Origin of the sequence: Spirosoma montaniterrae, from assembly GCF_001988955.1 — a bacterium.
In the GTDB taxonomy this organism is placed as follows: domain Bacteria; phylum Bacteroidota; class Bacteroidia; order Cytophagales; family Spirosomataceae; genus Spirosoma; species Spirosoma montaniterrae.
Window position 1 is genome coordinate 4,830,172 of the sequence record NZ_CP014263.1, and the last position, 115,343, is coordinate 4,945,514.

A 115,343-nucleotide genomic window follows, 5' to 3' on the forward strand; every position below is an offset into this window, starting at 1 on the left:
AACGTGTGTAACTCTTTGATGCGTACCTTTTTAACCGACCCGTCCGCTTTCACCAGGGCCATAAACGCGCCTTCTTTTAACGCGCCACGATGTACGCGGCCAATGGCAATCCGGCCCACAAAGGCCGAATAATCGAGCGAGGTAATCTGCATCTGCGGGGTGCCTTCGTTGCGAGGGGCTTCCGGAATGCTTTCTACAACGGTATCGAGCAAATAGGTAATATCAGCGGTTGGCGTTTTCCAATCCGGCCCCATCCAGCCCTGTTTCGAGGAACCGTAAACGGTTGGGAAGTCGAGTTGGTCTTCGGTAGCACCGAGGTTAAACATCAGGTCGAACACCTGCTCATGTACTTCGTCGGGGCGGCAATTTTCCTTATCGACCTTATTAACAATTACAATCGGCTTGAGGCCCAGCGCGAGGGCTTTCCCGAGTACGAACCGCGTTTGGGGCATCGGCCCTTCAAAAGCATCGACCAGCAGGCAAACGCCGTCGGCCATTTTCAGTACGCGCTCTACTTCTCCACCAAAGTCGCTGTGGCCCGGTGTGTCGATGATATTGATTTTAACGTCTTTGTAACGAACCGATACGTTTTTGGAAACGATGGTGATACCGCGTTCGCGTTCGAGGTCGTTGTTATCGAGAATCAGGTCGCCAAATTCCTGATTGTCCCGAAAGAGCTTCGACGCGTGAATAATTTTGTCAACCAGCGTCGTTTTTCCGTGGTCGACGTGGGCGATAATGGCTATATTGCGGATTGATTGCATATATTCTGAACCATGATTTTACAAGATTTGCAGGATTAAACTGGATTATTTCTGCGTAGCTTTTAAATCTTGTCCAATCCAGCTAATCATGATTAATTTTGGTTCGCACAAAGATACAAAATTTTACGCTGAAACACAGAATTTTACAAATTGTAGAATTGAAAAAAGCCTAAAATGCGGCTTTCCCTGTTTTTAGTACAATTTATTAATATTCAGTTAAAGAAGCCCGCATAGGTACTACGCTAATCAGCCTGACAGGTTTATGGCTTCGTTTTTCCCGCTTCTTCTGACTTTAACACGCCCTGAGCAATAGGTTCGGGTTTGGATTGGGGCGTTGTGTACCGCAACAGTGTCGCGGTCGGATAATCAGATTTTGGCAATCGCTTCACAACTAACTGGTAAGACCGGGTGCCAACAACCAAATTATAATACGTCATGTTATCGCCCGACGTTTGAGGTAATCCCCAGTTGGCTACGGGTTCTTTGGCGAGCAGTGTTTCGTCTTCCTTGCTGAGCGCGGCAAAGGCTGTGTCGGGCTGAAACTGCTTCGTAGTAATGCCGCTGATTAGCGAAACGACAGAGGGGGGCGTGGTCAGACCAGGCTTGGTTTGAGCGGTTGCCGAACCTGCCAGCAGCAGGAGCAACAAATGAGCAAATCGATTCATGGCGTTGAGTACCTACCGTGTGATAGCTACTCTAACAAGCCGATTGAATTTACTTTTGTTTTATAGCGGCCCAACTTTTGGGCTGGATGCTAATGCTTTGGACAACCGCACGGATTTTTTTTGCGGAACAAACCGGTGTTGAACAAACCGCCCCGCTTCGGTTTATAACCTTTTCGTTTGCGTTTGAAAATAGATGTCTCGGTAGCAGCCTTGCCCGCTGATGCCTGGGTTTCGAGCGGTACCTCGACCAGCACGAGCGTGGCAGCAACCATCAAAAATAACGTTGTCTTTTTCATCGTATCAACCCGTTTTGTGTGTAACGAAATTTGCAGGGTATTCGTCACGCTGTTTACTTGTAATTTTTTGATCGTCAATGGAGAAGCCCCCGATTTATCTATTCGTTTATGGCACGTTGCGTCCCGGCTTCACCAATGCATACGCCCGGCTGTTGCACCAACACGGTCGATACATCGGCGACGGGATAATGCCCGGTCGGCTGTTCAATCTCGGCAGCTATCCGGGTGCCACCTACGAACCCGATTGCCCGACGTTTGTACACGGAGCCGTGTATGACATAAGCAATAATCCGACCATTTTAACACGTCTTGACCGCTACGAGGGAGTCAGCCAACCACCCCGCCCCGCCGACGAGTATATACGGGTCGCGGTGTCTGTGGAAGTTGCCGGGAAGCCGCTTACATGCTGGACGTATGTATACAACTGGCCGCTCGCTGAAAAGCAAGTAATTGAGTCGGGCAGGTATGGTTGACTATTGGAAAAGAACAGTAGAAACCTCAGTGTATCTCTGTGTATTTTTTGTGCCTCTCTGTGTCACAAAAAGTTTCACAACATAAACGAATAAAATAAACAGTGCGCAATTTGCCGCAATACGGGTGCGGTTTTGGCCTGTTCTACTTTGTGTTTCTGGCTCAGTTGATACCAGAACGGCGGTAAACATTGAGCGCGGGCGTTCATGCCATCGTCGGGGCCGGTGGTAACGTAACGGGTTTCGACGCCGGCAATCGAGACGCGGACAAAGCACATGGGGCAAGGTTCGGCTGAGGTGTAGAGCAAAAGCTGTTCGGTGTAGATGGTGTTGCCGCCCCCGGTAAAATTGCCTCTCGACTGGTATTTTTTGAATTGGGGCAACGTCTCAAATTCGGTGAGCAGGGCCATTTCACCATGTAGGTCAGAGCGATTGGTTTGTAATTGCTGATTATACGCTCCGTGCAGGATGTTCCCGCTTTTATCGACCAGTACGGCACCGATACCGTAGCCGCCCGCCAGTACGCCCTTCAACGCCCAGTCGACGGCAGCTTTAGCATAACGATCTTCAGGATAGTCAGAATTCGCTACATATCGGTCGAGGTAGCCTTTTACTTTACGCAACACATCGACTTTTGTATCGGCGGCCACAATACCACACGGCAGGGCAATTAACTCCTCCATCAATGCCAATCGGTTGGCTGGGGTGGCGTTTTCGATACGGGCAGAATCGACGGAGGACTGGCCGAACGCCGACCCCGACAGTGTAAGCCATAAGGCGAGTATCAGGTACTTGTGTTTCATAGGTAGCGTAGTTTCTGGTTCAACGCCACAATCAACAAAAAAACCGACTCTTTTGAGCCGGTTTTGGTATGAATTTATCAGTTTATCGTGGTCCGCGTGCACCGCTGTTACCATTGTAGCGAGGCCCATAGCTGCGGGGGGCACCATTATAACTGCGGGCATTTGGCGAATTGTAGAACCTGTTGCGTGGCACTACATACGTTCGGCGTTGAACAATTACGGGCGGACGTCGGTAAAAGCCATAAGGCGCGTGTCGATAGCCGTAGTAAGGACGAGGGCCATAGAAACCAGGACCGTAATACGGGCCGGGAGCCGTGCCAACGCCAACATATGATCGTCCACAACTGCTAAGAAGAATTATCAGCACAACCGCCGAAAGCAGCGGTATCCATCGCATCGTTTTCATAGTCGAGTTCGTTTAGTCGTCACCCTTTGCTGCTTAGACTTGGCTGAGTAGCAAAGGTTTAAGCGTTTCTATGAAAACAAAGTAGAGGCTATTTTAGTGCAGTTGGCTGCCCGGTTACGCTTTCAGCCGGTTTTTCAGGTATGCCAATGAGCGTTTGTAGGCGTCTTCGGCAGCTACTTTATCGAAGCCCGGATTGCTCGGATTGGCGAACGCATGATCGGCATCGTATAGCTTGATTTCGACTTTTTCGCCTGCTTTCGCCATGTTCTCTTCAAACTGCTTCACCGACTCAACCGTGATACCTTTGTCTTTGCTGCCGAAAATACCCAGCACGTCGGTTTCAAGCGTTTTCAACTTCTCTACATCCTGCTCGGGCCGACCGTAGTACATCACGCAACCTTTGGCCTGCTTGCCCGCCAGCATCGCCGATTGCAGCGACAACATGCCGCCAAAACACCAGCCTACCGATGCAAACTGAGCTTTCGGACCGGCGTAGGCAATGGCTCCTTTCATAATGCTCTGCAACCGGTTGCGGTCGGCAGCCTGCATGTATTTCATAGCATCTTCGCGCTGCGTGGCTACTTTGCCGTCGTACATATCTACGGCCAGCACGTTCACATTGTCGAGGTCGTTGTAATACTTTTCGGCCTCCTGTTTAATGTTGTCGTTCAGCCCCCACCACTCCTGATAGACAAGCAGCCACTTATCCGATGGTTTTTTAGCTTTCAATAGAAATCCGTTGGCCGATTGGCCGTCGGGCGTCGAGAATTTGACCATGTCGCCTGCGCCCCGGTACGTAAACGAGCGCGGATTAGCGTGCAGCATCGCAAAATTCGGGTCAGCCGCCAGTGCCGACATGTCGTTGCCGTGACAGACCGGAATGGTTTTTGTTTCGGGTTCGGCAGGTTTCAGCCAGGTCAGAAACGAAGTCAGCAGCGTAAGGCCGGTAATAAAAATGGTTTTCATCGGGTTTGTGAGTTTATGTGTGTTAAACGCAGAGGTGCAGAGACTTATGCAGAGACCGCTGAGTACTCCGTGAACGCTGCATCAATCTCTGGCACCTCTGCGTTTGACTAACTTTTTACTAATTCAAAAACCGTAATCTCCGGTAAAATACCCACGCGGCCCGGATAACCGATGTAGCCGAAGCCCCGGTTTACATACAGCCGCTGATCGCCTTCCTGATACAATCCCGCCCACTGCTTGTAAAAATATTGCGCCGGACTCCATCGCACCCCCGGAATTTCAACGCCGAACTGTGCACCATGCGTGTGTCCGCTGAACGTAACGTCGATGTCAGAGTAATCGGGCCGTACCTGCGCGTCCCAGTGTGTGGGGTCGTGGGAGAGGAGCAGCTTAACAGGAGCTTCCTGCGTACCCTGATACGCTTTCGCGAGGTTACCCGCCCGCAAAGCCGCCGGGCCGAAGCCGAGGTTCTGCACGCCAATCAGGGCCAGTTTATCCCCGTTTTGGTCGAGAATCCGGTTTTCATCCAGCAGAATGTTCCAGCCCATTTGCTTGTGTGCCGCAATCACATTCAGCACATTTTGCCGTTCGGCCTGTTGGCTTTCCCACCGCACGTATTTGCCGTAGTCGTGGTTGCCGAGCGTGGAGAACACGCCAAGCGGTGACTTGACCTTGTCGAAGATAGTAATAAACTCGTTTACCTCTTCGGCGTGGCTGTTCACTAAGTCGCCGGTAAAGAAAACGAGGTCGGGCTTTTCGCGCAGTAGCATCTCGACGCCCCCTTTTACGGCGGTGCGATTGAAAAAACTACCCGAATGAATATCAGACAGTTGAGCGATTTTTATTCCGTTGAAGCCTGATGGCAAATTTTTGAGCGGCAGTTTGATTCGCCGAATCCGGTAGTCGTGCGCCCCCGACAAAATGCCGAATGTAAAACCTACAAGCGGCACGGAACCCACTACAAGTGCGGTTTTCATCAGAAAATCGGAGCGCGAAATGGCATCCTGCGGCACCATTTCACCTGATGGAATGGTTTTCTGCGTTGAATCGACAACGGCCTCGCGAACTTCGGGTTTGTAAAACAACGACACTACCCAGCGAAACAACCGCCCTATGTCGTCGACCAGAATGATAAGAATGGCGAAAACTTTTGAGAAGTACGGAATCACGATACTTGCCCATAGAAACGTGCGCGTGTTTTTACCGAAGGTGTCGGGCGGTAGAAACTGCATAGCCAGATAAACCAAGAGAGCCAGCCCCGTAAATCCCCAGTAAATAATCGCGATGGTTCGTTGGGTGCTGTCGGTGGCCGAGCGGCTGAGGGTTTTAACGGCCTGCCAAACGTACCAGTCGATCAGCAGCATCAGGGCGGGCAGAATAAAAAAGAAAGCGGTACGATTCATGTGTTCGCCGAACAGTTAGCAGCCAGCAGTTGTCAGGTTTCAACCCATGATTCCAATCGTGGGCGGGCTGCGTGTTGCTAACGGAAACGGGAGACGTAAAGTTTTGTATTGGTTTGCCAGCGGCTGTTCCAAACAAAAGCCGCTACGTTCGCCCGGAATGGCGGAACGCAGCGGCTGATATGTGATACACGCCGTGCTTATGCGTTTGCTTGCCTCCCGCGCTTCTCCAGCGTATAGATTGTAAATAACACGATTAGCATCACGACGGGCGGTACCAACGTCCCCAGACTTGGTTCAACGGCTAACCACGACGCGAAAGCACCGACAAAGTTGATGGTGAAGCCAGCATAGGCCCACTCGCGAAGCAGGCGGTAACGGGTTTGCCAGAGTGTGATGACGCCCAGCAGTTTAGCCGTACCAACAATAACCAAAACGTAGATTGGATAACCCAAAAGGCGCATGGCTTCCTGCCCATTTTGCTCACGCAGCACACCTGCGACGCCATCCATGACCATCGACAGCGAAAACAGGATAAATACCGTCCGGTATGTAACGTGTAGAGCGCGACCGGGGCGCGTTTGGTTTAAACCGTGGTTTGCAAGAGCTTCCATGACTTGTCGTTTTTTAGCGTTTGAACAGGATAAAATTACTACCCAAAAAGCCTGTGCCAGGGGTAGAAATCCGCCAGAAAACGGGTTGATTGCGACGGGTCTTTTACGTACATTTAAAGTATGAAACGCGTTTCAATCCTAATCCCGCAGGGTGCCATTCTGGGTAGTGTCGAAGGGCCGCGCCAGGTGCTTACCGAAGTGAATAAACTCTTGCAAAGCCAGGGAAAACCGGCCCTGTTCGACGTAAAGCTGGTGGGGCTAAACCGTGAGGTGGCCGTGGCCGGTGGCAAATACACTGTCTTTACCGACGCGCTTATCGGCGATGTTCAGCGCACCGATCTGATTATTATTCCGGCTGTGGATGGAAACCTACCGCAGGCCATCGAAAGCAACCGAGCCTTTCTGCCCTGGATTAGCGAACACTATGAGCGCGGGGCCGAGGTGGGCAGTTTGTGCGTGGGAGCCTTCCTGCTGGCGTCAACGGGTTTGCTTAATGGACGGCAGTGCGCTACGCACTGGATGGCCGCCCGCGAGTTCCGACAGCTTTTTCCCGCCGTCGAGCTGGTCGAAGACCGCATCATCACCGACGAGCAGGGCCTTTACTCCAGTGGTGGAGCTTTTTCGTACCTGAACCTGATTTTGTACCTGATCGAAAAATACGCCGGTCGGCAGGTGGCGATCTTCATGTCGAAGGCGTTTCAGATCGAGATCGAACGGAAGAGTCAGTCGCCGTTTATTATCTTTCATGGGCAGAAAGACCACGGCGATGAGGTGATTATCCGGGCGCAGGAGTACATCGAACAGAACGTAGCAGAGCGTATCACGGTCGACGAACTGGCCGATCAACTGGCGTTGAGCCGCCGGAATCTGGAGCGACGGTTCAGGAAAGCTACGGCTAACTCGGTGGTTGAATACGTACAGCGCGTGAAAATTGAAGCAGCCAAGATGAGTCTGGAATCGTCGCGCGAGAACGTCAACGAGGTAATGTACAGCGTGGGCTACTCCGACCCCAAAGCGTTCCGGCTGACGTTTCGCAAAATTACCGGCCTGTCGCCCCTCGAATATCGCCAAAAATACAACCGGGACGTAATGGCCGAGGCTTAACCCCACCATCACGCCCCGGCGACTTCGGGTTCGGGTACGTATCCTTACGCCTGTGCTACTTCTGCGGGTTTTTCCTGCCCGGCAACGGCGTATGGCTCCATGTACATCACCTCCCAGTGGTGGCCGTCGGGGTCGTAGAAACTGCCGCCGTACATGCCGGGCATCTCCATCATCTCTTTGGGTTTGGTGGCACCGGCAGAAAACGCATTGTTCAGCAGTTCATCGACATGGTCGCGGCTGTTGGCCGAAAGGCAGTTGATAACTGCGCTGGTTTGGGACGTATTGGCAATAGGTTTGTTCGTAAACGTCTGATAGAAATCCTCCGTCAGCAGCATAACGAATATCGTCTCGCTGATGACAATGCAGGCTCCCTGTTCGTTCGAGAAGTCGAGGTTCTGGCTGTAGCCCAGTTTGGTGTAAAACTCGATGGAGCGGTTGAGGTCTTTAACGGGCAGGTTCACAAAAATCATCGTTGCCATTTTCGTATTTGTCTTTGGTTTACATCACAAAGATAACGGCGGCACCCAGCTACAATGGGGGCTAAATGCGGCAAGAAACGGGGTGTTTGCGGCATGTACCGATCACCGCGCCGTGGTTTGGCTACGACAACGCCACCGTAAACATGGATGGGCTGATGATGCTATGCATTCAGTCTTCCTGAGTAGCTCTCACATTCGTAGGAACGCCAACAGCGTTGTCGCGGGTGTTTTTCTGAACGGCGATAGCACCAAAGAGGGCCAGCAAAAACGAGAAAGCATACACGCCTTTTTCGCTCAGCAGCAACGTAGCGTTCCAAAGACCGACAATTAGCAATAGAATGGCAGCAAGAGTTGAAATCCACGCGATTGCATAATATAAATCGGTAACGGGAATGCCTTCGAGCCGGTCGCGGACACACTTCTGCACCGACACTGCCGAAAACAGGCCGTAGAGCAGAATGGTGAAGTAGTACCCTTTTTCGTTCAACAGCATCTCTGCATTGTAGAGGCTGACAAGGTAGCCGACGAAGCCAATGAGCAAAGCAGCCCACGACGCAAAAATGAATGCCGCCGACGGTTTCTGGTTCATAGTAGTACGAGTTTAGTGAAGAATAGGAGGGAGTTTGCCGGGCTAAGTTATTCGTTTTCAATCCTCCGGCAAAAAGTTTTGTCTGAACGGCTTTTGCGTCCCTATCTTGTCGAATCGTTCGCCGAAAACTATATGCCCCACTACATCGCTCACCACGTCGCCGAAACCCTGACTATCAACGGCGACCTCAGCAAGCCCGTCTGGCAAAATGCCAACTGGAGCCACCGCTTCGTTGATATGGTCACGGGTGCGCCGGGCCTGTACGATACCCGCGCGGCCATTGTCTGGAGCGATACACACCTCTATGTAGCGTTCAGAGCCGAAGAGCCGTTTCTGGAAGCGCACCAAACGGAACGCGATTCGATAATTTTTCTCGAAAATGACCTCGAACTGTTCATCGACGGGGGAGACTGCTACTACGAACTGGAAGTAAACGCCCGCAACACGATTTATGAAGTCTTTTTCATCTGGCGCGACGCCTACCAGCGCGGTAGCCGCTTCGACGTGCCGATGTTCGACGTGCATCAGCCGGAGGCCGTTACGTTCGGGGGCGATTATGACCGCAGCGGGGCATCGTTCTGGCGTGGTACGCACCCGCGTGGCCTGCGCTGGGCCTTCCTGAATTACGATCTGCCAGGGCTTCAAACCGCTGTTCAGATCGATGGGACGCTGAACGACCATAGCGACATTGACCGGGGCTGGTCGCTCGAAATCGGCATTCCGTGGGTCAGTCTGACGTGGTTAGTTAATGGCCGCAGTCTGCCACCCCAGCCCGGCGACGTATGGCGGATGTTTCTGGGCCGATTTCAGAAGTTGGTGGTTTCGGGCGTTGCGATTCAGCCGCACCCGGCAATGGTAATGACCCCGCACGGTATCTACGACACGCATCTGCCGGAGAAATGGAGCGAAGTGGCGTTTATATAAAAAATCCACAGAAAACCCGGAAGTTTCCCTCCGCGTCCTCTGTGGATTTCTCCGTAACGCTGCGTTTAAACCGCTACACTAATTCCGGCTCTTCTTCGCGCTTCATTTCTAAAGCCGGGTCTTTCTTGCCAAACCATTTCATCCGAATCCGCTCATTGACCCAGTACATGCAGGGTACAATTACCAGCGTCAGGATGGTGCTGAACGTCAGGCCGTAGATGATGGTCCAGGCCAGAATATTCCAGAATACAGCACTGTCGCCACCTACGATAACGTTTGGAGCCAGATCGCGGAACAGGCCCACAAAGTCGATGGTGAGGCCGGTTGCCAGCGGTACCAGACCGAGTACTGCCGCCGACGCCGTGAGCAATACGGGCGTCAGACGGGTAGCACCGCCTTCAATAATCGCTTCGCGGAGCGGTACACCCCGCCCACGCAACTCGTCGATGAATTCGATGAGCAGAATACCGTTTTTCACCACGATACCTGCCAGCGCGATAATCCCCACGCCCGACATAATCACCGAGAATGTCTTGCCCGTGATCATGAAGCCAAGCAATACGCCAATCAGCGACAGCAGAATGGTGAAGAAGATAATCAGCGGTTTCACGACCGAGTTAAACTGCGTCGACAGAATGAGGTAGATCAACAACATGGCCGCGCCAAATGCTCCGAAAAGGAACGTAGCTGATTCCTGCTGATCTTCCTGCTCACCGCCAAGTTTTACGGTATAGCCATTCGGAATCTCCATCTGATCGATAACCTGCTGAATCTGCTGGTTAATGATGTTGGCGTTGGCACCCGGCACCACGTCGGAACTGAGCGTTACGAGCCGCTCCTGATTCTTGCGGTTAATCTGGCTAAACGTGGTCGAATAGTTGATGTCGGCCACCGCCGAGATGGGCACCTGCCGCAACTGACCCCCCGAATTCATGTCGCGATACACGATGTTCATGCTCAGGAGCTGCTCAATCTGGCTACGGTCGGTTTGCTTGAGCCGCACCATAATTGGGTACTCATCTTTTGCATCGCGGAATTTCGAGATTTCGGTGCCAAACAGAGCCGTCCGAATCGCGAACGCCACCTGCTGCGCTGAGATGCCTTCGCGTTGCGCTTTCTCTTTGTTGATATTAACCGTGATTTCGGGCTTGTTGGTAATCAGGTCCGATTTCAACTGGTCGATGCCTTCGATGCCTGCCTGCTGAATTTGGCGACGAAGGTTTTTTTCGAGTTTCGTTAACTCTGAAAACTCTTCGCCCGCAATTTCGATGGCAATCGGTTTACCCGTTGGTGGGCCGTTTGCTTCGCGTTCTACTGAAATCTCGGTTCCGGGAATGCCCTGTACGGATGCTCTGATTTTCTCCAGCACCTCCGCCGACGAACGCCCGCCCCGGTCCTGACCTTTCACAAAGGCCACCGTTACTTTCGATTTCTGCGGTGTTGCGTTGCGGTCGGGGTTGAAGGGGTCTCCGGCGTTTTTACCGACGTTGGCAATCACCGAGTTTACCATGTCTTCGGCTTTCTCATCTTTCAGCACCTTGAACACGCGCTGCTCAATGACCTTCGTAACAGAGTCGGTTATGCGGGCGTCGGTGCCAACGGGCATTACATTGTAGACGTATACGTAGTCGGGATCACCGCTCGGAAAGAAAATCACTTTCGGCTGAACGATGCCCATCATCACAAACGTCAGAACAAGCAGGACAAACATACTGGCAATAGCCCCCACCGGACGCCAGCCCGTGAGTATCCACGAAATCAGGCTACGGTAGCCGCGCATCAGTTTGGGCAACCATTTATTCTGGAACGGCACAATGATGCGGGGCGTCAGAATGTAATGGTTGAAAACATACAGTGCGATGAAGAACACGAACAGGTTGCCAATGCCTCGGTCAATCACATAGCCCACGCCCGCCAGCGCGGTCATAATGATGAGTGGCCGTTTAATGGTGTTGAAGCTTGTATCGGCTGCATCGCCATGCTCTTCGTCGTGTCGCTTCATGAACGTTACGGCAAAGACAGGGTTCATAACATAGGCCACAAACAGCGATGCAAACAGCGTTAAAATCAGCGTGAGCGGCAGAAACTTCATAAACTCGCCCACAATGCCCGGCCAGAACAACAGCGGGAAGAACGGCGCAATGGTCGTGAGCGTACCCGACAGTACCGGCACGAATACCTCGCCGGCAGCCGCTTTTACGGCCTGCTTGATGTCCCAGTCCTTATGCTGATTAAACAGCCGGTGCGTATTCTCGATCACCACAATGGCGTCGTCGACCACCAGCCCCAGCCCGAGCAGGAACGCAAACAGCACGATGGTATTCAGCGTGAAAGCCGCACCCACTACCGGCCCAATGATGGGCATCATCACGAATGCGACCAACGCTGACAGCGGCACCGATAACCCCACGAAAATGGCGTCGCGTATGCCCATGAAGAACATCAGTACCAGCACTACGAAGATAAAGCCCAGCACAACGGTGTTCACCAGGTCGTGTAGTTCGGCCCGCGTCCGCTCCGATTGGTCGGCGGTTACGGTTACGTCTAAGCCCTGCGGAAAGCGTTCAGCTTTGTATTCTTCGATGGTTTTTTCGATGCGGTCCGACGCGGCAATCAGGTTGGCACCAGCGCGTTTGATTACGTTCAGCGTAACAACGGTTTTGCCACTGAGCCGCGCAAAATCCTGCTGTTCTTCAAACGAGTCGCGCACGTCGGCAATGTCTCCTAAGCGAACCGTTGCGCCCGTAGCCGTGCGGATTTGCAGATTCTGGAGTGCCTGCACGTCCGAAAATTCGCCTTTTACCCGCAGCGTCCGCCGAACACCATCGACGTTCAAATCGCCACCCGACACGTTCACGTTTTCGCCCTGAACGGCCTGCTGAATATCGAAGAAAGCCAGACCCGCCGACTGCATCCGGGGCAGGTCGACGTTGATCTGAATCTCGCGCTTCAACGCCCCTACGATGTCTACCCGGCTAATTTCGGGCATGGCCTCGATGGCGTCCTGCATGTCTTCGGCGTAGGTTTTCAACTGGTTGAGCGAGAAATTGCCCGCCAGGTTGATGTTCATGATCGGGAACTCCGAGAAGTTAACGTCCTGCGCCGTGGGGCCATCGTCAAGCTTTTGGGGCAAATCGCGTTTGGCTTTATCGATAGCATCACGCACGCGCTGCAAGGCTTCGCCAGTCTGCACGTCAGGGTTGAACTCGACCGTAATGAGCGAGAAATCCTGCAATGCGTTGGATTTCACCCGCTTCACGCCCGAAATCGACTTGATCTGCTTCTCAATCGGCTTATTGATCGTGTTCTCGATATCGGCGGGTGCCGTTCCAAAATACACCGTCTGCACGATGATGGTTGGCACCTTGATGTCGGGAAACTGCTCTTTCGGGAGGTTATTATACACCAGCAAACCGCCCAGCGTAATGATGAACGTGAAGATGTAAATCGCCGTCCGGTTCTCTACGCACCAGTTGGTAAAGCCGAGGGTTTTAATGTGTTCTGCTTTCATAATACTGGAAGGATGGAACGCGGATTTAACGGATGTTACGGATTAACACGGATAGTTTTAAAATCAGTGTAAATCTGTATAATCCGTTGAATCTGTGTTCCATCATTAAAAATTGATAGGTGTTCCGTCGGTTAACTCCTGATAACCCTGCGTCACTAACTGATCGCCAGCCTGTAGGCCCGTCGTAATCTCAATCTGTCCGCCGTAGCTTTGGCCGGTTGCTACCTTCCGGGCCTTCGCTACCTTCTTCCCGCCTTCTGTTACGGCCACATACACCAACTGCCCATTTTCTGTGTTCTGAATCAGGTTTTCGTTGATAACGATGGCATTCGATTTGTTCACGTCGTTGATCTTAACCTGCGCCAGCATATTCGGTTTCAGCGAATTATCGGCGGGTAGGGGAGCCTCGATGGTAAAGGTTCGGCTCATTGGATCGACCGTCGTTGAAACGAACGAAATCTTGGAGTTCAGTTTCTTCTTTACGTCAGGAAACTCGATCATCACCGGGTCGCCTTTGCGAACGCTACCCGCATACGTATCGGCTACTTTGGCAACCGCCTTCAACTGCGACAGGTTCACCACCTGAAACATGGGCATACCCGGAGCCGCCGACGACCCTACTTTGGCAAATACTTTATCGACCACGCCAGAAATGGGAGCCGTTACGCTCGACTGACTCAGTTGCGAGTTCAGTGTTGCCAATCGGCGTTCCAGCGACTCTTTGTTGTTTTTGGCCTGTAAGTACTGAATCTCCGTACCAATCTGCTGTTTCCAGAGCGACGCCTGTTTTTCGTAAACCGTATTGGCCAGCGATAACTGCGTTTTAATCTCTTCCAGCGAGGTGCGCAGAATCTGATCGTCAATCCGGGCCATCACCTGTCCGGCCCGAACCGATGAGCCTTCGACCACATACACCGCCGTTACGGCCCCGCCCGACTTAGGCGACACCTGTACGTTGTTTTTGGCGTCGATAGTGCCTTGTAATTCTACAAAGTGCCGGAACGTAGTTGAAGCCACCGGGGCAACAACCACATCTTTCACCCGAACGGCCTCAGCCTTCTTCGGATCGAGTTTTGTTACCTCAGCTTCTAAGCCTTTGATTTTAGTCGTTAACTCGGCCTGCTGCGATTTCAGTTCGGCCAGTTCGTCTTTCTTACTTTGTAAATCGTTTTTCTTTTCTGCCGAGCAAGCCGTCAACAGGCTCGCGATCAGGGCAATAGCGTAATATGCTTTCATTTCAGGTGGTTGAATCAATTAGGTTGTCATTATGTCTACTGGCGCAAAATCCATCAATTGCCAGCATACAATTTTCCGTTTGCTTTGTCGAGATCGACTTTGGCGAGCATAAAGTCGAGCAGCGATGCGAAATAGTTGGTCTGCGCTTCACGCGATGACGTTTCGGCATTCAGCACTTCGATGTTCGACCCAACGCCTTCTTTGTACTTGATGCGCGTTACCCGCAGAATTTCCTGCGCCAGATCAAGGTTCCGTTTCTGAGTTCGCAACGTTTGCAGATTATTCTGAATCGCAACCTGCGCCTGCTTCACCTGCAAGTCGATGGACTTTTTCAGCAAATCGCCCCCAAGCTGGGCTTTCTGAAGGGCTATCTTTTTCTGCTGAGCAGCGTATCGTTTCTGAAAACCGTCGAAGACCGGAACCTGAAACTGTAAATTGAATGCTGCCGAGTTGAACCACTTAGTCGTGAAAAAATCACCCACATTGTTACGACCGTTGTTGTGCCCATACGTTGCCGACAACAAAGCTTTCGGAAAATACTGCTTGCCAATATTCTGGTAATCCAGATCAGCCAGTTCGATCTGACTTTGCAAGGCCGAGAACTCTATTCGCTGGGCATAATCGGCGATGGGCGTGAAGGCCACCGACCGTTCCAGTTCATCCAGGTCTGCTTCCTTGATTTTGTCGGTCAGTACAATCTCGTCAGACTGGTTCAGGCCCATTTGAAATTTAAGCAGGCCATAGCTCAGCCCCACTAAATTCTGTACATTCTGCCGTTCGGCTTTCAGGTTATTCGATTGAACCTCCAGCCGGTCAACGTCTATTTTCTCGACAAATCCCTGCCTGTTCATGGCCTGCGTTTCTTTCAGCAGCGTATCGAGCCGACCGATGTTATAATCGAGCAGCTTGATGCGTTCTTCGCTGACCAACACGTTGTAATAGGCTTTCGTTACCTGCTCGGCCACGTTGATTTTAGACGCCGTAATGTTTTTCTGGCTCAGTTCGCGCAGGGTAGAAGCGGCTTTCAAACCCACTTTATACGAAGCGTCGTAGAGAAGCTGGTTCACGGTGGCCTGAACGTTGCCCTGGAAATTCACGCCAAACGGAATCGCCTGCACGGCTCCGCTTTCGGGCTGTGTGCCGCTCGCTGCCGTACCCGACCCTGGACCGCCAAGGCCACCGGCAGGTAAAATAAACCGCTGGATGATGGCATTGTAGGTAAGCTGGCTTCCAATGTTCACCTGTGGCAATGCAACCGATTTTACTTCCTTAATACGGGCATCGGCACTCACCGCATCTAAGCGGGACGACTGCACGTTTATGTTTTCGCGGGTGGCAAACTGCACAGCCTCTTCAAGGCTGAAGCTTTGTCGGTTGGATGTTTGAGCCAGTAGCGGCTCCAGACTACTCAGTAGCGTGAGTAGGCAGACCAACACTATCTGGCTGGTATTCTTTACTCTCATGATTACGTGTATTAACAAGTTGATTGTAGAATCGAAAACCTTCTTCCGTGAGCATACCCCGCACAAAATGATGGATCAGTTCGTGCTGAATATCGAACATGGTATACTGGGTCGCTGGGAAGAAATCGTTGTTAAACGCCAGTTCAATCTGCTCGACCCGCATTCGGGCCAATATGGTGGCGTTAATGTCTTTTCGGTACCAGCCCTGCGAAATGCCTCTTTGTATATTTTCAAGAATGGATTTCATTATATGCTGGTCCATATGCTGCCTGAATAAGGCAAACGCCTGCGGATAATGCCGCTTGATGTCGATCAACAAATTAGGGCTAACCTGTTGCTGTTTCTTACGCATCATATCCAGAACCAGCAGTAGTTCTTCGATTGGATTATGCGCTTCGTTAGCCATACAGTCCATTTCCAGGTGATCCTCGTTGATTCGCTCCTGGAGCACCTGGTATAAAATGTCTTCTTTATCAGTGAAATGCTGATAGATGGTTTTCTTGGAAATGCCGAGTTGACGGGCAATGTCTTCCATTGTTACCGACCGTACACCGTACTTCCAGAATTGCCGTTCAGCCTCCGATAAAATTCGTTCCTTCATTCCTAAGGTTTGTACTTTTATAAGTTAAACTCAGGAAACTTCGCAAAGGTTCGCAGTTTCCTTAAGTATTTTCTAATATTTATGATGAACGGTTGAGATATTGGTGCGAACCCGCCAAAACGCCCGACGAAACGGTTTTCATCGGGCGTTTTGGCTTACTTTATGTACTCAGCGTTCACTGTTTTCTATACGCCATCCAGCACCAGCACCCAATCCTGACCGTAGCCGCTGCTGGGGGGCGTAAATTTCTGCTGCCCCTGATTCGGCACGGTGCCATTATCTTTCATTTCCCCAGTGCGTGGGTTCATCCAGGTTGTCTTGACCGACTTACCCGTAATATTACCCATGTTCACTGTGAAGGGCTTACCCGTAGCAGCATAGATAAATGCATAATTTTTGCCCCGTGTAGCCTGAATGCGTTCTGCCGGGCCGAGGTTATTTTCTACAATGAGCGACTGGTCGGGAACGCGTTCCAGCATCGGGCGCGACTCCATCAACTGCCGAACGTATTTCATCTGATTGGCGGCTGGCAATTCCATCGCTTCGGGCCAGTATACGTGCGGACCGTTGACTGCCGGGCGGCTGGCACTGTACATCTGCCAGATGTCGTGACAACCATAGGTATGACCAAACGCGCCAGCAAACAGGTTTAAATAAGCTGCCTTACGGACATCGAGTGTATTGGAGGTGCCAAGCTCTTTGGCATTGAAACAAACCGGGTGATCTTCGTAGATCGGTTCGGCGTCCATTGTTGGTTTGGTAGGTGTACGGTTGTAGCTCGTGGTGATGTGGTCATACACGGGCGTATCGCGACAGTGGCCGTTCTGGTGCATGTTGAAATCGAACCAGCTATCGGCCTGAAACCACTTCGATGCGCCCCCATCCTGAACAGAATTTGGTTGTGGGTGAAAAGTCATCAGTGCTTTGTCGGCCCCGCCAACGCCTTCCTGAATGCCCTCGGCCATTGCCCGCCAAGTGGCTGCATCCAGCGAACCATCGCGGGGGTTGCGGTCGCCCCCCAGAATCCAGATAATATTTTTGCGCGATTTGTAGCGGTCGCCCAGCCAGCGGCCATAGGTGCGGGCATTTTGCGGATTGAAGATTTCCGGCCCTTTTCCCCACCGGTCTTTAAAAACCTTATCGGCCCAGGTTGGTAAAAATCCAATGACCAAGCCTACTTCAGCCGCTTTGTCAACAATGTAATCGACGTGTTTAAAATAGGCTTCGTTCGGCTTTGTTGGGTCGTCGTTTTGCAGAGGCACGTCGCCGTAAGGGTTTGGTTCTTTCAGCCCATCGAATTCGGCCAGTGCAACGGCCTGAATTACTGAGAAACCCTGTTCGGCCCGGCGTTTTAAGAATCGGTCGGCTTCTTCGCGATTCAGGCGATGAAACAATTCCCAGGCCGTATCGCCCATATAGAAAAACGGCGTTCCGTCGGCCTGAATAATATACCGCCTGTTTTCTGAAACGTTTAGCGGGCCGTTCGCGAATGGTTTTTGCGCTATTGCCAATGCCGAAACGGCCAGCAACGCACTGAGGAAGAGTGCTTTTTTCATACCGTGAAGAAGCACGGTTGACGCGAATTCTAATTAGCAAAGACAATATGGTCAATGTGTTGTGACACAGAGACTCACTGAGAAGAATGAGATTCACTTAGGTTCTGTTTAACGCTGCCTTTGCTCTGTGAATCTCATTTTCCCTCCGCGAATCTCTGTGTAATAACTCCAACTCAACTGCCAATCTCAAAAAAACGTACCTCGGCCCGCACCTGACGTAGCAGTTCGCGGGTGCGTTCGGGACGGGCATCAGTAACGAAAATCTGGCCGAATGCGCCCGCATCCATGCGCTGAATCAGCTTGCCAATCCGATGGTCGTCTAACTTGTCGAAGATGTCGTCTAAAAGTAAAATAGGCTTAACGGTTTTAGTTGCTTCGAGTTGGTCGAATTGGGCGAGTTTCAGGGCAATTACAAACGTTTTCTGCTGTCCCTGCGACCCGAATTTTTTAAGCGGCACCGGGTCGTTTCTGCCAATCAAAAAACTATAGTCGTCTTTGTGTACGCCCATTGTGGTGCGTTGCAGCACCGTATCCCGCCGACGAAAGTGCCGAAACTCGGCGGCAAAATCGGGGTTGCTCACCTCCGATTCGTAAACAATGTTCACGGCTTCGCGCTCGTCGCTCAGGTAGGCGTAATGTGACTGAAAATCAGGCAAAAACTCGATTATGAATTGCTGTCTCCGGTCGTGAATCCGCTGTCCGATTTCCAGTAGCGGCTCGTCGTAGGTATCTAATAAATCGTTATCGACCTGATTTCGCTCGGCAAATAGTTTCAGCAGACTGTTACGCTGTTTCAGCACCTGCTGATACGCTAAATAATCGCGCAGATAAGCACTGTCGAGTTGGGAGAGAACACCATCGAAAAAGTGACGCCGGTCTTCCGAATGATCGCGCACGAGGTCGGTATCATTGGGTGCCATCAACACTACCGGAAATCGTCCAATGTGTTCACTGACGCGTTCATAAGGTTTTTTATCGGCCATAAGTACCTTACGCTGACCGCGTTGCAGGCTAATCGTAATCTGCGTATGATGGTGTTCCGACTCCTCGAAGATACCGTCAATAATAAAATAATCGGCTTCATGCTGAATAGTAAGAGCGTCCTGATTCTGAAAGGCACTTTTGCTGAGCGATAGAAAATAAACGGCGTCTAAGAGGTTGGTTTTGCCGCTGCCGTTTGGGCCAACAATTACGTTCACCTGCCTCCCGAACGCATAGCGTGCGTCTTCGTAGTTTTTAAAATTAGTCAGGCTCAGCTTTTCGAGATGCATAGCTATTGAATACCGGCAGAATGCGTAATTTCGCAGCAGCTTTGGTTTATGACAGGGTATAAGCCAGTCATTCCGCAACAAAGATATAGCCGGTTTGTTAGGTTAACGGTAATGCGGTAGCCCGACCGAAGTACGGACTCAATAGAATACATCCTCATGGCAAGCGTCAAAGAGAAAAGCCCGGCCTCTGCGCCGGTAAAACAAAACGGCAAAGCTCCGGCTCCGGCTCAAACCCAGCACCCTAAAGAGCGGTACATGTATTGGTACGAGTCGATGCAGTTGCAACGCAAGTTTGAAGAAAAAGCGGGGCAGCTCTACGGTCAACAAAAAATCCGGGGCTTCTGCCACCTTTATATCGGGCAGGAAGCCGGTTCGTCGGGTTCTTACTCGGCCCTGACCAAAGACGACAAGTGGATTACGGCCTACCGCGATCACGGCATTCCGCTTGCCCTCGGTTCTGACCCGAAAGCGGTAATGGCCGAATTATTCGCCAAGCAAACCGGCTCGTCGAAAGGCAAAGGCGGGTCGATGCACATTTTCGACAAGTCAGTCAATTTTGTGGGTGGGCATGGTATTGTGGGTGCGCAGATTCCGATGGGGGCAGGCATTGCCTTCGCCGAAAAATACAACAAGACCCAGAATCTCTGCATCTGTTTCTTTGGCGATGGAGCCGTTCGGCAGGGTGCGCTGCACGAAGCCTTCAACATGGCGATGCTCTGGAAACTGCCCGTCATCTTCGTGGTTGAGAACAATGGCTACGCCATGGGAACATCAGTAGCCCGCACCTCCAACGTAACCGAATTGTACACCATCGGCGAAGCCTACGACATGCCTTCGGAGCCGGTCGATGCCATGGATGTAGAAGCCGTTCACGAAGCCGTTAGCCGCGCTGCCGAACGCGCCCGCGCTGGCGAAGGCCCAACATACCTTGAGTTTCGCACCTACCGCTACCGGGGCCACTCGATGTCGGACCCGCAGAAGTATCGTTCCAAAGAAGAAGTGGAGCAATACAAACAACGCGACCCTATCGAGATGGTTAAGTCCCGGATTCTGGAGCGCGGTATTGCCACCGAAGAAGAGCTAACAGCCATCGATCAGAAAATTAAAGGCATCGTTGATGAGTCGGTGAAATTCGCCGAAGAATCGCCGTACCCACCTGCCGAAGAAGCGTACAAAGATGTGTATGTACAGCAGGATTATCCGTTTCTGAAAGAATAGTGGTGGTGTGTGAGAGGTAATACCCTCCAAAATATCGGTAAGTCGCACAGTATAAAGCCTGGCCCAATGGTCAGGCTTTATACATTTTACGTGCTTTTCCAACCTTTTGCCTGTTTGTTTACCCTTTAGCACGAAGCAACTGAAAACTGCATGTTTCGCTTGGCAAACACGCCCGACATACCCGAATCGGAACGCCGGACCGCCGAACTGGTCGAACGCTGTCGTCAGCACGACCGCACGGCGCAGCGGCTGTTGTTCGAGCAGTATAAGCGGGCCATGTTTTCGACCGCGTATCGCATCACCAATAATTACGACGATGCCAATGATGCTTTGCAGGACGCATTTGTAGACGTATTCCGAAACCTCGATCAGTTCGCGTTTCGGTCAACGCTGGGAGCCTGGATTAAAACGATTGTGGTGCGGCAGGCTATTCGGAAGCATCGGCTGGAAAGTCGCTTCGAAACCATCGATGAAGCAATACATGATCAGCCCGCGCCCCTGCCCGATACAGTAACCGGAGCCGAGTTAGACGCTGTTATCCGAACCCTGCCCGATGGTGCGCGAACGGCGTTTCTGCTGGCCGAAGTAGAGGGCTACAGCCACAAAGAGATTGCTGAGATGCTCGGTATCGCGGAAGGTACGTCGAAGTCGCAGGTGAGTTATGCGAAGAAATTAATCAGAACCAGGATTGGTGGGGATTTACGGGATTAAACAGAATTTTTGAGATGAGCTACCCTCAACTGCCTGAATATGAACCACACCCGGACCTCTGGCACCGGATCGAAGCCGACCTCGACACCGACGAACGGCTGGCGCGTGCGGTGGGCGATTTGCCCCTGTTTGCGCCACAAGCCGATTTGTGGGAACGTATTGACGCCGAACTGAACAATGAAGCCGGGCGGGTGGTGGTGCATCCGGCCACGGAGGCCAAACGATGGCCGTTGTTTAGGAACGTGCAGCCTCTTTGGGCAGGAATGGCGGCAGCGGCCTGCGTGGTGCTGGTGGGTATCTGGCTGTTCTGGCGACCCACAAATTCGGCCAATGAGCGCATCGAATACGCCGTTGAAACCAGCACCAACTGGTCGGGTGCGTCGGCAGAGACCGCCACCGATGCCGACCGCCGGGCCGAAGAATTCATCACGCAGCAGTGCGCCGAACAGGCGTTGGTCTGCAATCGGCCCGAAGTGCATGAATTGCGGGTGCAATTAGATGAACTGAAAACAGAAGCGCAGCGACTCGACAACGAACGGCAAATTTTTGGTGACGACCCCGCGTTGGTGCGGGCGCAGGTGAAACTCGAAAACCAACGCGCCGAAGTGACCAAAGAACTCATAACACGCCTACGCTCATGAAAATAGTTCGTTTAAACGCAGGGAAGCAGAGGATTACGCAGAGACCGCAAAGAAGAACTCAGCGTTCTCTGCGGATATCTCTGTTGGCTCTGCGTTTGTTCTTTTTTGCTGCACTCTCTTCTGCCCAGACGCCCGTGCAGGTAGTAACGAAGGTAGTGGAGAAGGAAATTCCGTATACCGACGGGCAGCGCATCCGGCTGGCAGCTCAGAAGGCCGACATAATTCTGAAAGGATGGAACCGCCCAGCCGTTTCGGTAAAACTCCGGCTCGTTGCCAAACACCCCGACCGTGCCGTGGCTGAGCGAGAGGTGGCGTATCATCAATACACGCTGCAAGCCAATCAGAACGAAATCGAACTGGCGAACCGCTTTGTGATTCCGCAGCGGGCGGGCCGATTGCAGGGGCAGTTAAAGGCCATTTACGAGGTCAGTGTGCCCGCCAGAGCGTTGCTGACCATTACCAACAGCTTCGGTGATTTGCGACTGACCGATCTGCTGGGTGATACCAACCTGAAATTTGAGTTTGGCAAGCTGATACTTGAAGACATCGGCGGTAAGCTGACAGTTGTTTCGGACTACGGCGACATCGACGGGCGCAACCTCGATGCCCAACTGACCCTCCGGGCCGAAAAAGCCGACGTAACCCTGCGCGACCTCGCCGGGCGAGTCAACATCAAAAGCCGATACGGCAAACTCACCCTGTTGCCCATTCCTTCGCTCGGTAGCCTGACGGTCGAAGCGGCCCGAACCGACGTGTTGGTAGCCACCCGGCGCGTGTCAGACTTCCGGTACGACGTCATTACAACCTTTGCCGACATCCGCGTACCCGAATCCGTTGCAGGCGAGGTAAGCAAATTAGGCAGCAAACAGACCTTCACCTACCAGCCACCGGGGACACGCAAACCGGAAATTCAAATTCAAAATAGTTATGGTAACGTGGTCATTCAGGGCGAAAAACCGCTCGTTGACCGATAAACACTCCTATAAATTCATCACTATGAAACCGACTCTATTGTTTTTCCTGCTCTGTTCCTGTGCCGTGAATGCCCAAACCACCGACAGCACCCGCATTGAACACACAACCGAAGACCCGGCAGTTTCGGCTTCGGAGTTCAAACGGCTCGTTCGCTACATCACCCGCGCCGACGTGGAGGAAAAGACGTTGATCAAGCTGGGGTTTTGGCCTTCAACAGACCGCCGTCCAACGTATGAGAATCGGACATTCGGCATTGGTCTCAACCTTGACGTTTCAATAGAGCAAAAAATAACTCCGGCACTTTCATTCGTGGCTGGCGTAACTGGATTAGCTCGGTATGAAACATATAGAATAACAAAACTCATAAACCCAGTTCCCGGAATACCACCCACCTCGACCTATTACGACCGTCTTGAATGGGGACGAGATATAGAACTGAGTGCCAGACTCGGATTTCGTTACTATTACAACCTCCTTGCACGAATGAGAAAAGGGCTTTCAGCGAATAATTTTTCTGCAAACTATATCGCAGCGCAGGTCTCTGAACCGTTCCTGCAATTTGGCGATGGTGAGGTATACAACCGATTAACTGAAGATAGACGGAGATATTCATTTCGCGATAATTTGCTGGGTGATCCTCAGCCGCGCATACTGGTAGGTTACGGCATACAACGGCGGCTTGGCAGATCAGGGTTTTTCGATATCAATGCTGGGCCTGAAATCATTTTCACGGGTGGATCTGGCACCCGAACTTCCCTCCAAATCAACGCGCTCATCGGCTTAGGCTGGTGATTTTTTAGGTTCCGAACGCGGGATGCTGTGTCGTTTCAAGATTCGTTTTGCTTCGGTTTGGCCGGTTTCGGTTTTGCGGGGCTGATGCAACTTCACGCGGGCTGCGCGGGCGGTTTCAGCAATGTTAATGATGGGAGCGGGGTAATCGATGCCGACGTGAAAATTGTACATATCCTGTTCGAGCAGAGGCATTGTCCAGGGTTCGTGGATGTAGGCAACGGGGCAGTTGGCTAATTCGGGCACCCACTGTCGAATGAAAACACCCTGCGGGTCGTGGTCCTGCGACTGTTTTACGGGGTTGTAAATACGCACGGTGTTGGTGCCGGTCATGCCTGCCTGCATCTGAATCTGGGCATAGTGAATACCCGGCTCGAAGTCGGTATAGAGCCGGGCGAGGTGCCAGCCACCTTCCTGCCAGTGTTGCAACAAATGGTGCGTCAGAAACGAGGTCAGCATGGCACGCATTCGGAAGTTGATATAGCCCGTTGCGGTCAGACAACGCATACAGGCGTCTACGAGCGGGTAGCCCGTTTGTCCATCGCGCCAGGCCGCGTACAGGTCGGGGTTGTGGTTTTTCGCGATGGCGTCGAAGGCGCGATTTACGTTCTCGAACTCGATGCGGTCTTCGCTCTCGAATTTCTGAATAAAATGACAGTGCCAGCGTAACCGCGATGCAAACGCGCCGAACTGCCGCCCCAGTCCCGGCAGGGCCGGATTCTTTGCCGCCAGCAATTGCGCCTGAAACACCTGCCGAATACTTAGACACCCCCACGCAATATAGGGCGACAACCGGCTGCACCCCCGCCGACTTTCGAGTGGTTTCGAGATGGAGCGGGCGTAGAGCGTAATGCGTTCATGCAGAAAACTATCCATGTACCGGTGCGCGTTGTACTCGCCACCGGGCTGAAACAGCGGGTTAGGCTGCTGCCAGTCGGCGGGCAGGTCGGGGCCTCGGTGGTTGTTATACCAATCGTCGGGCAGGTGGGCCGGTTGCCAATGGCTGAAGTTAGGGTGTTGTTGGGGCGCACGCATGGTTTTCTGCCAGTCGGTTGCCCACGATTCCCGGTCGCGCAGGGGCCGAATAACACCGTTGCTTTGCCATTCGCGCCAGTCGATGCCCTGTTGGCGGCAAAACGCGGCTACGGCTTTGTCGCGGTGGTAGGTCACGCGCAGGCCGGTTTCTTCGTATGAAAAGATTGTGTCGATAGTGAAGCGTTCGTGTAATGCCCGCAGCACATCGGGCACCTCGCCCCGAAATACCCAAACGTGGGCTTGCCCAGCCATGCCGGGTTCAATAGCCGGTTCGTCGTCAAAAACAAAAGGAAGCCATTCGTGGGTAGATGTCTGTTCGCTTTTGGGCGACACTACATGGCCTGATAACTGCCGGTTTAAATCCTGCAAACATTCGTACACAAATCGCCAGTGCCGCAAATCATAGTTTGGGTCGGCCATAACCGACGGTTCAAAACAATACAGTAGCAGGAGCGGCTTCCCGGCTTCGATAGCGGCCTGTAGGGGCGCGTGATCGCGCAGACGCAAATCGCGTTTAAACCAGAGAATGTTGATGGAAGAAATTATCACGTTTCGTAAGCGGACGAATTAATTCCGGGACGCGTAGTCCGGGACGCGTAGTCCGGGACGCGTAGTTGCCCATTTACGAAAGGCACCATTCTCTGAAATTGTTTCAGACGTCAATGTTATCCACAATTAATTGTGGATAACATTGGTGAAATTGAGCAAAATGTGGATAAAAAGACTACTTTATTCAACAACTACCCATTTAGTGTCAGATTGCCGGTTTTAGTGTACCGGATTTCTTCTTCTGCCAGCATCTGCTGAACCGTCTGCGCCAGCGTGTCGGCGTCGGTCTGAGCGAAATAATGCGATAGCTGTTTTGGCGAAACGCCCGGCCCGTTGGCGAGCGCAACATAATCGCGCACCTGTTCGCGCACAACCGACGTAGCTCGGTCAGCACTCTTTTTCTTTTTGATGCAGTTGTCGCAGATACCGCAGGCGTCGCCGGGTTTTTCGCCGAAGTAAGCTTGCAGCAGGCGTGTGCGGCACTGCGTTGGGTGTTCGGTGTAGAGTATGGCGGCCTGCACTTTGCGCTGTGCCAGTTCTTTACGCCGGTTCAGCTCGGCTATGTCGATGGGTAGGGTAGGGGCATCGAGCCGGGGTGTCAGATACGTTAGCTGCGGTTTGTCTTTCTGCTTTTCATAAATCACTACGTTGCGCTGGTGCAACTGCGTCAGCATGGCTTCTATTTCGCTTTGGTTCAGCATATACGCCCGCGCCAGTGCCGATTCCTGAATGGTCACAAAATCGGTAAACAACTCACCTCCATACATTCGCAACAGCAGTTTCAGAAACGGGTCGAGCTTGGGGTTCATGACCTGAAACTCGTACAACTGCCGGTTATCGAGCAGAATCGTTAGCCGCGACGGGTGGAAATATTGTTCATTTAACTGGATAAGCCCTTCCAACTGAAGCTGTTGCAGGGCGTAGTGCGTTTCCTGAGCAGGCAGACTGAAAGTAGCCGTAAACGCGCCCATGTCGAAATCATAACTGGCAAACTCGCCCCCGCCCAGCGGCACGGCGGTATAATTTGCCAACGCCTGATATACCCGGCGCAACATCGCCACCGGCTGATGCATCTGCTCGGTACGGAACCGCAGACTGTCGAGATCGGCAGGCGTGTAGAGCATAACGGCGTATGCTTTTTGCCCGTCGCGCCCGGCCCGACCCGCTTCCTGGTAGTAGGCTTCGAGCGAGTCGGGCACGTTGAGATGCACCACCACGCGCACGTCGGGTTTGTCGATTCCCATACCGAACGCGTTGGTTGCTACCATCACCCGAATTTGATCCTGAATCCAGGCATCCTGCTTATCGGCACGTTGCTGAGTGGTCAGACCCGCGTGGTAAAAATCGGCGGCCACGCCCGCCCCTTGCAGTAGCTGCGCCACCTGCTGTGTTTGTCGGCGGCTGCGCACGTACACAATGCCGCTGCCCGGCACGTTGTTCAGGATTTTTAGTAGTCGTTCCTCTTTATTTTCTTCCAGAACGGCTGAATAGGAGAGATTAGGCCGGGCAAACGTCTGCCGGAAAATACGCACCTGCCCGTCGTTGGCGGGGCGCATCGCCAGCTTATCGACAATGTCGGTCTGCACGTCGGGCGTAGCCGAGGCCGTGAGGGCAATTACGGGCGTATCGGGAATGAGTTCGCGGAACTCGGCAATTTTCAGGTACGGCGGGCGGAAATCGTAGCCCCACTGCGAAATACAGTGCGCTTCGTCGACAGCCAGCAGGCAAACCGGCATCAGCTTCACGCGTTCGATCACGATTTCAGTGCGTAACCGTTCGGGCGAGAGATACAGAAATTTGGTGTTCCCGTAGATACAGTTGTCTAATATCGTATCGATTTCGCGGTAGTGCATCCCGGAATAGATGGCCGCTGCCGGAATACCGCGCCGACGCAATTGTTCGACCTGATCTTTCATGAGCGCGATCAGGGGCGTTACCACAATACATACGCCCCGCAGGGCCAGCGCGGGCACCTGAAAGCAAAGCGATTTGCCCCCGCCCGTGGGCATCAATACCAGCGCATCGTGCCGTTCGAGTACGGTGTTGATTATGTCTTCCTGCATGGGCCGGAAGGCGGTATAACCCCAAAATTGCTGAAGTATCTGGCGAATTGTCATGAGTAATAAAGTACTGCAAATTTACAGCCTCGAAAGACAAATCGGGCGAAGGCTCGTTTACGTTTATAATCTATCACCCAACCAGTATAACCATGCTCCAGAAGATAAACAAAACCGACGAGGAGTGGCGGCAGCAGCTCACCCCGGAGCAATACCGCGTAACGCGTACCAAAGGCACCGAACGGCCTTATTCGGGCGAGTATTGCGAAGCGCACGACCCCGGTTTATACGGATGCGTATGCTGCGGTACGGAATTATTCGAGTCAACTACTAAATTTGAGTCGGGAACAGGCTGGCCCAGCTTTACGGCACCTATCGACGACGAACGTACTCGGTTGGAAAAAGATTACAGCCACGGCATGTTTCGGATCGAGGTGCTGTGTAATGTGTGCGATGCGCATCTGGGGCACGTTTTCAACGATGGCCCACCGCCAACCGGTATGCGCTACTGTCTGAATTCGGTAGCGTTGGTATTGAAACGCACCGCTGATCCGGCCTGACCAGGTATTATTCAACTATTACTCTCAACGACGAGCACATGCGTTCTTGGAAGCCATTGGCAAGATTACTGGTCCTTATCTTGCTGATTGACGGGGGAAGCGGGAGACTTCTACGGGCGCAATCGGCTCAACATCAGGCAACGGTTTCACCACCGGGAGGCTACCGGCAGTTTGTTCGGCAGATGCGTACCGAGCGGCCCGGCAATCAGATCACCTGTTTCCGAACCGACCAAAGCGAACTGGCGCGGGTATTGCCACCCGACGCTTTTCGGCAGGGTCGGCGCGATGGCAGCGGGCGGTTGGCGGCTCCTACGGCACAGATAAGCGTCAACTACACGAACTTTCCTGCCGAAGCCCGCCGGGCGTTTCAGTACGCCGTCGATATATGGGCCACGCTGATTTCGTCGCCCGTACCGATTCGGATTCAAGCCAACTGGGCGTTGCAGGAACCCGGCGAATTGGGTTCTGCCGGACCAACCTCTTACATCATCGGCCCCGACGGAGCGCAGAAAGCGTATGGCTACTATGCCATTGCGCTGGCCGAGAAAATTGCCCGCCGGCAACTCAACGACCCCAACGCGCCCGACATTATTGCCAACATTAACCGGAACGTGACCTGGTACTATGGTATCGATGGCAAAACCCCCGCCGACCGAACAGACTTAGTGACCGCTGTTTTGCACGAACTTACCCACGGTTTCGGCTTTATCGGTTTCTTCGACGTGCGGAATGGGCTGGGTACGTATTCGGCAAGTTTCCCGTCGGTGTACGATCATTTTATCGAGAACGGTGGCCCCAACGGTTCGCCAGCCGTGCGGGCGGTATCGTCGCCAAACACGCTGCCAGATGGTTCACTGGCATTGGGCAATTACCTGACCAGCGACAATTTGTATTTGAATGGCACGTTGCTGCGCCGGAAGTACGACATTCAGCGACCCCGTATATCGGCCCTGCGCCCGTTCAACCGGGCTGTTAGTTTGTATCACCTCGACACCGATTTCTACGAATTTACGCAAACCGATGCCCTCCTGAAGCCTTATCTAAAGCAAGGATCAGCCATTCATACGCCAGGGCCGATTGTGCTGACGTTCTTCAACGACATGGAGTGGAAAACAACCTCGGTTTTGCACGAGCCACTGGTGAGCAATGAAGAAACCCGCGATCTGGTATTCAGTGCCCGCGTCATCAGCGACACAACCTTCAATCCGGCTACGGTGCGGCTGTTTTATCGGAAAGGTGCGCCAACAGCCCGCGATACGGCCATGACCGCCGTGCCGATGACCCGCGTGGGCAGTACCGATGAGTATCAGTTTACTATACCTGCCGCGCAGGCACAGGGGGAGTTCTGGTATTACATTGCTGCTCAGGACGCCACCAACCGCACCTTCACCAATCCGGGTAAGTTGCCCGCCGGGGCGCAGGCACTGTATCGGGTGTTGACGGGGGCTGATAATATTCCGCCGGTGGTACGGTTTAGCCCACCTAAAAACTTTATTCTCAACACTACCGTTGCCGACAGCCTGCCCATCTATGCCGTTATTTCCGACGAACGCGCCACGGGTATCGGTGAAGCGTATCTGGAATATCAGGTAAACGGCACTGCTCAGCCCAACCTGCCGCTTCGGCTCAACACGGGGCCGATTGGCGGACTTCGCTACGATAGCTTATACGTAAATCGGCTAACGTTTCCGGCCAATTCATTACGGGCGGGCGACCGCATTCGCTACCGAATTGTGGCACGCGACGGCTCGAAAAATCGCAATCAGGCAACTAATCCGGCAACGGGTTTTCACGAATTGCGGGTAGTGGCTCCGCAGGCCGTGCGCGACCGCTACGTCAATACGTTTCAGGACGCCGGGGCGTCGGCGGCTGATTTTGTGACCTACGCCATGAGCGTGACGCAGCCCACGGGTTTCAGCGACCCGGCATTGCACTCCGAACACCCCTACCGCAACGGCAACGATTACCGCTACCAGAGTAATTATGAAAGCGTGTTGCTGTCTCCCGTTCGCGTGGCATCTAACCCCGACAGTGCCGTGATGCGGTTCGATGAGGTGGTGCTGATTGAACCCGGCGAATTTGGTAGCCGGTTTGGGATGGAGGGTTTTCACGATTACCTCATCGTAGAAGGCTCGACGGATAACGGCCAAACCTGGCGACCGCTGCTGGATGGCTACAATGCTCTCGATCAAACCGACTGGCTGGCGGCATACAACCGGAATCTGCTGCAAACCAGCCCATTGGGTAGCCGAACATCGGGTACGGCGGGCGTTCCGGCACTCTACAAACGCCGGACTATTCCGCTGCTAACGACCTTTCGGGCGGGCGATCAGGTGTTGTTTCGGTTCCGGCTTTATGCTGACCGGTATTCTGTAGGCTGGGGCTGGGCGATGGATAATCTGCGTATTCAGGTGCCGCCACCGCCCCCCGTACTGGCAAACGAACCGGCCACCATCGGGCGACTTTCTGTTTATCCGAATCCAGTCAGCGCGAATGTAGTGCGGCTCGATGTTGATTTCGTTCGGCCCACTGCCGAGGTGAATCTGTCGATTGTCGGGCCAACGGGACAGGTCTATCAAAACAAAACGTTGACGGCCATCGGTACGCGACTGCGCGAAGAAATCGACGTGCGGCAACTGCCGACGGGGCTTTATTTCCTGAAGGTTCAGACAGAAGATGGTGCGCTGACGGAGAAGGTTTTAATCTTCTGAATTTTAGACAGCCTCCTACCCTTCGAAAACTTCGCTTAACTCAAGTTCTATACCCGTAACAGGATCTAAGACAGTACCTGCTGAAAAGTTAAGCTGCTGCTGGTCAGGCAATAAAACGGAAATGGTTTGTACGGTCGGGACAACCAGCCACACCGACTTAACGCCTGCCGGGAAGTGTTTTTTGTATATACGGTCGGTCAGGCTATTCAGGCTTTGCTCAGGCGAAAGAATTTCGATTGTTGTGATTGGCACCTCCTCAACGATAATTTCATCGGTGAGCCAGTTTGCCTTACGCTTGGGTATGATGCAAAGATCAGGTCGTGTTTTGCCCGATGCAAAGCTGAAGTCAAGCTCTGTAAGAATGCTGTATTGGTGGCGGTATGATAGGCGCAGCAAAAAAGCCAGATGGCTTTGTAGTTCGGCGTGATTATAACTCGACATTTTTTCGTCTTGAACTTCGTCGGGCACCGGATAATCTAACGTTGTCTCCATATCGCTGTGCTTTTTTCCAAAGATAACGATTTCCGACTCTAATCGTTACCCCTCTTCCTGACCAGTTTTAACGAATCAGCCTGAACACTGGGTAGCTGACAGCGATGAATACAACGGCATAAACACTACTCGAAAAATCGCCGATGACCACGCCCGCCAGAAACGCCAGCGACACAATCAGTAGTGTCCAGGTCGAGAACGGATAACCCCACGCCCGCACAGGCCGGGGCAGATCGGGTTCGGTCTGGCGTAACCGGATTAGGGCCGCAAACGCCGACGCATAGCCCAGCACAAAAAAGAACGTGGCAATGTCCGACAATTTGCTGTAGGTATTACTGGCAATCATAGCGATAGACGTCAGTGCCGTGATCAGTACGGCGTAGATGGGCGTTCCGCCATTATTCACGAATCCGGCAAAGCGGAAAAACAGGCCGTCGCGGCTCATGGCGAAAATCACGCGTGGGTTGAACATCAACTGCGCGTTGATGATGCCCAGAATAGAAATCATCAACAGAAACGTGACCACCTGCGCACTGCCCGGCCCGAACAGCAGTTGTACGGCATCGGCAGCGGGCAGCTTCGAGTTCGCCAGTACGTCCATCGGCAGTACGTAGAGCAGAGCCAGATTCACCAGAATATAAATGGCGATAATCAGCAGCACCCCGCTCATCATCGACCGGGGCAGGTTGCGGCTGGGGTTGGTATCTTCTTCGGTAAAATAGGCCGCTGTGTGCCAGCCGTCGTAGGTGTAGAACACGGATTGCAGGGCGGCCAGCACACCAAGCCAAACGCCACCCTCGGCCAGCGGTCGCACCGATTCGGTTGTAATGGCTGCGGGTTGTTCGGGCGTGATCACGAAGCAGACAACCACAAAAATTAACAGGCCAACGGCTTTCAGCACACTCATCGCTTCCTGCGCTTTGCTGATAACTTCCACGCCGATGGCATGAAATGCCACAAACGCCAGCAGCACGCCAATGGCGATTAGCTTCTGATAGGGCAGCGTGGCAGGCAGCAGCAATCCCACGTACTCGCTCATGACAGCCGCGCCGAACGCCATGGCCGACACACTGCCAAGCCACATGCTGATGCCGATAACAAAGCCGACGTATGGCCCAAACGCCCGGCGAGCATACACGTACCACGCTCCGGCCTTGGGCAGCATGGTGCCAAGCTCCATAACCGATAAAGCCCCGACAAGCGCGTACAGCCCTACAATGAGCCAGACCGCAATGATAATGGTTGGATTGCCAATGTCCTGAGCAATGGGGCCGGGTTTTCGCAGAATGCCTGTACCGATGGTGCCGCCGATGGTCACGGCCACGCCAAAGCCGACGCCCAATAGTTGTTTGAGTTGATTTTTCGCCATGTTAAGCAATGATAGTGAAAACTCTCCTCATTCTCAGAAAATCGCCGTTCTGCGTATCTTGCCAGCTAAAAAACAGCGATTATGACTACTCCCGACGAACGTTTTGCCGCGCTGAACCTCCAGTTGCCACCCGCACCCGCGCCCAAAGGCGTTTACAAACCCAGTCTGATTGTGGGCAACTTTATTTATGTATCAGGCCACGGCCCCTATCTGCCCGACAATAGCCTGATGACAGGCCGGGTGGGTTCGGAAGTCGATATGGAGTTTGGCATACAGGCCGCTCAGCAGACCGGATTAGCCATTCTGTCGACATTGACAGCCGCGCTTGGTAGCCTGAACCGCGTAAAGCGCGTCGTAAAAGTGCTTGGCATGGTTAATTGCGTGGCCGATTTCGAGGAGCACCCCAAAATTATCAACGGATGCAGCGAATTGTTTGCCCGGATTTGGGGCGAAGAAAACGGTGTTGGCGTTCGTAGTGCCGTTGGCATGGGATCGTTGCCGAGCAATATCTCCGTCGAGATTGAAGCGATGTTTGAACTGGCATAACGGCTTCTGCTTTTATACCTATTTTTGCGCCACTGCCGAACGCCGTGCCTACGGTGCTGGTCGGTACCTAAATAAGCAGATAAAATCGTAAGCGACTAATCGGAACGCCAATGCACATCAACACAAAAAATCCGTGTAAATCGGTGCTATCCGTTTTATCTGTGTTCCTATTCTTTACTATGACGCAGGCTCAGGACATGGCTCGTCGGCTGCACGACGCGCACGATACGTTTAAAGAAAAAACGTTTACGCACCGACGTTTCAAACACCGCGACATTGTGCCACTGCTGAATGCCTTGAACGGGCAAGGGCCGCTAACCGTAGCACAGGCGGGCGAGTCGCTCGAAAAGCGGGCGATTTATAAGGTACAGGCCGGAACAGGGTCAACGCCGATACTGCTCTGGAGTCAGATGCACGGCGACGAAGCTACGGCAACGATGGCCCTGTTCGACCTGTTTAACTTCCTGAAAGCGTCTGGCGATGAGTTCGATGCGTTACGACAGCGGATTCTGACCACAACCACACTGCACGTTGTGCCGATGCTCAACCCCGACGGGGCCGAACGGTTTCAGCGACGCACCGCCACCGACATCGATATGAACCGCGATGCCCTGCGGCTGCAAACGCCCGAAGGAAATCTGCTTAAGACGCTGCAACAGACGCTGAAACCGCTGGTTGGTTTTAACCTGCACGACCAAAACCCACGATACAGTGTCGGCAAAACGGGCAAACAGGCCGTACTGTCGTTTCTGGCAACGGCCTACGACGAAGACCGCAACGTGAACGACGTTCGGCAACGGTCGATGCAACTCATTGTGGGCATGAACCGCGTGTTGCAGCAGTTTGTGCCGGGGCAAGTTGCCCGCTACGACGACGAATTTGAGCCGCGTGCCTTTGGCGACAACATTCAGAAGTGGGGTACTACGTTGATTTTGATTGAGTCGGGCGGCTATAAATATGACACGGAGAAGATGACCATCCGTCGGCTCAACTTTGTGGCGATCCTGACCGCGCTGGCGTCTATTGCTGAAGAAACGTATAAGCAGGAGCGCGTAGAAGACTATGCCGCTATTCCCGAAAATGGTCGGGCGTTGTTCGATTTGCTCATCCGCAACGCAACTATTGTGCGCGAGGGGCGCAATATTACGGTCGATATTGGCATTAACCGCTATGAAGAAAAGGCTGACTCGGTGGCGCAGAAAAAAGGGCGAATGTTTTGGTACAGGAGCAAAATCGAAGACATTGGCGACCTCTCGACCTTTGGCGGTCTTGACGAAATTGACGCTACTGGCCTGACTCTGACGTCCGCCCGCGTTTATGCCGATACACTCGATAGTGTGAACGACCTCCGTGGGCTTGTTCCGAGCAAACTGGCTGAGCAAGGTATCACGGCCTTTAAAGTTCGCCAACTTAAAAAAGATTACTTTTCCGAAGCACCTGTACATGTGCTTTATGAAGGCAAATTACCCGCCCGCCCGCTCGAGATTGGGCAAATTCCGACGTTTCTGCTTAAGCGAGGAAATCGAATTCAGTACAATTTTGTCAATGGGTTCCCCGTTGGCGGTCAAATAAATCCAACGATGACTGTTAACGGCGTTTCCGAATAAATAGTAGCTTTTTAGCGTAGGCGGCGAAGAAATCATAGGTATGAAAGACTTGCAGCCAATGACTATTTGGCTAAACGTTAATATTGTAAATTGCTGAAATACAGAAAGTTAGGACTGTATCTAAATATAATTCAAGGGTAATATTGGCGTAACGTTGGCGTAACATTGGTCAGGTAGCTTTGCGACGCAATTGCGACACTACGATACCATAAACAGACCAACATGAAGTCAACTATATTCTCTCTTCTATTCACGCTGCTTTCTACTGCCTTGCTGGCTCAAACCGGCACTGTTAGTGGGCTGGTAAAAGACGGTAAAACAAAAGAAGCACTCATCGGCTGTACTGTCCGTATCGACGGTACGCAATTGGGTACAACCACCGACATCGAGGGCAAATTCACGCTGGCGAACGTACCGGCTGGCGTTCAGAAAATAGTTATCTCCTACGTTTCATACAAGGCCAAAGAGATTCCGAACGTTCGGGTCGAATCGGGCAATACAACGGCTATTGACACCGAATTAGACGAAGAAGGCAAGTCGCTTCAGGAAGTAGTAGTTCGGGCCAACCGTGCCACAAATACCGAAATCGCTGTTATCACCGAAGTGAAGCAGATGAAGCCTATCGCGGTAGGTATCTCGGCCATGCAGATTCAGAAATCGCAGGACCGGGATGCCGCAGCCGCTATTCGGCGCGTGCCCGGTGTCAGTATTATCGATAACCGGTTTGTACTGATTCGGGGGTTGGCGGCCCGCTACAATTCGGTACTTATCAACGATGTGATTACGCCCTCGACCGAAGTGGACACACGTTCTTTTTCATTCGATCTGGTTCCGAGCAATATCATCGACCGAATGATTGTGTTCAAGTCAGGTTCGGCGGATCTGCCTGGTGATTTTGCGGGTGGTATCGTTAAAATATATACGAAACGCCGTCCCGACCAGAATTTCATCGACGCTGGTTTCACACTTGGCTATCGCTCTAACACAACGTTTAGAAATGTTCAAACGCACAGCAGAGGTGGCTTGAATGCGTTGGGCCTTTGGAGTGCTGACCAGCAACTTCCGAGCAGTTTCCCTAATCGGGCAGGTGATTTCAATACGCTGAATTCTGCACAACGGGCCGCTTATGCTCAATTATTACCCAACACATGGGCATTAAGCCCAACCTCCGTTGCGCCTGACGTTCGATTCGCGCTAAATACGGGTCGGCGATTCAATGTCGGAGATGTGCGAATTAGTAATCTGACCAGTATAAATTACTCGCTAACCAATCAATATGCTGACATTGATTTTCGGGTTTATGATCCGGGAGCCGTTGCAAATACGGTAACTCAGCAATACAAAGATCAGAACTTTGCCCGTAGCACCCGACTTGGTGTACTTCATAACTGGTCGGCTCGGTTTTCGCCTGCATTCAACCTTGAATGGAAAACGCTGTTCAATCAACTCAGCACAACAGAGACCGTTATCCGTGAAGGCCAGAACATCGATAACGCAAATGATGTACGCAGCTTCTCGCAACGGTTCGAAAATCGAAGTATTTTAACTACTCAACTGGCTGGGGAGCACGTTGTCAGTGAGCTTACCCGTATCAACTGGGTTGGAAGTTTTGGTTATACGGGTCGATGGGAGCCTGACTGGAAGCGGGCGCGATACATCCGGTCCATTGGTACAAATGATCCTTACACAGTAGTAACGCCTAATGACCCTACGCCTACCGAAACGGGCCGTTTCTACTCTAAATTAGGGGAATACACGTATTCTGCCATTGCGAACGCTGAACACACGTTTGGTAATCCTACTGACCGGGAGCCAAATAAGATTCGATTTGGCGTGTATGGCGAACGTAAAAACCGGGATTTTGCCGCCCGCTTTTACGGATACCAAACGGTGGGGAATGCTTCTGAATCACTTAGACAACGTGATATCAGCACGGTTTTCGCCCGTGAGAACGTAACCGGCCAGAATGGCACCTTCTCGCTGCTTGATGGTACGCGTGACCTCGATTCGTATCAAGGTATCAACTCGTACATTGCAGGATATGTAAGTGGTGACGTAAACTTCGGACCGAAAGCGAATTTGACGGTGGGCTTCCGGGGCGAATACAACGACCAAGAAGTGCGGGCTATCGTCCGTAACGTTGACACGCGGCTGGTATCCAACAAAATATTTAGCCCCTTACCTTCCATAAACTTTACGTATAAGTTGAGTGAGCGAACAAATCTGCGGTTTGCCTACTCATCATCAGTCAACCGGCCTGAGTTTCGTGAATTAGCCCCTTTTCGTTATTATGATTTCAACTTGCTGGCTGATATCCAAGGAAATACGACACTTACAACGGCAACCGTTCAAAACGCAGATGCGAAATGGGAATTCTATCCAACGCCAAATGAGTTGATTTCGGTGACGGGTTTCTATAAGTATTTTAACCGTCCTATTGAATCGTTGCTGTTGCTACAGGCTAACGGATTTGCCTACACGTTTTTCAACAGCCAATCGGCACAGAATTACGGCGTAGAAATAGAAGCACGTAAAAGCTTCGAAAATTCTTCAAGTGCTTTCCTTAAGAACCTGACATTAGTTGGTAACGTGTCGCTCATCAAGAGCCGGGTTGTGGTAGGTGATGTTGTTACAGCTCCTGACCTGAGTGGGCAAATCAACGAGTATCAAGGTGTAACAGACACCGAGCGGCCACTCAGCGGGCAGTCGCCATACCTGATTAATTTGGGCCTATACTACGCGGCTCCTAAGTCGGGCTGGCAGGGGAATATTTTGTACAACGTTTTCGGGCAGCGGATTTTTACGGTTGGGAATATCCAAAACCCGACTGTTTATGAGATGCCGCGTCATGTAGTCGATATAAACGTAACGAAGCAGGTTGGCAAATCGCTTGAGTTGCGCTTAGGTATTCAGGATATTCTCAATCAGCCGGTTCGTTTCTCACAGGATTTTAACCGGGATGGGAAAATAGGTAAAGATGTTACATCGCGTACTGCCGATGCAGACCAGGACATCCGGAATTTTCGGCGGGGTAGCTACTACACAATTAGTGCCGTGTACACATTTGGTCGACGAATCATTGTACCATAGACACCAACAAACGAACAAATAAACAAACCCAATCTCTTATGCAACGTTTCAAACAGTGGCAGTACGCGCTGCTTCTCTTACTTGGCTTGACGGTCGTTTTCGCAGCCTGTAATAATGATGACCAGCCAGCACCGGTACTGAGTATCACAGGAATCAATCCAACTTCAGCACCCATTAACAGTACTGTCACAATCACCGGTACTGAGTTCAATGCAACGCCAGCCAGCAACACGGTAACATTTGGTGGCAATGCGATAGCTACGGTTGTTAGTGCGTCGCCGACTCAACTCGTTGTAGTTGTGCCAGCCAATGCGCAAAACGGAACCATCTCAGTAACGACAGGCGGGCAAACCGCAACCAGCACTCAACAGTTTCAACTAAGTGCTCGTCCTACTGTAACCGTGGCAGGAAACATAACTGCAAACACGACCTGGACGGCAGGAAACATTTATGTGCTTCAGGGCTTTGTTAATGTTGATAACGGCGCGACGCTGACTATTGAGCCGGGTACAATTGTTAAAGGTGGAGGTAGAGAGACAGACCCATCTGGTAACCAGCGTGGGGCAACCTTGTTGATTCGTCCAGGTGCCAAGATTAACGCTGCCGGCACTGCTACTAATCCGATCATTTTTACGTCGGGTAGACCGGCTGGGCAACGTGCACGGGGTGATTGGGGTGGTATCTTCCTGATTGGTAAGGCACCAATCAATCAGCCCGGCGGTACACTTCTTGAAGGCGGTGTTGGCGGAACAACGGGTACATTCAATGAACCTGCCGATAATTCAGGTGTTTTACAGTACGTTCGGATCGAATTTAGCGGAATTGCCCTCCTTGCTAACAGCGAAAGTAATGGTCTGACTATGTATGGTGTTGGTTCGGGTACAACCATTGATCACGTGCAGGTTTCTTACGGTGGCGACGATGCATTTGAGTGGTTCGGTGGTACTGTAAACATGAAATACCTGATTGCTTTCCGGGGCTTTGATGATGATTGGGATGTTGATTTTGGCTATACTGGCAAAGTACAGTATGGCGTTGCCCTTCGTGATCCGAATGTTGCAGACGTATCGGGTTCTAACGGGTTTGAATCTGATAATTTTAACCCTGGAGCACCAGCAACAGGGCCGAACGCTGGTCTGCCTTTAACCTCGGCTGTATTTGCGAACATGAGTAATTTCGCATTTAGTGGTGCGCCTTCAAGTGCGCCAACACCGGGCGGTAGCGGTCCATATCAGTCTGGTATGCACCTGCGTCGGAACACAGCTATTAGCATTTTTAACTCGGTGCTATGTGGATATCCTGAAGGGCTACGTTTAGATGCTCAGCCAAACACGACCAACACACTGGAAAACGCAACAAGCGGAGCATTGCAGTTGCGAGGTATTGTCGTGGCCAACACAAATACGCCTGTACGTGGTGCACAGTCAATCACTAATGATCAGGCAACCGGCTTCTTCAATACGGCAGCGTTCAGCAATCGTATCATTGCTACAGCCGATATTGCTACCCTGTTGCTCAATCCTCAGAATTTCAACTTGGCTGCTCCGAATTTCCTACCTCAAGCTGGCTCACCACTGTTGACTGGTGCCATTTGGGATGGCAAAGGTACCGACGCATTTTTCACAAAAGAACCGTTCCGGGGTGCATTCGGTACTACAGACTGGACCCGTGGTTGGGCTAACTGGGACCCACAGAACGCTCCTTACAACTAATTCAAGACAGTACAATTCAATTTCATATTGGTGTCGCACGAAAGGGCCGGAGCTTTGCTCCGGCTTTTTTCTTGTCTCAAACTGTGATTTATGGGATTACGCTGAATGGCTATGATTTTTACGCTCCTGCTAATGATAATCATAGTCGGTCAGTATAATCCCATAAATCACAGTTCAGACATTCTCTTCAATCCTTTCTTCCTGAGCCTCTCCGTCAGCCGGAAGCCGATCTCCGGGAACAGGTTGCCGAACTTTCCTAACCAGCCCCGGCTGTTGGGGATCAGGATTTCGACGCGCTTCCGGTCGAGTGCCTCGCGCAGTATGGTTCGCGAAACGTCGTCGACCGTCAGCGTCCGGTTGCCGGAGAACGTAAGGGCGGCTTCGGGATAATCGAGCTGAAGCGTGAGCATGTTGGTGTCGACCAGATCGGGGCACACCACCGACACGGCCACGCTTTGCGCACGAAGTTCGCCCGCTGCCGCCAGTGAGAACGCCCGCACGGCAAACTTCGTGGCCGAGTAAATACCCAGCCCCTGAATAGGCGCAATGCCCGCTAATGAGGCTATGTTGATGATGTGCCCCGCTCCCTGCTTCTTCATAACTTCGGCCAGATAACGTGTGCCCAGCATCACACCTTTGAGGTTTATGTCGACCATAAAATCAATGTCTTCGGGTCTAATGTCAGCCGCGTAGCCGGGACGAATTACGCCCGCTATGTTCATACCCACGTCGATACGGCCCCAGCGGGCAAGTGTGTCGCTGATTGCCCGCTGCCAGTCGGCTGGGGAGCGAACATCCAAGGGCAATAACAGCAAACGGTCGGTGGGCCACTTGTGGCTGATGGCTACCTGATGGAGTTGGCTAACAGCAACATCGGTAGCCGTAACGGCGTATCCCTGCTGTAGTAAGACACCTGTGATGTGGCGGCCAATGCCATTAGCGCAGCCGGTCAGTATGGCAATTTTCATGGAATCGACGTACATTCGTGGCTGAAAATAACCTAACTTTTTAACAAGATTGTGCAAGCATGTGGATTTGTGCGCTGATTTTCTCGGTTGGTAGTTTAGCAACATACATTTATAGCCTGAATCGAAAAATCAGAAACCATATACCTGCCAATTATCCTGACGCAGCCAACTGCCAGCAAAACAAACGAATTGTTGTGTGTGCGGGCGACAGCATCACGCATGGCATTGTCAGCTACAACTACGTCGACTGGCTGATGCAACAGCCGTCATTAGCTGGTTTTCAGTTCTTTAACGCAGGTATTAATTCTGACCTGACCTATACGTTGCTGAAACGGCTGGATGACATCATTGCCATGCAGCCCGATCATGTCACGGTGCTGATTGGCACCAATGACGTAAACGCGGTTGCATCGCCATCGGCACTGAAGCGGTACTACGCGAGCGGTAAAATCGATCCGGATGTGAAACCCGATCTGGCAGGTTTTCAGGATGCGTACCGGCAGATTGTTCAGCGGTTAAAAACAGAGACAATCGCTGAAATTGCCGTTGCCTCGGTGCCAATTTTAGGTGAGGATTTAACAAACAAACCGAATCAGTTGGCCGATAAATACAGCGAATTCGTGAAGCAACTGGCTGATGAAGAAGAAATTGAGTATTTGCCCATTCGTGAGCGGATGAAAGCCTGCTTAAGTGAGTCAAACGTGAGGCCCCGGCACCGGTACGAGCAAACTCCGCAGTTGATGATTAGCGGTATTATTCAGCACAATTTACTCAAAAAATCATGGGACTCTATTAGCCGGGCCAATGGCATGGCAATTAGCTACGATAACATTCATTTTAATTCAGTAGGGGCGAAACTAATCGGACAAACTGTTCAGGAGTTTCTGACCAGAAGCGCGATCATAAAATGAAAGACGTTTGTATCATTGGGGCCGGGTCGTCGGGAATTGCCGCTGCGAAAACGTTTCATCAGCAGGGAATAGCATTCGACTGTTTCGAGAAAGGCTCCGGCGTTGGCGGCAACTGGCGGTACAATAACGACAACGGCATGTCGTCGGCCTATCGGTCATTGCACATCAATACCAACCGGAACGTAATGGCGTATTCCGATTTCCCAATGCCGACGGAGTATCCCATGTTTCCGCATCATAGTCAGATTATTCAGTATTTCGATAGCTATGTCGATCACTTCGGCTTTCGGGATAAAATCACGTTCAACACTGCCGTAACGAACGTAAGCCGTAATGCAGATAGCAACGGCGGACCGGGAACGTATCATATCACAACCGACACCGGCCTCGAACGCGACTACAAGCACGTGGTTGTTGCCAACGGCCACCACTGGAACCCGCGTTACCCCGATCCGCCATTTCCGGGCACGTTTGCGGGCGAAACGCTCCACTCGCATTATTATAAAACGCCCGATCAGATTCAGGGTCGCAAGCTCCTTATCGTGGGCATTGGCAACTCGGCAGTCGACATTGCCTGCGAAGCGGCCCGGCAATACGGTGGTCATCCGGTTACGATTTCGACTCGGAGCGGGGCCTACATTGTGCCGAACTGGTTGATGAGCCTGCCGTTCGATTCGCTGGCGAACCCGTTTACGAGCCGGTTGCCACTGAGTGTGCAGCGGGCGTTGCTGGGTTTTTCGCTGTGGCTGGCACGCGGTCGGCAGGAAGATTACGGCGTACCCACTCCCAAACGCCCGATGCTGAGCGAACACCCGACCATTTCGCAGGATTTGCTGAATCTGGCGGGTCGGGGACTCGTTCGATTCAAACCAAACATCCGGGCGTTTGATGGGCATACCGTTGTGTTTGACGATGATAGTCGCGACGACTTCGATATGGTGATATACGCTACGGGCTATCGGGTCACGTTCCCGTTTTTCAAACAGGGCTTTTTCAACGTCGAACAGAGTAACGACCTCCAACTGTACCGGCGCGTAGTACATCCTGACTTTCCGGGATTATATTTTCTGGGCTTGGTGCAGCCGCTCGGAGCCATTATGCCATTGGCCGAAACGCAGTCGGTCTGGCTCGCGAAACTGATAAAGGGCGAGTGCCGTTTGCCCGACCGGGCCACGATGCAACAAGCAATCGGCGAAGAAGCCGGGCGCAACAAACGTCGGTATAAACAGTCGGCCCGGCACACGTTACAGGTCGATTTTCATCCCTACAAACAAAGTATCGAGCGCGAAATGCGAGCGATGAAAATATGACCTGTTGGTAAGTTGACAGAGTATTCGTTACTTTGACCATTAATGCCAGTCTAATAGCCAACTAAGTCCATGAACTTTAGCTTGTGCGCTTATGTTTGGCTGTAAATCAAGCGGGTAGTAGAGCTGTGATGAAGAGAAAATAACAACCGCTCAGTCTATTTTTTGGCGAAGATCAACGTCTGTTAGCATATTCACTACATGTACCACCCGTCTTAGACCGTAACAAATGATCTCTAAGAAAGCGAAGTATGCCATCAAAGCCCTGAAGGTTTTGACTGAAGAGTATGGGAAAGGTCCTATACTGATTTCTTACATTTCGGCGAAAGAAAATATCCCGAAGAAATTCCTGGAGGCTATTTTGCTGGAGCTTCGCAATCACGGTATTTTGCAAAGTCAGAAAGGAAAAGGGGGCGGCTACCTGTTGCGCGTCGATCCGGGGCGGGTCAATCTGGCGCAGGTATTGCGTGTTATCGACGGCCCTATTGCGCCTACACCCTGCGTATCATTCAATTTCTACGTCAAATGCGACGACTGCAATGATGAAGTGACCTGCGCGCTCAAGCCCATTATGGAACGCGTTCGCGATGCCAACCTCGGCGTCTATGAAAATACCACGCTGTTGGCCTTCCAGAATCCAGAATCTATTGTCACCAAAGAAATTCCCATTGGCCTCAAAGCCGAACTGAACGACGATTCGGTTCGGATGAGTGCTTAAGTTTGAGTTATAACGTTATACGGTTGTAGTGTTGTAAAGTTGGCTAACGCGTTCTTTTGGGCGAAGCTAACTTTACAACACTACAACCGTATAACGTTATAACAATTCTTCTGGTTGGTGCTCTTTTCGCAGCAGGTCGTTCACGGTTTTGACCGGGTTGAACGTAATCAGCGGCACCTCCACAAAAATAGTGTTCCAATCGGCCATAGCACCGTTCCAGAGGCCGGGCAACTCCTGTGCCTTGAGGTCTTTGCCATCTTTCGACTTGGCCGTGATAAACCCGGTTTGCATGTCGCGGAAGTCGGGCAGGTTGTATTTGCGGCCATGCTTGTCTCTCAGACTACACACCAGATCGACGGGGTTGAAGTGCGTGGCCGTATCGAAAATTTCTTTCTGTTGGGCATTGTTAAGGTCAATCTGTGCCGACTCAACCACCTGCAACGACACCGATCCGTCGGCGTTGCGTGCCCAGAACGGACCGCCACCCGGCTCGCCAACATTTTTCACCATACCGCATACCCGCACGGGCCGGTTCAGTTTTTTGCGGAAGTAGGCAAGCTTTTCAGCTTTCGACCATGTAGCAAATTCTTCGGGGGGCAACGTAAACAGCGTTCGTCGGAACAGTTCGTCGGCTTCGGCCAGATAGCCGTCGCTCACGTCGTCGGCATCAAGCAGGCTTTGAATGCGGGCTATCTGCTGTTGCGCGTCGAGCAGTACGGCGGCTATTACTTTTTTGTAGGTAATCGTAGTTTCTTTGATGGCATCGGGCACTACGTTATCGATATTCTTGATAAACACAATGTCGGCGTCGATATCATTAAGATTTTCGATAAGCGCACCGTGTCCTGCCGGGCGAAACAGCAACGACCCGTCGTGATTACGGAACGGATGATTGCTCATATCGACCGAAATCGTGTCGGTCGATTTCTTCTGTTCAGAAAAGCTGATGTCGAACATAACGCCGAGCCAGGCTTCATAATCGACTTTCTCCTGGGCAATGAGTTGCTCGAACCGTTCGCGGTGTTCGGGCGAAACGGTGAAGTGAATGCGCACCATACCGTTTGAGTTGGCATAAGCAGCCCCTTCTATTAGGTGTTCTTCGACGGGTGTGCGGGCACCGTCGTCGTAGCTATGAAATTTCAGCAGCCCTTTCGGCAGGCTACCATAATCCAGGCCATCGGCCATGAGCAGAAAATGCAGTACGGTTTGTCGTTCGGCGGTAGTCCAGTTGCCTTCGGCTACGGTTTCGTCCAGGTTGACGCCCTTTTTTACCAGCACTGCCTTCAGATCGTCATAAAAGGCAAAGTCTTTCAGCCGGGCAAAAAATTCATCTGTCGACTTATCCGACTTGCCATCAAGTGCCGAAAACAGCGACTTGAACATCCGTGTGGCGGCTCCCGATGCCGGTACAAACTTGACCAAATCGCGTTCTTGTGCGGCCTCATCGAAGCGGTGCAGATAGGCCGTTAGCTGCTCGTCGGGTACGCGAACGATGCCATCGCCCACGGTAGCGGCTTTGATGACATTCAGAAACGGAAAGCCGTTTACGAAATGCTGTATCTGTTCGTCGATTTGCGCCAGCGAAATCCCCTGCGCCTGAATCTGTTGTTGGTCTTTATCCGAAAAATGTGTCATATGGGCAACGAAATAAGTCAGTAGAAAACGGCAGGCAAATTGGCGGTTTCGACGATGTTACGCAAATGAAATTTATTCATGTGGTACACATCGTAATACATTTATGTTAGTAGCCGAATAATTAATTTAATAAAAAAATAAATACGCTAATTCAAACGAATGACAGATTTTGAGCATCCTTGCTTCTGTAAACCAGCAAACTATTTATGCAAATGAAACATCTGCTTAACATTCTTCTGGTTATCATGGCTTTAGCGAGTCTAACCGCCTGTGAGGACCACCGTGTGCCGCAATCACCACAAACGCCACAGGGCGTTCGTTACCGGATGGTAAAAAGTGAAATTTTTAACTTCCGGAGCCGCCACGTTAGAACGTTTAGTTACCGGCCCGATGGTAAGTTAGCAAGCTATACCATTGACCGGAACCAGACGAGTGGGCTGCCTGTGCAAACTGTAAATCTTAATTACAACGACGATGGACGCTTAATCAGCCTGCAATCTACCGGCCCAGCTACGTTTCCCTACGTTAAGTTTCGTCAGGAATATGGCTACGACGATAAAGGGATGGTTACAATTGTTAACATTCTTACTGACAGCGATGATTCAGGCAATTTCAAACCTGTTCAATCTTATCGATTCAGCTACGATGGGACAAATAAATTTCCGGTCAGCGTTTCCGTCTTTAACATCAACGATAATACGCTGACAAAAGACAGGGATATTTTTTATACCTATCAGAATGGGAACATAATTGAGCAAAAAAGCGGTAGTGATACTCCACAACAGTATTCCTACGACGATAAACCCAACCCATACAATCAATTAAGCATGATTGAGATTGGGCCGGAAGTTTTCAGCAAAAACAACGTTCAGATTTCTTTCCGCCCGGCAACGTACAACAGCGACGGGCTATTAATTGAGCGGAATAACAGTAGCGGGGCGACCTTCTATCAGGAGCGGATTGCCTACGAAACGTGGTGACACAAACGCTTACAATCAGCAAAGCCCGCCGAAACTACTCTTGGCGGGCTTTGTTGTGGTTAGAGACGTATACGTTTCAATCGTAAGCTGTTGGTCACTACCGATACCGAACTTAAGGCCATTGCGGCTCCGGCCAGCATGGGGTTGAGCAAAAAGCCGTTGATGGGATACAGCAGCCCCGCAGCAATCGGAATGCCGATAATGTTGTAGATAAATGCCCAGAACAGGTTCTGCCGAATAGCCTGTACTGTTTTCTTTGAGAGTTGCAGTGCTTTGGGTACGCTGTTGAGGTCGGAAGTAATGAGCGTCATCTTGGCTACGTCCATCGCAATGTCCGAACCTCGGCCCATAGCAATACTCACGTCGGCCAGAGCCAGTGCCTGCGAATCGTTGATGCCGTCGCCAATCATGGCGACTACCTTGCCGTTTGCCTGTAATTCCTGCACAAACGCGGCTTTATCGGCGGGGAGGGTCTCGGCCCGGAAGTCGCTTACGCCAACAGCTTTGGCAACGGCTTCGGCAGTTTGGCGGTTATCTCCCGTCAGCATGTACACGGCGATACCGCGTTTTTTGAGCGACAGAATAGCCTCGCGTGATGTTGGCTTCACCGGGTCGGCAATGGCGATTACGGCCAGAATCTGCTGCTCATCGGCAAAATATACCACTGTTTTAGCTTCATCCTGCCAGGTTTTCACCAGCCCGTTTACCTTAGTTAATTGGTCGGTCAGGCCCCACTCGGCCATCAGTCGGCGATTGCCTATCCCATATGTTTTTCCGTTGAAGCGACCAGACACGCCCCGCCCCGTCAGGCTCTCAAACTGGTCGAGCGTTGTGCCTGTTATGCCTTCCGTTTTCAACTGCGCTACCACCGCGCCAGCCAGCGGGTGTTCCGACTGACTCTCCAGCGTGTATAGCACCTGCCTCGCTTCTGTCGGGTTAGCCGATTCTGCTACCCAGTTCATGTCGGTCACGGTCGGTTTGCCCTCGGTAATGGTGCCGGTTTTATCCAGAATCACAGCATTGACCTTGTAGCCCAGTTCAAGGCTCTCGGCATCTTTAATGAGAATGTTATTGTCGGCCCCTTTGCCAATACCGACCATAATTGCCGTTGGCGTTGCCAGGCCCAGCGCACAGGGGCAGGCAATTACCAGCACCGTTACCGAAGTGAGCAGGGCGTGCGTAAACGCATTCTCTCCGCCGAAGATCATCCAGGCCGCAAACGTTAACAGGGCAATTCCGATGACGACCGGCACAAAGATGCCTGCAATCGTATCGACTAATTTCTGGACGGGAGCCTTGCTGCCCTGCGCTTCCTGCACCATGCGGATGATCTGGGCCAGGAGAGTATCGCCCCCAACCTTCCGGGCTGTGAAGCGGAAAGAACCGGTCTGATTAATCGTTCCGGCAAAAACCGATTCGCCAGCCCGTTTTTCAACCGGTATCGGTTCGCCCGAAATCATACTTTCGTCAACAAACGACGTCCCGGATTCCACAACGCCATCGACCGGAATTTTTTCGCCCGGACGAACCACGATCACCTGCCCAACCCGTACCTGTGCAATAGCGATTTCCTGTTCACCAGTGCCGTCGAACACCCGGACCGTTTTGGGTTGCAGGCCCATCAGTTTCTTCAGGGCCGACGACGTGTTCGATTTTGCCCGTTCTTCGAGTAACTTACCCAGCGAAATAAAAGCAATAACCACGGTTGCGGCCTCAAAATAGACGTGCGGGTGCAGCCCCCGGCTATGCCAGAAAGCGGGGTTCAGCGTGTTGAACGTACTGAACAGAAAGGCAATACCCGTGCTGAGAGCTACCAGCGTGTCCATGTTGGCTTTGCCATGCCGGGCCTGCTTCCAGGCGTTTACAAAATAGGAGCGGCCCAGCCAAAACACCACCGGGGCCGACAGCGTCATCATGATGTAGTTGACGTAAGGCACCGAGTTGTCGGAGCCATCCATGAAAAACATGCCTAAAATGACGACGGGTATCGACAGGATGCCCGCCCAAAGCGTGCGTTTCCTAAGCGACTGGTAGTATTGCTGCTGTGCTTCGGCCTGTACGGCCAGCGGGTCTTCTGCGTCGATTACCAAATCATACCCGATAGACCGAATAACGCCTTGCAGTCCTTCCTGATCGATGACCTTCGGGTCATACTGAACCGTGGCCGACTGATTGGCATAATTGACTGCTGCGTCGGCCACGCCGGGTGTATTTTTTAACATCGACTCGACGCTCACGGCGCAGGCTGCACAGGACATTTCCAGCACGGGAAACGACTGGCGGGTTAACCTGGAGTCAGAAGCCCGGCGGGGCTGCGTGGCTATGTTGGGCGAAGGTGTCGGTTGCATAACAGAATAGGCTATTTGATACTATAACACAAAGTTCGGTATGCTGCTGCCCATTCTCTTACAGAATCATTGTCTGGTTTTGCGGGATTTCAGGATGTCTTCGCGCAACGCTGCTATTGCCACTTCTTTTCAATGTCTTCGAGTGTTAACCCTTTCGTTTCAAACACGATAAACCGGGCGAAGAGCAAACCGAACAGCACAACGGCGGTGTAGATCATGAAAATACCGCCGTTGCTGCCGAGCGACGTAGCGGCCATAATCGGGAAAGAAAAGCTGACCCAGAAATCGAAAAACCAGTGGTACGAACTGCCCATACTGGTCGCAAATCCGCGAATGCGAAGCGGATACACCTCCGAAATGAGCAGCCAGCCCAGCGGCCCCAGACTGATGGCAAAGAAGAAAATATAGACGTACACCCCGCCAATTGCCAGTATCCGAAGCAAATCCGGGCTGATAGACTCGCGGAAGAAAAACGCAGCCGCAATGGTTGAGAGCGACAGAGCCGTGCCAATCAGGCCGGTATACAGAATGGGTTTGCGGCCCCACTGATCTAAAAATCGAACGGCCACCAGCGTACTGAGCGTATTGACGACACCAACCCCAACCGTAGCCATAATAGACGTAGTGCTGGAGCCAAAACCCGCCATCTCGAAAATACGTGTCGAATAATAAATAACGGCATTAATGCCCGAAAACTGCTGGATAAAGAAAATGCCGATGCCAATCAACAGCGGTATGCGCAGCTTGGCCGAAAACAGTTCGCGCCAGTCGCCCTGCCGGTTTCTCTCGTCCCGAACGGCAGCCTGAATCTGCGTCATTTCCCGGTCAACGGCATCGGCTTCGTGAATGCGGGCCAGCACCTGCCGGGCCTGCTCATCGCGGCCTTTGCTCAGGAGCCATCGCGGGCTTTCGGGTACGAAAAACATACCGCCCAGCAACACAGCCGCCGGAATGAAGCCAGCCCAGAACATCAGCCGCCAGCCCTCGATCTGCTCAGCAAAGGCGAAGCCAACCAGATAAGATGCTAAAATACCGATGGTGATAGCCAACTGGAAAAACGTAACTAACCGCCCCCGAATGTGGCTGGGTGCGATTTCGGCCAGGTAAAGTGGAACAGAAAACGACACGATACCAATTGCCAGCCCCAGTAGCAATCGCCCGGCAATGAGCACATTAGCCGAAGGAGCCACAGCCGCCACAATCGATCCCAGCACAAATATCAGGGCGGCCAGAATGTTGATGCGTTTGCGGCCCAGCGTATCGGCCAGCCGCCCGCTCAGCAGCGATCCGGCCATGCCACCAGCCAGCACAGCACTAACGATCCAGCCTTCGGCGGTGGCACTCAGTTGAAATTCCTGACGGAGCGAAGGCAACGCAACGTTGATAACGCCCGTGTCGAAGCCAAAGAGTAGCCCGCCCGTTGCTGCAATAGCGGCAATGGTGTAGATCAATAATACCTTGTTGTTCATAGATTAGGTTCAGGAAACGGATGAGCAACAAATATAAGAGTTGAATGATAGAATGATTGGATGATTGAATGAGTTGGGTGCATCCATTCAATCATCCAATCATTCTATCATTCAATTGTAAAACTGTCGGCGTCTAAATGGGCGGGAAATCGGTCGCGGAAGGCGCGGAGGGCATCGAGCGAGAGCGTTTGCTGATGCGTTAGTTCGGTGTCGCTATGCTGGAATAGCACGTCGCCCTTAAAATCAATGATAGAAGAATCGCCAGCGTAGAGGTGTCCGTTGCCGTCGGTGCCAACGCGGTTTACGCCAGCTACGTAGCTCAGATTTTCAATGGCCCTCGCCTGCAACAGCGTGTTCCAGGCATTTCGGCGTGGCGCGGGCCAGTTGGCAACGTACAGCAGCAGGTCGTATTCTACCGGGTTGTTGCGGCTCCAGACCGGAAAGCGGAGGTCGTAGCAGATGAGTGGACAGATGCGCCACCCTTTCCATTCCTTTACGAGTCGGCGCGTTCCGGCGGTGTATATCCTGTCTTCGCCCGCCATGCGAAACAGGTGCCGTTTGTCGTAGGTGTCGAACTGACCATCGGGCTGCATCCACACGAGCCGATTATAAAATGCACTGCCTTCGCGCACTACATAACTCCCTGTTATGACGGCTCCTGTTTGTGCAGCCATTTGCTTCAACCACCGAAACGTAGTCAGATTCATTGGCTCGGCCACGGCGCGGGCGTCCATGGTGAAGCCCGTTGTAAACATTTCGGGCAGCACAATCAGGTCCGTGGATTCGGGCAGGCTAAAAACGCGCTCCTCCAGCATGGCCCGATTTGCTACAGGGTCGTGCCAATACAGGTCGGTTTGGAGGAGGGAAACGTTCATTTCGGAAACTTCATCTTATACTCAGCGTCGGTTTTACCTTTGGTGATATCGGTAAGTTTGCGCTTGATAAGTTGTCGTTTCAGCGGGGTCAGATAATCGGTAAAAAGTTTGCCTTCGAGGTGGTCGTACTCGTGCTGAATAATGCGGGCGGCCATGCCGTCATATTCTTCTTCGTGTTCGTTCCAGTCAATATCGAAATACCGAATCACCACGATTTCGGGCCGCACCACTTCACCCCGAATGCCAGGAATGCTTAGGCAACCTTCTTCAAAGCCCCAGTCGTCGCCCGCTTCTTCAACGATTTCGGGATTAATAAACACTTTCTTAAACCCGACTACGCTGGTGTCGATGTCTTCTTCTTTCTCGTCGTCGTTGAGCGACTGTCCGTCAACCACAAAGATGCGCAGGCTCTGCCCAATTTGCGGAGCCGCCAATCCTACGCCCGAAGCCGCATACATGGTTTCGAACATATTCTCACTCAACGTTTTTACGTCGACGCTGCCGGGTTCAATGTCTTTAGCTCGCTTCCGCAAAAGCGGATCACCATAAGCTGTAATAGGGAGGATCATTTTCTGCTTTCCATATACGACTGCAAGATGATGGCGGCACTGACTTTGTCGATGTTGCCTTTCTCACGTCGGTCTTTTTTACTGCTTCCGCCCGCAATCATAGCTTGCAAAGCCATGCTCGATGTAAAGCGTTCGTCATGCCAATAAACCGGAATATCGGGCAAAGCGTTCTGCAAATGCATTACAAACGTGCGAACGCGGGCCGCATTCTCACTGTCGGTGCCATCTAATCGTTTTGGTAAACCAACGATAAAGGCTTCGACCGGCTCCTGAACTACATAGTTTTTCAGGTACTTGAGCAATTCATGTGAAGCTACCGTTTCCAATGCCGTTGCAATCAATTGTAGCGGATCGGTCACGGCAATACCAGTCCGTTTTTGCCCATAATCGATTGCCAATAGTCGCGCCATGCGGCAAAGATACGAATTGTAGAGACGCAAGATTTTGCGTCTCCTTCCCGCCCCGCGTCTCCTTCCCGCCCCGCGTCTCCTTCCCGCCCCGCGTCTCCTTCCCGCCCCGCGTCTCCTTCCCGCCCCGCGCGTTCGTCAATAAAACCATCCGGTGCCTGAGACGCAAAATCTTGCGTCTCTACATGGATTGCCAACGAATTACCTGTTCGGGGGTATCTAAATCGATGTTGCCCTGTGGAAACAGGACATCGGCGCAGTCGGGCAGGTGTTGCTGAATGAGTTTACGCGCGCCTACATCGCCGTTTAACTGCATGAACTCGGCTTTGTAACGAATATTGAACAGAGCCGGAACGCCGAGATGAGCTGATTCACCATAGCGGCTTGCTACAATGCCACGCCCGGTTTTTAGCTGTGTGTCAATTAGTTGTCGCAGCAATTCGGGCGATACAAACGGCTGATCGGTAAGCAACACCAGAAAAGCATCGGTAGTTGGCGGAAGCGCATGCAGACCCGCCCGCAACGACGACGCCAACCCATCGGCCCAGGCATCGTTCTGCACAAACTGTATCGGCAGACTGTCAAGTTCAGCCCGGATTCGGTCGGCATTGGCTCCCAACACGACTAATACCGGCCCGGTCTGTAGCCCCAACGCCACATCGGCCATGCGCCGAACCAGCGTTTGCCCATCCTGAACCAATAGTTGTTTCGGCTGACCGAGACGAGTAGAACCGCCAGCGGCTAATAGTATCGTAGCGATTACCATATTTTTTCTAAACGCAGCGATGCCGAGGACAGGCAGAGACAGCCTCTAACTCTTTGCCTGTCCTCGGCATCGCTGCGTTTAAGTAAGTTTTTCCAGATCGAACGGCAGTCGTCGGATGCGCTTACCTGTGGCGGCAAACACGGCATTGGCGAGGGCAGGGGCGAGGGGCGGCAAACCCGGTTCGCCCGCACCTTTGATAGTGGGTCCACCTTCGGCCAGAATATGCACCTCTATCGTCGGCATCTCATCGATTCGCAACATCCGGTTCGTATCGAAATTGCCCTGTACGGCTTTGCCATTCTCAAACGTGATACCATCTTTAAGGGCCGCCGTCAGAGCCATCGCAATTGCGCCTTCCATCTGCGTCCGCACATTGTCGGGGTTTACGACCGTGCCCATGTCGGCCACGCAGTAAACCTTCTCAATCTTCACCGACCCGTTGGCCCGTTTCGATACCTCGACTACCTGCCCGGCCAGCCCGGCGAAAAATTCATATTGCGCTACACCCCGGCCCCAGCCCTGTGGCAGCGGCTTGTCCCAGTTTGACACCTCGCGGAGTTTGGTCAGCACGCGTTTCGTGTCCGACTCTTTGGTGAGCATTGCCAGCCGGAATGTCATTGGGTCCTGCCCGGCTTTGTGGGCCATTTCATCGAGAAAACATTCGTGCGAAAACGCCAGCGTCGTACTTGTTACGGCCCGCCAGTAGGTGAGCGGGAACGGAAAGTCGGCGAAAACGTAGCGCGTATTCAGGTTCGGAATTTCGTACTTCTGCTCACCCGTGCCTTCCAGCATAGTACCGTCGGGCTTGGTTCGGTCATACTTTTCCTCCATCGTTGCATCGATAGAGGGCGAAATGACTTTGTGTTGAAACGCAACGACTTTACCATCAGTCGATAACGCCCCGCGCATGGCCGAGAAGGTCATTGGTCGGAATGGCCCCAGCCGGGTATCATCTTCACGCGTCCAGATTACTTTTACGGGTTTTCCTACGGCTTTGGCAATAAGCGCAGCCTCGGTCGCGAAATCCTGCGTGAGCCGCCGACCAAAGCCGCCCCCGCTAAACAGAATATTGGCCGTAACATTGTCTTCAGGAATGCCCAGCACTTTTGCCAGTTCGTCTTTTACCAAATCCGGCCCCTGCGACGATACCCAGACTTCAACCTTGTCGGGTGCATTCCAGCGGGCAGTAGCGTTCATCGGCTCCATTGGCGAGTGGCTCACGATGGGCGTTTCGTAGAGCGCTTCGAGTTTTGTGGGCGAATCGGCAAAGGTTTTATCGAAGTCGCCTGCGTTATGACCCACCACGCCGTCGGTAGCGGCCAGTACGCGCAGGCTGTTTTCGTAATCCGTCGAATTGAACGTGTCGATGCCCAGCGTGTTCCATTCGATTTGCAATGCTTTGCGCCCCTGCAAGGCGGCCCAATATGAATCGGCCACGACGGCTACGCCGTCGTATCGGTTTTTGCCCATCACGCGTTCCACCTTCACCACGTCGCGAACGCCTTTTATAGCCTTCGCTTTGCTGGCGTCGAATTTCACCAAACCGCCACCCAGCGCGGGGCATCGCTCAACCGACGCGTAGAGCATACCCGGAACCTTTGCGTCGATACCGAACTGCGCCCGGCCCGAAACTTTCAGCGGCACGTCGGGGCGGGGCATCGACTTATTCAGGATGCGGAAGTTGGCCGGGTTAGTAAGGGGCGGGTCTTTCGGAACCGGTAATTTGGCGGCTGGCTCGGCCAGTTCGCCGTAGGTCATTTTGCGGCCCGTGGGTTTATGCACGATGGTCGCATTTTCGGCGATGCACTCGGTTAGCGGCACACGCCACTGCTGGCTTGCAGCCTGCCGAAGCATCTCCCGCGCCGACGCGCCTACTTTCCGTAATTCCTGGTATTTGCCCCGAACCGAGTAGCTGCCGCCCGCTGTTTGGTTCCCGAAGGCTTTTTCGCCCCCCGTTTGCCGAATCGTCACCTGATCGAGCGTCACGCCCAGTTCTTCGGCCACCAGCGCGGGCAATGACTGATACGACCCCTGCCCAATTTCAGGGATTGGGTTCAGAATCGTGATTTTACCCGACTTTTCGATCACCACATAGGGCGTCACGTCAAACGTAACTGGCCCGGTGGCCAGGTTATGTACTATACCGGCGTTGGCTTTTGAAAAGCCCAGCATAAAAGCGGCACCAGTTAGCCCGGCGGCTTTCAGGAAATCTCGTCGGGCCAACGGCTGGCGACTGTTGGACGGTGTTGGTTTCGCGCTCATCGTTTGCCAAGTTTAGGGTTCGATTTTGGCATTTTGGGTGTCGTGGCGGTCATCTCGGCTGATGCCGTATGAATAGCGGCCCGAATGCGCTGGTAGGTACCACACCGGCAAATGTTGCCCTGCATAGCCGTATCGATGTCGGCATCGGTTGGTTTCGGATTTTGCTTCAGCAACGCCACCGCGCTCATAATCTGCCCCGACTGGCAGTAGCCGCATTGCGGCACCTGATGCTGTATCCAGGCTTTTTGAACCGGGTGGTCGGCGTTTTTAGCGATGCCTTCGATGGTCGTGATCTTCTGCCCGGCTACCGCCGATACAGGAATGCTGCACGAACGCGTTGGCTGGCCGTCGAGGTGAACCGTACAGGCTCCGCATTGGGCGATGCCGCAGCCAAACTTGGTGCCGGTCAGCCCTACCACGTCACGGATGGCCCAGAGCAACGGCATATCAGGGTCAATGTCGAGGGTACGTGGCTGGTTGTTGATGGTTAGTTTTATGGTTGCCATGCTGGTAGCGTGCTATTACTCCGAAAGTTACGTTATTTGTCCGGCCCAAACTTCAGTCAGGCCGAGAAACTTGTTTCTCTGTCAGCTACCACGTTCAGGCATCGGGCGAGATTAAAATGGGCGCAACTTGCAGGCTGTCAAAATAGTGGACATCGAAAGGCTCCGTCCGTGCCCCTTCAGCACTGGCCCGGTGGTGAAATCGTGGCTGGAAGAGTGCGGGTATTGATGAATTTGCTGTTATGAACACCGACCAGATTCCTTATTTCGCAACAATCAACCACTTTCTGACGGCTATCCAGGCCAGTCATCGGACAGCCAACGACGCGCTGTTTTGCCTGCGTGTAGAAGATACGTTTCCGCATACGGTCGATGTAATGCCGCCGTTTAGAAAAGGATTTTATTTTATTTCATTCATTACCGACACCGGCGATACACAGATTGGCTACGACGATAGGCAGGTTAGCAACCTGCAAACGTATCTGGTTTTTCAATCGCCGGGGCATTTGTTTAGCTGGCACCGCGACCGCACTGTTCGGGGCTATCTGATTTACTTTACCAAAGAAGCGTTCCAGTTTTTCCGGCCTGACTTTGACGACGAGTTCCCGTTTTTCAACGTTCTGCACACAAATTTCTTTAATCTCCAGCAAGACCATTTCGCCCGTTTCGCCCCTCTGCTCGATGAGGTGTTTGCGGCTTATCGGCGTTGGCCCTTGCCTACCGATCCGCCTATCGCGGCTTTAAAACTGCTGGCCGTTTTGTATGAGTGTCGGGCATTTGTGGCCGACCTGAACCGCTACGAACAGCGGTTTAGCACACCCGAACAACGAACGCTGAAACGCTTTCGCGAACTGGTCGGCAATTTTTACCTTGACAAACGGACGGTTGAAGACTACGCCGATTTGCTCAATATAACGCCACAGTACTTATCAGGATTGGTTAAAACGGCGACTGGTCAACGTCCGTTGCATATTATTAGCCAGAAATTGGTCGATGAGGCCAAAATCCTTCTTCGGTACACCGCAAACGATATATCGGAAGTGGCCTACCAGCTAAACTTCAGTGACCCGGCCAACTTCGGGCGTTTTTTCAAAAAACATACGCAGAAAACTCCTCTCGAATACCGCCGGGAAACCGCACTGCAAAATTGACCAGCACCTTCCCACTTTTGACCACAGCCGCCCCGCTCGCCACCGCTATGTTTGTTGTGTCGTTTCAAACACATAAATACAGCTATGACAATCGCTATTTTATGTACGGGCATGGTCGGACAAACGTTCGCCAACACACTGGTTGCCAAAGGGCATACCATTTTTATGGGCACCCGCCACGTGGCCGACACGCTCAAAAAGCCGGGCAATCCGGCTATGAACCTGCCACCCTTCGCCGATTGGGTGGCCGCCCATCCAACTGTACAACTCACGTCTTTTGCCGAAGCTGCCGCAGCCGCCGACCTGCTCATTAACGTAACTGCCGGAACCGCGTCGGTTGCTGCGCTGGAGACGATCAGCGAACAGAATCTGGCCGGGAAAATACTTATCGACGTTGCCAACCCGCTCGATTTCTCGAAAGGAATGCCGCCAACCCTCAGTATCGTAAACAACGATTCGCTGGGCGAAACCATCCAACGCCAGTTTCCTGATCTGAAAGTGGTGAAAACGCTGAACACCATGAACTGTTTTGTGATGGTGAACCCGGCGTTGATTTCGGGGCCTCATAACGTGTTCGTAAGCGGCAACGACGCAGCCGCCAAACAAATGGTGAGCATGTTTCTGACCGAACAGTTTGGCTGGACACCCGCCAGTATCATCGACCTTGGCGACATCACAACGGCCCGTGGCACCGAACAACTGCTGCCTATCTGGATTCGGCTGTGGGGCGCGCTGCAAACGCCCATGTTCAATTTTGCCATCACGCGGGCATGAAAACGATACTAATTACGGGCGCAACGGAGGGTGTGGGCAAGGCAACGGCCCACGCTCTGGCCGGGCAGGGACACCGGCTGATTCTGCACGGGCGCAATGCTGGTAAACTGAAGGCTACGCTGGCCGAACTTAAAGCCGCTACCGGCAACCCCAACCTGACGACCCTCGTTGCCGATTTGTCGTCGTTGAATGCCGTGCGACAACTGGCCGACACGATTCGGCGCGACTACAACCAGATAGATGTGCTTATCAACAACGCCGGGGCCATGTTCAGCCAGCGGACTGTTAGTTCCGACGGATTCGAGATGATGATTGCCGTGAACTATTTCGCGACGGTTGTGCTGACGGAGAACCTGCTGCCGTTGTTGAAAGCCACGCCTGGCAGTCGGATTGTCATACTGTCGTCGGTAGGCTATAAACAGGCAAAGCCCAACTTCGACGATTTTTTTGCCGAGCGTAATTACGCCATGCAGCGCGATTATTTCAACAGTAAACTTTACTGCCTGTATTACGCACTTGATTTGGCCGAACGATTGCGAAACAGTGGGGTTACGGTCAATGCTGTGCATCCAGGCGGGGTTAGAACGCAATTAGCCCGCGATTTCAAAGGGCCAATGAAATGGTTGTTTTCGGCGATGATGCCCCTATTTTTCGTCAGCCCTGAACAAGGTGCCGAGACTTCGGTATACGTGGCTACGGCTCCAGAGTTAAACACAGTAACGGGCCGCTATTTCACCAAACGAAGCGAAGAAACGCTGAAACCAATAGGTACGAACGCGGCTTATCGCCAGAAGCTTTGGGCCTTAACAGAGCAATACATCGGCCAGTTTCTGGTCGGAGCGCAGGAGATATAGCATGTGTGCCCTAACACAAAGCCCCGCCTGACTGTTGTTCCTGTACGTATTACACGCAACGTTTATGGAAACACAGCGAGAGCTTGGATTAGGAGTTATTGGTATGGGCGGCTTTGGGCTGTTTGCCGTGCAGCAGTTTTTGCAACATCCACATACAAAATTGGTCGCCATTGCTGGTTCGAGCCGCGAGGAAGCTCACCGCACCGCCCGCCGGTTTGGGGCCGAGATGCTGGGCAGCCTTGACGAATTGGTGAACCACTCCGATGTCGATCTGGTGTACATTGCCACACCCCCATTTATGCATTACGAGCAGGCTATGCTGGCACTCAACGCCGGGAAGCATGTCATCTGCGAAAAGCCGCTGGCAATGAACCCCGAACAGGGTCGCGAGATGGTTGAAACGGCCCGACAGAAGGGACTGCTGATGGTTACGAACCTCATGCAGCGATACAACCCGATGGTTGCCCGTATCAAACACCTCATCGACAAAAACCTGCTCGGCGAGTTTCTACACGGTTATTTTGAAAATTATGCGGGCGATGAAGGTCTTAGTCCGGAGCATTGGTTCTGGGACCGTAGCAAATCGGGTGGCATTTTTATTGAACACGGCGTTCACTTTTTTGATCTCTTCGCGGGTTGGCTGGGCAATGGCCGCGTGGTAGCCGCGCAGGTTATCAAACGTCCTGACACCAACGACATCGAAGATCAGGTACAGGCTACGGTTGAGTACGGCGACGACGAAACCGGTAGAAAACTCGTTAATTTCTACCACGGTTTTACCCAAACCGGGCGTATGGACCGGCAGGAAATGCGGCTCGTGTTTGAGCGGGGCGATGTAACGCTCTACGAATGGGTACCCACACGGATGGTGCTGCGCTGCGTGGCCGACGAAGAAACTACCCGCGCTCTGACAACGCTATTTCCCGGTGTTCAACTGAACGTTACGGCCAATATTCCCGGCAAAGACAATCCGTTGCGGGGGCGGCATAAGGCATTCAACGCCTATCAGCAGATCGAACTGCGGTTTGGTTTCGAGCAGGAGAAACAGCATTTGTATAGCGAACTGCTCCGGCTTATGTTCCGCGATCAGGTCAGCAGCATCGGTTATCCTGATACGCACCGGATTATCACTGAAGAAAACGGCTTATCTTCGCTCGAAACAGCCGCCGACGCCGACCGGCTGGCGCGTTTACGCTGATTATGACTACTGCGCTGCTCATTATTGATACACAATTTGACTTTTGCCATCCCGACGGTGCGCTGTTTGTGCCCGGCGCCGACCACGACGTAGCGCGTATGGCCGCGCTGATTCGGCAGAATACAGCGCGTATCGATCATATTGTTGTTACGCTCGATACGCACCACCTCATCGACATTGCCCATCCACTATTCTGGCACGACGCAGCGGGGCAGCATCCTGCCCCGTTTACGCGCATTTCAGCCGCCGACGTAGATGCCGGGCAGTGGGTGCCGCTGTTTGCAGCCGACCGCGCCCGGCAGTATGTCCGTGAATTGGAAGCCGACGGGCAGTTCGACCATTTTATATGGCCCGAACACTGCCTTGTTGGGTCGCGTGGGGCGGCTTTGCACGACACCCTGCTCAATGCGCTCAACGACTGGACTCGCCAGCGCAGCCGCGATTACGTGGCCGTCCAGAAAGGCTTGCATCCGTTGTCTGAACATTTCGGCATTTTCCGGGCGCAGGTGCCAGACCCAACCATTCCTGAAACACATCTGAACACCGCCCTGATTGCCGATTTGGAACGATTCGACCGGGTATTGCTGATGGGCGAAGCCAAATCGCACTGCGTTGCCAACAGTCTGAAACAAATACTCGATTTCGCACCGGGTTTAGTGTCGAAAGTGATTGCCATTACCGATTGTATGTCCGACGTGGCGGGGCTGGGCCACCTCGCCGATTCTATTTATGCCGAAGCCCGCGAACGGGGCGTTCGATTCATGATGTCGGCAGAGGTGTAACCACAGAATGGGTTAGTGGATTGGGTCTCGCTACCTGTTTGCAAAAAACCGTACCTTTCCGGCGTTATGGAGAAAACCCTGCCGCTTTTCCCGCTCAACCTGATTGTGTATCCGGGCGAAGACCTGAATCTGCACATCTTTGAGCCGCGTTATCGTCAGCTTGTCAACGAATGTCTGGAAGATGAGAAGACGTTCGGTATTCCGGCGTTTATTAACAATAAGTTGCCCGGCTACGGTACTGAAATGCACGTAGTAGCCCTTCACAAACGCTACGACGATGGGCGCATGGACATCAAGACCAAAGGGTTAACCGTATTTCGGCTCATTAATTTTGAAAACCCGGTGTCGGGCAAACTCTATGCGGGTGGCGAAGTAGAACTGGTTGAGCCGGGCGATAGCTTCAGTGCCCACGTATCGGCATTGGTTGAGCGCGTAGAGCGGCTTTACGATCTGCTACAGATAGAAACGGATTACGATCCGAAACTTGAAAATTTCTCGTACCGAATTGCCCACAAAGTTGGGTTGTCGGTCGAGCAGGAGTACGAACTGCTTACGCTTGAAACCGAAGCCGAACGGCAGCTTTTTCTGATTCAGCACCTCAACAATGTGTTGCCCGTTGTGGCCGATATGGAACGTACCAAGCAGCGCATCCGAATGAACGGACACTTTAAAAATCTTGATCCGCTCAACTTTTAGTTTGCATTGGCGTGTGGCTGGCTGGCGCGGGAGGAGACGCAAGGGGGCTGACGCGAAAGGAGACGCAAAGGGGCTAACGCGAAAGGAGACGCAAAGGGTTGCGTCTCTACAATTGACCATCCGACGTAGAGACGCAACCCTTTGCGTCTCCTTTCGCGCCAGCCCCCTCGCGTCAGCCAGCCACATGCGTCAGCCTCCTTAACGTCTCCTTTCGCGCCAGCCATACGCCAGAATATTATTTCTTCACTTCTGTTGTTCCAATTCGTCGGGTACGTTTTGGGAGCTGGTCGGCCAATTCCTGCAGATTTTTGATGGGCGGACGTGGTTTTTCGGCCTCGCCAAGCAGAAAACCATACGGTCTAAGGTCTTCTACGGCGTCGAAGATGACTTTAAGAATGGCTGTCATAGGCAGAGCCAGAATAAGCCCCGGTAGTCCCCAAAGCTGTCCCCACAGTAATAAAACGATAATAGACGCCAACGGATTGATGCTCACTTTTGACCCGACGATGTAGGGCGTAATAAAGTTGCCTTCCAGCAATTGTACAAACAGAAAAACGCCGACAACCCCACCGGCTACCAACGGATTGTCGTGCGTAACGAGCGTATACAGAGCAGGTAAAATGGAGCCGATAGCAATGCCAATGTAGGGAATCAGAATCAGAATAGCTCCCAGAAATCCGAAAAACACGGCAAACTCAACACCCAGAATCAACAGACCAACCGTATTCAGTACACCTACTATGCCAATCACCAGCACCAGCCCAACGATGTAATCTTTGATTACGGCATATATCCGGCTAAAAACCGCGTCGATGCTCGACCGGCGGGTGTTGCGGAAAACCTTGTAGATGAACGACCGAAAAAAATCGCGGTAGAGGAGGAAGAAAAAAATGTATAATGGCAACAGCGCAATAGTCGACAATGTGTTGGTAGTTGCCAGTAAAGTTGACGTCAGAATCGTGCCACTATCCTGCAACAGCCGGTTGAGGTAGCTACGAGCTTCTGAAACAAGCCGTTGTCGGCTGATATTCAGGTTCTCATCGGCGAGTTTCTGAATTTTATCGAAAATCTCATTGCTTCGCTGAATCAGCTTGGGAGCCTCGCTGGTGAAGTTGCCAATTTGCAGGGAGATCAGGTAGAAGAACCCGACCAGAAAGCCAACGGCAACAAGAATGCAGATTAGAATGGCAACTATGCGCGGAAATCCCCAACGTTCCAGCCGGTGATCGAGCGGATATAAAATTACCGACAGCAGGATAGCAAACACCAACGACACGATGGTGTCCTGTAGGGTAAAAAGAATATAAACGGTTATTACCAGCGCAATCAGTACGCAGGCAAATTTGACGTAAGCGGGTAACTCTATTTCGCGAGAAGTTCTGTTCATCCTGGTGCGTAAACGGCAAATGAGTGTATTTCGTTACAAATATGCTTGATTCCCTTTCGTAGCGGCAAGCACATGGCACAGTTGGCCCAATTATACGCAAGCCTGTTAAATTTTTGTTAAGGTTGCCTTTCATTCGCGTAACGTTGTGGATAAGCCACGTAACTTTCGGCGGTCTCTTACTGAAAACAGGCCATACTCACCAACCTCACCAATTATGAGTGCTGCTAAAGCTGCTCAGCCCCTGCATCGCATTTTGGTCGTTGACGACGACGCTGACATCGTTGAAATGCTCGAGTACAACCTGACGAAAGAAGGGTATGACGTGCGCACCGCTACCGATGGCCGTAAAGCAGTCGACGTGGCCCGAACGTATTTGCCCGAACTGGTTGTACTCGACATTATGATGCCGCACCTGGATGGTATCGAAGCCGGTCGGCAACTGCGCGAGATTCCTGAACTGCGCCAGACCTATATTCTCTACCTCACAGCCCGCTCCGAAGAATATTCGGAAGTGGCAGCGTTCGACGTTGGGGCCGACGACTATATCACCAAGCCCATAAAGCCCCGTGCGCTCATGAGTCGCATTAACGCGCTGTTCAGGCGCGAAGCCCAGAAAGCAGACCCCGGCGAGCAAATAACCATTGCCGATCTGAGCATTAACCGCAAAAATTATTCGGTTAGCCAGGGCGATAAATCGGTGATTCTGCCGAAGAAAGAGTTTGAACTGCTGTTTTTTCTGGCCCAGCATCCCAACAAAGTATTCAGCCGTGAAGAACTGCTCCAGAAAATATGGGGGGCCGACATCTACGTACTCGAACGCACGGTTGACGTTCACATCCGCAAACTCCGCGAAAAAATTGGCGATACCCACATCCGTACCCTAAAAGGCGTTGGGTATATGTTCACCGACCAGTCAGAGTAAAAGTTATAAGGTTGCAAAGTTATATAGTTGTAGAGTTGGCTGCCGTGCCTTGATTTAGCGAAGCAACTTTACAACCATGTAACTTTACGACCTTACAACTATAAAACTAATGTCTCTAAGTCCACGCTTCATTGCCCTGCTGCTGGCTTGCCTGATTTCGGCGTTGACGCTGGCGTTTCTGACGTTTGTGGAGGGTGTTACAAACAATATGCTGTTTGTGGTGGGCGTGTCGTCGTTTGTTATTTCGTTTTTTCTGGTTCTGTACGCTATTGAATTGCTGGTATTCCGGGAAGTCAACAAAATGTATAAAACCATCCGGCAGTTAAAAATCCGCGACTTTACCATCTCCCGCAAATCGGTTATCAAAAACAATAATCCGTTTAAGAAACTGAACGACGAAATTTTCGTGTATGTCGCTAAAAAACAGAAGGAAATCGACGAACTGAAACGACTGGAGCAGTTCCGGCGCGAGTTTCTGGCCGACGTATCGCACGAATTGAAGACACCCATTTTTGCCGCTCAGGGATTTATTCACACGCTTATCGACGGAGCTATTGACGACGAACAGGTGCGCGATAAATTTCTGTCGAAAGCCGCCAAAAGTCTCGATGGGTTAGACGCGCTCGTGAAAGACCTGGTGGCCCTGTCGCAGTTGGAAACCGGCGAAGTAAAGATGAACTTCGAGCGGGTCGATCTGGCACACATAACGCGGGAAATTTTTGAGCAATTAGAGAAGATAGCGCACGCCAAACGCACCTCGCTGCGGCTTAAAACCACATATCCTGGTCCGGTGTGGGTGAAAGCCGATCCGCAGCGCATTATGCAGGTGATGACCAACCTGATCGAAAACGCCCTGAAATACGGTAATGAGAATGGCCGGGTGGTGGTTAGTCTGGAAGAAGACAAAAAACACATTCTCGTATCGGTGCGCGACGATGGCCCCGGTATTCCGCCTGAACACCTGAGCCGTATTTTTGAACGCTTCTACCGGGTCGAGAAAAGTCGGTCAAAAGATCGGGGCGGCACGGGGCTGGGCCTTGCCATTGTGAAGCACATTCTCAACGCCCACAAAGCCAAAGTTACGGTCATGAGCAAAATCGACAAAGGCACTACCTTCCGGTTTAAACTGGAACGCATGGAATAAGCCCAGAACGGTAGGCGTACTGCATCAGATGATTCGCCGGAGAGCAAAATTGGCAACAACGAGCTGCCCGTTGCGCCGAACCAGCATCGTAACAACTTTGCCTTCACCTTTTTGCAACATCTTGTAAATGTCGCTGATGGTCATGTCGCCGGTGGAAGTATTGTTTACAAACAACAACTCATCACCTTCGCGCAGACCGGCCAAGGCAGCGGGCGAACCGTCAATGACCTTATCGACATAAAAATTCTTGTAGCGGTCGCCTTTGGCACGGAGTTCCATACCGCTCATGTCGTGCTCAAAGCCCTCGCGCATAAGTCGCTTGATTGGCTTCAGCACCACGTATTTTTCGGGATAATTGAACGTCACGTAAAACCGGCGCAACAGTTCGCAGCCGACGTTGCCGTGGCGTTCGGGCATATCAACTAATTTCATACCAAACGACGTACTATCGGGGAACGAAGCCAGAATGTTATCTAACTCGTAGCGGCCAAAGCGAATTTTCTGGATGCGGCCCATACTGCCGTTGATGATGCCATTGAGGCCCCTGCCCAACTGCGCCCGAATCACCTTGTCGGGCAGCGGCATACTGGCCGAACTCCGCGACCGGTCGAGCAGCAGGGCGTGGCCTGCACCCGTGTCGAGTACGACCCGCAGCGGCATCTCTTTGTTGCCACTTACCACCGACAGGGCGTCGGTGTAGACTTTTGTGTCCTGAATTGTGATAGGATACTGATCGCCGTGCCGTTTGCGGTATTTATAGTTTTTGGGCTGCGTGAGCATAATCTCGCGCCGTTGAAAATCGATGCTTACCACGAAATTGGCAAAAATCTCGTAACCGAAAATGCCATGTACGGGCGTACCAACATATTCCGACAGCTTCAGAATATCTTCGTCCAGAATAACGATGTTGTGGTGCATAGCCCGCAAGCCCCCCGTACTGAGCCGGTTATCGATAGCCACCGAGGCCGTCAGATTGCCGCCTTCGCCTGCGCCCGTGAGTTTAATTTTACGGGTCAGCTTAAGCGGTTGTTTCTTGAACGCGTTCGGATCGGTGATAATCGTATGACTAACGCCCGTATCCAGAATGAAGTACAGTGTGTCGGAATCGTTTACCCGGACGGGCAGAATAATCAGGTTTGAATGGAGTTGAAACGGAATGCGCGTCCAGTTTCGATTGCCGGCAATGTAGAAGCCGTAGCGGTCCCGGTCGGGTGTGTTGTCGGGGGCGTCACTCCCCCAGGCAACCACACAACCTCCCAGCAGTCCGATCAGCAAAGCCAGCGTTTTCATGTAGTTATTTTTACGACATTGAAACTACGTATTTTTTATCAGAATAACACAAAAACTAAGCTATCGGTTTACAGAATGTATAGACGGTTAATTTGTTGACACACAGCGACTACAAAATTCCTGACCTACTTAGCAAGTGCGTTCAGCCGAAAAGCTCTAATTTCGCCGTATAAAAATAATGAAAAGTGAAAAATGAGGAGTATTAAGTTGCGGTAATGCGCTCATTACCGGCGCGTTGTCCCGACTTTATCCTCATTTTCCACTTTTCATTTTTCACTTTTCATTATCAAAAAGTATGCGTAAAAAAATTGTTGCCGGCAACTGGAAAATGAATAAGACCGCCGAAGAGGCAAAAGCTCTTCTGTCGGAGGTCGTGAATATGGTGAAAGACGAAGTAACCAGCGATGTTACCGTTGTACTTTGCCCACCGGCTTTATACCTGACAACATTCCGGCAATATGTGCCTGCGGGCGGTCGTATTTCGCTGGGTGCTCAGAATTGCCACGAAAAAGCGTCGGGAGCTTATACAGGCGAAATTTCGGCCCCTATGCTGCAATCCATTGGCGTCGAGTACGTGATTCTGGGCCATAGCGAACGGCGGCAATATTTTGGCGAAACCAACACGCAATTAGCCGAGAAGGTAAACATCGCCCTCGAAAACAACCTGACACCTATTTTCTGCTGTGGCGAATCGCGCGACCTGCGCGAAAACGGCGATTATATTGGCTTCGTGAAAGGCCAACTGACCGAAAGCGTGTTTCATCTCTCTGCGGAGCAGTTTGCCAACGTCGTGATTGCCTACGAACCCATTTGGGCTATCGGTACGGGGCTGACGGCCTCATCGGCACAAGCACAGGATATGCACGCTGAACTTCGGCAACACATCGCCAGCCAATATGGCGACGACGTGGCCCAAAATACAAGCATCCTGTATGGTGGCAGTGCCAACGAAAAAAACGCAGCCGAATTATTCGCCCAACCCGACGTCGACGGTGGGCTGATTGGTGGCGCGTCGCTAAAATCACGCGAGTTCACGACCGTGGTGAAAGCTATAAGTTGAATGGTTGAATGAATGGTTGAATGATTGAATGGAATAATCAGGTGAATGCTCCATTCAACCATTCAACCATTCATTCACTCAACCACTCATAACTACCAATGATGACTGCTCAGGAATATATTCAATTGCTCAGGCTACAGCCGCATCCGGAAGGGGGGTATTTTGCCGAAACGTACCGCTCGGCGGAGGTTATTCCGCATGCGGCCCTGCCTGAGCGGTTTAGCGGAGAGCGGGTGTTTGGCACGGCCATTTATTTCCTGCTGGAAAGCAAAGACGTATCGGCTCTGCACCGGATTCAGGCCGATGAAATCTGGCATTTTTATGCCGGTGGCCCGCTCAATGTGTTCGTCATAAACCCTGACGCTTCGCTTAGAACCATTCGGTTAGGTAATAATCTGGAAAAGGGCGAAGTATTTCAGGCCGTTGTGCCAGCGGGTTGCTGGTTTGGGTCAAAGCCCGCCGATGGCACCGAATTTTCGCTGGTTGGCTGTACCGTTGCTCCCGGCTTCGATTTTGCCGACCTTGAGATGGCCGACCGGGAAACACTGTTAGCCGAGTTTCCGCAGCATCGGGCGGTGATTGACATTTTAACTACCTGAAACTCACGTTTCCAAACTTCGATACCACTTTTACTTTGGTGCCTGTACCACGGCCAACTTTGCCGATATATTGTTTTGTCAGGCGTGGGCCGCGCTGTCCGTCGTTATCGTTTGGCTGACTTGTGAAGTGCATGGTGGAACCCTGGCTGTAGTTGAAATTGCCGTAGCTGACCGTTACGTCGAAGTCGCAGTCATTATTATCGACGGGTAGTGCAACCGACGAATAACTGGCCTGAATGGCTACGTTTTCGGCAGTTTTCGAGAGTTGCTCGATGCGAAAGCCGCCCGAAAAACTCAGCTTTATATTACCCGACTCGCGCAACGTGCCAATCTCGGCACCTGAATAGTCAATGTCGGCATTGAGTTTACCTACTTCGCCAATCCGCATTTTGCCAAACTTATTAACGAGTGTTAACACGTTGACCCGATTCAGGTCCAGATTGCCGTAGGATACGTCTACTTTAGCGGCTTCACAAGCGCGGATAACGGCTTTACCGTAGGCGACATCGATGTCGGTTTGCCGGTTGGTCAGTTCAGTGGCGTTAAAGTTGCCGTAGCGATTATAAACGGATAAAGGGGCGTGGAAAGCTGGAATTTCGGTGTTCCCAAACTTATTCCGAACGGTTAGTGCATTTTGCCGGGGCATCATCACATCGTAGTTAATTTTAACGAAGTTGCGTTCGCCCCCGTTGCTCCAGCGGCCAAAACTCCAGTTTGAGACACTACCTTGATTGAAGTTTGTGCGCACCACAATCTGATTACCAGCGCGTTTCTCGTCGATACTAATCGCATCTAAAAACCGTTGCACACGCTCATCAGAATCGGAGTTTGCCAGAACCGTAATCTGAATCCGGATTTCACTTTTGTCCCAAAGACCAATCGACACCTGACCAAACTGATTATCAATCGTTAACGCGTCGTTTGGATTCACGTCGAACACTTTAACAATTGTCTTCTTCTTCTCAATCGCACCGGTCTCACACGGTTCTTCGGCCCACGCGAAGGCGGGCAAAAGACACAGCAACAGGCTAAACAGGATTTTCATGTGTTTGTTGTTTAATGCGCTCAATTACGCGCAACTGTTCATTAAGCAGGTCAATCTGTAATTGAAGGTTCTGAATCATGGCCTCAATCAGCGTTTCCTGATTCGGGTTTTGCGGCAACGCAGCCCGGAGCAATTGGTACGAACGTTCGAGCCGGTCTAAATCAGTCGCAAATTCCTGATACAAAACCGGGTTATCCTCGGTCATTTGTTTCAGCTCAGCCCGTTTATTATCAATCAGCCGGGTATACTGCACCACCTCACGGGCATACATGGGGCTGGCGGCTACCACGTCGGGTTGCTGCGTTACGCCGTATTGGTGGTTCATGTACCAGAAGCCACCCGCCAGTAGTAACAACGCTACCGAAGCCGCTACGCGCCAGTCCATATTCGGCCAGCCAATTTGCAGACCGCCGAACCGCGAGTTATTTATTTGCTCTGCATTGCTATGCACCTGCCGAAATGGCGACTGCCCATTCAGCCGGGTTGTACCCGGTGGCGTATCTAACCCGCGTTCTATCTTTTGCCACAGGTCGTTGGGCGGCTCATGGTCGTCAAAAGCTTCGCGATTGTCTCGGACGAAGCGTTCCAGATTATCTTTTTTCATCATCATTGATTGAGTTGTTGAGTGACTGACTAATTGAATGGAACACAACTACCTCCTTTAATCAGTCGATCACTCAATCATTCAACAATTCTATTAGTCGCTTCTTCCCGCGCAGATACTGCGTTCGGGAGGTTGTTTCACTGATTTTCAATACGTTGCCAATCTCTTCGTGGTCATATCCTTCAAACAGATACAGCGACAGCACTACGCGGTAGCCTTCGGGCAGTTGGCACATGGCCCGTCGAACCCGCTCTACTTCCAACTGAACGCCCTCTTCGTCATACGGCTCGGTATCGGCATAATCGGGGCCGTCGTCTTCGCCGATGCCGTTGGTCTCGAGATCAACGAATTCGAGCCGTCGGCTACGCAGGTGGTTGATAGCCCGGTTTACCACAATCTGTTTCAGCCATGCGCCAAACGTACTTTGGCCGCGAAACGAGCCGATGTGCGTGAAGGCATCAATAAACGCTTCCTGCAACACATCTTCGGCCTCGGCCTCGTGGTTTACAATCCGCAGACAGACGTTGTACATGGCTTTCACGTACTGTTGGTAGAGGTCATACTGCGCCCGTCGCTCACCCTGTTGGCAGCGTTTGACCAGTTCAGCATGACGGTCCGGGTACGGTTTAGAATCGAGCCGGTTCAGCACAAAAGGGGTTCAGGTAGTAATCAACAGAAAGACAAAGCCCGGCGGCTAACGTTGCATGGGCAGGCAACTATTTTTTGACCTGAGGCTAATAGAGTGTGGCGTTTAGAATAAGTCGGAGCGGGGTGATCAATCTACTTTCAAATAATCGCGAATACATCTTATAAACGCGCCTGAATTAACAATTGCCTCGGCAGACTCTGATTCTGACAATTCATAACTTACTTCATAGTCACTCAATTGCCGTTGTTGATAGATATTCGCCAGCATACGTCCATATTGAGGTTCGATAAAGCCCGTTTTGACAAAATGTTTGCCAAATTGAGCAATTAATCCTTTATGGCTACTAACAGTTTGATCAGTTGATAGTAGACAGGCTTCTGTTGCATAATACATGGCGTAATAAGCTCGTGATACTGCCGATTCATAACTTTTACGCTCGAAGTGTAAATAATGGGCATCTTCTAACGTTTTGTCAGCACGCTCGAGCAAAGTTGTTATCAACGTGCTATTCATAATCGTCTGCCTTCACGCTTTACCTGTTTATATAAAGGGCTTGCTAATTGCTCAAAACGTTGTTGAGTCGTAGGAACGACGGATACAAGGGTATCGTAGCGAAGGTCTAACCTGTAGGCAATATCACCCATCAAATTTATTTCACTAAAAGGTGAAATGGTTTCGTCATTCAATATGACTAACAAATCAATATCAGAGTCTTGCGTGGCCTCATTACGTGCGAATGAGCCAAATAAATAAATATCGGACAGGCGATCCTGATATAACTCTTGAACCGCATGTTTAAACTCACTTAGTAAAGGCTGTATGGCTGTATAATTCATAGTGCGTTAAATATACGACTCGATACGTCAATTAACCTTGACGCAGATGCAAAAGACATCTTTTTTCATCCCGCCCCGACCAAATTTTTCCGTAGTTTTGGTTGTTATAGATGGATAGAAGCAACACGAATGGTTGATTATATTTCTGGATTGAATGACCCACAGCGGGAGGCCGTTATGCACGGCGACGGGCCGCTGATGATTATAGCCGGTGCAGGTTCGGGCAAAACCCGCGTACTGACGTATCGCATTGCCTACCTCATCGAAAACGGTGTCGACCCGTTCCGAATTCTGTCTCTGACGTTTACCAACAAAGCCGCTGGTGAGATGCGACACCGCATCGAAAAGGTTGTTGGTACAGAAGCCCGCAATATCTGGATGGGTACGTTTCACTCCGTATTCGCCAAAATTCTGCGTATCGAAGCGCGGGCGTTGGGCTACACCTCGAATTTCTCGATTTATGATACCGACGACTCGAAATCGCTGTTGCGGAGTATCATTAAAGAAATGGGCCTGGATGATAAGGTTTACCGCGTGAACAACGTGTTCGGGCGGATTTCGGGCGCGAAAAACCGGCTCATTGGCCCCGACGATTATCTGAACAACAGTGTAATTCAGGCCGACGACGAATCGGCCCGGATGCCGCGCATCGGTCAGATTTACAAACAGTATGCGTTGCGATGCTTTGCAGCCAATGCAATGGATTTCGATGATTTGCTGTTCAATACGAACGTGCTGTTTCGCGACCATCTTGATATTCTGCACAAGTACCAGCACAAGTTTCAGCACGTGATGGTCGATGAGTTTCAGGATACCAACGTATCGCAGTACCTCATCACGCGCAAACTGGCGGCTGTGCATCAGAATATCTGTGTTGTGGGCGACGATGCTCAGAGCATTTACGCCTTTCGGGGGGCCAACATCGAAAACATCCTCAACTTCCAGCGCGACTACGGCAAAGACGCCGTGAAAATCGTTAAGCTCGAACAAAACTACCGCTCGACCAAAACCATTGTCAACGCAGCCAACTCGATTATTGCCCGTAATAAAAATCAGTTGGAGAAGCACGTTTTCACCGACAATGAAGACGGTCCGCTGATCGACGTTATCAAAGCCTCATCAGACAACGAAGAAGGGCGTTTGGTGGCTTCGGCCATTTTCGAGACAAAGATGAACGAAGGGCTGACCAACAACGATTTCGCCATTCTGTACCGTACCAATGCGCAGTCGCGGGCATTTGAAGAAGCCTTGCGAAAGATGAGCATCAAGTACCGTATTATTGGCGGCCTGTCGTTCTATCAGCGCAAGGAAATCAAAGACCTGATTGCCTACCTGCGCTTCACCGTTAACCAGCAGGACGAAGAAGCGTTCAAGCGCATTATCAACCTGCCCAAGCGCGGTATTGGCGATACTACCGTGGCTAAAATCAGTGTCATCGCGGCTGAGAAAGAAGATTCGGTTTGGGAAATCGTTGCCGAAATAAACAAGCACGTAGCGGGCCGGTCAGCCATTGCCATCGAAGGCTTTGCCGACCTGATCAAGAGCTTCAAACTGCTGCTTGACCAGAAAGATGCTTTTGAGGTAGCCTCACACATTGCCAAAGCATCGGGGCTGCTGAAAGAACTTTACGACGATAAGACCGTAGAAGGGCTGGCCCGGTACGAAAACGTACAGGAATTGCTGAACGCCATTAAAGAGTTTGTCGATAACCCCGACAACGACGACAAGAGTTTGGGCGCATTTCTGCAATCTGTATCGCTGCTGACTACCGCCGACGAAAAAGAAGATGATGGCGACAACGACAAAGTGACGCTAATGACCATTCACGCAGCTAAGGGGCTGGAATTCAAAAACGTACATATTGTTGGGTTGGAAGAAGACCTGTTTCCAAGCCAGATGATGCTCGAAAGTCGCAATGATCTGGAAGAGGAACGGCGGCTGTTTTACGTGGCTATCACCCGCGCCGAACGCCGACTCAGTATGTCGTATGCCGAAACGCGCTATCACTACGGTCGGCTTAAAATGTGCGAACCAAGCCGGTTTCTGATGGAAATGGACCAGCGTTTTCTGAAGATGTCGAAATTGCGGTCGGCACCGGGCCGAATGGATTTTGACCGACCCGAGCGCGACCGGAGCGAGACCACTTCGACCGGCTCAATGGCTTTTGTGCGGAGTTTGGCCCAGCGTACAGCCGCCCGGCAGGCCCCACAACCCACTACGTCGCACACGCCCTCACCCGATTTCACCCCCACCAGCACGGCAGAGCTTACCGCCGGGCAACGCGTAGAACACGCCAAGTTCGGCTTCGGCACGGTTAAGAGCGTAGACGTGAATGGCACCGAGCGCAAGGCCACGATTCAGTTCGAGAAAGCGGGCGAGAAAGTGCTCTTGCTGAGTTTCGCCAAACTGCGCGTGGTCTGAATTGGGGCTTAGGCAGCATTTATGAGGTTTTCACCGTACCGGATTTTCGTCAATACCTAATCGGGGTAGGGCGGGGTTGAGGATGCGCGACACAACTTTGACCCGAAAAACGCGGGTTCCGGCTACGTCGAAATCGCAGCTATAAAACTCCCGTTGTTTTATACCCCGATACACCGCCGTATAATTCACCCTGGGCGGCCAGTTATTGAAGGCCAGTTCGGCAGTGATAGCATCTACCGCTTTCCGTAAATTAGAAAAATAAATAGTTGTCGGCTCGCGTTGGCGCAGCGCGTTCAGCGAGCCGACATGTTGTAGGCTTACTTCATAAATGACGCGTCCCGTGGGGCGTAGTACAGCTTTTTCGGCCATCGTGCTATGCGTTTTTTGCATAAATCCTGCATAATCATATTTTTTTGAAAAATAATTTTACTATTTTTCATATGCAAAACAAATCGGCAGGCTTGCCCGTTTTACAATTAACTATCGCACAAAGAAAAAACCAGTCGCAACACGACTGGTTTTTTTGTGCCTGTAGGGATACTTATTTTTTATACATCACCGTGTCAACGGCCTGCAAGGTACGCTTCACATTTGGTAAAATAGCTTCGATGAGCGTGGGGGCATAAGGCAGCGGCAAATCCATGCTATTGACCCGCACTACCGGCGCGTCTAAATAATCGAAGGCGTTGCGCTGAATGTTGTAGGTCAACTCCGACGAGATAGCCGCCAGCGGCCAGGCTTCTTCTACGATAACGCAGCGGTTGGTTTTTTTCACCGAGCTAAGAATAGTAGCATAGTCGATGGGGCGCACCGTACGCAGATCGATTACTTCGGCGTGAACACCATTTTTCGCCAGTTCGTCGGCAGCAGCGAGGGCCACTTTCATGATTTTGCCGAATGACACAATCGTAACGTCGTTGCCTTCGCGCACAATATTGGCCTGACCAATCGGTATCAGGTACTCTTCTTCCGGCACCTGCCCTTTGTCGCCGTACATCAACTCCGATTCCATAAAAATAACCGGGTCGTTATCGCGGATGCTACTTTTCAGCAACCCTTTGGCGTCGTAAGGATTCGACGGCACTACCACTTTCAGGCCGGGCGTGTTGGCAAACCAGTTTTCAAAATTCTGCGAGTGCTGACTCGATAGCATACCCGCGTTGCCGGTTGGGCCGCGAAACACGATAGGGCACGAATACTGCCCGCCCGACATGCTCATGATTTTGGCTGCCGAGTTGATAATCTGGTCTATAGCTACAAGCGAGAAGTTAAACGTCATAAACTCGATAATAGGCCGCAGACCGTTTATTGCCGAGCCGACGCCGATCCCTGCAAAGCCAAGCTCGGCAATGGGCGTATCGACCACGCGTTCCGGCCCGAATTCATCGAGCATACCCTGACTCACTTTATAGGCACCATTGTATTCGGCAACTTCTTCGCCCATCAGGTAAACGAGCGGGTCACGGCGCATTTCTTCTGACATGGCCTCGCGCAGGGCTTCGCGGAACTGTATTTCTCTCATGCTGAGTGCGTTAGTTTCGGTTGACAGCACCTGTTTGTCCACATCGGGGCCGAAACAGGCGGGTGGTATAAAAACCAGCCAAAATTAGGCAAAACACCCTGATTCATCAAATGTGGGTGTAGGGAGAAATTAGTTTGGCTTTGCCTGTTTGAACCGTTTATAGGCGTTGATAATCGTTCTGCGCTTAAACGTAATAAATAGATACGTTTGCCGGTTTTTATCTATGATTAATACCCTGTTTGGAACCAAGAAAAGATAACTTCTACGTCTGACTGCCACTACGTCCTCAAAACTTAGGGTTAACGTTTTGACTAAGTGGTTGTTACAGGGAAAAATAGTACTGAATTTCCTCTCCAATTTTCTATCCTTAATAAAGCAAGGTTGCGGAGAATACGTTATCCCGGCTTCTGTAACTTGAAGACTTCCGTTAATTAACGTTTCAGCTAAAAGCGGCAAAGGGGTTGTTTTAAGTACAAGACCAACCCGTATCGAATCGCCAATAGTTACACACTCTTTGGCCGAAGATTTTTTTGCCTGAATAGATAGTATTACGATTAGTGGCAAATACAAGAACTTGTTCATACTACTTTAGATGAGAGATAATCTCGCCAATCGGCATAACTTACAAGTATGTAATGAATAATAATGGCTTTTATTGTAGAAATAAATACTAATTTTAGAGAAATAAACATATAATAAATCTACATATGAATACTTATTGTATTTGTATGTGAATCGCTCTGTTGTATAATCTGGCGTAGTAACAGACTATGTTCAATAACCGTTAAGTTAGACAGTTTCTTGATGTAGGATTATGTACTAAAATTTCGTACCTTTGCGGGCCAAAACAAAAAGCCCGACCGGAGTAAATGGTTCTTTCGGCAGGGCTTAATCACCAAACGAACCACAATCGAATGAGCCAGAAAATTCGCATTAAGCTGAAATCCTTCGACCATATGCTGGTCGATAAGTCGGCGGAGAAAATCGTAAAAGCAGTTAAATCAACGGGTGCTGTCGTAAGCGGCCCCATCCCCCTGCCAACCGATAAAGAAATTTACACCGTGCTGCGGTCGCCCCACGTTAACAAAAAAGCGCGGGAGCAATTCCAGCTTTGTACCTACAAGCGGCTGGTTGACATCTATAGCAGCAGCGCGAAAACCGTTGATGCCCTGATGAAGCTTGAACTGCCCAGCGGTGTTGACGTAGAAATCAAGGTATAATTACTTTCCTGTTTAGATTTTGGAAACGCCCGGATGAGCTATCATTCGGGCGTTTTGCTTTTATCCTACATACTGGTTAACTATATTTGCCTTTTAAAAGAAACAGTGATAGCGTATTTTTGTACTTTTGAAAAAACAGATTTGGAAACGCTGCTCGCAAAATCAGCAATTAAGCTACAACGGGTGTCGACGCAATTTATGCGGGATGCTCTTGTGAAAGTCACATGGGCTGACAATCGGCTTATTGGTATAAAAGGTGCGCGGGGCGTTGGCAAAACCACCCTTGTTCTGCAATATCTTAAGCTTAGTGGCTTTGCGTTGGAGCAAGCACTGTATGTAAGCTTGGATGACTTATATTTCAGCATGAACCGATTGTATGACCTGGGAGCCAGCTTCACACGGCAGGGTGGGTTGGTTCTGGTGCTGGATGAAGTACATCGTTACGCCAACTGGTCGCAGGAGATAAAAAACTTATACGATGACTTTCCTGACCTACGCATCATCTTCACAGGTTCATCGATCATACACCTCGAACGTGGCAAGGGCGACCTGAGTCGGCGGGCCGTCATGTATCAACTACCGGGGTTATCGTTTAGAGAGTTTTTGCGGATTCAACAACTGGTTGCGTGGTCCCCAGTCAGCCTGACAGACCTGCTGGAGCGGCATACACAAATAGCCGCCGACCTGACAGCTTCGTTTAAGCCACTGGCTCATTGGGCTGATTATCTAAAGCACGGCTACTACCCTTATTTTCTCGAAAACAAGGAAGTTTACAGTCAGAAACTGACCGAGACTATCGCGCTTAGTCTCGAAATCGATTTACCGTCGGTTTATGGCATTAGCTATGCCACGGTCGACAAACTTAAGCAGCTATTGGTCGTATTGGCTGAGAGCGTACCACTTAAACCCAATATCAGCAAGCTCAGTGAGCAACTGCATACCACGCGAGGGCTGGTGGTTGAGTATATGCATTACCTCGAAGAACTGGGTATATTGCTGTTGTTACACCGAGACAGTTTTGGCGTTACCCGTTTGCAGAAACCAGAAAAAGTGTATTTGAGCCATCCAAACGTACACTATGCATTGCATCAAAGCCAACCCAATAAAGGAACCATCCGGGAAAGCTTTTTATTAAGTCAAATCCACCTTGGTCATCAGGTCGAATACACAGAAGACGGCGATTTTAAGATTGACCGGCAGATAACCATTGAGGTAGGTGGAGCCAGTAAAAACCGACGTCAGCTTACGAACATTGAACAGGCTTATGTTGCCGCCAATGACATAGAGGTGGGCTACGGACGCAAAATTCCGCTGTGGTTGTTTGGGCTGCTTTACTAATTCAAATAATAGGCTATCAGCCCGTTGGCTACTACGCTATTTTATCTCTTTTCATCTGAATCATACGCCCAATTTCCCTGTTTTCTTCGTATATTGATAACCCGGCACATAAGTCGGCGACGAAGAAAAAATAGCCATGTTAAATGTTATTCAGCTACTCCCCGATTCTATTGCCAACCAGATCGCAGCCGGCGAGGTAGTGCAGCGGCCCGCGTCGGTGGTAAAGGAGTTGCTCGAAAACTCGGTCGACGCGAAGGCTAAATCGATACAGGTAATTATTCGGGAAGCGGGGCGCAATCTAATCCAGATTGTAGACGACGGCGTAGGTATGACCGAAACCGACGCCCGCATGAGTTTTGAACGACACGCCACCTCGAAAATTCGTACTTCAGACGATCTGTTCCGAATCCGCACAATGGGCTTTCGGGGCGAAGCTCTGGCGTCGATTGCTGCCGTGTCGCAGGTAGAAATGCGCACGCGCCGGGCCGAAGATGAGCTCGGTACGTTGATTCGGATCGAAGGCTCCGACATTAAAGCGCAGGAATCTATATCGTGTTTACCCGGCACGAATCTGCTCATTAAAAACCTGTTTTTCAATGTACCAGCCCGGCGTAACTTCCTGAAATCGAACTCGGTCGAAATGCGGCACGTGCTCGATGAGTTTCAGCGCGTGGCTCTGGCAAATCCCGAAGTGGCCTTTTCACTGTTTCATAACGACCAGGAAATTTATAACCTGCCTGCCGGGAAACTCAGCCGCCGAATTATCGACATGTTTGGCAAGAGTTACCGCGAGCAGTTGAATCAGTGCGAAGAAACGACACCCTACGTAACCGTGCGCGGTTATATTGGCAAGCCCGAATCGGCCAGGAAAACGCGTAACGAACAGTATTTCTTCGTTAACAACCGCTACGTCAAGCATAATTACCTGCACCATGCCGTAATTGGAGCCTACGAAGGCACGTTGCCCGAAGGGAGCCATCCGTTCTATGTGCTGTTTATTGACATTGACCCGTCGCACATCGACATCAACATTCACCCGACCAAGACAGAAATCAAGTTCGACGACGAGCGATCCGTATATGCCATTATGATGGCCGCCGTTCGGAAAGCAGTAGGCGTGTATAACCTCTCCCCGTCGCTCGATTTCGAGTCTGACGTAAACTTTCTGGCGGGCGGTCGGTCGGCGGCACTTCAGCCTACGCCTATTACGCCGTCATGGGCATCGGGCGGGGCTTCGTCGGCTACTCCCGTTAGCGAACGCAGCTCAGGCCGTACCGACTCGCTCGACCGGGCAGCGGGCCGCAGTTTCGATCTACCCCGGCGCGACGCTCCGCCAAAGCCGAGCGTGAATAACTGGCAGGCGTTGTATGAGGGCGTGGCAACCCCCAAGACGGCAGACACCCCCGAAACGTCGCACGAAGGAGATTGGTTAGGGCCGGGCAGGTCTAACGTGCCAATGGCAGAGACAGCCGCCAACGGGGGCGAGGCCATCACACTCGGCAGTCGGGCCAATCAGTTACAGCTTATGGTGGAGCCAACGGATGCTGGTGGTGTCGAAGGCGAAGCTATTTTGCAGATACAGAATCGCTATTTACTGGCACCGGTGCGGGCAGGTATGGCTGTGATAGACCAACGCCGGGCCTACGAACGGGTTTTGTACGATCAGTTTCAGGCAGCTTTGACGAAAGGCAGCGGAGCCTCGCAGCAACTCTTATTTCCGAAAACCGTGACGCTGTCGGCAGTTGATTTTCAGTTAGCTCTCGACCTGCGCCAGGACCTGACGAAACTGGGGTTTGAGTTCGATGAGTTGGGCCAGAACACCTTTATTATTCGGGGAGTGCCAACGCTGATGACGGGCGAGAGTGAGGAAGAGCTGTTTGCCAACCTCCTGGCACAACTCCGGGTCGACACTGGGCGACTAAAATTAGACCGGGCCGAATCGCTGGCACGGTCGCTGGGGAAGCGGGCATCAGCGCGGCACACAACGCGGCTCAGTGCCATAGAGCGAAAAGCATTGGTCGATCAGTTGTTTGCCTCGACCAACCCAAGCTATACGCCAACGGGCGAACCAGTGATAGTAATTTTATCGTTGGATAAAATTGCGGGACTTTTTCGCTGACAAATCGGTTAATATCGTAAATTAACGAATAAACAATGTTTGCACTCACGCCGGTCGTTCGCGCTTTATTGCTACTCAACGTTGTCGCTTTTATTTTCACGAATGATCAGGTTATCGAACAGTTTGGCTTGCATTCGTTTCTGTCGGATTTGTTTAATCCGATTCAGTTGCTAACGCATATGTTTTTGCATGGCGGTTTCGGGCATATTTTCAGCAACATGCTGGGGCTGATTGTGTTCGGGCCAATGCTGGAGCAATTCTGGGGGGCGCAGCGGTTCACGTTCTTTTACTTTTTCACGGGTATTGGCGCAGCCCTGCTGTTTTCGGGAATCAATTATTATGAGATGCGCGACGTATATGAAGCCGTTCAGGCTTATCGGGCTAATCCAACACCCGATGCGTTTATCGGGTTCTTTACGCAACACGCCAATTCGCTCTACGACCGGGTAACCGATTTCATTAACCAATATGAAGCGCAACCCAATAGTCAGCGATTAGTCGACGGAAGCGTACAGATTATTAATCGGTACTATCTAAATCAGGTAGACCAACCAATGGTTGGGGCTTCTGGTGCGATTTTTGGGGTGATTATGGGGTTTGGCCTGCTGTTTCCAAACACTGAGTTATTTTTATTGTTTCCTCCTATACCGATTAAGGCGAAATACCTCGTTATCTTTTACGGGGCCTACGAGTTGTATTCGGGCGTATATAGAGCGCAATCAGATAACGTAGCCCATTTTGCCCACATTGGGGGCATGTTATTTGCATTCATATTGGTAAAATACTGGGGTTCACAACGGAAAACGTTTTATTAGTGATGAGCGGGTTGTTTGATGACTTTCGAAGCGAATTCAGCAAGCCCAACAACACGTTGGTGCAGTTGATATTAGTGAACCTGGTGGTGTTTCTGGTGCTGTTGCTCACCAAAGTGGGTCTGACAATCGCCAACGAATCGCCCATGTATTATCTGGTTCGGGAACAATTGATGATTCCGGGCGGTATTGGTGCGTTCATCCAAAAACCCTGGACGCTGTTTACTTATTTTTTCGCGCACGACGAAATTTTTCACATCCTCTACAATATGCTGTTTCTGTACTGGTTTGGTCGGCTGATCGACGAGTACTTAGGCAGTCGCCGACTGGTTGGGCTGTATTTTATGGGCGGCATTGCCGGTGGATTGCTTTACCTGATTATGTACAATACCGTGCCTTACTTTCAGGGGCAGGCCGAAGTAGCCCGAATGCTCGGCGCATCGGGAGCGGCTTTTTCGGTAGCGGTTGGAGCGGCTACACTCTTGCCTAATTATACCTTTCATCTGCTGTTTTTTGGCCCGGTTCGTATTAAATACATCGTTTTCTTCTTCATCATTTTATCGGTAGCGCAGTCGGCAGGCACCAACGCGGGTGGTAATCTCGCTCATTTAGGCGGAGCATTAATGGGCTTTTGCTATGTGAAACTACTGCAAAACGGCACCGACCTGGGTCGCCCCATTTACTGGCTGGCCGATGGCTGGTCGAACCTGCTTCGACCCAAGCCACCTGTTAAGGTTTCGTATCGGCAACGGAGCAATGCCAGTGCGCAAACTGCAAGCCCGTTTGTGTCGTCTGGAAGCTCGTCTACAGCCGCGTCTGCACCTGATCAGGATGAGGTGGATATGATTTTGGATAAAATTTCCCGGTCGGGCTATGAGAGCCTCACACGTGAAGAAAAACAAAAACTTTTCCGCGCCAGTCAGCGGAACTGAAGTGATTTTCTACAATCTGAAGCCTCGCTGCGCTCGTATATCATAGAGCGGGCGGGGCTTGGTTTTTTTCAATTCGACCAAAACGGCTTACCTTCGTCCTTTCAAACACACAGCCCAAAACGACCGGCGAAACATTGTACTTTGTGTGTTTGTTGTTGTGACACAGACGCTTCTCAGCTACTGATATGCTAATCACCCCCGGCAACCTGCTGGCTACCGTTACTACGCCCGCCGATCTCCGTAAACTTGATAAAGTACAACTACCCCAATTAGCCGACGAACTTCGTCAGTTTATTATTGACGATGTGTCGGTATACGGCGGTCATTTTGGGGCAAGTCTCGGCGTTGTTGAGCTTACAGTCGCGCTTCACTACGTATTCAATACCCCTGACGATCAATTAGTTTGGGACGTGGGCCATCAGGCATACGGCCACAAAATACTGACCGGTCGGCGCGATAAATTTCACACACAACGCTTTTACAAAGGCTTGTCGGGTTTTCCGAAGCGTAAAGAGAGTGAATATGATGCGTTTGGCGTAGGCCATTCGTCAACGTCGATTTCAGCCGCTTTGGGTATGGCAATTGCGTCGCAGTTGCAGGGAAATACGCAGCGCAACCATATTGCTGTTATTGGCGATGGTGCCATGACGGCGGGGGAAGCGTTCGAGGGGATGAACCACGCCGGGGCCACCGATAGCAATCTGCTGATCGTACTTAACGACAACTGCATGAGCATTGACCCCAATGTGGGTGCTTTGCGCGAATACCTGACGGATATTACGACCTCGCAGACCTACAATCGGGTTAAAGACGAAATCTGGAACCTGCTGGGTAAAATGGATAAATTGGGCAAAACTGCCCAGGAATTAGTATCGCAGGTGCAGTCGGGAATTAAAAGTTCGCTGCTGGAACAGAGCAACCTGTTCGAGTCGCTGAACCTCCGCTATTTCGGCCCCATCGACGGACACGACATCGATCATTTGGTGAGCGTACTCGAAGATTTGAAGCATATTCCCGGCCCGAAATTACTGCACGTGCTGACGGTGAAAGGCAAGGGATATGCACCTGCCGAAAAAGATCAGACCAAATGGCACGCGCCCGGCTTGTTCGATAAGGTGACGGGGGTTATCCAGAAGAAAGTTCATGATATGCCCCAGCCGCCCAAATACCAGGATGTTTTTGGGCATACGCTGGTTGAACTGGCTGAGCAGAATCCGCGCATTGTGGGTGTTACACCTGCTATGCCGTCAGGATCGTCCATGAATATCATGATGAAGGCCATGCCGAAGCGGGCGTTCGATGTGGGCATTGCCGAACAGCACGCGGTAACGTTCTCGGCGGGCATGGCAACGCAGGGCGAAGTGGTATTCTGTAATATTTATTCAACCTTTATGCAACGGGCTTATGATCAGGTCATTCACGACGTTTGCATTCAGGAACTGCCCGTTATTTTCTGCCTCGACCGGGCCGGTTTCGCCGGAGCCGATGGGCCAACCCACCACGGAGCCTATGATCTGGCCTACATGCGTTGCGTACCGAATATGATTGTGGCCGCGCCAATGAATGAGCAGGAACTCAGAAATATGATGTTTACGGCTCAGTCGGATGAGATACAACAGGGCAAGCGGGCGTTTACCATTCGTTACCCGCGTGGCGAAGGGGTGATGCCCAACTGGCGCACTCCGCTCGAAAAGCAGGAAATTGGTAAAGGCCGCATGATTCAGGACGGCGAAGACGTAGCTATTCTGACCATCGGGCATATTGGAAACTATGTCACAAAGGCATCAGACATGCTGGCGAAAGAAGGTATCCGACCTGCTCATGTTGACATGCGTTATGTTAAACCCCTCGACGAAGAACTTTTACATCAGATTTTCAGCCGTTTTGATCGGGTGCTGACCGTAGAAGACGGTTGCCTGATGGGCGGCTTTGGCAGTGCCGTGCTGGAATTTATGGCCGAACACGGCTACTCGGCCCGTGTTAAACGCTTAGGTATTCCCGACGCCGTTATCGAACACGGCGAACAAATCGAACTCCACCGCGAATGTGGCTTCGACCCCAACGGTATTGCCGAAGCTGTGCGTGAGTTGCTCTACGCAGGTAGTCGGGTGACAGTATAAAAAATTGAATGGAACACGGATTATACGGATGCTGCGGATAAACACAGATATAACCAAAAACCTGTGTTTATCCGCAGCATCCGTATAATCCGTGTTCCCCTTTACCGATATGAAGGTTTTTAAGTTTGGCGGGGCATCGGTGAAAGATGCTGCCGGTGTGCTCAATTTGGCTCAAATTGTACGAACGCAAGGGCAGAACGCCGTAGTAGTGGTTTCGGCAATGGGTAAAACAACCAACGCGCTCGAAGAGGTAGTACGGGCGTATGCCGCAGCCGACTTAGATGCAATGCACCGGCATTGGGAAGTCGTTAAGCAGTACCATGAGCAGATTTTGGCTGATCTGGGCTTGGGCATTGGCGTTATCGACGACTTGCTGTATGACCTCGACGGCTACCTGAAAACGCCCCCGCAAGGCACATACAACGCTATCTACGACCAGATTGTCTCGGTTGGTGAACTACTTTCGACCCGAGTCGTGGGTGTTTGCCTGGCACAGGTCAGCTTGCCCGTGCGTTGGCTCGATGCCCGACAGCTTGTTCGTACCGATGCTACTTTCCGCGAAGGACGTGTTGACTGGGCCGAAACTGCTTTGCGAATTACGAAAGCGGTTACTGGAGAGTTTGTTGCTGTTACACAAGGTTTTATCGGTCAAACCATTGATGGGCGCACAACAACGCTGGGCCGTGAAGGGTCTGACTATACAGCCGCCATTTTTGCGTATTGCCTGAATGCCAAAAGCGTTACGATCTGGAAAGACGTGCCGGGGGTGCTGAATGCCGACCCGAAATGGTTCGATGATACAGTTTTACTGGAAAAACTGACGTACCAGGATGCCATTGAACTCGCTTATTACGGCGCGACGGTTATTCACCCAAAAACGATTAAGCCGCTTCAGAATAAAAATATTCCGCTCTACGTCCGGTCGTTTCTGAAACCCGACGCGCCCGGCACGGTCATCGGTAACTTTGAGGGACATTTGACGATGCCGTCGTTCATCTTCAAAATCGATCAGGTATTAATTTCGCTACACCCGAACGATTTTTCGTTCATTGCCGAAGACAACCTAAGCCGGATTTTTGGCCGATTTGCGCAGGCAGGCGTAAAAATTAACCTGATGCAGAATACGGCAATCAGTTTTTCAGTCGTAGTCGATCAGAACGCTGACCGGGTACCCGCTCTGCTGGAGCAACTTCGCCAGGATTTTCGCGTGACCTACAACGAAAATCTGGAGTTGATTACCATTCGTTATTACGACCAAAGCACTATTGAGCGGGTGCTGATCGACAAAAAGTTGCTGCTGGAGCAGAAAAGCCGGTATACGGTGCAGTTGGTGGTGCGATAGTGTTGGGGCAAATCAGAACTTCGGGCAGGGCAGCTTTCTGTTGCGTTTGCGGGCACCACCTCGCCGACTTTCAGGTTTTTCGAAGATGTATGACAGCGATAATTCGTGCGAGCCACCGCTATTGCCGAGGGTCGAAATTGTTACGTCGTAACTATATCCGATGGAGAATTTTTCCATACGATAGCCAGCCAGCAGGGCAACAGCATCGTGATTATTAATCGTTTGCGCGTATTTTTTGAATGGAATACCCCGATAAAACGCGCCAATCGTGAGAGGAGCATACGTTAAATAGGCCCCCATGTCTAACTGATCGTATTTGCCCTGAAATTTATACAGCACTACCGGCGAGAAGCTGATTTCGCGGTCGAGTTCGTCGGCGAGGCCGGTATAACCAGCTAACGGAATGCGTAGACCCGCATGAAGGCTGCCTTTCATAGGCAACCGGTCGCGACCACCTACGAAGAAACCCTGGTCTGGCCGGTTGATATGATGCGCGGCTGCCCCAATCCAGAACCAATCGGAGTAAAACAGCCCACCCGTCGAAAAATCGACGTATTTGTTCTGCGGCATACCACCCTGCAAGGCCGGGTCGTTGGATAAACTGCCTGTAATAAAGCCCCGGTCAGTGAATTGATCGCCCGTTGTTAAACCAAAATAGTTGATATTTCGGTTTACATAAGACCCCTGCAACCCTAATCGCATAAACGTGGTTTCGCCTACCTGAAACTGGTACGAGTATTGCAGCCCGATTTCGGTAGACTGAATGCGCCCCTGCCCCTGGTTATCGTTCATAATCAACAGTCCAACACCGCTGTTGACCTTCTCGAAGTAATGATCGAACCCAATCGCCGTGGTTACATAGTTGGTGATGGCGGGCCATTGGTTGCGGTAGTTGGCCGTTAGTCGCGGGGCAAACGCCGACCCGGCAAACGACGGGTTCAGATACAGCGGAGCCGCGTAGAACTGCGTAAACTGAGGGTCCTGGGCAAAACCCAGCCGACTCAGGCTCAACAGAGCGATTAACAGTAGGTATTTCTTGAACATATTAGCGAAATCAGGGCAAAGACTGGGCCAACTTTTTTCCTTGCAACGATACGCCATAATTGGGCGTAATGATGCACACAACAGTCTATAAAAATACAGGATTTTTCAGTGTTCCCGTGGTAGTAGCCGCATAAAATTTTAGCTTAACCACTTCGTTTATACTAACGTAATGCCCCCGCTGTTGTTATGCTGAGGGAAGAATTTGAGAGGTAGCGATTTGTCAGCGTGTTTCATGGTGAGGACTTGTATGCATAGTGTAGTAAGGGGGCTATGGGCGATGCTGCTCATTGTGTTCGGCATGTCGGCGGTACAGGCACAAACGCAGACACAGAGCATTAAAGTCCGGGGTAAGGCATGTACGCCCGATCAGGAATGCCGGGCCGACTCGCTTACGTTTACCGATAGCCTGCAAACCGGCGTTACAACCCGTGTTTGGGACTTCGGCGACGGCACTTCCGTCACTAAACAAAACGATTCAATTGCCCGGCACGTTTACCAACAACCTGGCTCCTACACGATTCGGCTTACCCGAACGCTTAGTGGTACTGTAACGCAGACCGTTACGCGCCCCATCGTTATTAACGTGCCGCCACAACCGTTTCCGCAGTGGCGTACCGATACCACCATTTGTATCGGCGAAAAGCTGACACTCGACCCATATGCCGGTGGGCCTACACCACAGGGCTATAAATTTTTGTGGTATCCCAAGGGCGATACCACGCAAACCATTGAGGTCGATAGTTCGGGTTGCTACTCCGTTGAGGCCATTAGCCCGAATGGCTGTTCGTATCAGAACCGCGTCAATGTGTCGGTCTGTGGCGAACGCCCGCAGTCGCAGGGGGTGAAGTGGTACTTTGGCAACAACGCCGGGCTTGACTTTGGCGGTGGCAATGCGCGGCCCATCGACGATGCCAGTCTGAATACCGTTGAAGGAACGTCGTCCATCGCCGACACGAAAGGCCGGTTATTATTTTATACGGATGGTATTACGATTTACGACAAGGAAGGCAAACCGCTAAAATCGCTCGACCCACGCGATTCGGCGGCTACGGCACCTAAAATTCCGCTGGGCGGTAACTCTAAATCAACGCAGTCGGCCCTGATTGTGCCGAAGCCAACCTGCCGGGGCTGCGAGTATCTGTACTATGTGTACACAACGTCGGAGGTGCGCGGAACCAGGCAACTAACCTACAGCGTCGTAGATATGCGGCAGAATGGCGGTAAGGGGGCTATCATCGAGAAAAACATTCCTGTTACGTCTGTCGGGCAGGCTACCGAACAGTCGGCGTCGGTCCGTAATGACCGCGACTCAACGTATTGGGTAATTACCCGACTTTTCGGTAGTAACGTCTTTCAGATTAACCACCTGACGCGGGCCGAAGCCCCAACATCGACAACGTTTGCGGGGGGGCAGGTCATCGATACGCTCACCAAAGCTGAAGGCTATATCAAAATTGGTCCCGCCGATACAACCAGCGGCAACGAAGGGAATCGCCCGCTGGCGGTTGTCATTCCCGGCCCGCCCAAAAACTCCATCGACCTGTTTACGTTCAACGACTCGACCGGGGCTATGACGTTCCGACGAACAATTGACCTCGGCCCGGCACCACCCAAAGCATACGGCGTGGAGTTCTCGCCCGATGGGAAGAAACTGTACGTAACGATGCTGGCCGATACCAACGCAAATGGTAGCCAGAAGGGGGCTTCGTATTTGATACAATATGACCTCGACCAGCCCGATTCGCTGATAAGTCGATCCCGAACGATTATCGACAGTAGTACCACCCGGCAATATGGTTCGATTCAGATTGCTCCTGACGGTCGTATTTACGTGGCCGTAAAAGGGGCGGGTTCGGTGGGGGTCATCGAAAATCCGAACGGTGGCCTGCTCGACCCGGTGCGGTTTAATCCCGAAGGCCAAACGCTGGGTGGCAAAACCAGTCAGTTGGGGCTGCCGAACCTCGTTGCTAATTTCAACGATCAGTCGAGTGGACCGGGCTTTACGTATGCCGATACGTGTGCCAATCAGCCTACCATTTTTCAGGCCAGTCCGAACTGCCCGAAGCTCAAGGAAACGTACACCTGGGATTTTGGCGACGGAAGCCGCCCCGTATCGACAACGGCCCTGCAACCGCAGGTGCATACCTACCGGGAAGCCAAAGATTACATCGTTAGTCTGCGTATTGTAACACTAAAGAGCGATGGAAAAACGGTTTGTAGAGATACGACCATCAACGACACGATCACGATTGTAGAAACGCCCCCCGACATTCGGCTTGGGGCCGATACGGCTATCTGCAACCGACGTGGTATTACGCTTGATTTGAAGGTGAACGCCAAACTGTACGTCTGGGTAGTGAACGGCGTGGTGGCTGCCCGGCAGAAAACATTATTGCTCGACCGACCGGGTTTCTACTATGTCGTTGGTATTGCAGCCAATGGCGGGTGTTTCAAAACCGATACCATCGAGGTGCAGATCAAGCCCCCGCCATCGCTCGATTTGGGGCCAGACACTGTTTTCTGCTATCGCTCGGCAGTAAACCTCACCGTGCCGCAACAGCAATGGCGTGAGTTTCAGTGGAGCAACGGCAGCACCGACCGCACCACCTCCGTAAATCGTCCGGGTACATATTCCGTGGTCGCCCGGTTTACGACCGATAATACGGTTTGCGAAAACTCGGATACGATTCAGGTGAGCGAATTGCCTAAGATTAACCTACAGGCGTCGCTGACGGGGCCGCGTGGTTGTACGTCGACGGATGGGGTTATTGACATTACGCCCACTCCGGCAGGCAGCTACACGTATCTCTGGACACGGAGCGACGGAGCGACCTTACCCTCGAACGTAAACCGTCAAACCAATTTGCCGGAAGGAACCTATCGAATTAGTGCTACCGATACCGTGCATAGCTGCAAGGCTGACACGGCCTTTACGCTGCGGTCGCCAGCCAATCAATTAGCCATCACACCCATCGTGAACGATGCGCTTTGTAGCCGTCCCAACAGCGGCACCATCAGTTTGCGCGTAACGGGTGGCACCGTAGCCACATACAACTGGCTCAACCAAAATAACATTCAGGTGGCAACAACGCCCGTATTCGATGCTGCCGCACCGGGCCGCTATAACGTACTGGTGACTGATACACAGGGATGTAAAGCCAGCAGCGACAGTATCCGGGTAGGATTAGACAGCACCGCTTTTGCCCGGCTCGGACCTGATACGCTCAAGTGCGCGGGCAACGCGGTAGTACTGGCTCCGCTCGACCCCGATCAGCCCGGCAACGTATATCAATGGAGCAACGGAGCCACCACTCCTACCATTTCGGTAGCGCAACCGGGTTCGTATAGTTTAGTGCTTCGGAATACTCAGAATGGTTGCGTAGGTCGTAGCAGCATTCGCGTAGGCGACCGCCCTCCACCAACGTTTTCGCTCACCCGCGAAGCCATCTTGTGCGAAGGCGATCAGGGACGGGCGCAATTAGTGGCGAACGGCGCACCAACGTTACGCTTCCAATGGCTCAGCCCCCGCACCGACACAACCCGGACAATTACCGTTGAGCGGGCTGGGTCGTATGGTATACGCGTGACCGACGTACAAGGCTGCACCGCTACGGCCTCGGCACGGGTGCTGAACCTGTGCGAACCCCGCGTAAACGTGCCGGATGCCTTCACGCCCAACAACGACGGTGTGAATGACCAGTTGCAGGTCTTCACGGCTTATGTTATCGACTACGACTTCAAAGTGTACAATCGCTGGGGTGAAGTGATTTTTCAGAGCAGCAATCCCGAACAAAAATGGGATGGTTCCTATAAGGGAACAACGTACCCGGCCATGACGTACCCATATACGGTCACGTATAAAAGCGAGTCGTTTCCTGATCGGGGACGCCTTCAGAAACGGGGTACAGTAATGGTCATCCGATAGCAGAAATATGCCGTTTTTTTCGTAAATTTGGAGTAGGCAGGCTTGCACAAAAGCAGGCTCTGCGGCTTAGAGCAGTACAACAAATTTTATGCGAAACGACATTCTTAAGGGAACGGGCGACGGCATGACGACTACCGACAAGGAAATCGAACGGGCACTTCGGCCACTCTCGTTTCATGATTTTACGGGGCAGGCCAAAGTGCTGGAGAACCTCGAAGTATTCGTGCGGGCGGCCCATCTGCGGGGCGAAGCCCTCGACCACGTGTTGTTGCACGGCCCGCCGGGCCTGGGAAAAACAACCCTGTCGCATATCATTGCGAACGAACTGAATGCCAATATTAAGATGACATCCGGGCCGGTTCTCGACAAACCGTCCGATCTGGCCGGGTTGCTAACCAATCTCCAGCCTAACGACGTATTGTTTATTGACGAAATACACCGGCTCAATCCTATTGTGGAGGAGTATCTGTATTCGGCGATGGAAGACTATAAGATTGATATTATGCTCGATTCGGGGCCAAACGCCCGAACTGTTCAGATCAAGTTGAATCCGTTTACGCTAATTGGGGCTACTACCCGCGCCGGTATGCTCACATCGCCCCTACGCGCCCGATTCGGTATTAGCGCCCGTTTGGAATACTATGATGCACAATTGCTAACTACTATTGTCCAGCGTTCGTCGGCGATTCTTGGTACGCCCATCGATGAAAATGGCGCGTATGAGATTGCACGCCGGAGCCGGGGTACACCGCGTATTGCCAACAACCTGCTTCGCCGAACTCGTGATTTTGCGCAGGTTCGGGGCAATGGATACATCAACGTTGACATTGCTGAAATGGCACTCAGCGCACTCGACGTTGACCAGAATGGTCTCGATGAGATGGATATTCGCATTCTGACGACTATTATCGAAAAGTTCAAGGGAGGGCCGGTTGGCTTAAGCACCATTGCAACCGCTTGTGGTGAGGAGTCCGAAACAATTGAGGAGGTCTATGAGCCATTTCTGATTCAGGAAGGTTTTTTGAAGCGTACCTCGCGCGGGCGTGAAGCAACCGAACGGGCTTACATTCACCTCGGCATTGTTCCCCAATACAAAACGGGTGAACTATTTGGCTAACAATCGAGAAATACTGCCAATAAAAAAACGCAACGAATAGGTAATTCCTTCGTTGCGTTTTTTATTGATGTATACTTTCGTCAAAGAAGCATTTTACTTTTATAAATACAGTCTATAATTTCAGCAACAGAATTATCTACTAAAAAGTAGTAAATGTTTTTCCCACTTCGGCGAATACCCAAAATGCCTTTGTCACGCATGTTTATTAAGTGATGCGAAATCAGGGATTGTTCAGCTTTGAGGTTTTTATAAATAGCCGAAACAGTTAGCTCGTTATTTTCATGCAGTATCTGAATGATTTTGATACGCAGCGGATGAGCAACGGCTTTGAGTACGTAAGCCGCCTTCTCTATTCTGGGATCATCGTCTACTATGTTTTCAGTAGCCATGGCAAGATAGTTGGTGTTAATTCTTACTGTTAAGTTAAAGTTAGACAAAAAAAACAGTTTAGGTAACGGAACTATACAGTGAATCAACGAAATAATTTATTTAAAGGTACTTAAGTCATCATATAATAAGATGTCCATAATTTGATATGTAGAGTATTTAAAAAAGATTTTTATGTATACCAAACGCTTATACCAGTTCTTGTAATACACCTTATATGGTTATAAATAATCTAAATGATCTTTTTTGTGATCTTTACTGAGAAGATAGCAACATCGATGGATTTAACTAAGGTATATACAGCTTATTTTATTTGACTCCTTTATAAGTAAAATTCTTGAAAAAAATTGCAAAAATAGCTTCTGAATTTCTACTGATTGGTATGTGATAAAAAGATAGCGTTTGAGGCTAAGGAAAACATTCCCTTCACTCCAAACGCTATCTCTACTTATTTCTGGCGGAAAAATAGCGTAATGGGTACGCCATTGAAATCAAAGTGTGCTCGAATTTTATTCTCTAAAAACCGCTGATAAGATTCTGCCACATACTGCGGCAGGTTGCAAAAGAAAACAAACGTTGGCGACGGCGTTGGTACCTGCAACATGTACTTGATTTTCACCATTTTGCCCTTCAGCGATGGGGGCGGATATTTTTCGATTTCAGGCTGTAACGCTTCATTCAGTTTTGAGGTAGCAATTTTCTTGCTCTTATTCTCGTATACCTCCGTTGCTTTTTCCATCACCTGGAAAATGCGCTGCTTCTCGTGCACCGATGCGAATATGATAGGTACGTAATCGATGGGCATCATGCGCTCAATCATGGCCTTACGTAGCACATCGGCGGTGCGTTGGTCTTTTTCAACAGCATCCCATTTGTTCACCATAATCACCATACCTTTTTTAAGCTTGGCAGCCTGACCAATAATATTCAGGTCCTGCGCTTCGAGCCCACGGGTAGCGTCGAGCATAATAATACACACGTCCGACTCCTCCATAGCTTTCAGCGAGCGCAGGGTAGAGTAAAACTCGATGTTATCGTCAATGCGGGCTTTGCGCCGTAAGCCTGCCGTATCGGTCAGAATAAAATCTTTGCCGTAAGCCCGGTAGCGCGTATCGATAGCGTCGCGGGTGGTGCCGGCAATATCGGTTACAATGCTGCGCTCCTGCCCGGTCAGCACGTTCAGGAACGACGATTTACCCACGTTCGGACGACCCAGAATGGCAATGCGCGGAATACCCGCATTGGGGTCTTCAATGCCAGGCCCCTGAAAATGCTTCACAACTTCGTCCAGCAGATCGCCCGTACCCGAGCCAGTCATGGATGAAATAGGATAGGGGTCGCCCAGGCCCAATGCATAGAACTCAGACGCACCCTGCGCACGGTCGCCCGATTCGGCTTTGTTTGCCACTACATACACCGGCTTTTCTGTCCGGCGCAGTACATCGGCGAAATCTTCGTCAAGTCCGGTGATGCCTGTTTGTGTATCAACCACAAACAACAGCACTGTCGATTCGTGAATGGCAATCTCGACCTGCTCCCGAATCGACTCTTCAAACACGTCGTCGGAGCCAACGACATAGCCGCCTGTGTCTATGACGGTAAAATAACTGCCGTTCCACTCAGCGGTGCCGTAATGCCGGTCGCGCGTTACGCCCGGCTGATTGTCCATAATAGCCTGCCGCTGTTCGGTCAGGCGGTTAAACAGTGTAGACTTACCCACGTTCGGGCGTCCTACAATAGCAACAATGTTAGCCATGTTAGTTAGTGATGAGTGATGAGCGATAAGTGATGAGTATTTCTGGCGTCAGCCTGCCCGGCCCACTTATCACTCATCGCTTATCGCTCATCACTATTATTCGTCGTATCCGAGCCGCTTGAGCATACGCTCTTTTTGCCGCCAGTCGGGTTCTACTTTAACGAATTGTTCGAGGAATACTTTTTTTCCGAAGAAGCGTTCGAGTTCTTCGCGAGCCATAATGCCCGTTTTTTTAATCATTCTGCCACCTTCGCCCAGCAGAATAGCCCGCTGTGTAGCCCGCTCAACCAGAATCTCAGCCTGAATAACAATGATGTCTTCCTTGTCTTTGAAACTGGTAACAATAACCTCACTACTGTAGGGCACCTCTTTCTTGTAGTTCAGAAAGATTTTCTCGCGGATGATTTCCGATGCAAAGAAACGCTCGGGTTTGTCGGTCAGTTCGTCTTTTGGAAAATAGGGCGGGTGCTGCGGCAGGCGGCCAATAACGCCCTCAAATACGCGCTCGACATTGAAGCCGTTCAGTGCCGAAATCGGGATGATTTCCTGTGCGTTGAAACGCGTCTGCCAGTAAGCCATTTTTTCTTCAACCTGCTCCTGCGTGGCCTGATCGATTTTGTTAATAAGCAGCAGAATCGGCACGTCTGATTTTTGCAACCGTTCGATGACATCGTTTTCATCGTACTGTTCAAAAATATCGGTCACGAACAGCACCACGTCGGCATCTTCGAGCGAACCACGCACGAAGCTCATCATCGACTCGTGTAGCTTATACAGCGGCTTGATGATACCCGGCGTATCGGAATAGACTAATTGGAAATCCTGCCCGTTGTGATTGCCGTTCAGAATGCCCATAATGCGGTGTCGCGTAGTCTGGGCTTTGGAAGTGATGATGCTCAATCGTTCGCCGACGAGCTGATTCATCAGGGTCGATTTGCCGACGTTGGGTTTGCCGACAATGCTGACGAAGCCGGCTTTATGGTCAGCCGGAAAATTTTCTATAGTCTCGGTATTCATACGAGGTGATCCCGCTGGCCTGATTGTCAGCGGCTTTTAAGAGTCAACCGGCCTTTGTTGAAAAACGTTTCGTATGCCAGAAAACTTTTTTTTAACAAAGGTAGTTGTATTTCCAGAAAGTCGTCGTACTTTTGCAGTCCAAACATCGCGGGATGGAGCAGTTGGTAGCTCGTTGGGCTTAAGATTGTCAGAGAATGACAATAACGATTGCAGGGTCAGTTCATGTAGCACACACAGTGTTGCGTGGCGAATCGAAAGGTTCAGGTTCTGCAATTCTTGGGCGGTATCGGTGGAAACGCCGATATGTTTACCTGCCAAATTCGGGGAAGCCGTTCGTGTGGTAATCCCGAGCCAAGCCAAACGGAAACGTTTGGAAGGTGTAGAGACTGAATGGTAGGCACCCTAACGTAGAGTCGAGGGTGAAGAGACAGTCCAGACTACAAATTCTGCCGCAGGCAGGAGCAGCGAAAGTTGTAGTAGTAAGCATAACCCAAAGGTCGCTGGTTCGAGTCCAGCTCCCGCTACTAAGTGAACCCCCGGCTGAATTTCAGCCGGGGGTTTTGTTTTTATTGTTGATTTTGCCCTTTCCGATAGATGGTAATATCTTTATTGGCTGATGCTGCACCGACAGCACACCAACACCATGCTCATCAAGAAAAACCTTTCCGAACGCGACATCTGTACCAAGTTTATTACGCCAGCCATTGAGCAGTCGGGCTGGAAAGACAAATTCCTCGAAGAAGTCTCTTTCACCGATGGACGTATTTATGTACGGGGTAAAATGACCGCTCGGGGCAAAGCTAAACGTGCCGACTACATTCTCTATTACAAGCCTAACATTCCAGTCGCCATTGTTGAAGCCAAAGACAATCGTCACGCCCTCGGCGATGGGATGCAGCAGGCACTCGAATACGCCCGCATTCTCGACATTCCCTGCGTGTTTGCTTCCAATGGCGATGGCTTTCTGTTCCACGACCGCACGGCCACCGACGACTCTATCGAGCAGGAACTCAGCTTAGACGAGTTTCCCTCGCCCGACGAACTCTGGCGACGCTATAAACAATACAAAGGCATCGAAACGTCGGCTGAAGAACTGGTATCATTACAGGATTACTACGTGGATACCGCCGGACGACGCCCCCGCTACTATCAGCAAATTGCCATTAACCGAACGGTCGAAGCCATTGCCAAAGGCCAAAACCGGATGCTGCTGGTGATGGCTACCGGCACGGGCAAAACCTACACCGCTTTCCAGATTATTTACCGGCTCTGGAAAAGCGGTTTCAAAAAACGTATCCTGTTCCTGGCCGACCGAACCGCTCTGATCGACCAGACGCGACGGGGTGATTTTCGGCATTTTCGGGATAAAATGACCGTCATCCGCAAGAAAGTCCTCACGGTCGATGGCAAAGAACAGTTGGTCGCCAGCCGCAAGCGGGGCATCGACGCAACCGACAAAGCCTACGAGATTTTCCTGGGTTTGTATCAGGGCCTGACCAACGCCGAGGGCTTAGACGCGTTTCGGGACTTCTCACCCGATTTTTTCGACCTGATTGTAGTCGATGAGTGCCACCGGGGCAGTGCCGACGACAATTCTGCCTGGCGCGAGATTTTGACGTATTTCCGAACTGCCACGCAGATCGGCCTGACCGCTACGCCCAAAGAAACCGCCGACGTATCGACCAGCGAATACTTTGGTGACCCCATCTACACCTACTCGCTCCGGCAGGGGATCGACGATGGTTTTCTGGCTCCCTACCGCGTCGTGCGTGTGGGGCTGAACGTGGACCTTGAAGGCTGGCGACCCGAACGGGGCAAAAAAGACAAGCGCGGCCTGCCCGTAGAAGACCGCATCTATAATCGGCTCGATTTTGACCGTAACATCGTGGTTGAGGAACGGCGGATGCTGGTGGCGCAGAAGATTACGGAGTTTCTGAAAGGCCATAACCGCTTCATGAAAACCATTGTCTTCTGTGTAGACATTGAACACGCTGAAGGGATGCGCTCAGCCCTGGCTCGTCAAAACGCCGATTTGGTGCGGCAGAACAGCAAGTACGTGATGCGCATCACGGGCGACGAAGAAGAAGGCAAGCGTGAACTCGACAATTTTATCAATCCCGAAGAACGCTATCCAGTCATTGCCTGCACCTCCAAGCTGATGACAACGGGCGTGGATGCGCAAACCTGCCAGTTGATTGTACTGGACACCAACATCCAGTCGATGACCGAGTTTAAGCAGATTATTGGGCGGGGCACCCGCATCAACGAAGAGTTTGGCAAGCTGTACTTCACCATTTTCGACTTCCGAAACGTAACAGACCTGTTTGCCGACCCGGCTTTCGACGGCGACCCCGTGCGGGTGAAGCTCGTTGATGACGACGGAGACGTGGCCAATATTGAGGATGAGGAAGAGGCCGACACGGCCCCGCTCACCGATGCCGACACCGGCGATACGCTAACGCCCGAACCGCCTAAAATCCGCTACCTGATTGACGACGCTGACCCGCTTGCTCAGGAAGACCGCAAGGTGTTTGTGAACGGCATTGATGTAACGGTGTTGAACAGTCGCGAACTGATATTCGATACCGACGGCAAGGCTGTGCTGGTGGGCCTGAAAGACTACACCCGCGACCGCTTCCGGCAGAAATTTCAGAGCATGGACGCGTTTATGACGTACTGGAACGCTACCGACCGTAAACAGGCCATTGTGCAGGAACTAACCGAACAGAATGTGCTGCTCGATTCGTTTATCGAAGCCGTGGACAAAGACGCCGACCTGTTCGACCTGATTTGCCACGTAGCGTTCGATCAGAAACCGCTGACCCGAAAAGAACGGGCCGAACAAGTCAAAAAAAGGGATTATTTTGCCCGCTACGGCCCAGCCGCCCGCGCCGTGCTCGAAGCCCTCTTAGACAAATACGCCGACGAGGGCATTATGCTTATCGAAGACGTAAAGGTGTTGCAGGTGCGGCCCTTCGACCAGTTCGGCTCGCCCGTCGAGATTGTCAACAAAACCTTCGGTGGAAAAATAGCTTACCTGCGGGCCGTGCGGGAGTTGGAGCAGGAGATTTATTCGGCGAGTGCATAATTTTTCGGGCTTATGAACATTGATACTCATTGGATTAATATTTCATGCCCTAAATGTCAATACAGGTTTGACGTTCGGTATGTCAGCATAAAACTTGAAGAGCAAGTATATTGCAATAACTGTAAGGCTACCATTAAGCTGGTAGACCAAACAGCTTCTGCTTATCAAGCTTCGAGAAATATTTCGCAAGCGTTCCAGAAGCTACAGGAGACTTTCAAACATTTCAAATAGATATGTACTACACACACCGTCTCAGGGCGAATTTACAAGAGTGGAGAAACAGACTTTACAAGTCTAACTATGAAAACTTTCCTAACAATTTGAACTTCTTCAGAAGTAAATTAAAAGACATACCAATCCTGAATTCTATTCTACAACAGGCGATTAGTGAGTACCCAGTTGAGGAGTCTGTGCTTGAGATTATAGCTAAGCAAGAGTACAGATATGAAAACGAGCATTTCAGAACGGAAAATCATGCTCAATTGGCGGCCCTACTGTATCAAAGAGTAGAGAAATTTTTTGACCTCGGGTATCATTATAGTAATCTGCTACCGTACGGTAGCAATAGTTATAGCGAAAGAGTAAGTGAGTTCATGGAAACTCATATTGATCCCATTGTTAACTTCTTGCAAGACAGTTTAGAGGAAACGAATTTCACCCTCTATCTTCTTGAAAAGTACAAAGCTCGTACAGAGTGGTTTAAACATCACGACTTGTTAACTGCCTACAATCAAGTGCAAGACAAACAATACGAACAAGTCTTTGATGACGACTTGCGCTTGTTTCTCTTCGATCAAGGTATTGATTATCCGTTCTCTACTCCTAAATCATCGTCTGGCCGAGCAGACATTATAGGCAATCTTGATTCCAACGACCCGCTTGTGTTGGAGGTTAAAGTGTACGATTCCCAAAAAGGATACCGAAAAAACAGAATTATTGACGGTTTCGCTCAAATTGTTAAGTATGCTAATGATTATAATAAAAATGTTGGGTACTTAATTGTGTTCAATATTGACCCTATAGAGATAAGAATAGCTGGAGCGGAGAGCAAGAAAGACAATGCTTTTCCGAACCGGATTTACTTCAATGAGAAGACGTACTTTATCGTATTCGTTAATCTAAATTTTGACCGCTCAGCAAGCAAGTTGGGGCAATTAAAAGTGGAGACGATTAACGAGGGAGAGTTATTCCAAAACTTAGTACAGGAAGATTAATCAATATCTACCAACTATTCTACAGTAACGAACTCATAAATGGCCCACAACTTATCTGGCATTATCAAATCCATTCGCGACACCATGCGCGAAGACAAGGGCGTCAACGGCGATGCCCAACGTATCGAACAACTCGGCTGGATGCTGTTTCTGAAAATCTTTGATGACAAAGACCAGGAAATGGAACTGCTCGACGATGCCTACGTTTCGCCCATTCCAGCCGAATACCAGTGGCGTAACTGGGCTGCCAACGCCGAAGGCATCACGGGCGACGCGCTGCTGGAGTTCATCGACCGGGGGTTGTTTCCGACCCTGCGGCAGCTACCAACCACCAGCGTGGGCGGGGCCGCCAATCCCCGCGCTCTGTTGGTAAGCGAGGTGTTCGAGGGCAACAACAACTACATGAAGTCGGGCACGAACCTGCGCAAGGTGTGCAACAAGCTCAACGAGATTGATTTCAACGTAGCGACCGAGCGGCACTTGTTTGGCGATCTTTACGAAAACATCCTGCGCGAACTGCAATCGGCGGGCGACAGTGGGGAGTTCTATACGCCCCGCGCTGTGACGCAGTTTATGGCCGACATCATTGCTCCCCGGCTGGGCGAGGTGGTCTATGACCCGGCCTGCGGCACCGGGGGCTTTCTGACGGCGGTTATCGAACACCTGAAACCACAGGCCAACACCGTGGCCGACCGCCAACTGATTCAGGCCAACGTGCGCGGCACCGAATACAAGCCGCTGCCCTACGTACTGGCCCTGACCAATTTGATTCTGCACGACGTGGAGGTGCCCAACATCCGCTACGACGACTCGCTGGCCCGCGAATATACGAGCATCCGCGACCGCGACCGGGTCGATGTTATTCTGGCCAATCCGCCCTTTGGCGGCACCGTAGCGAACGGCAACGAGGGCAACTTCCCGGCCAATTTCCGCACCCGCGAAAGTGCCGATCTGTTTCTGGTGCTGATTGTCAACCTGCTCAAACAGGGTGGCCGGGCCGCGCTCGTACTGCCCGACGGATCGCTCACGGGCGAGGGCGTGAAGCAACGCGTCCGCGAAAAACTCCTAACCGACTGCAATCTGCACACCATCGTGCGGTTGCCCCAATCGGTGTTTGCGCCCTATGCGACGGTCAGTACCAACCTGTTGTTTTTCGAGAAAAAGCAGTCGGTTAATCTGCCATCGGGAGCGGGGCCGCTGTTTGAAACGGAACCTAACCATGCCTATGCCACCCGCGAGATTTGGTACTACGAACACCAGCTACCCGAAGGGCAGAAAGCCTACAGCAAAACCAAACCCATCCGGCTCGATGAGTTCGACAAGTTGAAAGCATGGTGGACTAAGCGTGAGGAAAACGAACAGGCATGGCGCGTACCGATAGAGCAGCTTGTAGCCCGTAACTTCGACCTCGACATTAAGAACCCGCATCGCAAAACCGAAGAGACCCCCGCCGAAACCGCCGAACTCATCGCGCTGCTGAGCCAGTCAATGCAACGGAGTTTAAAGCTGTTGGCTGGGTTGAAAGAGGCTGTAGAGGCATAGGTTGGCGGTTTAGCTTTATACAAACGCAATGATTTTTAAAATCAAAGATTTTCTAACCCGTATTCGCGTACCAGTTCAAGTAGAAGATGATGCCTCATACCAACTCGTAACCATCCGAATGCGACACCAGGGCGTTTGCCTGCGGGGGGTGAAAGCAGGTCGTGAAATTGGTACAAAGACAATGTATCGCGTTAAGGCCGGGCAGTTTGTCTTGTCGGGTATTGATGCCCGTAATGGTGCCTTTGGGGTTATTCCTGACGAGTTGGAAGGGGCTGTTGTGACCAACGACTTCTGGTATTTTGACGTTGACGACCGGGTTATTGACAGAGATTATTTTCTGTATCTGACCTCGACACCGTTTTTCGATAACCTTTGCCGATTAGCCAGCGATGGCACCACTAACCGTGTGCGGTTGCAGGCCGACAAGTTTTACAACTACGAGATTACATTGCCGCCCGTTGATGAGCAACGTATTGTGCTGAAAAGACTGGTGGCTTTGAAAAGTAAACTGACTGCCCTTAACGCTGAATTCGACCAACAAGACACCCTGCTTACCAAACTACAGCAAGCCATTTTGCAGGATGCCGTGCGGGGCAAGCTAACCGCTACGTATCGGGAGTCAGTGTACAACGCTACGTCTGTCACGCAGCCTGTCACGGGTTCGAGTCCCGTCCGCACTGCAACTGAGCAGACCGAAACCGGCACTGATCTCCTCGCCCGCATCCGCGCCGAAAAAGCCGAACTGATACATAGCGGTAAACTCCGCAGCCAAAAAACACTCCCCCCCATCACCGACGCCGAAAAACCATTTGAGTTGCCCGAAGGATGGGTGTGGGCGAGGTTGGGGGATTTAGCAGAAATGATGGGTGGGGGAACTCCTTCCAAAAATAACCCTACTTACTGGCAAGGTAATCTCCCTTGGGTCAGCCCTAAAGACATGAAAGTTGATTATCTGTCAGATACAATAGACCACATTTCGGAAGTAGCAATTCAAGAGTCGACAGCCAAAATAATTCCAGCAGAGTCATTGCTTATTGTTGTTCGCGGCATGATTCTACTAAAAAAAATTCCTCTGGCTATCAACGTAGTGCCCGTTACTTTGAATCAGGATATGAAGGCTATAAAACCGTTTAAAAAAGCCGTCTTACCCTATTTATTTATCTGCTTAAAAGGTCTGGAACCCATGTTACTAAGAGAAGTAAATACAGCTACTCATGGAACTGGCAAGATAGATAGTGAAATATTAACTAACCTACATATCCCTCTCCCTCCCCTTGCTGAGCAGCGGGCGATTGTGGCTGCGGTGGAGCGGGCGTTGGGGCAGGTGGCGCAGTTGCGGGCCGAGTTGCAGGCGCAGCGGGCGGGCGCGGGCGAGTTGCTACGTGCCCTGCTGCACCGGGCGTTTGCGGGTGGGGAGGAGGTTGAAACGTAGGTCCGCTTTCTTTACGCATAGAAATCCATACGTAAAGAAAAGGCGATAACTTTACGCACAGAATTCTGTGCGTAAAGCAAACACGTAGTATATGAAGCGAATCGACGTAGGCCAATTTGATGCCGGACACCTCATAAAGCGCATTGATTATAAAAGTTTTGAGCCATCACTCATCAATCACGAATGGGCAATCGGCGACCCGCAGATCAGCAAACTACTCGAAGAAGCCACACTGAACATCGGTAAGCTCGACGCTTTCTCAGTCATCGTACCCGACGTAAGCACGTTCATTCGGATGCACGTTGTTAAAGAAGCCACCACGTCGAGCCGTATTGAAGGCACCCGCACTGAAATAGACGAAGCCCTCACGCCCGAAAAAGACCTTGCCCCGGAAAAGTTAGACGACTGGAACGAAGTGCAGAACTACATTCGGGCGATGGATTACGCCATCGGTCAGTTAGATACGCTGCCACTGAGCAGCCGTCTGTTTCGGCAAACGCACAGCCAACTGCTCAGTGGCGTGCGGGGCCGCGAAAAACAACCCGGCGAGTACCGGCGCAGTCAGAACTGGATTGGCGGGGCCTCCATCCGTGATGCCGTGTTTATACCGCCCCACCACAGCAGCGTCGACGCGCTCATGGGCGATTTGGAGTTTTTTCTGAATAACGACCAAATCAGCGTTCCGAATCTGATTCGGATTGCCATCGCTCATTATCAGTTTGAAACCATTCACCCGTTTCTGGACGGTAACGGGCGGTTGGGGCGGCTCATGATTACGCTCTACTTAGTCAGGAGCGGTATGCTGCACAAACCTACCCTATATCTATCTGATTTTTTTGCGCGGAACAAAACCCTGTATTACGACAATCTGATGGGCGTTCGGACGCACAATCGGCTTGAGCAATGGCTTAAATTTTTTTTGGTAGCCGTAAAAGAAACCGCTGAAAAGGGTATCGATACCTTTCAGCATATTATGGCTTTGCGCGAAGAAATTGAGCATCAGCGCATTTTTGCCTTGGGGAAGCGCATACCCACGGCCCGCCTGTTCATGCACCACCTGTATGCGTATCCGGTGGTTACCGACATTCCTGGTTTAGCCCGGATTCTGAACGTATCGCGCCCTACGGCGGGTACATTAGTCAATGACTTCACCCGGCTGGGCATTCTGCGCGAACGAACGGGCTTTCAGCGCAATCGCCTGTTTGTCTTCGATGAGTATTTGAAACTGTTCTCTTAACCGCGTACTTCACCTATAACGTTGGAGATGAGAAACCAGAAACGCTGAATCATAAGATGGTCTAATTTTTGCTTAACGTATCGTGCAAACACACCACTCCATCGAAGCCATCCACAAAGTATTCGGCACAAACGACCGGCCCGTGCTGGTCAGTTGCAGTGACCTGAACGACTACGTTTGTAAATACCGTTACCCGAGCCGTCTGTTTAACGAGTTACTGGCATGGTGTTTTTTGAAAGAGTGGAATATCCCAGTACCTGAAGCCTGTTTTATTAGTGTCAGGTCTGAGCATATTACGGCTGAAGCGATGCAGGCAGGTGGTCGTTTAGCGTATTTTGAACGGCCTGTTATCGGGTCTCTGTATTATCAGCATGGCCGTGAGATAGACAACTCCCTGACGGCATTGGGCAACAATAGCAACGACTTGCGAAAGATACAAAACCGGGTAGATTTACTAAAAATAGCCCTTTTTGACCTGTGGATGACCAATGAAGATCGCAATGGCAATAATTACAACCTGCTGTTGATACCTATAAAATCTGGCAAATTCTACCTTCATGCTATCGATCATGCATCTTGTTTCAATTCGGGGAACGTTGGTCAGTATTCATTGTCTGGACTGACTGCCGAAGATAGCGTGCTGTCAACAGACATCTGCCGATTACTTTATGCAAATAGTACCGTCAAAAAGCGCGATAGTGAGATTGTGTTAGAGCTTTTCCGACAAAATGTAGCTGCATGTAAGAAACGCTTACCGAAATTTCTGAAATTTGTGCCTCTTTCCTGGGGTATTAACACGACAGAATGTGAGTCCTGGCTTATTGACAACCTTTTCGCTGATGATTGGTTAAAGTCGGTGGAGTCAGACTTCAGGCACTATTTACAAGAGTACGTGTGTTAATATATTAGACCAGTAGAGTTTTTCGTTTCCCAAGTCCAATGAAAACGTTTTACAGCATCGTATATGCCAATATCCGCCCTTCTGTGGACGAGCGGGTCAGTATTGCGTTGCTGTTGCGCGACGAGCAACGTATCATTTTTCACCACGCCCCCGAAAAGCTTGATGCGCTTCGTATGCTCATGCCGTCTGAAGCGTTCAGCCTGCTGCGGGTTTTGGTTAAAAACTTAGACGAGTACATTGCCAATCCAGAGCCGGTAAACGAGCATTTCAATTACAAGGTAGCTATTGAGCCATTTGAACGGCGGTTTTTAGATCGGGGTTACGTTTCGTATCTGGCTACATATAGCAACAACCTGCTCACATTCTCTGAACCTAAGGCTATTGATCTGCCCGTTACCGACGAAGCCTTCACGCAGCTATTTAAAAAGTATATTCACCAGGATTGGGAGACGGCCCGCCGACAGGCAACCCGTAGCCAAAGTATTGAACGGGTTCGGCGGGAGCTATATCCTAAGGTCAAGGGCCGCGTTAACCTTGATTCAACCATTACCAACCAAATTTTGCCTAATCTGGTAACGCCTACTAAAGTCAACATTGCCGGACGTAACGAAGTGAGCATGGTGGCGCAGGTTATCGAGTTCGATAAAAAGCAACCTTACTCGCTTGAAGCGGATGTAAATCGGATGTTGGCTCTGGCAAGGGCTTTTGAAGCTAATGGCGAAACAAATGGGAAATACTTCATTATTGGTAAAGAGCCTGGGTTAGCCTTACCATTTCAGCGTAGCATCTGGCAAAACATTCGTCAGCAGCCAACATTCGAGTTCGTTCCCGACACTGAAACCGCCCGTATAGACGAGTACATTGTGGAACATAACGTACAGCCACTAATCCCTGAATTGGCTGTAGATTCTGAGATTGGATAGTACGTGACTAACCCCCTGTTGCTTCTCTAAAAGCCGGTTGAGAGAATCTCAATAGAATTGGCTACTATGATGGCTTTTGTCCATCCTACTAAAACAGTTTCCAATGTTGCGTACGCTAATGTTCAACCACTTATCTATAAGCGGACATGCCCTGCTACAATGGGCATTTGCGGGCGGGGAGGAGATTGGGGCCATAGAGCCTACAGAAGTCGTGTACCTACATCAGCATGTCGCTTAGCCCAATTAACCTTCCCGTAACATAACCCCTTTTTTGCCAGTTGTAACGGGTACATCCCATGCATTAACAATACGACATGAACTGGCAGTTTTTACGAACGCGAAAAGTTATGTGGTCGGCCTGGCTGTGCTGTGTTTGTGCGTCGGTTATGGCGCAACAGGCATATCAGCCTTACCAGAAACCCACTGAACGTCAGCCGGGTATCTACTTTCCGCAGGCTCCGCTTCCGGGCGAGTGGCGCAAATCGCTGGGGCTGGTGTTTACCTCCACGCCCCCCGAAATAACGGAGGAAATCCGCGTAATTGTGCCAGCTATCGATGTCAACCTACAGAAAAGGTTGTCGAAACAATGGTATTTGTCGGGGCGGATTCAAACGCAGGTTGTGCAGAGTAATCTGGCTCTGGGACCCCGCTACGCTACCCGCCTGACCGATAAACTGTTTGTCGGGCTGGGCATCGATGGTGTCTGCTGGTTTGGGGCACTAACCATCAAAGACGTATTCAATAGTCAGGCGTTGGGGCTGCAAACCATTCCGAACGTATCGTTAGGCTACCGGCCCACACGTGACCTGCAACTGACGTTTCGGACCGAGGGCGTCATGGATTTGTATTACCGGTCGCGGGCGGGGTCGCTCGAAATCGAATACAAACGGCGGCAGCTCAACGGCGTAGCGTTCGTGTTTGCCCTGGAGCAGCCGTTCTACAAACAGCGGCATGTATCGCTGGGCGTTCGGGCCTTGTACTCCAATTTCAACTGGCAGTTCTGGTCGCTCTATGCTACGTTCGAGCGCGATTTCTTTTATCCACAACTTTTCTTCGACTTCATTCTGTGAATAAACTGGCTTATCTGCTCCTCGGCCTGGCCGGGCTGGCTGTCGGGTGTCGTGAAGTCTACGAAGCCCCGATCCCGCACTCATTTGCGGACATTCCGGGCGCGGGTCGGTTTACCACGCCCATTCGTCAGCAAATGGACGGTGTTTATACCGTGTCGGAGGGGGCAGCTACGTTCGGCGAACAGGTAGCCGTGAAATGGACGTTTACGCTGGACGGTTCTGATACAACACATTATCTGTCTATTTTCACTGGCAATCAGGCTGGCTTTTTCAATCTGGAGCGCACGGCCAATGCTGATAGCCTGACCTTGATGGGCTATTGGCGCAAGCTTGTAAATACGGAAACGGGTCTGGTACAACTGGCTCTTCGGCTAAAGCGAAACGGGCGGCTGCAACCCATTACGGGTGTACTTAGCAGCCGCGATACACTCGTGCTGACGGGCCAATACGGCAACCGTGACCGCAGCCCGAATCAGCCGCTCACACTTACGTACCGCCGACCGCTGAATCCGCGCCCGTTCGAGATTCTGGCGCATCGGGCTGGCGGACGCACGTCTGATCTGCTGTCGGTGTCTGAAAACTCGCTGGAAATGATCGAACTGGCGTCACGGTTGGGCGCAACAGGTATCGAGATCGACATTAAGTTCACCAAAGATGGTGTTCCGATTCTTTACCACGACAATAAGCTGAATCTGCGGCTGATTCAGAAAAACGGGCTAACCGGACCCATCGAAGACTATACCTACCAACAGCTAAACACCTTCGTCCGGCTCATCAACGGCGAGAAAATTCCAACCCTGGAAGAAGCTTTAGAAACCGTTATCAGCCATACCAATCTGCGTTTTGTCTGGTTAGATACCAAATTTTCGGGACCAATGGACAAGATTCAGGCCATTCAGCAGCGGTTCAGGCAACGCGCCATTCTGGCCCGGCGCAATCTGCAAATCGTCATTGGTTTACCAACGCAGCAAGCTGTAGATGCCTACCGGGCTTTAAACGACCGCGCCAATACGCCCGCCCTGTCTGAGTTAGATACGGCCATAACGCGCAACATCGGAGCCAGGATATGGGCACCTCGCTGGACCCTCGGTCCGCAACTTGAGCAGGTCAAGGCCATGCAGGCTGAAGGCCGGACTGTATTTGTCTGGACGCTCGATGAGCCGAAATTCATCGAACAATTCATTCGTGAAAGCCGGTTCGATGGTATTCTGTCAAATTATTCGCCTTTAGTCGCCTATTACCATTATGTGGAGCCATAAGTTGTCTCTGTCCATATTGTTGCTTGCTGCCCAGGTTGCCACTGCACAGATAGCGGCAGACACCACCGCACCCAGGCGCGGCCCGTACAATTTAGTTGTTATAGTGGGTGGAGGTTTGTCGTACTATAGTCGGCTAATTGGCATACCGCCCGGTGTTCAGAACGTAGCGATCAACCGGATTACCGCTCCTGCCACGGTTCGGCTGATGTGGTATCCCGACCACCGGCTGCGGATTGGTTTAGAGAGCGGGCGCGTACCGCTGTACAGTTATCAGGTTACGGCATCGGGTGAGCGGGCGCGGGTAGGCGTATCGGCAATTCCAATTCTGCTGTTATTTTCGATGCCGCTGGCGTGGCTGAGCGAAGTCTCGCCCGATGGCAAAGAACGAAGCCTGGCCCAGAGATTGTCGGTCACGGCGGGGCCGGGGGCATACATCGTGCGTTCGGATCTGTCGTATCTGGGCGAGGTCAATACCAGTAAGGTTAGCATAGGCTGGATGCTGGCGGGTGCTTATTCCCAGCCCATTAGTCAGCGCGTGCGGCTGGCGGCTGAAGTAAAATGGTACAACATAACCGCCCCCAGCGACGCCGTTTTATCGATACAGGCGTTGTTGGTGTGGCGGGCATTTTCGTGGTAAAAAATGACCGAACTACTTTTCCTGAGCGATACGCAGGCTCCGATGTTTGTGGAGCGGTTAGTTTTGCGAACGCATCAGAACACGCGGGCTACGCAGGTGATATTTTCGGAGATTATTCGCCGGAAACCACCGGTGCTATACTGGCTTGGCGATATTGTGTCGCTGGGGTTTCGGAACAACAAGTGGCGAATCATCGATGAGTTTCTGGCACAATGCACGGCGGTCGGTACGGCGGTATACGCCATCATGGGCAACCACGACGTAATGGGTCGCCCGCGCAAAGGTGCCCGCAATTTTCAGCAACGTTTCCCCGACCACAGCCCAACCGGCTACCTGCAACGCACCGACAACACCGCCGTAGTGATGCTCAACTCCAACTTCTCGACACTGTCGGTCAGTAATCTGGTCAAGCAGCAAACGTGGTATGAACAAACGCTGCGCGACCTCGATGCCGACCCAAATGTGGCGGTGGTGGTTGTAACCTGCCATCACGCGCCATATTCCAACAGTAAATTAGTGGGGTCGAGCAAGTTAGTGCAGCAGCGGTTTGTGCCGCCCTACATACGTTCGCAGAAAGCCCGGTTGTTTATTACGGGGCATTCACACGCCTTTGAACGATATGAGTTCGACGGAAAAACGTTTTTAGTGATTGGTGGAGGGGGTGGATTGCGGCAACCGCTCAACACCTCGCCCAGCCGCCTGCCCGATCTGGCCGGAAACTACAAGCCACTTTTTCACTACCTCGTTGTTCGGCACAACGGCAACGGGCTGGCTATCACGTCTTACTGCCTGCGGAGTGATTTTTCGAGCTTCGAGGTAGGATACGAGTTTGTTGTGTGACAGCTAACGTCTGAACCCAGGTCAATCAGCATTTGAACATGCGATTGTAACGCGGCTCCGAACGACGGCTTTTGATTGTACCTGATGCCGTGTTCGATAGCTGTTTGCCGCACAATTGTTGAAAGAGCCGGATAATGGCGGTGCGAAATTGTTGGAAACAGATGGTGTTCAATCTGATAGTCAAGTCCGCCAATATACCACGACAGCAGGCGCGGGCATCGAAAATTGGCCGTGGTCTGCACCTGATGAATCGCCCATGCGTTGAGTATACTACCCGATTCGTTAGGTAGGGGTTGGTTGGCTCCTTCAACGATATGCGCCAGTTGAAACACCAAACTCAAAATCAGCCCGGCCACGAAATGCAGCACAAAAAAGCCAATAAGCCATTGCCCAAAAGTAAGGTCGGTGGTTAGCAGTGGTATTCCAGCGATAAACAGCCCGTAAGCCAATTTGCTGATTAGCAGAACGCCCATGTCGTGTCTGGAGAACGGCGTAACGGTTCGGTTGCCACTGGCATGTTGGCGATTGTAGCTCAGTGCCAGCCGAAAATCTTTGGCTAAGAAGGAGAACGTCATCAACCCATACAGGCCAAAGGCGTAAATAAATTGAAAACGGTGATAGGGTTTACGCACCTCGCTGGGGCAGAGCCGCAGCCAGGGTTTACCGGTAATGTCTTCGTCGACGTTGTGAATATTGGTGTAGGTGTGGTGCAGGGTGTTATGCTGGGTTTTCCAGTTCTTTACATTACCACCAATCAGAAACAGGCTTGCTCCGAACAGGTTGTTAACCCAGTTTTTGCTTGAAAAAGAGCCGTGGTTAGCGTCGTGCATAACAGCCATACCCACCCCCGCTTTGCCAATCCCCATTAACACAACTAAAGCCAACATGGCTGGAAGCGAAAACTGATTGCTGATAATCAGACCATACGGAACCAGCAGTAAGGCCATCATAAATAGCCCTTTCACTACCATGCCCCCGGCACCCTGCTTCGAGTGGGCTGTTTCAACAAAATAAGCTTCGATACGTTCGCGGAGAATCGGAAAGAACGTAGACTTATCTTTATTGAGAAACTTAACGGTTGTTGTTCGCACAGAGCAGCCAGTTTTTTTTCGGATACAAATCGAAAGATAACTCTATTCTTCCGAATGGCGGCACCCGGCACATGAATCTTAACGAAAAGAAAACCTATCCGCTATTAGTTTGTATAATCTCCCACGCTCGACGCGACCAATCACAACCGTAACCCTACCGACAGGTAGCCCGTGCGGCCATCGGCGGGCAGAATGCCCGGACCGGGGTAGCCTCCTGCCCGGCGCGTGAAATAACGGGCATCGGTCAGGTTGTTTACGCCCGCCCGGAACGTGTACCGCTTCTTTAAGTCGAACGACGCCGACAAATCCACGACCTGATAAGCCGGAATCACGCCCGTTTGTGCATTGGCTGAGGGTGTTATGGTGTTGTTGGCGTCGCTATAAGCCATGCCTACGCGGTTGAGCAGGGCCGTTACGGTCAGGGTTTTGTAGGTGTAGTTAGCCCCAAAACGACTGATAAGCTCTGGTGCGTTCTCAACCCGACGGTCGCCCAAGCTGATTTCTGTTACCTGTCCGTTGGCTACCGTACTTGTGCGTAGTGAGCGATACCGGGCATCGGTGTATCCTACCGACGCGAACAAACTCAGGTAGCCTACCTTCGAGCGGCCTGCAAATGCTACCACCGGGTCAAATTCAACGTATGCTTCAACGCCCTGACTCACACTTCGGCCCACATTCGTGCGGAGTTGATAAGGCCGGTTAGCCGCGTTCAACAGTGTCAATGTGCCGATGCGGTCGTTGTAGTTCAGATGAAAATAACCAATGTCGAAGTTAAGGTATTTGCCTACGGCTCCGCGCAGGCCCGCGTCGAGCGTATAGCCACGGGCATCGCGCAGGTTAGGATCGACCACAAAGTCGGTAACGGCGGCTGGTGTCAGGTCTGAAAACAGCACGGGCCGGTATGCCTGCGATGCGTTGCCGTAGAGCGTGATGCCTTCAGCCAGTTTGTACTCAGTACCAATGCCCGCCAGCACAAACCGACGACTGCTTTGCTGCGAAACAAGGTTTTCGGTGCCGTTGGCGTTGAGGCTAAACCGGCCATTGATATCGTTGGTAAGCGATTCAACGCGCAGACCGGGCGTGACGGTCCAGCGATTCGTGATGCGAAACAGATTCTCGGCAAAAAACGCGACATTCGTGACCGATAGGCTCAAGTCGCGTGGGAAACGGTCAGTTTGCAGATTCAGGTTAAAGTCACGGCCCGTATCGCCCCGGCCCTGCTGTTGCCGTTGCGTATGTCCATCGAAGTATTTTACACCTGTCGAGAGGTTGTGTTTCCGACCGAAGAGCGTGTATCCTGTCACAAGCCGGAGTTCGCTGCCCCAATTGCGGTACAAGTCCCGATCAATCTGGCGATTAGCAAACTGACCGGCGGCATTGGGTATGTCGGGCGTGGTGATGGCCGACGTAAAGCCGATGCTATTGCGGTCAGCAATCAGACCGTGTACGTTGGCGGTCAGGCGGGTTTGGTCGCTGATGGCGTATTCGGCGGTCAGTACCGGCACTGTCCAGGGGGTGCTAAACCAGTTACGGGCGCGGCTGCTTTGCCGGGCGTCCTGCGCAAACTGCGCGTCGGTTAGGCCACCGGGTTGTTGACTTTCATTGTACATGCGCGTCAGTTCGGCAGTCAGGCGCAGGCGGTTCGTTACGGCATATGACAGCGACGCATAACCGTTGAAGATACCGTAGCCACTGTTTTCACGCCAGCCGTCGGCCCGGCGATAATGGGCATAGGCGTTGTATTGCAGCCGCCCCACAGTGCCGCTGATGCGGTTGTACGTGGAAAACAGGCCGTAGCTGCCCACTGTCTGTTGCGTTTCGAGGCTAAATGGCTTATTCTGCGCGGCTGGTTTTAGCACGTAATTGAGTAATCCACCAAACTGCGGTCCGTATTGCAGCGATGCGCCCCCGCGAACGAGTTCGATGCGGTCAACGGCTTCCATCGGCGGATTGTAGTAAGCTTCAGGATACCCAAAAGGGTCGGAACTAATGTCAACGCCGTTCTGCCGGACATTGAATTCCCACGACCGATTCGGACTCAACCCGCGCACCGAAACGCCTACCTGCACACCTGAGCCATCGTTTTCCCAGACCATCACACCCGGTGTTTTGCTAAAAATTTGCCGGGTATTATTGGTAACGAGGTTGGCGTCGAGTGCGCTCAGATTAATGACTTCTGTCTTTTTTCCGGCAAAGATAGCCGTTGGCGTTACACTGGGCAGGGTTTCACGTTCGCGTAGCCCTTTGGCGGCAATAATCTTAATTTCAGTCAGTTGCGCTACACTCTCGTTAATAACCACATCGAGTGCCGTGGTTTCGCGCCGACGAATGGTCAGTGTTTGCTCGTGTGGCAAAACACCCACCCCCGAAACAATAACGGTGTAGTTGCCTTCGGGCAGGTCCTGAAACCGAAACTGCCCCGCCTGATTGGTGGTTAGTCCCCGCACCGTGCCTTTAAGCCGAACGGTCAGCCCTTCGGCGGGCATACCGCTGCGGTCACGCACTACGCCGGTGAGCGTTCCGGCGGGCAGGCCAATACCCGGCTTCGGATTATCGTCGACTGGTGTGGCAATTGATGAAGTGTAAAACGTGACTACTAAAGCGAGTGAACAAATGGTAAGGCGCATTATCTTGTTTAGACTGATTCAAAACAATGCAAAAGTAATAGGCATTGGATTGATAGCAATACTTTGTTTAGAATTAATCAAAATAATTTAATGGCCTTTGAACAGGTATATGAACTCATTGGATAGCCAATCTAAACGTCAGAGACACTCCTTGTAAAGATTTATAATTACGGACACATTCGCTTAACAGATCCTTATACTCGATTCAGCACGATACTAACTTGCCGCCAAATGCACTAATTATGACGATAAATAACCACATCAACCACATCGCTATCATTGGAGCGGGACCGGCGGGGCTTTCGATGGCGCGGGTCCTGAAAAAGATGGGGACCCCTTTCACCATCTACGAAAAACACCACAATACGGGCGGAATCTGGGACATGAACAACGAAGGCTCGCCTATGTACGAAGCCGCCCATTTTATCTCGTCAAAAACGCTTTCAGGGTTTCCTGATTTCCCGATGCCCGCGCACTACCCCGACTATCCGACCAGAGTCCAGATTCTGGCGTACATCCGGGCCTTCGCACAACATTATGACCTGGAGCGGCATATCAAATTCAATACAAAAGTAACGCAGATAGAAAAGACGGAGCAAGGCTGGGAGGTTCAAACAGAGTACGGAGGCCGACAAATACATAAAGCGGCAATTTGTGCCAATGGCCCACTTTGGCAAGCGAATATCCCCGCCTATCAGGGGCATTTTTCAGGAACGATTCGGCATGCTTCTACTTTTAAAAAATCTACCGAACTGCTCGACAAACGCGTTTTGGTAGTGGGCGGAGGCAACTCGGGGATAGATATTGCCTGCGAGACTGCCTCGTATGCAAACGAAGCTTACCTGAGTCTCAGGCGTGGGTATTATTTCATTCCGAAGCACATATTTGGCGTACCTGCCGACGTGTTTGCCCACGGTGGCCCCAAGTTGCCCACCAAACTGAATCAGTGGATTCTAAAAAAGATGCTGCGCGTTGCCGTTGGCGACCAAACTAAATTTGGCCTCCCCAAGCCCGATCACGAATTGCTGGAGTCGCACCCAATTATGAATTCGCAAATCCTGCACCACACCTCACACGGTAATCTAAGCGTCAAACCAGATATCAACTACTTCAACGGTAATCAGGTGCATTTCAACGATGGTAGCGTGATAGAAGTAGACGAAGTAATTTTCGCTACGGGGTATGATTACGCGATTCCATACGCCAAAAAACACTTCGACTGGAAAGACAATCGCCCAAAATTATACATGAATCTCTTCAGTCCGAAGCACGACAATTTGTTTGCCATCGGGTTTATGGAGACCAACTCGGCGGCTTATGAGATGTTTACGGAGATGGCAAAACTAATTGGGGATTTTCTGAATGCCGACCCGGAAACTGCGCGAAAGTTCAGGCAAAAGGCAGAAACCGAAGTACTCGATCTTTCGGGTGGTTTAAAGTTCGTGGCCTCTGCGCGGCACACGGGCTACGTAGATAGCGATACGTACAGGGCGTTCCTAAAAAAACTACAAAAGCAAATGGGCTGGAAGCCTTATAAAAAAGGCGATTACCTCACGCCATAACTGAAGACCATTCGCAGCGTTGCGCCCTCACTCTTCCATCACATTTCCTACGCCTAATTCTGCGAACAGCGTTTGCCAGTACTGGGTTACGGCGGGATTATTCTCGCGCACCGATGCGTTTGGTGCAAAAGGCAGCAGCATCGTAATCTCAGGGCTGCCAATGGTGTAGCGTTTCAGGTTCTGGGCATCTGCTTTGGCCCATTCGTCGGCCTGGGTGTTATCGCGTGGGGGGGTCTTCTGAAAATCGCGTCGATTCGCACCGGGTACGCTCTCGATCATGTCGCTGAGGTAGTAGACTTTCACAGACAGGCCCGTTTCGCTGGCTTTTTCAATGACCGGCAGGCTGGCCCAGATGTCGGTGCGCTGGTTGGAAGCTCCGTCATTCTGCGCCACCAACTGTTGCAGCACCCGTTGCCGAATCTGCGCTTTTTCGCGTGTGAGCAGCAGGTCGAACTCCGTTTCAGCGGCTTCGCGGTCGGTGGGGCTGGCTGCTGAAACGTCTTCCATTTCGGCGCGTACCGTCATGTTCAGGGCGCGGGCTTTGCTGGTGTTTTCGTGGATAAAGTACACGTCGAGCCGGTCGCCTTTCTGCCGGATATTCTGCTCGATAATATCGTTGATAGCCTGCTGATACTTCCTCATCACAAACGCCCGGTTTACATTTACGCTGCGCGTTTTGTCGATAAAAATCAGCGTGTAAGTAGGATCGGAAGTAGAGGGTTTTTGCTCTGTCGAACAGGAAAAAAGGGTTAAACACAGAGATACGCAGAGGAAACACAGAATTGCACCCCACCCCAACCCCTCCCCGTTAGGGAGGGGCTTTGCAAGCCAGTTATTTAAGCCCCTCCCTAACGGGGAGGGGTTGGGGTGGGGTATAGACTGGGGCTTCCAAAAATTAGCTTTCATTATTTCATCAGTTCGGCCCGCAACGTGCTGTCGGCGGGTTGGTTATGATTCCAGTAATCGTTCTGAATGGTTTTAGTAAGAACGGCGCGGGAGGTCAATAAAGCATCCTTCGACGGATAAGTTTCTTCCCAGCCCACAATACGGTGCGGAAATGCCCGCTCAAACACAATCATTAACGTTCGGTCGTCGGTGGGGTATTGTACGGTGTACGACTTCAGGAATTTGCCCGGAAATAACACACCTTCATAGTCGTCGAGTTTGGCCGTTGCGGCCAGTGGTTCGAGGGTTTTGTGCCGCAGCCGGGCCGAAGCAGTGCCGGGAATCAGGCGTATGTCGCCCGTCGGGAGTTTGTCGGGATTAATCCGGATGCGGTTCCAGAGTTCATCTTCCAGGATGGCTTTTTCAACCACGTAATCTTCGTTAACCTCTTTCTCGAAATACGATTTGCCGACCACGCGGTAGCCACTGTTCTGATAATTAACCTGCAAATAGCTATGCCCACACCACTCCTGCGCCGACGTACTGACTTTCAGCGTGTTCGGAAAAGACGGATTGTTGATAGGCGTGAACACCGACGTAAACAGTGAATAATCGTAAATACCCGTCACAAACGTACGGCTGATGTTGGTTTTCAGCACAGGTACAGCGTTAGCGCGGCTGGTCGTGCGCGACCCCGGTTCGGACTCGGACTTTACCTGCGTATCGGTTCTGAAATCTTCGGTCACGAAAATCAGTACGGCTTCGCCGGGGTTCAGCACCCCGTATTGCGCCTGTTGCAGTTTGTAGTGATTCAGTTCGGCTTTACCCGCAAACCAGTAGGCAGCAAAGTCGGGCGAGGGCTTTTCGGCAGGCTTAGCGGTCTGAGCAGCCGGTTGCTGAAAAATCGTTGCTCTCATAGCAAAGGCAAACACGATTGCCAGCGCGAGAACAAGAAGCAAAAAGTTTTTTGTGATGGTCTGTTTCATCGATACCAGTAAAATGTAATTGAACCGGCTTGTTCAACAACGTCAAGTTCATGATGATCGGAGGTAACGACTGTTGCGCCAAGTAACTGTGCCTGAGCCAATAAAAACGAATGTCTCTATAAAATTGATAATAAACTTCATAGGCATTGACAGCATGAATGTATAATGAACAATTACCATTCTCTGCGCTACGAAATAATGCCCGAATATTAGCCACGCCCGGCTCGCTTCCCAGAAAAGCTAAAATGGCGTTGGCATCCAATAAATAAACGTCTGTCACTGTAAGCCTTGCTGATGTTCGCGCTGTTTTTCCCTGTCGTTTTCACGGGCCAACGTTTCTGACGTTATTCCCGCACCTGCATATTTCCCCTCCAGTCGCGTCCAGACCGAATCAGTTCTCGTCGATGGGTTGCTCTTTTCCACAACGATATACGGTATAGACCTCAGAAAATTCATCAGAATTTCCTCTTTCTCTTCCGGGACATGAATTGTGACGGTTGACATAACTTTCCTAAATTTTATCAAATCTACTAGTTTACAACGTATCTTGCTGAATAGCTTATCAACCGCTACGTTCGTTATGCGCATCTCTTCCCTCCGCCCGCTGCTCATTCTTCATTGTACATTCTTCGTTATCCATTCTTTAGTTGCCCAGGTTGAAAAAGCCCCGGCCCGCAGGCAGGGCGAGGGCGACGGGCCGCATAACCGGCTCATTATTCGGGGCGTTACCCTTATTAACAGCACGGGTGCCCCGCCGGTTGGCCCGGTCGATATTGTTGTCGAAAAAAATCGCATTGCCCAGATTCGGCAGGTAGGGTATCCGGGCGTTTCTATCGACCCCAAAAGCCGCCCAACGGCCAATGCAGGCGACAAAGAACTGAACTGTGAGGGCATGTACCTGATGCCCGGCTTCGTAGACATGCACGGCCACATTGGCGGTTCGGCGCAGGGAGCCAACGCCGAATACGTGTTTAAACTCTGGATGGGCCACGGCATTACAACCATTCGCGACCCAAGTTGCGGCAACGGGCTGGATTGGGTGCTTGAACACCGCGCCAAAAGCAACCGCAACGACATTGTGGCTCCGC

The 115,343-nt window shown here is 51.4% G+C and carries 100 protein-coding genes (2 of these 100 only partly in view); 51 read left to right on the plus strand and 49 right to left on the minus strand.

The genetic code is table 11. The features are described 5' to 3' along the window. From typA to AWR27_RS20800, 3 genes are all read right to left on the minus strand, one after another. On the minus strand, positions 1-764 hold the start of the coding sequence (gene typA, locus AWR27_RS20790) for a translational GTPase TypA (protein WP_077132961.1). Its footprint begins 1,051 nt before the window's first position; the window shows 764 of its 1,815 coding nt (coding positions 1-764); its start codon is at positions 762-764; its stop codon lies beyond the left edge, outside the window. 260 nt (positions 765-1,024) lie between these two features. Continuing rightward, complete coding sequence (locus AWR27_RS20795) at positions 1,025-1,429, minus strand: hypothetical protein (RefSeq protein ID WP_077132962.1); 405 nt, start codon at positions 1,427-1,429, stop codon at positions 1,025-1,027. A gap of 89 nt (positions 1,430-1,518) precedes the next feature. Beyond that, on the minus strand, positions 1,519-1,725 hold the full coding sequence (locus tag AWR27_RS20800) for a hypothetical protein (RefSeq protein WP_077134117.1): 207 nt from the start codon (positions 1,723-1,725) through the stop codon (positions 1,519-1,521). A 77-nt stretch (positions 1,726-1,802) separates the two neighbouring features. Between AWR27_RS20800 and AWR27_RS20805 the strand changes: the two genes are divergently transcribed. Further along, the gene (locus tag AWR27_RS20805; RefSeq protein WP_077132963.1) at positions 1,803-2,198 is read left to right on the plus strand and encodes a gamma-glutamylcyclotransferase family protein; all 396 of its coding nucleotides are present in this window, start codon (positions 1,803-1,805) and stop codon (positions 2,196-2,198) included. Positions 2,199-2,272: 74 nt separating this feature from the next. Here the strand turns inward: AWR27_RS20805 and AWR27_RS20810 are convergent, their stop codons facing one another. The 5 genes from AWR27_RS20810 to AWR27_RS20825 all read right to left on the minus strand — a co-directional run bounded on the left by AWR27_RS20810 (position 2,273) and on the right by AWR27_RS20825 (position 6,384). Further along, entirely contained in the window at positions 2,273-2,998 is a 726-nt protein-coding gene (locus AWR27_RS20810; RefSeq protein ID WP_198045049.1) for a cytidine/deoxycytidylate deaminase family protein, read from the minus strand. An 82-nt stretch (positions 2,999-3,080) separates the two neighbouring features. Beyond that, entirely contained in the window at positions 3,081-3,404 is a 324-nt protein-coding gene (locus tag AWR27_RS25590; protein WP_198045051.1) for a hypothetical protein, read from the minus strand. Between the two features lie 114 nt (positions 3,405-3,518). Beyond that, entirely contained in the window at positions 3,519-4,370 is an 852-nt protein-coding gene (locus AWR27_RS20815; RefSeq protein WP_077132965.1) for a dienelactone hydrolase family protein, read from the minus strand. Positions 4,371-4,477: 107 nt separating this feature from the next. Further along, a complete protein-coding gene (locus AWR27_RS20820) occupies positions 4,478-5,773 on the minus strand; it encodes a metallophosphoesterase (RefSeq protein ID WP_077132966.1) in 1,296 nt (431 codons plus the stop codon). A gap of 197 nt (positions 5,774-5,970) precedes the next feature. Then, positions 5,971-6,384: a DoxX family protein gene (locus tag AWR27_RS20825; RefSeq protein ID WP_077132967.1), complete on the minus strand. Its 414-nt coding sequence runs from the start codon at positions 6,382-6,384 to the stop codon at positions 5,971-5,973. 120 nt (positions 6,385-6,504) lie between these two features. Here AWR27_RS20825 and AWR27_RS20830 point away from each other — a divergent pair, with 120 nt between their 5' ends. Next, positions 6,505-7,488: a GlxA family transcriptional regulator gene (locus AWR27_RS20830; RefSeq protein ID WP_077132968.1), complete on the plus strand. Its 984-nt coding sequence runs from the start codon at positions 6,505-6,507 to the stop codon at positions 7,486-7,488. A gap of 44 nt (positions 7,489-7,532) precedes the next feature. Here the strand turns inward: AWR27_RS20830 and AWR27_RS20835 are convergent, their stop codons facing one another. Together AWR27_RS20835 and yiaA are read right to left on the minus strand one after the other, a co-directional pair. Further along, the gene (locus tag AWR27_RS20835) at positions 7,533-7,967 is read right to left on the minus strand and encodes a VOC family protein (protein WP_077132969.1); all 435 of its coding nucleotides are present in this window, start codon (positions 7,965-7,967) and stop codon (positions 7,533-7,535) included. Positions 7,968-8,136: 169 nt separating this feature from the next. After that, a complete protein-coding gene (gene yiaA, locus AWR27_RS20840; protein ID WP_077132970.1) occupies positions 8,137-8,556 on the minus strand; it encodes an inner membrane protein YiaA in 420 nt (139 codons plus the stop codon). A 132-nt stretch (positions 8,557-8,688) separates the two neighbouring features. Between yiaA and AWR27_RS20845 the strand changes: the two genes are divergently transcribed. Beyond that, positions 8,689-9,480 carry a carbohydrate-binding family 9-like protein gene (locus tag AWR27_RS20845; RefSeq protein ID WP_077134118.1) on the plus strand — a complete coding sequence of 264 codons (792 nt, stop codon included), beginning with the start codon at positions 8,689-8,691 and terminating at the stop codon, positions 9,478-9,480. Between the two features lie 73 nt (positions 9,481-9,553). Here the strand turns inward: AWR27_RS20845 and AWR27_RS20850 are convergent, their stop codons facing one another. From AWR27_RS20850 to recF, 6 genes are all read right to left on the minus strand, one after another. Then, positions 9,554-12,991, minus strand: a complete 3,438-nt coding sequence (locus tag AWR27_RS20850; protein WP_077132971.1) for an efflux RND transporter permease subunit — start codon at positions 12,989-12,991, stop codon at positions 9,554-9,556. 105 nt (positions 12,992-13,096) lie between these two features. Then, on the minus strand, positions 13,097-14,227 hold the full coding sequence (locus AWR27_RS20855) for an efflux RND transporter periplasmic adaptor subunit (protein ID WP_077132972.1): 1,131 nt from the start codon (positions 14,225-14,227) through the stop codon (positions 13,097-13,099). Positions 14,228-14,280: 53 nt separating this feature from the next. Beyond that, positions 14,281-15,690 (minus strand): TolC family protein, encoded by a 1,410-nt coding sequence (locus tag AWR27_RS20860; RefSeq protein WP_077132973.1) that lies wholly within the window; start codon positions 15,688-15,690, stop codon positions 14,281-14,283. Next, positions 15,632-16,291 carry a TetR/AcrR family transcriptional regulator gene (locus AWR27_RS20865; protein ID WP_077132974.1) on the minus strand — a complete coding sequence of 220 codons (660 nt, stop codon included), beginning with the start codon at positions 16,289-16,291 and terminating at the stop codon, positions 15,632-15,634. Before AWR27_RS20865 ends, AWR27_RS20860 begins: the two co-directional genes overlap by 59 nt. Positions 16,292-16,476: 185 nt before the next feature. Continuing rightward, positions 16,477-17,847 carry a glycoside hydrolase family 140 protein gene (locus AWR27_RS20870; RefSeq protein ID WP_077132975.1) on the minus strand — a complete coding sequence of 457 codons (1,371 nt, stop codon included), beginning with the start codon at positions 17,845-17,847 and terminating at the stop codon, positions 16,477-16,479. A gap of 173 nt (positions 17,848-18,020) precedes the next feature. Beyond that, on the minus strand, positions 18,021-19,118 hold the full coding sequence (gene recF, locus AWR27_RS20875; protein WP_077132976.1) for a DNA replication/repair protein RecF: 1,098 nt from the start codon (positions 19,116-19,118) through the stop codon (positions 18,021-18,023). A 156-nt stretch (positions 19,119-19,274) separates the two neighbouring features. Between recF and pdhA the strand changes: the two genes are divergently transcribed. From pdhA to AWR27_RS20900, 5 genes are all read left to right on the plus strand, one after another. Then, a complete protein-coding gene (gene pdhA, locus AWR27_RS20880) occupies positions 19,275-20,336 on the plus strand; it encodes a pyruvate dehydrogenase (acetyl-transferring) E1 component subunit alpha (RefSeq protein WP_077132977.1) in 1,062 nt (353 codons plus the stop codon). 150 nt (positions 20,337-20,486) lie between these two features. Further along, positions 20,487-21,047 carry an RNA polymerase sigma factor gene (locus AWR27_RS20885; protein ID WP_077132978.1) on the plus strand — a complete coding sequence of 187 codons (561 nt, stop codon included), beginning with the start codon at positions 20,487-20,489 and terminating at the stop codon, positions 21,045-21,047. A 14-nt stretch (positions 21,048-21,061) separates the two neighbouring features. After that, positions 21,062-21,688, plus strand: a complete 627-nt coding sequence (locus tag AWR27_RS20890) for a hypothetical protein (RefSeq protein WP_077132979.1) — start codon at positions 21,062-21,064, stop codon at positions 21,686-21,688. Positions 21,689-21,783: 95 nt separating this feature from the next. Continuing rightward, complete coding sequence (locus AWR27_RS20895) at positions 21,784-22,662, plus strand: DUF4097 family beta strand repeat-containing protein (RefSeq protein ID WP_157579281.1); 879 nt, start codon at positions 21,784-21,786, stop codon at positions 22,660-22,662. A 22-nt stretch (positions 22,663-22,684) separates the two neighbouring features. After that, entirely contained in the window at positions 22,685-23,455 is a 771-nt protein-coding gene (locus tag AWR27_RS20900; RefSeq protein WP_077132981.1) for a hypothetical protein, read from the plus strand. Here the strand turns inward: AWR27_RS20900 and AWR27_RS20905 are convergent. Beyond that, on the minus strand, positions 23,444-25,036 hold the full coding sequence (locus tag AWR27_RS20905) for a cryptochrome/deoxyribodipyrimidine photo-lyase family protein (protein ID WP_083732927.1): 1,593 nt from the start codon (positions 25,034-25,036) through the stop codon (positions 23,444-23,446). The genes AWR27_RS20900 and AWR27_RS20905 overlap by 12 nt on opposite strands. A gap of 191 nt (positions 25,037-25,227) precedes the next feature. Further along, the gene (locus AWR27_RS20910) at positions 25,228-27,153 is read right to left on the minus strand and encodes a RecQ family ATP-dependent DNA helicase (protein ID WP_077132982.1); all 1,926 of its coding nucleotides are present in this window, start codon (positions 27,151-27,153) and stop codon (positions 25,228-25,230) included. 92 nt (positions 27,154-27,245) lie between these two features. Between AWR27_RS20910 and msrB the strand changes: the two genes are divergently transcribed. Further along, positions 27,246-27,653, plus strand: a complete 408-nt coding sequence (gene msrB / locus AWR27_RS20915) for a peptide-methionine (R)-S-oxide reductase MsrB (RefSeq protein ID WP_077132983.1) — start codon at positions 27,246-27,248, stop codon at positions 27,651-27,653. 38 nt (positions 27,654-27,691) lie between these two features. Beyond that, positions 27,692-30,364 carry a T9SS type A sorting domain-containing protein gene (locus AWR27_RS20920; protein ID WP_077132984.1) on the plus strand — a complete coding sequence of 891 codons (2,673 nt, stop codon included), beginning with the start codon at positions 27,692-27,694 and terminating at the stop codon, positions 30,362-30,364. Positions 30,365-30,379: 15 nt separating this feature from the next. Here AWR27_RS20920 and AWR27_RS20925 read toward each other — a convergent pair whose 3' ends face one another. Both AWR27_RS20925 and AWR27_RS20930 read right to left on the minus strand, forming a co-directional pair. Continuing rightward, complete coding sequence (locus AWR27_RS20925; RefSeq protein ID WP_077132985.1) at positions 30,380-30,856, minus strand: Uma2 family endonuclease; 477 nt, start codon at positions 30,854-30,856, stop codon at positions 30,380-30,382. Between the two features lie 67 nt (positions 30,857-30,923). Continuing rightward, a complete protein-coding gene (locus AWR27_RS20930; RefSeq protein ID WP_077132986.1) occupies positions 30,924-32,225 on the minus strand; it encodes an APC family permease in 1,302 nt (433 codons plus the stop codon). A gap of 81 nt (positions 32,226-32,306) precedes the next feature. Here AWR27_RS20930 and AWR27_RS20935 point away from each other — a divergent pair, with 81 nt between their 5' ends. The 4 genes from AWR27_RS20935 (at position 32,307) to AWR27_RS20950 (ending at position 39,180) form a co-directional block, all read left to right on the plus strand. Continuing rightward, the gene (locus AWR27_RS20935; RefSeq protein ID WP_077132987.1) at positions 32,307-32,771 is read left to right on the plus strand and encodes a RidA family protein; all 465 of its coding nucleotides are present in this window, start codon (positions 32,307-32,309) and stop codon (positions 32,769-32,771) included. Positions 32,772-32,950: 179 nt separating this feature from the next. After that, entirely contained in the window at positions 32,951-34,378 is a 1,428-nt protein-coding gene (locus AWR27_RS20940) for a M14 family zinc carboxypeptidase (RefSeq protein ID WP_077132988.1), read from the plus strand. Positions 34,379-34,600: 222 nt separating this feature from the next. Next, positions 34,601-37,468, plus strand: coding sequence for a TonB-dependent receptor (locus AWR27_RS20945; protein ID WP_077132989.1), 2,868 nt, complete (start codon positions 34,601-34,603; stop codon positions 37,466-37,468). Between the two features lie 38 nt (positions 37,469-37,506). Further along, complete coding sequence (locus AWR27_RS20950; RefSeq protein ID WP_077132990.1) at positions 37,507-39,180, plus strand: IPT/TIG domain-containing protein; 1,674 nt, start codon at positions 37,507-37,509, stop codon at positions 39,178-39,180. 167 nt (positions 39,181-39,347) lie between these two features. On the opposite strand, the gene AWR27_RS20955 is transcribed toward AWR27_RS20950, so the two are convergent. Continuing rightward, positions 39,348-40,148: an SDR family oxidoreductase gene (locus AWR27_RS20955; RefSeq protein WP_077134120.1), complete on the minus strand. Its 801-nt coding sequence runs from the start codon at positions 40,146-40,148 to the stop codon at positions 39,348-39,350. Positions 40,149-40,207: 59 nt separating this feature from the next. Between AWR27_RS20955 and AWR27_RS20960 the strand changes: the two genes are divergently transcribed. From AWR27_RS20960 to AWR27_RS20970, 3 genes are all read left to right on the plus strand, one after another. Beyond that, positions 40,208-41,059 (plus strand): SGNH/GDSL hydrolase family protein, encoded by an 852-nt coding sequence (locus AWR27_RS20960; protein WP_077132991.1) that lies wholly within the window; start codon positions 40,208-40,210, stop codon positions 41,057-41,059. After that, the gene (locus tag AWR27_RS20965; protein ID WP_077132992.1) at positions 41,056-42,369 is read left to right on the plus strand and encodes a flavin-containing monooxygenase; all 1,314 of its coding nucleotides are present in this window, start codon (positions 41,056-41,058) and stop codon (positions 42,367-42,369) included. Before AWR27_RS20960 ends, AWR27_RS20965 begins: the two co-directional genes overlap by 4 nt. A gap of 226 nt (positions 42,370-42,595) precedes the next feature. Continuing rightward, entirely contained in the window at positions 42,596-43,084 is a 489-nt protein-coding gene (locus AWR27_RS20970) for an RrF2 family transcriptional regulator (protein ID WP_077132993.1), read from the plus strand. Positions 43,085-43,180: 96 nt separating this feature from the next. On the opposite strand, the gene AWR27_RS20975 is transcribed toward AWR27_RS20970, so the two are convergent. Then, on the minus strand, positions 43,181-44,719 hold the full coding sequence (locus tag AWR27_RS20975) for a DUF4301 family protein (protein ID WP_077132994.1): 1,539 nt from the start codon (positions 44,717-44,719) through the stop codon (positions 43,181-43,183). Positions 44,720-44,931: 212 nt separating this feature from the next. Here AWR27_RS20975 and AWR27_RS20980 point away from each other — a divergent pair, with 212 nt between their 5' ends. Next, the gene (locus tag AWR27_RS20980; protein ID WP_077132995.1) at positions 44,932-45,699 is read left to right on the plus strand and encodes a hypothetical protein; all 768 of its coding nucleotides are present in this window, start codon (positions 44,932-44,934) and stop codon (positions 45,697-45,699) included. 59 nt (positions 45,700-45,758) lie between these two features. Here the strand turns inward: AWR27_RS20980 and AWR27_RS20985 are convergent, their stop codons facing one another. The 8 genes from AWR27_RS20985 to AWR27_RS21020 form a co-directional block, all read right to left on the minus strand. Then, the gene (locus AWR27_RS20985) at positions 45,759-48,047 is read right to left on the minus strand and encodes a heavy metal translocating P-type ATPase (RefSeq protein WP_077132996.1); all 2,289 of its coding nucleotides are present in this window, start codon (positions 48,045-48,047) and stop codon (positions 45,759-45,761) included. Between the two features lie 113 nt (positions 48,048-48,160). Further along, entirely contained in the window at positions 48,161-49,516 is a 1,356-nt protein-coding gene (locus AWR27_RS20990) for a sugar porter family MFS transporter (protein ID WP_077132997.1), read from the minus strand. Between the two features lie 107 nt (positions 49,517-49,623). Beyond that, positions 49,624-50,391: an amidohydrolase gene (locus tag AWR27_RS20995; protein ID WP_077132998.1), complete on the minus strand. Its 768-nt coding sequence runs from the start codon at positions 50,389-50,391 to the stop codon at positions 49,624-49,626. Next, the gene (def, locus tag AWR27_RS21000) at positions 50,388-50,960 is read right to left on the minus strand and encodes a peptide deformylase (RefSeq protein WP_077132999.1); all 573 of its coding nucleotides are present in this window, start codon (positions 50,958-50,960) and stop codon (positions 50,388-50,390) included. The genes AWR27_RS20995 and def overlap by 4 nt, the downstream gene beginning before the upstream one ends. Next, entirely contained in the window at positions 50,957-51,370 is a 414-nt protein-coding gene (gene ruvX, locus AWR27_RS21005; RefSeq protein WP_077133000.1) for a Holliday junction resolvase RuvX, read from the minus strand. Before ruvX ends, def begins: the two co-directional genes overlap by 4 nt. Positions 51,371-51,548: 178 nt before the next feature. Continuing rightward, the gene (locus tag AWR27_RS21010; protein WP_077133001.1) at positions 51,549-52,133 is read right to left on the minus strand and encodes a nucleotidyltransferase family protein; all 585 of its coding nucleotides are present in this window, start codon (positions 52,131-52,133) and stop codon (positions 51,549-51,551) included. 78 nt (positions 52,134-52,211) lie between these two features. Further along, positions 52,212-54,395: a xanthine dehydrogenase family protein molybdopterin-binding subunit gene (locus AWR27_RS21015; RefSeq protein ID WP_077133002.1), complete on the minus strand. Its 2,184-nt coding sequence runs from the start codon at positions 54,393-54,395 to the stop codon at positions 52,212-52,214. Continuing rightward, the gene (locus AWR27_RS21020; protein WP_077133003.1) at positions 54,392-54,901 is read right to left on the minus strand and encodes a (2Fe-2S)-binding protein; all 510 of its coding nucleotides are present in this window, start codon (positions 54,899-54,901) and stop codon (positions 54,392-54,394) included. Before AWR27_RS21020 ends, AWR27_RS21015 begins: the two co-directional genes overlap by 4 nt. Positions 54,902-55,140: 239 nt before the next feature. On the opposite strand from AWR27_RS21020, the gene AWR27_RS21025 reads away from it, so the two are divergent. The 6 genes from AWR27_RS21025 to AWR27_RS21050 all read left to right on the plus strand — a co-directional run bounded on the left by AWR27_RS21025 (position 55,141) and on the right by AWR27_RS21050 (position 60,353). Further along, entirely contained in the window at positions 55,141-56,049 is a 909-nt protein-coding gene (locus tag AWR27_RS21025; protein WP_077133004.1) for a helix-turn-helix domain-containing protein, read from the plus strand. Positions 56,050-56,133: 84 nt separating this feature from the next. Beyond that, positions 56,134-56,823, plus strand: coding sequence for an NADPH-dependent F420 reductase (locus AWR27_RS21030; RefSeq protein WP_077133005.1), 690 nt, complete (start codon positions 56,134-56,136; stop codon positions 56,821-56,823). Then, a complete protein-coding gene (locus tag AWR27_RS21035; RefSeq protein WP_077133006.1) occupies positions 56,820-57,677 on the plus strand; it encodes an SDR family oxidoreductase in 858 nt (285 codons plus the stop codon). The genes AWR27_RS21030 and AWR27_RS21035 overlap by 4 nt, the downstream gene beginning before the upstream one ends. A gap of 64 nt (positions 57,678-57,741) precedes the next feature. Then, entirely contained in the window at positions 57,742-58,875 is a 1,134-nt protein-coding gene (locus AWR27_RS21040; protein WP_077133007.1) for a Gfo/Idh/MocA family protein, read from the plus strand. Positions 58,876-58,877: 2 nt separating this feature from the next. After that, positions 58,878-59,657 carry a cysteine hydrolase family protein gene (locus tag AWR27_RS21045; protein ID WP_077133008.1) on the plus strand — a complete coding sequence of 260 codons (780 nt, stop codon included), beginning with the start codon at positions 58,878-58,880 and terminating at the stop codon, positions 59,655-59,657. A 66-nt stretch (positions 59,658-59,723) separates the two neighbouring features. Next, the gene (locus tag AWR27_RS21050; RefSeq protein ID WP_077133009.1) at positions 59,724-60,353 is read left to right on the plus strand and encodes an LON peptidase substrate-binding domain-containing protein; all 630 of its coding nucleotides are present in this window, start codon (positions 59,724-59,726) and stop codon (positions 60,351-60,353) included. A gap of 235 nt (positions 60,354-60,588) precedes the next feature. Here the strand turns inward: AWR27_RS21050 and AWR27_RS21055 are convergent, their stop codons facing one another. After that, positions 60,589-61,740 (minus strand): AI-2E family transporter, encoded by a 1,152-nt coding sequence (locus tag AWR27_RS21055; RefSeq protein ID WP_077133010.1) that lies wholly within the window; start codon positions 61,738-61,740, stop codon positions 60,589-60,591. A gap of 214 nt (positions 61,741-61,954) precedes the next feature. Here AWR27_RS21055 and AWR27_RS21060 point away from each other — a divergent pair, with 214 nt between their 5' ends. Together AWR27_RS21060 and AWR27_RS21065 are read left to right on the plus strand one after the other, a co-directional pair. Then, a complete protein-coding gene (locus AWR27_RS21060) occupies positions 61,955-62,662 on the plus strand; it encodes a response regulator transcription factor (protein ID WP_077133011.1) in 708 nt (235 codons plus the stop codon). Positions 62,663-62,771: 109 nt separating this feature from the next. Beyond that, the gene (locus AWR27_RS21065) at positions 62,772-63,806 is read left to right on the plus strand and encodes a sensor histidine kinase (RefSeq protein WP_077133012.1); all 1,035 of its coding nucleotides are present in this window, start codon (positions 62,772-62,774) and stop codon (positions 63,804-63,806) included. Between the two features lie 24 nt (positions 63,807-63,830). On the opposite strand, the gene AWR27_RS21070 is transcribed toward AWR27_RS21065, so the two are convergent. Then, on the minus strand, positions 63,831-65,096 hold the full coding sequence (locus AWR27_RS21070) for an aspartyl protease family protein (RefSeq protein ID WP_077133013.1): 1,266 nt from the start codon (positions 65,094-65,096) through the stop codon (positions 63,831-63,833). A 295-nt stretch (positions 65,097-65,391) separates the two neighbouring features. Between AWR27_RS21070 and tpiA the strand changes: the two genes are divergently transcribed. Both tpiA and AWR27_RS21080 read left to right on the plus strand, forming a co-directional pair. Continuing rightward, positions 65,392-66,156, plus strand: coding sequence for a triose-phosphate isomerase (gene tpiA, locus AWR27_RS21075; protein WP_077133014.1), 765 nt, complete (start codon positions 65,392-65,394; stop codon positions 66,154-66,156). 101 nt (positions 66,157-66,257) lie between these two features. Further along, entirely contained in the window at positions 66,258-66,755 is a 498-nt protein-coding gene (locus AWR27_RS21080; protein WP_077134121.1) for a cupin domain-containing protein, read from the plus strand. Here AWR27_RS21080 and AWR27_RS21085 read toward each other — a convergent pair. From AWR27_RS21085 to AWR27_RS21105, 5 genes are all read right to left on the minus strand, one after another. Next, a complete protein-coding gene (locus AWR27_RS21085; protein ID WP_077133015.1) occupies positions 66,748-67,800 on the minus strand; it encodes a hypothetical protein in 1,053 nt (350 codons plus the stop codon). The two genes, AWR27_RS21080 and AWR27_RS21085, sit on opposite strands and share 8 nt — an antisense overlap. Further along, positions 67,784-68,404, minus strand: a complete 621-nt coding sequence (locus tag AWR27_RS21090) for a hypothetical protein (protein ID WP_077134122.1) — start codon at positions 68,402-68,404, stop codon at positions 67,784-67,786. The genes AWR27_RS21085 and AWR27_RS21090 overlap by 17 nt, the downstream gene beginning before the upstream one ends. A 73-nt stretch (positions 68,405-68,477) precedes the next feature. Continuing rightward, positions 68,478-69,053, minus strand: a complete 576-nt coding sequence (locus tag AWR27_RS21095) for an RNA polymerase sigma factor (RefSeq protein WP_198045053.1) — start codon at positions 69,051-69,053, stop codon at positions 68,478-68,480. Positions 69,054-69,179: 126 nt separating this feature from the next. After that, on the minus strand, positions 69,180-69,542 hold the full coding sequence (locus tag AWR27_RS21100; RefSeq protein ID WP_198045054.1) for a HEPN domain-containing protein: 363 nt from the start codon (positions 69,540-69,542) through the stop codon (positions 69,180-69,182). 20 nt (positions 69,543-69,562) lie between these two features. After that, positions 69,563-69,889 carry a nucleotidyltransferase domain-containing protein gene (locus tag AWR27_RS21105; RefSeq protein ID WP_077133017.1) on the minus strand — a complete coding sequence of 109 codons (327 nt, stop codon included), beginning with the start codon at positions 69,887-69,889 and terminating at the stop codon, positions 69,563-69,565. Positions 69,890-70,018: 129 nt separating this feature from the next. On the opposite strand from AWR27_RS21105, the gene AWR27_RS21110 reads away from it, so the two are divergent. After that, positions 70,019-72,310 (plus strand): ATP-dependent helicase, encoded by a 2,292-nt coding sequence (locus tag AWR27_RS21110; protein WP_077133018.1) that lies wholly within the window; start codon positions 70,019-70,021, stop codon positions 72,308-72,310. A gap of 30 nt (positions 72,311-72,340) precedes the next feature. On the opposite strand, the gene AWR27_RS21115 is transcribed toward AWR27_RS21110, so the two are convergent. Both AWR27_RS21115 and AWR27_RS21120 read right to left on the minus strand, forming a co-directional pair. After that, positions 72,341-72,700, minus strand: a complete 360-nt coding sequence (locus AWR27_RS21115; RefSeq protein ID WP_232325889.1) for a hypothetical protein — start codon at positions 72,698-72,700, stop codon at positions 72,341-72,343. A 151-nt stretch (positions 72,701-72,851) separates the two neighbouring features. Further along, positions 72,852-73,832 carry a pyruvate dehydrogenase complex E1 component subunit beta gene (locus AWR27_RS21120; protein ID WP_077133019.1) on the minus strand — a complete coding sequence of 327 codons (981 nt, stop codon included), beginning with the start codon at positions 73,830-73,832 and terminating at the stop codon, positions 72,852-72,854. Between the two features lie 914 nt (positions 73,833-74,746). On the opposite strand from AWR27_RS21120, the gene rpsJ reads away from it, so the two are divergent. The 7 genes from rpsJ to AWR27_RS21160 all read left to right on the plus strand — a co-directional run bounded on the left by rpsJ (position 74,747) and on the right by AWR27_RS21160 (position 83,715). Next, positions 74,747-75,052 (plus strand): 30S ribosomal protein S10, encoded by a 306-nt coding sequence (rpsJ, locus tag AWR27_RS21130; protein WP_077134125.1) that lies wholly within the window; start codon positions 74,747-74,749, stop codon positions 75,050-75,052. A gap of 198 nt (positions 75,053-75,250) precedes the next feature. Further along, on the plus strand, positions 75,251-76,390 hold the full coding sequence (locus AWR27_RS21135) for an ATP-binding protein (RefSeq protein ID WP_232325890.1): 1,140 nt from the start codon (positions 75,251-75,253) through the stop codon (positions 76,388-76,390). 136 nt (positions 76,391-76,526) lie between these two features. Further along, positions 76,527-78,509, plus strand: a complete 1,983-nt coding sequence (mutL, locus tag AWR27_RS21140; RefSeq protein ID WP_077133021.1) for a DNA mismatch repair endonuclease MutL — start codon at positions 76,527-76,529, stop codon at positions 78,507-78,509. A gap of 35 nt (positions 78,510-78,544) precedes the next feature. After that, positions 78,545-79,324, plus strand: a complete 780-nt coding sequence (locus AWR27_RS21145; protein WP_077133022.1) for a rhomboid family intramembrane serine protease — start codon at positions 78,545-78,547, stop codon at positions 79,322-79,324. A gap of 2 nt (positions 79,325-79,326) precedes the next feature. Continuing rightward, complete coding sequence (locus AWR27_RS21150) at positions 79,327-80,253, plus strand: rhomboid family protein (RefSeq protein WP_077133023.1); 927 nt, start codon at positions 79,327-79,329, stop codon at positions 80,251-80,253. A 185-nt stretch (positions 80,254-80,438) separates the two neighbouring features. Continuing rightward, a complete protein-coding gene (gene dxs / locus AWR27_RS21155; RefSeq protein WP_077133024.1) occupies positions 80,439-82,373 on the plus strand; it encodes a 1-deoxy-D-xylulose-5-phosphate synthase in 1,935 nt (644 codons plus the stop codon). 109 nt (positions 82,374-82,482) lie between these two features. Beyond that, positions 82,483-83,715 (plus strand): aspartate kinase, encoded by a 1,233-nt coding sequence (locus AWR27_RS21160; RefSeq protein WP_077134127.1) that lies wholly within the window; start codon positions 82,483-82,485, stop codon positions 83,713-83,715. Between the two features lie 12 nt (positions 83,716-83,727). Here the strand turns inward: AWR27_RS21160 and AWR27_RS21165 are convergent, their stop codons facing one another. Beyond that, the gene (locus tag AWR27_RS21165; RefSeq protein ID WP_077133025.1) at positions 83,728-84,759 is read right to left on the minus strand and encodes a PorP/SprF family type IX secretion system membrane protein; all 1,032 of its coding nucleotides are present in this window, start codon (positions 84,757-84,759) and stop codon (positions 83,728-83,730) included. A 247-nt stretch (positions 84,760-85,006) separates the two neighbouring features. On the opposite strand from AWR27_RS21165, the gene AWR27_RS21170 reads away from it, so the two are divergent. Both AWR27_RS21170 and ruvB read left to right on the plus strand, forming a co-directional pair. After that, positions 85,007-88,684, plus strand: coding sequence for a PKD domain-containing protein (locus AWR27_RS21170; RefSeq protein WP_198045056.1), 3,678 nt, complete (start codon positions 85,007-85,009; stop codon positions 88,682-88,684). 88 nt (positions 88,685-88,772) lie between these two features. Continuing rightward, positions 88,773-89,801 (plus strand): Holliday junction branch migration DNA helicase RuvB, encoded by a 1,029-nt coding sequence (gene ruvB, locus AWR27_RS21175; protein ID WP_077133027.1) that lies wholly within the window; start codon positions 88,773-88,775, stop codon positions 89,799-89,801. An 80-nt stretch (positions 89,802-89,881) separates the two neighbouring features. Here the strand turns inward: ruvB and AWR27_RS21180 are convergent, their stop codons facing one another. The 3 genes from AWR27_RS21180 to era form a co-directional block, all read right to left on the minus strand. Then, a complete protein-coding gene (locus AWR27_RS21180) occupies positions 89,882-90,190 on the minus strand; it encodes an ArsR/SmtB family transcription factor (RefSeq protein ID WP_077133028.1) in 309 nt (102 codons plus the stop codon). Between the two features lie 446 nt (positions 90,191-90,636). Next, the gene (gene der / locus AWR27_RS21185) at positions 90,637-91,944 is read right to left on the minus strand and encodes a ribosome biogenesis GTPase Der (protein ID WP_077133029.1); all 1,308 of its coding nucleotides are present in this window, start codon (positions 91,942-91,944) and stop codon (positions 90,637-90,639) included. A 96-nt stretch (positions 91,945-92,040) separates the two neighbouring features. After that, positions 92,041-92,961, minus strand: a complete 921-nt coding sequence (gene era / locus AWR27_RS21190; RefSeq protein ID WP_077133030.1) for a GTPase Era — start codon at positions 92,959-92,961, stop codon at positions 92,041-92,043. A gap of 643 nt (positions 92,962-93,604) precedes the next feature. Here era and hsdR point away from each other — a divergent pair. The 11 genes from hsdR to AWR27_RS21250 all read left to right on the plus strand — a co-directional run bounded on the left by hsdR (position 93,605) and on the right by AWR27_RS21250 (position 107,104). Next, on the plus strand, positions 93,605-96,049 hold the full coding sequence (gene hsdR, locus AWR27_RS21195; RefSeq protein WP_077134128.1) for an EcoAI/FtnUII family type I restriction enzme subunit R: 2,445 nt from the start codon (positions 93,605-93,607) through the stop codon (positions 96,047-96,049). Positions 96,050-96,369: 320 nt separating this feature from the next. Further along, positions 96,370-97,263 (plus strand): hypothetical protein, encoded by an 894-nt coding sequence (locus tag AWR27_RS21205; RefSeq protein WP_232325892.1) that lies wholly within the window; start codon positions 96,370-96,372, stop codon positions 97,261-97,263. A gap of 39 nt (positions 97,264-97,302) precedes the next feature. Then, the gene (locus tag AWR27_RS21210; RefSeq protein ID WP_077133033.1) at positions 97,303-98,805 is read left to right on the plus strand and encodes a class I SAM-dependent DNA methyltransferase; all 1,503 of its coding nucleotides are present in this window, start codon (positions 97,303-97,305) and stop codon (positions 98,803-98,805) included. A 28-nt stretch (positions 98,806-98,833) separates the two neighbouring features. Then, positions 98,834-100,237: a restriction endonuclease subunit S gene (locus AWR27_RS21215; protein WP_077133034.1), complete on the plus strand. Its 1,404-nt coding sequence runs from the start codon at positions 98,834-98,836 to the stop codon at positions 100,235-100,237. Positions 100,238-100,328: 91 nt separating this feature from the next. Next, positions 100,329-101,474: a Fic family protein gene (locus AWR27_RS21220; protein WP_077133035.1), complete on the plus strand. Its 1,146-nt coding sequence runs from the start codon at positions 100,329-100,331 to the stop codon at positions 101,472-101,474. Between the two features lie 82 nt (positions 101,475-101,556). Next, positions 101,557-102,375 (plus strand): HipA family kinase, encoded by an 819-nt coding sequence (locus tag AWR27_RS21225; RefSeq protein WP_157579282.1) that lies wholly within the window; start codon positions 101,557-101,559, stop codon positions 102,373-102,375. A gap of 38 nt (positions 102,376-102,413) precedes the next feature. Further along, positions 102,414-103,298 (plus strand): hypothetical protein, encoded by an 885-nt coding sequence (locus tag AWR27_RS21230; RefSeq protein WP_077133036.1) that lies wholly within the window; start codon positions 102,414-102,416, stop codon positions 103,296-103,298. Between the two features lie 314 nt (positions 103,299-103,612). Next, complete coding sequence (locus tag AWR27_RS21235) at positions 103,613-104,368, plus strand: hypothetical protein (RefSeq protein WP_232325893.1); 756 nt, start codon at positions 103,613-103,615, stop codon at positions 104,366-104,368. Then, complete coding sequence (locus tag AWR27_RS21240) at positions 104,365-105,627, plus strand: glycerophosphodiester phosphodiesterase (RefSeq protein WP_077133037.1); 1,263 nt, start codon at positions 104,365-104,367, stop codon at positions 105,625-105,627. Before AWR27_RS21235 ends, AWR27_RS21240 begins: the two co-directional genes overlap by 4 nt. Positions 105,628-105,643: 16 nt before the next feature. Continuing rightward, entirely contained in the window at positions 105,644-106,264 is a 621-nt protein-coding gene (locus AWR27_RS21245; RefSeq protein ID WP_232325894.1) for a hypothetical protein, read from the plus strand. Between the two features lie 3 nt (positions 106,265-106,267). Beyond that, entirely contained in the window at positions 106,268-107,104 is an 837-nt protein-coding gene (locus AWR27_RS21250) for a metallophosphoesterase family protein (protein WP_077133039.1), read from the plus strand. On the opposite strand, the gene AWR27_RS21255 is transcribed toward AWR27_RS21250, so the two are convergent. Further along, complete coding sequence (locus AWR27_RS21255) at positions 107,047-108,195, minus strand: fatty acid desaturase family protein (RefSeq protein ID WP_077133040.1); 1,149 nt, start codon at positions 108,193-108,195, stop codon at positions 107,047-107,049. The genes AWR27_RS21250 and AWR27_RS21255 overlap by 58 nt on opposite strands. A 140-nt stretch (positions 108,196-108,335) precedes the next feature. Beyond that, positions 108,336-110,822: a TonB-dependent receptor gene (locus tag AWR27_RS21260; RefSeq protein ID WP_077133041.1), complete on the minus strand. Its 2,487-nt coding sequence runs from the start codon at positions 110,820-110,822 to the stop codon at positions 108,336-108,338. A 242-nt stretch (positions 110,823-111,064) separates the two neighbouring features. On the opposite strand from AWR27_RS21260, the gene AWR27_RS21265 reads away from it, so the two are divergent. Further along, positions 111,065-112,384, plus strand: coding sequence for a flavin-containing monooxygenase (locus tag AWR27_RS21265; protein WP_077133042.1), 1,320 nt, complete (start codon positions 111,065-111,067; stop codon positions 112,382-112,384). A 27-nt stretch (positions 112,385-112,411) separates the two neighbouring features. On the opposite strand, the gene AWR27_RS21270 is transcribed toward AWR27_RS21265, so the two are convergent. From AWR27_RS21270 to AWR27_RS21280, 4 genes are all read right to left on the minus strand, one after another. Further along, the gene (locus AWR27_RS21270; RefSeq protein WP_418346646.1) at positions 112,412-113,143 is read right to left on the minus strand and encodes a hypothetical protein; all 732 of its coding nucleotides are present in this window, start codon (positions 113,141-113,143) and stop codon (positions 112,412-112,414) included. 146 nt (positions 113,144-113,289) lie between these two features. Beyond that, positions 113,290-114,255 carry a hypothetical protein gene (locus tag AWR27_RS21275; RefSeq protein ID WP_077133043.1) on the minus strand — a complete coding sequence of 322 codons (966 nt, stop codon included), beginning with the start codon at positions 114,253-114,255 and terminating at the stop codon, positions 113,290-113,292. Beyond that, a complete protein-coding gene (locus AWR27_RS25855; protein ID WP_232326082.1) occupies positions 114,143-114,517 on the minus strand; it encodes a PIN domain-containing protein in 375 nt (124 codons plus the stop codon). The genes AWR27_RS21275 and AWR27_RS25855 overlap by 113 nt, the downstream gene beginning before the upstream one ends. Positions 114,518-114,531: 14 nt before the next feature. Continuing rightward, positions 114,532-114,759 carry a hypothetical protein gene (locus tag AWR27_RS21280; protein WP_157579283.1) on the minus strand — a complete coding sequence of 76 codons (228 nt, stop codon included), beginning with the start codon at positions 114,757-114,759 and terminating at the stop codon, positions 114,532-114,534. 76 nt (positions 114,760-114,835) lie between these two features. Between AWR27_RS21280 and AWR27_RS21285 the strand changes: the two genes are divergently transcribed. Then, positions 114,836-115,343 carry the 5' end (the start) of an amidohydrolase family protein gene (locus AWR27_RS21285; RefSeq protein ID WP_077133045.1) on the plus strand. The gene runs 1,130 nt beyond the window's last position, so only the first 508 of its 1,638 coding nucleotides appear in the window; its start codon is at positions 114,836-114,838; the stop codon falls past the right edge of the window.

Excerpts from the sequence above, each read along its gene's own strand:
- AWR27_RS21105 (WP_077133017.1), bottom strand. The coding sequence starts at position 69,889 with ATGAATTATACAGCCATACAGCCTTTACTAAGTGAGTTTAAACATGCG.
- AWR27_RS20810 (WP_198045049.1), bottom strand. The coding sequence starts at position 2,998 with ATGAAACACAAGTACCTGATACTCGCCTTATGGCTTACACTGTCGGGG.
- AWR27_RS20835 (WP_077132969.1), bottom strand. The coding sequence starts at position 7,967 with ATGGCAACGATGATTTTTGTGAACCTGCCCGTTAAAGACCTCAACCGC.
- AWR27_RS20920 (WP_077132984.1), top strand. The coding sequence starts at position 27,692 with ATGCGTTCTTGGAAGCCATTGGCAAGATTACTGGTCCTTATCTTGCTG.
- AWR27_RS20955 (WP_077134120.1), bottom strand. The coding sequence starts at position 40,148 with ATGAAAATTGCCATACTGACCGGCTGCGCTAATGGCATTGGCCGCCAC.
- AWR27_RS21280 (WP_157579283.1), bottom strand. The coding sequence starts at position 114,759 with ATGTCAACCGTCACAATTCATGTCCCGGAAGAGAAAGAGGAAATTCTG.
- AWR27_RS20965 (WP_077132992.1), top strand. The coding sequence starts at position 41,056 with ATGAAAGACGTTTGTATCATTGGGGCCGGGTCGTCGGGAATTGCCGCT.
- tpiA (WP_077133014.1), top strand. The coding sequence starts at position 65,392 with ATGCGTAAAAAAATTGTTGCCGGCAACTGGAAAATGAATAAGACCGCC.
- AWR27_RS20935 (WP_077132987.1), top strand. The coding sequence starts at position 32,307 with ATGACTACTCCCGACGAACGTTTTGCCGCGCTGAACCTCCAGTTGCCA.
- AWR27_RS21135 (WP_232325890.1), top strand. The coding sequence starts at position 75,251 with ATGCGGGATGCTCTTGTGAAAGTCACATGGGCTGACAATCGGCTTATT.
- msrB (WP_077132983.1), top strand. The coding sequence starts at position 27,246 with ATGCTCCAGAAGATAAACAAAACCGACGAGGAGTGGCGGCAGCAGCTC.
- AWR27_RS21060 (WP_077133011.1), top strand. The coding sequence starts at position 61,955 with ATGAGTGCTGCTAAAGCTGCTCAGCCCCTGCATCGCATTTTGGTCGTT.
- AWR27_RS21090 (WP_077134122.1), bottom strand. The coding sequence starts at position 68,404 with ATGAAAAAAGATAATCTGGAACGCTTCGTCCGAGACAATCGCGAAGCT.
- AWR27_RS20820 (WP_077132966.1), bottom strand. The coding sequence starts at position 5,773 with ATGAATCGTACCGCTTTCTTTTTTATTCTGCCCGCCCTGATGCTGCTG.
- AWR27_RS21220 (WP_077133035.1), top strand. The coding sequence starts at position 100,329 with ATGAAGCGAATCGACGTAGGCCAATTTGATGCCGGACACCTCATAAAG.
- AWR27_RS20980 (WP_077132995.1), top strand. The coding sequence starts at position 44,932 with ATGAAACATCTGCTTAACATTCTTCTGGTTATCATGGCTTTAGCGAGT.
- AWR27_RS21170 (WP_198045056.1), top strand. The coding sequence starts at position 85,007 with ATGCATAGTGTAGTAAGGGGGCTATGGGCGATGCTGCTCATTGTGTTC.
- AWR27_RS21020 (WP_077133003.1), bottom strand. The coding sequence starts at position 54,901 with ATGGCAACCATAAAACTAACCATCAACAACCAGCCACGTACCCTCGAC.
- AWR27_RS21085 (WP_077133015.1), bottom strand. The coding sequence starts at position 67,800 with ATGAAAATCCTGTTTAGCCTGTTGCTGTGTCTTTTGCCCGCCTTCGCG.
- AWR27_RS20900 (WP_077132981.1), top strand. The coding sequence starts at position 22,685 with ATGAAACCGACTCTATTGTTTTTCCTGCTCTGTTCCTGTGCCGTGAAT.
- dxs (WP_077133024.1), top strand. The coding sequence starts at position 80,439 with ATGCTAATCACCCCCGGCAACCTGCTGGCTACCGTTACTACGCCCGCC.
- pdhA (WP_077132977.1), top strand. The coding sequence starts at position 19,275 with ATGGCAAGCGTCAAAGAGAAAAGCCCGGCCTCTGCGCCGGTAAAACAA.
- hsdR (WP_077134128.1), top strand. The coding sequence starts at position 93,605 with ATGCTCATCAAGAAAAACCTTTCCGAACGCGACATCTGTACCAAGTTT.
- AWR27_RS21260 (WP_077133041.1), bottom strand. The coding sequence starts at position 110,822 with ATGCGCCTTACCATTTGTTCACTCGCTTTAGTAGTCACGTTTTACACT.
- AWR27_RS21210 (WP_077133033.1), top strand. The coding sequence starts at position 97,303 with ATGGCCCACAACTTATCTGGCATTATCAAATCCATTCGCGACACCATG.
- era (WP_077133030.1), bottom strand. The coding sequence starts at position 92,961 with ATGAATACCGAGACTATAGAAAATTTTCCGGCTGACCATAAAGCCGGC.
- AWR27_RS21035 (WP_077133006.1), top strand. The coding sequence starts at position 56,820 with ATGAAAACGATACTAATTACGGGCGCAACGGAGGGTGTGGGCAAGGCA.
- AWR27_RS21115 (WP_232325889.1), bottom strand. The coding sequence starts at position 72,700 with ATGCAAAAAACGCATAGCACGATGGCCGAAAAAGCTGTACTACGCCCC.
- mutL (WP_077133021.1), top strand. The coding sequence starts at position 76,527 with ATGTTAAATGTTATTCAGCTACTCCCCGATTCTATTGCCAACCAGATC.
- AWR27_RS20940 (WP_077132988.1), top strand. The coding sequence starts at position 32,951 with ATGACGCAGGCTCAGGACATGGCTCGTCGGCTGCACGACGCGCACGAT.
- AWR27_RS20890 (WP_077132979.1), top strand. The coding sequence starts at position 21,062 with ATGAGCTACCCTCAACTGCCTGAATATGAACCACACCCGGACCTCTGG.
- AWR27_RS20815 (WP_077132965.1), bottom strand. The coding sequence starts at position 4,370 with ATGAAAACCATTTTTATTACCGGCCTTACGCTGCTGACTTCGTTTCTG.
- AWR27_RS21120 (WP_077133019.1), bottom strand. The coding sequence starts at position 73,832 with ATGAGAGAAATACAGTTCCGCGAAGCCCTGCGCGAGGCCATGTCAGAA.
- AWR27_RS21275 (WP_077133043.1), bottom strand. The coding sequence starts at position 114,255 with ATGAAACAGACCATCACAAAAAACTTTTTGCTTCTTGTTCTCGCGCTG.
- AWR27_RS20825 (WP_077132967.1), bottom strand. The coding sequence starts at position 6,384 with ATGGAAGCTCTTGCAAACCACGGTTTAAACCAAACGCGCCCCGGTCGC.
- AWR27_RS20945 (WP_077132989.1), top strand. The coding sequence starts at position 34,601 with ATGAAGTCAACTATATTCTCTCTTCTATTCACGCTGCTTTCTACTGCC.
- AWR27_RS20995 (WP_077132998.1), bottom strand. The coding sequence starts at position 50,391 with ATGAACGTTTCCCTCCTCCAAACCGACCTGTATTGGCACGACCCTGTA.
- AWR27_RS21070 (WP_077133013.1), bottom strand. The coding sequence starts at position 65,096 with ATGAAAACGCTGGCTTTGCTGATCGGACTGCTGGGAGGTTGTGTGGTT.
- AWR27_RS20990 (WP_077132997.1), bottom strand. The coding sequence starts at position 49,516 with ATGAACAACAAGGTATTATTGATCTACACCATTGCCGCTATTGCAGCA.
- AWR27_RS20855 (WP_077132972.1), bottom strand. The coding sequence starts at position 14,227 with ATGAAAGCATATTACGCTATTGCCCTGATCGCGAGCCTGTTGACGGCT.
- AWR27_RS20975 (WP_077132994.1), bottom strand. The coding sequence starts at position 44,719 with ATGACACATTTTTCGGATAAAGACCAACAACAGATTCAGGCGCAGGGG.
- AWR27_RS21030 (WP_077133005.1), top strand. The coding sequence starts at position 56,134 with ATGACAATCGCTATTTTATGTACGGGCATGGTCGGACAAACGTTCGCC.
- AWR27_RS21180 (WP_077133028.1), bottom strand. The coding sequence starts at position 90,190 with ATGGCTACTGAAAACATAGTAGACGATGATCCCAGAATAGAGAAGGCG.
- AWR27_RS21050 (WP_077133009.1), top strand. The coding sequence starts at position 59,724 with ATGGAGAAAACCCTGCCGCTTTTCCCGCTCAACCTGATTGTGTATCCG.
- AWR27_RS21265 (WP_077133042.1), top strand. The coding sequence starts at position 111,065 with ATGACGATAAATAACCACATCAACCACATCGCTATCATTGGAGCGGGA.
- ruvX (WP_077133000.1), bottom strand. The coding sequence starts at position 51,370 with ATGGCGCGACTATTGGCAATCGATTATGGGCAAAAACGGACTGGTATT.
- AWR27_RS21040 (WP_077133007.1), top strand. The coding sequence starts at position 57,742 with ATGGAAACACAGCGAGAGCTTGGATTAGGAGTTATTGGTATGGGCGGC.
- AWR27_RS20830 (WP_077132968.1), top strand. The coding sequence starts at position 6,505 with ATGAAACGCGTTTCAATCCTAATCCCGCAGGGTGCCATTCTGGGTAGT.
- AWR27_RS20860 (WP_077132973.1), bottom strand. The coding sequence starts at position 15,690 with ATGAGAGTAAAGAATACCAGCCAGATAGTGTTGGTCTGCCTACTCACG.
- AWR27_RS21250 (WP_077133039.1), top strand. The coding sequence starts at position 106,268 with ATGACCGAACTACTTTTCCTGAGCGATACGCAGGCTCCGATGTTTGTG.
- AWR27_RS20850 (WP_077132971.1), bottom strand. The coding sequence starts at position 12,991 with ATGAAAGCAGAACACATTAAAACCCTCGGCTTTACCAACTGGTGCGTA.
- AWR27_RS21010 (WP_077133001.1), bottom strand. The coding sequence starts at position 52,133 with ATGGTAATCGCTACGATACTATTAGCCGCTGGCGGTTCTACTCGTCTC.
- AWR27_RS20805 (WP_077132963.1), top strand. The coding sequence starts at position 1,803 with ATGGAGAAGCCCCCGATTTATCTATTCGTTTATGGCACGTTGCGTCCC.
- AWR27_RS21045 (WP_077133008.1), top strand. The coding sequence starts at position 58,878 with ATGACTACTGCGCTGCTCATTATTGATACACAATTTGACTTTTGCCAT.
- der (WP_077133029.1), bottom strand. The coding sequence starts at position 91,944 with ATGGCTAACATTGTTGCTATTGTAGGACGCCCGAACGTGGGTAAGTCT.
- AWR27_RS25590 (WP_198045051.1), bottom strand. The coding sequence starts at position 3,404 with ATGAAAACGATGCGATGGATACCGCTGCTTTCGGCGGTTGTGCTGATA.
- AWR27_RS20885 (WP_077132978.1), top strand. The coding sequence starts at position 20,487 with ATGTTTCGCTTGGCAAACACGCCCGACATACCCGAATCGGAACGCCGG.
- AWR27_RS20970 (WP_077132993.1), top strand. The coding sequence starts at position 42,596 with ATGATCTCTAAGAAAGCGAAGTATGCCATCAAAGCCCTGAAGGTTTTG.
- def (WP_077132999.1), bottom strand. The coding sequence starts at position 50,960 with ATGATCCTCCCTATTACAGCTTATGGTGATCCGCTTTTGCGGAAGCGA.
- AWR27_RS20795 (WP_077132962.1), bottom strand. The coding sequence starts at position 1,429 with ATGAATCGATTTGCTCATTTGTTGCTCCTGCTGCTGGCAGGTTCGGCA.
- AWR27_RS21150 (WP_077133023.1), top strand. The coding sequence starts at position 79,327 with ATGAGCGGGTTGTTTGATGACTTTCGAAGCGAATTCAGCAAGCCCAAC.
- yiaA (WP_077132970.1), bottom strand. The coding sequence starts at position 8,556 with ATGAACCAGAAACCGTCGGCGGCATTCATTTTTGCGTCGTGGGCTGCT.
- AWR27_RS21145 (WP_077133022.1), top strand. The coding sequence starts at position 78,545 with ATGTTTGCACTCACGCCGGTCGTTCGCGCTTTATTGCTACTCAACGTT.
- AWR27_RS21165 (WP_077133025.1), bottom strand. The coding sequence starts at position 84,759 with ATGTTCAAGAAATACCTACTGTTAATCGCTCTGTTGAGCCTGAGTCGG.
- AWR27_RS21055 (WP_077133010.1), bottom strand. The coding sequence starts at position 61,740 with ATGAACAGAACTTCTCGCGAAATAGAGTTACCCGCTTACGTCAAATTT.
- AWR27_RS20985 (WP_077132996.1), bottom strand. The coding sequence starts at position 48,047 with ATGCAACCGACACCTTCGCCCAACATAGCCACGCAGCCCCGCCGGGCT.
- AWR27_RS21065 (WP_077133012.1), top strand. The coding sequence starts at position 62,772 with ATGTCTCTAAGTCCACGCTTCATTGCCCTGCTGCTGGCTTGCCTGATT.
- AWR27_RS20950 (WP_077132990.1), top strand. The coding sequence starts at position 37,507 with ATGCAACGTTTCAAACAGTGGCAGTACGCGCTGCTTCTCTTACTTGGC.
- AWR27_RS21160 (WP_077134127.1), top strand. The coding sequence starts at position 82,483 with ATGAAGGTTTTTAAGTTTGGCGGGGCATCGGTGAAAGATGCTGCCGGT.
- AWR27_RS20870 (WP_077132975.1), bottom strand. The coding sequence starts at position 17,847 with ATGAAAAAAGCACTCTTCCTCAGTGCGTTGCTGGCCGTTTCGGCATTG.
- AWR27_RS21080 (WP_077134121.1), top strand. The coding sequence starts at position 66,258 with ATGACTGCTCAGGAATATATTCAATTGCTCAGGCTACAGCCGCATCCG.
- AWR27_RS20960 (WP_077132991.1), top strand. The coding sequence starts at position 40,208 with ATGTGGATTTGTGCGCTGATTTTCTCGGTTGGTAGTTTAGCAACATAC.
- AWR27_RS20845 (WP_077134118.1), top strand. The coding sequence starts at position 8,689 with ATGCCCCACTACATCGCTCACCACGTCGCCGAAACCCTGACTATCAAC.
- AWR27_RS21110 (WP_077133018.1), top strand. The coding sequence starts at position 70,019 with ATGGTTGATTATATTTCTGGATTGAATGACCCACAGCGGGAGGCCGTT.
- AWR27_RS21025 (WP_077133004.1), top strand. The coding sequence starts at position 55,141 with ATGAACACCGACCAGATTCCTTATTTCGCAACAATCAACCACTTTCTG.
- AWR27_RS20865 (WP_077132974.1), bottom strand. The coding sequence starts at position 16,291 with ATGAAGGAACGAATTTTATCGGAGGCTGAACGGCAATTCTGGAAGTAC.
- AWR27_RS21235 (WP_232325893.1), top strand. The coding sequence starts at position 103,613 with ATGAACTGGCAGTTTTTACGAACGCGAAAAGTTATGTGGTCGGCCTGG.
- AWR27_RS20925 (WP_077132985.1), bottom strand. The coding sequence starts at position 30,856 with ATGGAGACAACGTTAGATTATCCGGTGCCCGACGAAGTTCAAGACGAA.
- AWR27_RS21230 (WP_077133036.1), top strand. The coding sequence starts at position 102,414 with ATGAAAACGTTTTACAGCATCGTATATGCCAATATCCGCCCTTCTGTG.
- AWR27_RS20910 (WP_077132982.1), bottom strand. The coding sequence starts at position 27,153 with ATGACAATTCGCCAGATACTTCAGCAATTTTGGGGTTATACCGCCTTC.
- ruvB (WP_077133027.1), top strand. The coding sequence starts at position 88,773 with ATGCGAAACGACATTCTTAAGGGAACGGGCGACGGCATGACGACTACC.
- AWR27_RS20800 (WP_077134117.1), bottom strand. The coding sequence starts at position 1,725 with ATGAAAAAGACAACGTTATTTTTGATGGTTGCTGCCACGCTCGTGCTG.
- recF (WP_077132976.1), bottom strand. The coding sequence starts at position 19,118 with ATGCATCTCGAAAAGCTGAGCCTGACTAATTTTAAAAACTACGAAGAC.
- AWR27_RS21215 (WP_077133034.1), top strand. The coding sequence starts at position 98,834 with ATGATTTTTAAAATCAAAGATTTTCTAACCCGTATTCGCGTACCAGTT.
- AWR27_RS20930 (WP_077132986.1), bottom strand. The coding sequence starts at position 32,225 with ATGGCGAAAAATCAACTCAAACAACTATTGGGCGTCGGCTTTGGCGTG.
- AWR27_RS21015 (WP_077133002.1), bottom strand. The coding sequence starts at position 54,395 with ATGAGCGCGAAACCAACACCGTCCAACAGTCGCCAGCCGTTGGCCCGA.
- rpsJ (WP_077134125.1), top strand. The coding sequence starts at position 74,747 with ATGAGCCAGAAAATTCGCATTAAGCTGAAATCCTTCGACCATATGCTG.